At 40.7% G+C, this 115,343-nt stretch carries 92 protein-coding genes and 1 pseudogene (2 of these 93 cut by a window edge); 50 read left to right on the top strand and 43 right to left on the bottom strand.

Going from position 1 to position 115,343, the window contains the following annotated elements; all coding sequences use genetic code 11:
• Window positions 1–576, bottom strand: partial view of a GGDEF domain-containing protein gene (locus ABJK37_RS05320; RefSeq protein ID WP_348350877.1) — the 5' portion only. 327 nt of this gene lie to the left of the window's left edge; 576 of the gene's 903 nt are visible here — the first part of the coding sequence; its start codon is at window positions 574–576; its stop codon lies beyond the left edge, outside the window.
• Window positions 577–685: 109 nt separating this feature from the next.
• Here ABJK37_RS05320 and ABJK37_RS05315 point away from each other — a divergent pair, with 109 nt between their 5' ends.
• Entirely contained in the window at window positions 686–2,659 is a 1,974-nt protein-coding gene (locus ABJK37_RS05315; RefSeq protein ID WP_348350875.1) for a cation:proton antiporter, read from the top strand.
• Between the two features lie 24 nt (window positions 2,660–2,683).
• Here the strand turns inward: ABJK37_RS05315 and ABJK37_RS05310 are convergent, their stop codons facing one another.
• A complete protein-coding gene (locus ABJK37_RS05310; RefSeq protein ID WP_348350874.1) occupies window positions 2,684–4,957 on the bottom strand; it encodes a GGDEF domain-containing phosphodiesterase in 2,274 nt (757 codons plus the stop codon).
• Window positions 4,958–5,216: 259 nt separating this feature from the next.
• On the opposite strand from ABJK37_RS05310, the gene ABJK37_RS05305 reads away from it, so the two are divergent.
• The 9 genes from ABJK37_RS05305 to ABJK37_RS05265 all read left to right on the top strand — a co-directional run bounded on the left by ABJK37_RS05305 (window position 5,217) and on the right by ABJK37_RS05265 (window position 15,353).
• Window positions 5,217–7,004: a carboxyl transferase domain-containing protein gene (locus ABJK37_RS05305; RefSeq protein WP_348350872.1), complete on the top strand. Its 1,788-nt coding sequence runs from the start codon at window positions 5,217–5,219 to the stop codon at window positions 7,002–7,004.
• A 247-nt stretch (window positions 7,005–7,251) separates the two neighbouring features.
• Window positions 7,252–8,157, top strand: a complete 906-nt coding sequence (rimK, locus tag ABJK37_RS05300; RefSeq protein ID WP_348350870.1) for a 30S ribosomal protein S6--L-glutamate ligase — start codon at window positions 7,252–7,254, stop codon at window positions 8,155–8,157.
• Between the two features lie 356 nt (window positions 8,158–8,513).
• Complete coding sequence (locus tag ABJK37_RS05295) at window positions 8,514–8,732, top strand: hypothetical protein (RefSeq protein ID WP_348350868.1); 219 nt, start codon at window positions 8,514–8,516, stop codon at window positions 8,730–8,732.
• A 140-nt stretch (window positions 8,733–8,872) separates the two neighbouring features.
• On the top strand, window positions 8,873–9,739 hold the full coding sequence (locus tag ABJK37_RS05290) for an AraC family transcriptional regulator (RefSeq protein ID WP_348350866.1): 867 nt from the start codon (window positions 8,873–8,875) through the stop codon (window positions 9,737–9,739).
• Window positions 9,740–9,815: 76 nt separating this feature from the next.
• On the top strand, window positions 9,816–10,283 hold the full coding sequence (locus tag ABJK37_RS05285; protein WP_348350864.1) for a DUF1456 family protein: 468 nt from the start codon (window positions 9,816–9,818) through the stop codon (window positions 10,281–10,283).
• Window positions 10,284–10,795: 512 nt separating this feature from the next.
• Complete coding sequence (locus ABJK37_RS05280) at window positions 10,796–11,755, top strand: aldo/keto reductase (RefSeq protein ID WP_348350862.1); 960 nt, start codon at window positions 10,796–10,798, stop codon at window positions 11,753–11,755.
• 13 nt (window positions 11,756–11,768) lie between these two features.
• Window positions 11,769–12,752 carry a TauD/TfdA family dioxygenase gene (locus ABJK37_RS05275; RefSeq protein WP_348350860.1) on the top strand — a complete coding sequence of 328 codons (984 nt, stop codon included), beginning with the start codon at window positions 11,769–11,771 and terminating at the stop codon, window positions 12,750–12,752.
• 51 nt (window positions 12,753–12,803) lie between these two features.
• On the top strand, window positions 12,804–13,781 hold the full coding sequence (locus tag ABJK37_RS05270) for a putative sulfate exporter family transporter (protein ID WP_348350858.1): 978 nt from the start codon (window positions 12,804–12,806) through the stop codon (window positions 13,779–13,781).
• Window positions 13,782–14,117: 336 nt separating this feature from the next.
• A complete protein-coding gene (locus ABJK37_RS05265) occupies window positions 14,118–15,353 on the top strand; it encodes an NAD-binding protein (RefSeq protein ID WP_348350856.1) in 1,236 nt (411 codons plus the stop codon).
• Between the two features lie 136 nt (window positions 15,354–15,489).
• Here ABJK37_RS05265 and ABJK37_RS05260 read toward each other — a convergent pair whose 3' ends face one another.
• The 6 genes from ABJK37_RS05260 to ABJK37_RS05235 form a co-directional block, all read right to left on the bottom strand.
• Window positions 15,490–17,190 (bottom strand): diguanylate cyclase, encoded by a 1,701-nt coding sequence (locus ABJK37_RS05260; RefSeq protein WP_348350854.1) that lies wholly within the window; start codon window positions 17,188–17,190, stop codon window positions 15,490–15,492.
• A gap of 131 nt (window positions 17,191–17,321) precedes the next feature.
• Window positions 17,322–19,715, bottom strand: a complete 2,394-nt coding sequence (locus ABJK37_RS05255; protein ID WP_348350852.1) for a TonB-dependent receptor — start codon at window positions 19,713–19,715, stop codon at window positions 17,322–17,324.
• Between the two features lie 228 nt (window positions 19,716–19,943).
• Entirely contained in the window at window positions 19,944–20,984 is a 1,041-nt protein-coding gene (dctP, locus tag ABJK37_RS05250) for a TRAP transporter substrate-binding protein DctP (RefSeq protein WP_348350850.1), read from the bottom strand.
• A 1-nt stretch (window position 20,985) separates the two neighbouring features.
• Entirely contained in the window at window positions 20,986–22,272 is a 1,287-nt protein-coding gene (locus tag ABJK37_RS05245) for a TRAP transporter large permease (protein WP_348350848.1), read from the bottom strand.
• A 1-nt stretch (window position 22,273) separates the two neighbouring features.
• Window positions 22,274–22,816, bottom strand: a complete 543-nt coding sequence (locus ABJK37_RS05240; RefSeq protein WP_348350846.1) for a TRAP transporter small permease — start codon at window positions 22,814–22,816, stop codon at window positions 22,274–22,276.
• Window positions 22,816–24,972 (bottom strand): TIM-barrel domain-containing protein, encoded by a 2,157-nt coding sequence (locus tag ABJK37_RS05235; protein ID WP_348350844.1) that lies wholly within the window; start codon window positions 24,970–24,972, stop codon window positions 22,816–22,818. Before ABJK37_RS05235 ends, ABJK37_RS05240 begins: the two co-directional genes overlap by 1 nt.
• A gap of 320 nt (window positions 24,973–25,292) precedes the next feature.
• Between ABJK37_RS05235 and ABJK37_RS05230 the strand changes: the two genes are divergently transcribed.
• From ABJK37_RS05230 to ABJK37_RS05215, 4 genes are all read left to right on the top strand, one after another.
• Window positions 25,293–26,042, top strand: a complete 750-nt coding sequence (locus ABJK37_RS05230; protein WP_348350842.1) for a GntR family transcriptional regulator — start codon at window positions 25,293–25,295, stop codon at window positions 26,040–26,042.
• Between the two features lie 269 nt (window positions 26,043–26,311).
• A complete protein-coding gene (locus ABJK37_RS05225; RefSeq protein ID WP_348350840.1) occupies window positions 26,312–26,698 on the top strand; it encodes a PadR family transcriptional regulator in 387 nt (128 codons plus the stop codon).
• Window positions 26,691–27,248, top strand: coding sequence for a hypothetical protein (locus ABJK37_RS05220; protein ID WP_348350838.1), 558 nt, complete (start codon window positions 26,691–26,693; stop codon window positions 27,246–27,248). Before ABJK37_RS05225 ends, ABJK37_RS05220 begins: the two co-directional genes overlap by 8 nt.
• A gap of 185 nt (window positions 27,249–27,433) precedes the next feature.
• Entirely contained in the window at window positions 27,434–28,603 is a 1,170-nt protein-coding gene (locus ABJK37_RS05215) for a metallophosphoesterase (RefSeq protein ID WP_348350836.1), read from the top strand.
• A 71-nt stretch (window positions 28,604–28,674) separates the two neighbouring features.
• Here the strand turns inward: ABJK37_RS05215 and ABJK37_RS05210 are convergent, their stop codons facing one another.
• The 4 genes from ABJK37_RS05210 to ABJK37_RS05195 form a co-directional block, all read right to left on the bottom strand.
• Window positions 28,675–29,232, bottom strand: a complete 558-nt coding sequence (locus ABJK37_RS05210) for a PH domain-containing protein (protein WP_348350834.1) — start codon at window positions 29,230–29,232, stop codon at window positions 28,675–28,677.
• 46 nt (window positions 29,233–29,278) lie between these two features.
• Entirely contained in the window at window positions 29,279–29,539 is a 261-nt protein-coding gene (locus ABJK37_RS05205) for a hypothetical protein (RefSeq protein WP_348350832.1), read from the bottom strand.
• A complete protein-coding gene (locus ABJK37_RS05200) occupies window positions 29,536–30,765 on the bottom strand; it encodes an acyltransferase family protein (protein ID WP_348350830.1) in 1,230 nt (409 codons plus the stop codon). The genes ABJK37_RS05205 and ABJK37_RS05200 overlap by 4 nt, the downstream gene beginning before the upstream one ends.
• 81 nt (window positions 30,766–30,846) lie before the next feature.
• On the bottom strand, window positions 30,847–31,473 hold the full coding sequence (locus tag ABJK37_RS05195) for a CIA30 family protein (protein WP_348350828.1): 627 nt from the start codon (window positions 31,471–31,473) through the stop codon (window positions 30,847–30,849).
• Between the two features lie 215 nt (window positions 31,474–31,688).
• On the opposite strand from ABJK37_RS05195, the gene ABJK37_RS05190 reads away from it, so the two are divergent.
• The gene (locus ABJK37_RS05190; protein WP_348350826.1) at window positions 31,689–33,293 is read left to right on the top strand and encodes a sigma-70 family RNA polymerase sigma factor; all 1,605 of its coding nucleotides are present in this window, start codon (window positions 31,689–31,691) and stop codon (window positions 33,291–33,293) included.
• A 32-nt stretch (window positions 33,294–33,325) separates the two neighbouring features.
• Here the strand turns inward: ABJK37_RS05190 and ABJK37_RS05185 are convergent, their stop codons facing one another.
• Window positions 33,326–34,564 carry a saccharopine dehydrogenase NADP-binding domain-containing protein gene (locus ABJK37_RS05185; protein ID WP_348350824.1) on the bottom strand — a complete coding sequence of 413 codons (1,239 nt, stop codon included), beginning with the start codon at window positions 34,562–34,564 and terminating at the stop codon, window positions 33,326–33,328.
• A 125-nt stretch (window positions 34,565–34,689) separates the two neighbouring features.
• Here ABJK37_RS05185 and ABJK37_RS05180 point away from each other — a divergent pair, with 125 nt between their 5' ends.
• Entirely contained in the window at window positions 34,690–35,802 is a 1,113-nt protein-coding gene (locus ABJK37_RS05180) for a DUF2855 family protein (RefSeq protein WP_348350822.1), read from the top strand.
• Window positions 35,803–35,886: 84 nt separating this feature from the next.
• On the opposite strand, the gene ABJK37_RS05175 is transcribed toward ABJK37_RS05180, so the two are convergent.
• Window positions 35,887–36,366 (bottom strand): DUF4920 domain-containing protein, encoded by a 480-nt coding sequence (locus tag ABJK37_RS05175; RefSeq protein ID WP_348350820.1) that lies wholly within the window; start codon window positions 36,364–36,366, stop codon window positions 35,887–35,889.
• 301 nt (window positions 36,367–36,667) lie between these two features.
• Here ABJK37_RS05175 and ABJK37_RS05170 point away from each other — a divergent pair, with 301 nt between their 5' ends.
• Window positions 36,668–37,291 (top strand): hypothetical protein, encoded by a 624-nt coding sequence (locus ABJK37_RS05170; RefSeq protein WP_348350819.1) that lies wholly within the window; start codon window positions 36,668–36,670, stop codon window positions 37,289–37,291.
• 240 nt (window positions 37,292–37,531) lie between these two features.
• Complete coding sequence (locus tag ABJK37_RS05165) at window positions 37,532–38,440, top strand: formate dehydrogenase accessory sulfurtransferase FdhD (protein WP_348350817.1); 909 nt, start codon at window positions 37,532–37,534, stop codon at window positions 38,438–38,440.
• Between the two features lie 21 nt (window positions 38,441–38,461).
• On the opposite strand, the gene dsbB is transcribed toward ABJK37_RS05165, so the two are convergent.
• The gene (gene dsbB / locus ABJK37_RS05160) at window positions 38,462–38,980 is read right to left on the bottom strand and encodes a disulfide bond formation protein DsbB (RefSeq protein ID WP_348350815.1); all 519 of its coding nucleotides are present in this window, start codon (window positions 38,978–38,980) and stop codon (window positions 38,462–38,464) included.
• Between the two features lie 15 nt (window positions 38,981–38,995).
• The gene (gene nhaB, locus ABJK37_RS05155) at window positions 38,996–40,573 is read right to left on the bottom strand and encodes a sodium/proton antiporter NhaB (RefSeq protein WP_348350813.1); all 1,578 of its coding nucleotides are present in this window, start codon (window positions 40,571–40,573) and stop codon (window positions 38,996–38,998) included.
• Between the two features lie 224 nt (window positions 40,574–40,797).
• Here nhaB and fadR point away from each other — a divergent pair, with 224 nt between their 5' ends.
• The 3 genes from fadR to ABJK37_RS05140 all read left to right on the top strand — a co-directional run bounded on the left by fadR (window position 40,798) and on the right by ABJK37_RS05140 (window position 42,814).
• Window positions 40,798–41,508 (top strand): fatty acid metabolism transcriptional regulator FadR, encoded by a 711-nt coding sequence (fadR, locus tag ABJK37_RS05150; protein WP_348350811.1) that lies wholly within the window; start codon window positions 40,798–40,800, stop codon window positions 41,506–41,508.
• Between the two features lie 166 nt (window positions 41,509–41,674).
• Window positions 41,675–42,028, top strand: coding sequence for a phasin family protein (locus ABJK37_RS05145; RefSeq protein ID WP_348350809.1), 354 nt, complete (start codon window positions 41,675–41,677; stop codon window positions 42,026–42,028).
• Window positions 42,029–42,133: 105 nt separating this feature from the next.
• Complete coding sequence (locus ABJK37_RS05140) at window positions 42,134–42,814, top strand: hypothetical protein (RefSeq protein ID WP_348350807.1); 681 nt, start codon at window positions 42,134–42,136, stop codon at window positions 42,812–42,814.
• A 171-nt stretch (window positions 42,815–42,985) separates the two neighbouring features.
• Here ABJK37_RS05140 and ABJK37_RS05135 read toward each other — a convergent pair whose 3' ends face one another.
• Together ABJK37_RS05135 and ABJK37_RS05130 are read right to left on the bottom strand one after the other, a co-directional pair.
• Window positions 42,986–43,717 (bottom strand): TMEM175 family protein, encoded by a 732-nt coding sequence (locus ABJK37_RS05135; protein ID WP_348350805.1) that lies wholly within the window; start codon window positions 43,715–43,717, stop codon window positions 42,986–42,988.
• Window positions 43,718–43,905: 188 nt separating this feature from the next.
• A complete protein-coding gene (locus ABJK37_RS05130) occupies window positions 43,906–45,378 on the bottom strand; it encodes a DUF3336 domain-containing protein (protein ID WP_348350803.1) in 1,473 nt (490 codons plus the stop codon).
• Window positions 45,379–45,638: 260 nt separating this feature from the next.
• On the opposite strand from ABJK37_RS05130, the gene ABJK37_RS05125 reads away from it, so the two are divergent.
• Window positions 45,639–46,856 (top strand): DUF445 domain-containing protein, encoded by a 1,218-nt coding sequence (locus ABJK37_RS05125; protein WP_348350802.1) that lies wholly within the window; start codon window positions 45,639–45,641, stop codon window positions 46,854–46,856.
• On the opposite strand, the gene ABJK37_RS05120 is transcribed toward ABJK37_RS05125, so the two are convergent.
• Window positions 46,836–47,609, bottom strand: coding sequence for a ParA family protein (locus tag ABJK37_RS05120; RefSeq protein WP_348350800.1), 774 nt, complete (start codon window positions 47,607–47,609; stop codon window positions 46,836–46,838). The genes ABJK37_RS05125 and ABJK37_RS05120 overlap by 21 nt on opposite strands.
• Before the next feature lie 83 nt (window positions 47,610–47,692).
• On the opposite strand from ABJK37_RS05120, the gene ABJK37_RS05115 reads away from it, so the two are divergent.
• From ABJK37_RS05115 to ABJK37_RS05105, 3 genes are all read left to right on the top strand, one after another.
• Entirely contained in the window at window positions 47,693–48,379 is a 687-nt protein-coding gene (locus tag ABJK37_RS05115; protein WP_348350798.1) for a TetR/AcrR family transcriptional regulator, read from the top strand.
• A gap of 42 nt (window positions 48,380–48,421) precedes the next feature.
• Window positions 48,422–49,888, top strand: coding sequence for a wax ester/triacylglycerol synthase domain-containing protein (locus ABJK37_RS05110; protein WP_348350796.1), 1,467 nt, complete (start codon window positions 48,422–48,424; stop codon window positions 49,886–49,888).
• Window positions 49,889–50,169: 281 nt separating this feature from the next.
• Window positions 50,170–51,624: a hypothetical protein gene (locus tag ABJK37_RS05105; protein WP_348350794.1), complete on the top strand. Its 1,455-nt coding sequence runs from the start codon at window positions 50,170–50,172 to the stop codon at window positions 51,622–51,624.
• A 38-nt stretch (window positions 51,625–51,662) separates the two neighbouring features.
• Here the strand turns inward: ABJK37_RS05105 and ABJK37_RS05100 are convergent, their stop codons facing one another.
• A complete protein-coding gene (locus tag ABJK37_RS05100) occupies window positions 51,663–53,483 on the bottom strand; it encodes a winged helix-turn-helix domain-containing protein (RefSeq protein WP_348350792.1) in 1,821 nt (606 codons plus the stop codon).
• A gap of 156 nt (window positions 53,484–53,639) precedes the next feature.
• Between ABJK37_RS05100 and ABJK37_RS05095 the strand changes: the two genes are divergently transcribed.
• Window positions 53,640–56,489 (top strand): serine hydrolase, encoded by a 2,850-nt coding sequence (locus tag ABJK37_RS05095; RefSeq protein WP_348350790.1) that lies wholly within the window; start codon window positions 53,640–53,642, stop codon window positions 56,487–56,489.
• Between the two features lie 26 nt (window positions 56,490–56,515).
• Here the strand turns inward: ABJK37_RS05095 and ABJK37_RS05090 are convergent, their stop codons facing one another.
• Window positions 56,516–57,154 carry a hypothetical protein gene (locus ABJK37_RS05090; RefSeq protein ID WP_348350788.1) on the bottom strand — a complete coding sequence of 213 codons (639 nt, stop codon included), beginning with the start codon at window positions 57,152–57,154 and terminating at the stop codon, window positions 56,516–56,518.
• 342 nt (window positions 57,155–57,496) lie between these two features.
• On the opposite strand from ABJK37_RS05090, the gene ABJK37_RS05085 reads away from it, so the two are divergent.
• Window positions 57,497–59,113, top strand: a complete 1,617-nt coding sequence (locus ABJK37_RS05085; RefSeq protein ID WP_348350786.1) for a choline dehydrogenase — start codon at window positions 57,497–57,499, stop codon at window positions 59,111–59,113.
• A 200-nt stretch (window positions 59,114–59,313) separates the two neighbouring features.
• Here ABJK37_RS05085 and ABJK37_RS05080 read toward each other — a convergent pair whose 3' ends face one another.
• Together ABJK37_RS05080 and ABJK37_RS05075 are read right to left on the bottom strand one after the other, a co-directional pair.
• Complete coding sequence (locus tag ABJK37_RS05080; RefSeq protein ID WP_348350784.1) at window positions 59,314–61,008, bottom strand: HAMP domain-containing methyl-accepting chemotaxis protein; 1,695 nt, start codon at window positions 61,006–61,008, stop codon at window positions 59,314–59,316.
• Between the two features lie 204 nt (window positions 61,009–61,212).
• Window positions 61,213–61,677: a hypothetical protein gene (locus ABJK37_RS05075; protein ID WP_348350783.1), complete on the bottom strand. Its 465-nt coding sequence runs from the start codon at window positions 61,675–61,677 to the stop codon at window positions 61,213–61,215.
• A 984-nt stretch (window positions 61,678–62,661) separates the two neighbouring features.
• Between ABJK37_RS05075 and ABJK37_RS05070 the strand changes: the two are divergent.
• The 3 genes and pseudogenes from ABJK37_RS05070 to ABJK37_RS05060 form a co-directional block, all read left to right on the top strand.
• Window positions 62,662–62,841, top strand: a pseudogene (locus ABJK37_RS05070) (GMC oxidoreductase); the annotation flags it as partial.
• A gap of 131 nt (window positions 62,842–62,972) precedes the next feature.
• On the top strand, window positions 62,973–64,151 hold the full coding sequence (locus ABJK37_RS05065) for a hypothetical protein (RefSeq protein WP_348350781.1): 1,179 nt from the start codon (window positions 62,973–62,975) through the stop codon (window positions 64,149–64,151).
• A 2-nt stretch (window positions 64,152–64,153) separates the two neighbouring features.
• Window positions 64,154–65,266 (top strand): DNA alkylation repair protein, encoded by a 1,113-nt coding sequence (locus ABJK37_RS05060; protein WP_348350779.1) that lies wholly within the window; start codon window positions 64,154–64,156, stop codon window positions 65,264–65,266.
• Window positions 65,267–65,334: 68 nt separating this feature from the next.
• Here the strand turns inward: ABJK37_RS05060 and glpQ are convergent, their stop codons facing one another.
• The 3 genes from glpQ to ABJK37_RS05045 form a co-directional block, all read right to left on the bottom strand.
• Window positions 65,335–66,315 (bottom strand): glycerophosphodiester phosphodiesterase, encoded by a 981-nt coding sequence (gene glpQ / locus ABJK37_RS05055; protein WP_348350777.1) that lies wholly within the window; start codon window positions 66,313–66,315, stop codon window positions 65,335–65,337.
• A 10-nt stretch (window positions 66,316–66,325) separates the two neighbouring features.
• Complete coding sequence (gene gloA / locus ABJK37_RS05050) at window positions 66,326–66,709, bottom strand: lactoylglutathione lyase (protein ID WP_348350775.1); 384 nt, start codon at window positions 66,707–66,709, stop codon at window positions 66,326–66,328.
• Between the two features lie 324 nt (window positions 66,710–67,033).
• Window positions 67,034–67,576: a GspH/FimT family pseudopilin gene (locus tag ABJK37_RS05045; RefSeq protein ID WP_348350773.1), complete on the bottom strand. Its 543-nt coding sequence runs from the start codon at window positions 67,574–67,576 to the stop codon at window positions 67,034–67,036.
• 208 nt (window positions 67,577–67,784) lie between these two features.
• Here ABJK37_RS05045 and nadE point away from each other — a divergent pair, with 208 nt between their 5' ends.
• The 15 genes from nadE (at window position 67,785) to ABJK37_RS04970 (ending at window position 81,972) form a co-directional block, all read left to right on the top strand.
• Window positions 67,785–68,615, top strand: a complete 831-nt coding sequence (gene nadE / locus ABJK37_RS05040; protein ID WP_348350771.1) for an ammonia-dependent NAD(+) synthetase — start codon at window positions 67,785–67,787, stop codon at window positions 68,613–68,615.
• Between the two features lie 38 nt (window positions 68,616–68,653).
• Window positions 68,654–68,992 carry a P-II family nitrogen regulator gene (locus ABJK37_RS05035; RefSeq protein ID WP_348350769.1) on the top strand — a complete coding sequence of 113 codons (339 nt, stop codon included), beginning with the start codon at window positions 68,654–68,656 and terminating at the stop codon, window positions 68,990–68,992.
• 149 nt (window positions 68,993–69,141) lie between these two features.
• Entirely contained in the window at window positions 69,142–69,588 is a 447-nt protein-coding gene (locus tag ABJK37_RS05030; RefSeq protein WP_348350767.1) for a hypothetical protein, read from the top strand.
• Window positions 69,589–69,679: 91 nt separating this feature from the next.
• A complete protein-coding gene (locus tag ABJK37_RS05025) occupies window positions 69,680–70,543 on the top strand; it encodes a DUF692 domain-containing protein (RefSeq protein WP_348350766.1) in 864 nt (287 codons plus the stop codon).
• Window positions 70,543–71,304, top strand: coding sequence for a putative DNA-binding domain-containing protein (locus ABJK37_RS05020; RefSeq protein WP_348350764.1), 762 nt, complete (start codon window positions 70,543–70,545; stop codon window positions 71,302–71,304). The genes ABJK37_RS05025 and ABJK37_RS05020 overlap by 1 nt, the downstream gene beginning before the upstream one ends.
• Window positions 71,305–71,403: 99 nt before the next feature.
• Entirely contained in the window at window positions 71,404–71,526 is a 123-nt protein-coding gene (locus ABJK37_RS05015; RefSeq protein ID WP_348350762.1) for a hypothetical protein, read from the top strand.
• A 48-nt stretch (window positions 71,527–71,574) separates the two neighbouring features.
• Complete coding sequence (apt, locus tag ABJK37_RS05010; RefSeq protein WP_348350760.1) at window positions 71,575–72,111, top strand: adenine phosphoribosyltransferase; 537 nt, start codon at window positions 71,575–71,577, stop codon at window positions 72,109–72,111.
• Between the two features lie 9 nt (window positions 72,112–72,120).
• On the top strand, window positions 72,121–74,556 hold the full coding sequence (dnaX, locus tag ABJK37_RS05005) for a DNA polymerase III subunit gamma/tau (protein ID WP_348350758.1): 2,436 nt from the start codon (window positions 72,121–72,123) through the stop codon (window positions 74,554–74,556).
• A 41-nt stretch (window positions 74,557–74,597) separates the two neighbouring features.
• On the top strand, window positions 74,598–74,927 hold the full coding sequence (locus ABJK37_RS05000; RefSeq protein ID WP_348350940.1) for a YbaB/EbfC family nucleoid-associated protein: 330 nt from the start codon (window positions 74,598–74,600) through the stop codon (window positions 74,925–74,927).
• Window positions 74,928–74,971: 44 nt separating this feature from the next.
• The gene (recR, locus tag ABJK37_RS04995) at window positions 74,972–75,574 is read left to right on the top strand and encodes a recombination mediator RecR (RefSeq protein ID WP_348350757.1); all 603 of its coding nucleotides are present in this window, start codon (window positions 74,972–74,974) and stop codon (window positions 75,572–75,574) included.
• 225 nt (window positions 75,575–75,799) lie between these two features.
• Window positions 75,800–76,057: a DUF3081 domain-containing protein gene (locus tag ABJK37_RS04990; protein ID WP_348350756.1), complete on the top strand. Its 258-nt coding sequence runs from the start codon at window positions 75,800–75,802 to the stop codon at window positions 76,055–76,057.
• Window positions 76,058–76,237: 180 nt separating this feature from the next.
• Window positions 76,238–78,178: a DNA topoisomerase III gene (locus ABJK37_RS04985; RefSeq protein ID WP_348350754.1), complete on the top strand. Its 1,941-nt coding sequence runs from the start codon at window positions 76,238–76,240 to the stop codon at window positions 78,176–78,178.
• Window positions 78,179–78,727: 549 nt separating this feature from the next.
• Window positions 78,728–80,668 (top strand): molecular chaperone HtpG, encoded by a 1,941-nt coding sequence (gene htpG / locus ABJK37_RS04980; protein WP_348350752.1) that lies wholly within the window; start codon window positions 78,728–78,730, stop codon window positions 80,666–80,668.
• 190 nt (window positions 80,669–80,858) lie between these two features.
• A complete protein-coding gene (adk, locus tag ABJK37_RS04975; RefSeq protein WP_348350750.1) occupies window positions 80,859–81,503 on the top strand; it encodes an adenylate kinase in 645 nt (214 codons plus the stop codon).
• Between the two features lie 79 nt (window positions 81,504–81,582).
• Window positions 81,583–81,972, top strand: coding sequence for an MAPEG family protein (locus ABJK37_RS04970; RefSeq protein ID WP_348350748.1), 390 nt, complete (start codon window positions 81,583–81,585; stop codon window positions 81,970–81,972).
• 152 nt (window positions 81,973–82,124) lie between these two features.
• Here ABJK37_RS04970 and ABJK37_RS04965 read toward each other — a convergent pair whose 3' ends face one another.
• The 10 genes from ABJK37_RS04965 to ABJK37_RS04920 all read right to left on the bottom strand — a co-directional run bounded on the left by ABJK37_RS04965 (window position 82,125) and on the right by ABJK37_RS04920 (window position 99,131).
• Window positions 82,125–82,586, bottom strand: a complete 462-nt coding sequence (locus tag ABJK37_RS04965; RefSeq protein ID WP_348350746.1) for an Hsp20 family protein — start codon at window positions 82,584–82,586, stop codon at window positions 82,125–82,127.
• 270 nt (window positions 82,587–82,856) lie between these two features.
• A complete protein-coding gene (locus tag ABJK37_RS04960) occupies window positions 82,857–83,552 on the bottom strand; it encodes an aspartate/glutamate racemase family protein (RefSeq protein WP_348350744.1) in 696 nt (231 codons plus the stop codon).
• Window positions 83,553–83,753: 201 nt separating this feature from the next.
• The gene (locus tag ABJK37_RS04955) at window positions 83,754–85,091 is read right to left on the bottom strand and encodes an ATP-binding protein (protein ID WP_348350742.1); all 1,338 of its coding nucleotides are present in this window, start codon (window positions 85,089–85,091) and stop codon (window positions 83,754–83,756) included.
• A 55-nt stretch (window positions 85,092–85,146) separates the two neighbouring features.
• Window positions 85,147–86,538, bottom strand: a complete 1,392-nt coding sequence (locus tag ABJK37_RS04950) for a sigma-54 dependent transcriptional regulator (RefSeq protein WP_348350740.1) — start codon at window positions 86,536–86,538, stop codon at window positions 85,147–85,149.
• A gap of 74 nt (window positions 86,539–86,612) precedes the next feature.
• A complete protein-coding gene (locus ABJK37_RS04945) occupies window positions 86,613–89,102 on the bottom strand; it encodes an FtsX-like permease family protein (RefSeq protein ID WP_348350738.1) in 2,490 nt (829 codons plus the stop codon).
• Window positions 89,103–89,141: 39 nt separating this feature from the next.
• A complete protein-coding gene (locus tag ABJK37_RS04940; RefSeq protein ID WP_348350736.1) occupies window positions 89,142–89,873 on the bottom strand; it encodes an ABC transporter ATP-binding protein in 732 nt (243 codons plus the stop codon).
• Window positions 89,874–89,904: 31 nt separating this feature from the next.
• Window positions 89,905–91,161 (bottom strand): HlyD family efflux transporter periplasmic adaptor subunit, encoded by a 1,257-nt coding sequence (locus ABJK37_RS04935; protein ID WP_348350734.1) that lies wholly within the window; start codon window positions 91,159–91,161, stop codon window positions 89,905–89,907.
• Between the two features lie 398 nt (window positions 91,162–91,559).
• The gene (locus ABJK37_RS04930; RefSeq protein ID WP_348350732.1) at window positions 91,560–93,776 is read right to left on the bottom strand and encodes a TonB-dependent receptor; all 2,217 of its coding nucleotides are present in this window, start codon (window positions 93,774–93,776) and stop codon (window positions 91,560–91,562) included.
• 256 nt (window positions 93,777–94,032) lie between these two features.
• Window positions 94,033–96,087 carry an ATP-binding protein gene (locus ABJK37_RS04925; protein WP_348350730.1) on the bottom strand — a complete coding sequence of 685 codons (2,055 nt, stop codon included), beginning with the start codon at window positions 96,085–96,087 and terminating at the stop codon, window positions 94,033–94,035.
• A 467-nt stretch (window positions 96,088–96,554) separates the two neighbouring features.
• On the bottom strand, window positions 96,555–99,131 hold the full coding sequence (locus ABJK37_RS04920) for a M1 family metallopeptidase (protein WP_348350728.1): 2,577 nt from the start codon (window positions 99,129–99,131) through the stop codon (window positions 96,555–96,557).
• A gap of 267 nt (window positions 99,132–99,398) precedes the next feature.
• Here ABJK37_RS04920 and ABJK37_RS04915 point away from each other — a divergent pair, with 267 nt between their 5' ends.
• Window positions 99,399–100,265, top strand: a complete 867-nt coding sequence (locus ABJK37_RS04915; RefSeq protein WP_348350726.1) for a hypothetical protein — start codon at window positions 99,399–99,401, stop codon at window positions 100,263–100,265.
• A gap of 80 nt (window positions 100,266–100,345) precedes the next feature.
• Here the strand turns inward: ABJK37_RS04915 and ABJK37_RS04910 are convergent, their stop codons facing one another.
• From ABJK37_RS04910 to ABJK37_RS04900, 3 genes are all read right to left on the bottom strand, one after another.
• Entirely contained in the window at window positions 100,346–101,995 is a 1,650-nt protein-coding gene (locus tag ABJK37_RS04910; protein WP_348350724.1) for a long-chain-fatty-acid--CoA ligase, read from the bottom strand.
• Between the two features lie 169 nt (window positions 101,996–102,164).
• Window positions 102,165–102,923, bottom strand: a complete 759-nt coding sequence (locus ABJK37_RS04905) for an SDR family oxidoreductase (protein WP_348350722.1) — start codon at window positions 102,921–102,923, stop codon at window positions 102,165–102,167.
• Between the two features lie 31 nt (window positions 102,924–102,954).
• A complete protein-coding gene (locus tag ABJK37_RS04900; RefSeq protein ID WP_348350720.1) occupies window positions 102,955–103,866 on the bottom strand; it encodes a haloalkane dehalogenase in 912 nt (303 codons plus the stop codon).
• Window positions 103,867–104,117: 251 nt separating this feature from the next.
• On the opposite strand from ABJK37_RS04900, the gene ABJK37_RS04895 reads away from it, so the two are divergent.
• The 4 genes from ABJK37_RS04895 to ABJK37_RS04880 all read left to right on the top strand — a co-directional run bounded on the left by ABJK37_RS04895 (window position 104,118) and on the right by ABJK37_RS04880 (window position 110,391).
• Window positions 104,118–106,250 carry a 3-hydroxyacyl-CoA dehydrogenase NAD-binding domain-containing protein gene (locus tag ABJK37_RS04895; RefSeq protein ID WP_348350718.1) on the top strand — a complete coding sequence of 711 codons (2,133 nt, stop codon included), beginning with the start codon at window positions 104,118–104,120 and terminating at the stop codon, window positions 106,248–106,250.
• A 57-nt stretch (window positions 106,251–106,307) separates the two neighbouring features.
• Window positions 106,308–107,489, top strand: a complete 1,182-nt coding sequence (locus ABJK37_RS04890; protein WP_348350716.1) for an acetyl-CoA C-acyltransferase — start codon at window positions 106,308–106,310, stop codon at window positions 107,487–107,489.
• 66 nt (window positions 107,490–107,555) lie between these two features.
• Window positions 107,556–109,355, top strand: coding sequence for an acyl-CoA dehydrogenase C-terminal domain-containing protein (locus ABJK37_RS04885; protein ID WP_348350714.1), 1,800 nt, complete (start codon window positions 107,556–107,558; stop codon window positions 109,353–109,355).
• A gap of 124 nt (window positions 109,356–109,479) precedes the next feature.
• Entirely contained in the window at window positions 109,480–110,391 is a 912-nt protein-coding gene (locus ABJK37_RS04880) for an alpha/beta hydrolase (protein WP_348350712.1), read from the top strand.
• Window positions 110,392–110,539: 148 nt separating this feature from the next.
• On the opposite strand, the gene ABJK37_RS04875 is transcribed toward ABJK37_RS04880, so the two are convergent.
• The 4 genes from ABJK37_RS04875 to ABJK37_RS04860 form a co-directional block, all read right to left on the bottom strand.
• Window positions 110,540–110,935, bottom strand: coding sequence for a DUF3718 domain-containing protein (locus tag ABJK37_RS04875; RefSeq protein WP_348350710.1), 396 nt, complete (start codon window positions 110,933–110,935; stop codon window positions 110,540–110,542).
• Window positions 110,936–111,152: 217 nt separating this feature from the next.
• Window positions 111,153–112,139 (bottom strand): MDR family oxidoreductase, encoded by a 987-nt coding sequence (locus ABJK37_RS04870; protein WP_348350708.1) that lies wholly within the window; start codon window positions 112,137–112,139, stop codon window positions 111,153–111,155.
• Between the two features lie 45 nt (window positions 112,140–112,184).
• On the bottom strand, window positions 112,185–112,817 hold the full coding sequence (locus ABJK37_RS04865) for a TetR/AcrR family transcriptional regulator (protein WP_348350706.1): 633 nt from the start codon (window positions 112,815–112,817) through the stop codon (window positions 112,185–112,187).
• A 482-nt stretch (window positions 112,818–113,299) separates the two neighbouring features.
• On the bottom strand, window positions 113,300–115,343 hold the 3' portion of the coding sequence (locus ABJK37_RS04860) for an efflux RND transporter permease subunit (protein WP_348350704.1). 989 nt of this gene lie beyond the right edge of the window; the window shows 2,044 of its 3,033 coding nt (coding positions 990–3,033); its start codon lies beyond the right edge, outside the window; its stop codon occupies window positions 113,300–113,302.

The raw sequence follows: 115,343 nt of genomic DNA, 5'->3' as shown, positions 1-115,343 counted from the left end.
ATGAGCATCGTTAACTTGTTTAAAGTTATCCATATCTAATACAAGTAAACTAAATGGTTGATGACTTCTATGTGCATGACTTGCCAATCTAATCATAGTCTCATCATAACTGGCTCTATTGCCCAAAGAAGTCAAAAAGTCCTTCATAGCAAACTGTTTAATTTTATGATGTTCTAAGGCGTTTTTAAACGGGGTGCAAAAATTTACATGCATTTGTTGTAAAATTTGCCAATCTCTTATCGACAGCGGTTGTGTCAAAGAATAATCCATTATGGCAACTACTGTACCCATCTGCATACAATTTAGGGTTTTAACATGTGAGTTTTGTATATTCTGGCCAAAAACAACTCTGCTATCTTCGAACTGGATTTTTAACCCAGACAGCGGTAGGGTGTTTTGTAATTGCTGAAAATATAACTCACTCAGCTTAGGCAAATCTATGGTTGTTAGTAATTTAAGAATGAAGTTATTCAACTGGCCTTGCGTTAACCCTTGTTTATTGCCATGGTTTGACTCTTCAAGGTTGAAGTAACTTTCACCGATGTTTGGACTGTATGACTGAGTAAGTTGATCCAACAGTTTCTCCTGCCATTTAAATGGCGAATTACTACACAAAATTGATACTTGTTCAGGTTAAAGCAAATATTGTGCCTAGTAGATAACAAACAAAGGTGATCAGCGGACTATGCATGGAAACTTAGGCAATATCGTAATCTTAATGGCCGTAGCCGTGGCAACTGTATGGTTATTCAAACGTATCAATTTACCGCCTATTTTGGGTTATCTATTTTGTGGTATTTTGGCGGGGCCAGATCTTTTAGCATTGTTTGAACACCCTGAAGATATGCAAAATTTTGCCGAATTGGGTATTGTTTTTTTGTTGTTTTCTTTGGGGTTAGAGTTTTCGCTTCCTAAAATGTTGGCGATGCGACATTTGGTTTTTGGGGTAGGGTTGGCTCAAATGCTCTTAACCACTTTAGTGTTTATGGGACTCGCCTATTTAGTGGGGTTTGATGTCAAAGCCGCGTTTGTTATCGGTGGAATTATTGCTCTATCCTCTACGGCCATAGTAATTAAACAAACCAGTGATTTGGGCATTCTAAATACGAGTCGAGCGCAAGTTGCAGTGAGTATATTACTACTCCAAGATCTTGCTGTTGTACCTTTGTTAATATTGGTCCCTTTATTGGCGGTTGATTCTGAACAGAGTTTAAGCATTGCTATTTTGCTAGCGTTTTTCAAAGGGCTATTAGTCGTTGGCATTTTGTTGTCAATTGGCAAATGGGTGTTGCCTAAAGTGTTTAGTGAGGTAGCTCGAACTCGCACCGACGAACTCTTTGTATTGACAACTATTATGGTGGCGTTGATGGCCGCAGGTTTGGCGTTTTCTTTTGGCCTATCAATGGCTTTAGGCGCATTTTTGGCTGGCATGATGCTAGGTGAGAGCCAATATAAACATCAACTAGAAGCAGATATCAGGCCTTTTCGAGATATCTTGATGGGGTTGTTCTTTATTACAATTGGGATGCGCTTAGAGCCGCATAATTTGCCAGGTCAGTTACATTGGGCGTTGTTGGGTTTAGTGATAATTATGTCTCTTAAGGTTGTGCTTATTCGCATCTCTGCAGAAATATTTAACCTCGGTAAACAAGATGCATGGGCCGCTGGATTGAAGTTGTGTCAAATGGGGGAATTCAGTTTTGTGTTGGCAGCTCTGGCGGTAGATCATGCTATTTTAAATTCAGAACAGGGCTCGTTATTGTTGACTATAGGTGTAATGAGCATGGCGGTAACACCTTGGTTAGTCGATCAGAGCCCTAAAATTGCAAAGGCGATTAGCCCCGAGACCACACCCAACATTAAAGGGTTAGAGCAACAAATAGTTCGCGACCAACAGCTCACAGATCATGTACTTATTTTTGGTTTTGGCCGTGTAGGTCAATCAGTTAGTCGTTTATTAAAGATAGAAGCGATTCCTTATTTAGTTGTCGACGCTGACCCTATCCGCGTTCAAGAAAGTCAAAGTGCGGGAGAACCTGTTTATTTTGGTGATGTGAAACAAAAAGATATTTTGCGCACCATGGGCATTGAACGAGCCAAGTTAGTATTGATTACTTTTGACCAGCATGAAAAAGCCATGAGTGTGATTCACTTGGTTAAGAGTTTGTACCCGGACTTGCCTGTAGTCGTTAGAACTCGAAAAGATTATCGAATGGAGGAGTTGTTAGCGGCCGGTGCATCACAAGTCGTGCCAGAGATTCTAGAAGGTAGCCTAATGTTGGTGACACAAGTGCTGCAATTATCGGGCGTGCCTATGTCGCGGATCCTTAAACGAGTGCGTAAAGAACGCAAAGGACATTACGGCAATATGCATGGCTTCTTTCCCGGAGAAACGACTGAGCTTGACTACGTTAAACAAGATAAGTTGGAGTTTATGCACGCCGTAATTTTGACAGACAATGCCTATGCCGTGGGCAAGTCATTGCAGCAACTCAATTTACAACAATGGCGGGTAAATTTTAAAGGACTGAGAAGACACAACTATGAATTGGCAGAGCCTGATATGAGTATGCCTTTATTGGTTGGTGACGTGATTGTGATTTCTGCAAAACCTCGTAAGGTTGAGCGAGCTGAACGTTTTCTGTTGGAGGGTGATTAATGTTTTATTCTATTTCACCCGAGTTCAGTCTATATAAAGTGGATGACACTTATTGAAATCCAAAACATTTTGGATCAGTAGCAATTGACCGACAGATTCTGCATCCATTGGTTTAGCAAATACGTAGCCTTGAAAATTATGGCATCCTAATTTGATTAGGGTGTCAACCTCTGCGAAGGTTTCTGTGCCTTCAGCCAATATTTGTATATTAAACACTTTACACATTGCGATGATTGCTTCAATTACCTGAAGTTTTCTCTTGTCTTTATCAATATTCTTAATAAATTGCCGATCTATTTTAACTTTCTTGACAGGGTAAGAGATGAGTTTAGCAATACCAGAATAACCGATACCAAAGTCGTCTATGGTGATGTCAAATCCCCAACTGGCTAGATGGTTTATGGTTGATAATGCTTTCTCATTGGAAATACTTCTTGCTGACTCCGTCAATTCGAGTTCAATTAATTGCGGATTAATTTTGTATTCGCTTAACGGTTTGATTACATGTTCGTGAAAATCATCTTGGTCAAGATCTGCTCCTGAAATATTGATTGCAACGGGTACTATTTTTAGGTCAGCCTGTTGCCAAAGACTGATTTGTTTGCAGACATTTAAGACTAACCATCGAGTTAGGCTGGTAACTAATCCTGACTTTTCAGCGATCGGAATAAAAACACTAGGAGACACCTTGCCAATCACAGGAGAACGCCAACGTAATAAGGCTTCTAAACCTATTAATTTACCGTCCCCTTCCACTTTGGGCTGATATTCTATGTGTAGTTCGTCATTGGCAATGGCTTCACTTAACAGAATATTAATTTCCTGATGTTCAATAAAGCGTTCCAGACATGAATTGTCATAGAAATTAATATCGAGATTACTGGAATTAGCGGCATACAGTGCGTTGTTTATCAGTCTTTCTGAATCTTGGTCGCTATCACAAGATAGCGAAATGCCAAGCTGAATGTCTAGTGGAATATTTTGGTCTCCAATTAACGTGTTTTTGGGTAAATTCTCGATAAAAGAAGTAAGCAAACTTTGCGCATTCTTGTCAGATAATTCACTGACAATAGTTAGGTTATTCGGATCGACTGATGCAAATTGGCAAGCTACTTTTGTCAGCGATAACCAATGATCTGCTAAGTTGCGGATCATCACTGGAAGTGTTTTAAAACCATGCTTTTGAGCAACAAACTCTGCGTTTTTGATGCGTATAGCAACAATACACAATTCAGCATTAGACTGCCTTAAACGGTTTTTTAAATGTCCCTCAAGCCACACTCGATTTGGCAAACGAGTCGCATCATCTAAATTTTGCTTACGGTATAGTAAACTCTGTGCTGCTAAAGTTTTATGCAGCATTGTCTTAGCAGTAACGTCTTGAATAGTAAGAAAGTAATAACTATTTTTGAGCACTGCACTTCGACTTATCTTGAACATTTTCATTTTGCCGGCGACTGTCAAATTTACAGTTTTAGTACCTTCTGTTTCAGGCATATCTATAAACAAATCGGAAACGTTAATCGCTTGCGTTTGTTGTTTAAAATTACAGTGTAATAATTGTTCTGCGGCTGTATTCATCTCAGTCACTAAACCTGCCGAGGACACCACCAATTTGGCAATGTCGGTTTCAACAAATAAGGTTTTATAAAAGTCGTTTTGCAACTGCAAATCAACATTTTGCTCGATGATACGTTTGTTTAAACGGGAATTTGCAACATTTGCCCGTGCGATTCCCATCGGGATGCACACGTTGAAAAACAAAAAGATGATACTGAAAACATATGCGTTAGCTTCTTCCAAATAAGGATGCTCATGCATGTATTGGTTTAGTTGGAAGCCATTTAACAAAGTGACGAAGGGAAGAATGTTGAGAAACATGCATATAACGCCGACTTTAAAACCTAGCAGTACAAAAGCAACTAAGGGCAAAGAAAAAATAAAAACAGGCCCCAACATTGCCAAAGTAGGCACTTGCACCATCAAATTGATACATACTGCTGCGAACACAATGCTTAAAAGCAGGCTATAGGCGCTGAAGCGATAGTGCGATTTTGACAGCCAAAGTTGTACACCGCCCACTAGGTAAAAACATGCTATGACTGGCAGCGTTACATAATATTTTGCCTCGATAGTTTTGACAATACAGTGAAGTGCGACCGCGGAGTAAAGCGTATAGCAACTAATGATCATGATTCTTAGCGCACTAATGCGCCACTTTTCTATACCAGAAAATGTACTGTCATCATCTGAAAGCATTAAATAGTTCAGGAAAGAACTTTTCAAATTATCGAACATTCTATACGCCTTTTACCCAAATACTTGAAAAACGTTTAACATCGAATAAGCCCCTCTGCTTCCGATGCTAATTCAAGGGTAATATAGCGACTACTTTTAACTATCATCATGATTGTTATGATATTTTCAGATACTGTCAAGGTATATTTTTTTGCCAAATAAAGTCTGTGTTATTTATGTCTATTTGCGATATTGAGTGGGATTAAAACTGTTAGTCGATGATAATAGGGAAAAACATTCATAATGTAACGGTGTATTTATGGTCTCTATTCACACGTTGGTCGCGCCCAATAAGGGCAATGTTGTCGCAGTTTTAGTTAAACCAAATCAACCAGTCTATATAGATCAGCCTTTAGTCATTATTGAAGCCATGAAAATGCAAACAACTTTGTGCGCGAATGTTGCTGGCAAGGTGAAACAGGTTTTTGTGACCACAGGTAATGATTGTGATGTGGGTATGCCAATCATAGAGTTAGCGGCTGATGGTGCCAAAAGTACAGAAAACACCAAAGGGCCTGAGACTAAAAATTCCAACCTAAAGTTACTTGAGAGTTTGCGAGCCAGAAAGGCGCTGACTTTCGATGAACATAGAATTGAGCAACAGCAAAAGCGTCACCAAAAAGGATATTTAAGCGCTAGAGAGAATTTACGAAACCTGTGTTGTGTAAACAGTTTTATGGAATATGGCCAAATGGCAGTGGCCGCGCAACGACTACGTCGCGACTACGAGGATTTGAAGTCGGCCACTGCCGCTGACGGTATTATCACCGGAATTGGTCAAATTAACCAAGGTTTGGTTGCAACCACAAAATCGCCGACAGCTGTCGTTATCAACGATTACAGCGTGTTAGCAGGTACACAGGGATTTTTTCATCACCAGAAACTCGATCGTATTTTGGAAGTCGCTGCTGAGAAAAAGTACCCTGTGATCATGTATACAGAAGGGGGCGGGGGGCGACCAGGTGATACTGATATCACCACAGTGAATTCAGGCTTGCAGTGTCAATCGTTTGCCACTTGGGCTGGGCTTCAAGGAATCGTGCCTCGCATAGCCGTTGCAAATGGTTACTGTTTTGCCGGTAATGCAGCATTGTTTGGCGCTGCAGATATCACTATTGCTACGCAGACATCATGGATAGGTATGGCCGGACCCGCAATGATCGAGGGAGGCGGTTTAGGGATCGTCAAGCCTACTGATATCGGGCCCAGCGCTAAACAATGCAAAAATGGTGTAATTGATATTTTGGTGGAAAATGAACAACAGGCGGCCGAGATAGCGAAAAAATGTCTGCTGTATTTTCAAGGACCTTTGCTTGACGAGCAAGAGTGTTCATATGCAGACCAACAATTATTGAATCATGTGTTGCCCGAAGACAGACGTTTCGTTTACGACGTTAAAGATGTCATTAATACTATTGCAGACACCGATAGCTTTACTGAAATTAAATCTCAATTTGGAGGGGCTGTTATCCTTGGGTTTATGCACTTGCAAGGCCACCCAATAGGAGTGATAGCTAGCAATTGTAAAGTATTAGGCGGAGCAATTGATGTTGATGCAGGCGAAAAAGCTAGACAATTTATGCAACTTTGCCAGCAGTTTTCTATTCCATTGGCGGTGTTGTGTGATACGCCTGGATTTATGGTAGGCCCTGAACATGAAGATAGGGGAGCCGTGCGTAGACTTTCGCAATTGTTTGTTGCAGGAAGTCAACTTACTGTGCCTTTGGTGGCGGTGGTATTGCGAAAGTGTTATGGATTAGGAGCACAGGCTTTGTTAGGCGGAAATACCAGTAAACCTCAATACACTTTGGCTTGGCCTAATGGAGAGTTTGGCGGGATGGGCTTAGAAGGCGCGGTTAAACTCGGCTTCAAAAAAGAACTGGCTGAAGTTGCGGAACCGAGCGCCAGAATGGCTCTCTATGAAAAGCTATTGGCACAGCAGTATCAAAAAGGACAAGCTCAAGAAGTCGCTAGTGTTCTGGAAATTGATGCGGTAATCGAACCAGCCGACACCCGAAAAATGCTGATATTAGCGCTTTTAGGATAACGTAACGATTTTACTGCATTTTCTACGTCAATATAAAGTGCAGAACTCACTACTTCGAATCGTATTCGACTAATACGCTACGAGGTTACGTTTTGTTTTAGACAAACGAAGAACTGGCAAAACGTTATCACAAAATATATGTTTATTTGTCGAGTTATTAAATTTTCAATAATCATTGCTTTATAAGTCGATGTGACGCTTATTTATAGGTACGATCACCTTAGTAAACCAACCTTGTAGGTACAGCATGAAAATTGGGATTTTGTCACGTAATAAAAATTTATATTCGACTCGTAGACTTAAAGAAGCTGGCCTCGCTAGAGGCCATGAAGTGGATATTATTGATACACTTCATTGCTATATGGATATCACCAGTAGTCGACCGGTAGTGCGTTATAAAGGAGAAGAGTTACCGCAATATGATGCAATTATTCCTCGAATAGGCGCTTCCATCTCTTTTTATGGCACTGCTGTGGTTAGGCAGTTTGAAATGACGGGGAGTTTTTGTGTAAACGAATCAGTGGCTATTAGTCGCTCACGTGACAAGCTTCGATCAATGCAACTGCTGTCTAGGAAGGGAGTTGGTTTACCTAGAACAGGATTTGCTAATCGCCCAGATAACATTAAAGACTTAATTAAAAATGTAGGTGGTGCTCCTTGTGTCATTAAATTGTTAGAAGGCACTCAAGGTATTGGTGTGGTATTGGCAGAGACGGCTAAAACTGCTGAGGCAATAGTAGAAGCGTTTATGGGCTTAAACGCAGACATTCTTATTCAAGAATTCATTAAAGAAGCGGGTGGTGCAGATATTCGTTGTTTTGTTGTGGGTGACAGAGTGGTTGCCGCTATGAAACGCCAAGGTGCTGAAGGCGAATTTCGCTCAAACTTGCATCGTGGTGGCTCTGCGGTGTTGGTGAAGTTAACCAAAGAAGAAAGAGCGACGGCTGTGGCGGCTGCCAATATAATGGGTTTAAACGTTTGTGGTGTTGATTTACTGCGCGCCGAACGTGGACCTGTTGTGATGGAAGTGAACTCTTCCCCGGGCTTAGAAGGTATTGAAAGCGCTACTGAAAAAGATGTGGCTGATTTGATATTTCAATTTATAGAAAAAAATGCCAAACCTCATCGTACTCGGACCCAGGGTAAGGGATAACAGCGCAATTCGAAATGGCTGCAGACCTAAACTTAATGATAATTAGGCCAAAATATCTCACGCTCATTTGGCCTTTTGTTTTTCTTAGATCGAATGTTTTTGTGAGCGATTGGGCATAGTTAACTTAACTTTATCTAGCGCTACAGAAGCATCTCTCCATCAATTGAGTGTTTTTAACGTTCACACTTCAGATACCCCGATGCAGTTTGACTCTTTAAATATGTAACTCAAATCACTCTGAATACTTCGATTTCTGCATTTTTTAATCGTAGCGTAATGAAGGTAAATAAAAATAGTTGCACAATTACTGAACAATATTATACTGTATCTATATACAGTTGTTGGTTGAGGGCGGTATGAATCATCACTTTAATACTATTGGTGTAACGCATAAATTAAATCATAGTAGCCTGTGCGCTGAACATTATGCCAATATGGATTTATGTAGTCAGGCGCAAATTTCCGAAGACGCAGATAATATTTTAACTCGTATGGATAAACTCAGAGCTTATGCAAAACAGCAGCAAGCGACCAAAACCAGCTCACAATTGAAACAAATTAGCTTTGTTTTTTAAGGCAACTCCTAGAATATTGTGTCGATACTCCCTAGAAAGAGCAATTTTGGTTAAGTAATTTGAGGGCGACTACTGCACAATGTTGCGATTAGAATTAATCGAGACACATCTTTTTGTCTAACTATCTGCAAAGACTCAGTGTGGTTGTTACATACATAGAGTCCAATCTTAATAAATCAATGACGACGTCTGAGTTAAGCGATATTGCGTTTTTCTCTAAGTATCATTTTCATCGTATTTTTGTGGCTCATTTAGGAATGAGTGTGGGTAAATACATTAAGTTGTTAAGGTTGAAACAAGTTTCTTATCAATTAGCATTTCGCCATGAAGCGTCGTTGTTAGATATAGCGATTGGTTGTGGGTACGAAAATGCATCAAGTCTATCAAGAGAGTTTAAAAAAGTTCTAGGGGTAACGCCATCTGTTTTTAGGCAATCTCCAGACTGGGCATTGTGGCATCAGGTCATTGACCCTTTATTATCACTAACCAATTCATCAACCAATCATATTCAGGAGACAAATATGCTAGCTAACAATCAGTCGTTCGAGGTTAAAATTATTGATTTTACCAAAACAACAGTTGCCGCTTTAGAGCACCGCGGAGCGCCTAACAAAGTGATGGAAACCGTAGGAAAGTTCATTCAATGGCGCAAAGAAAATGGTCCTTCACCCAAGTCCAGTGATACCTACAATATTCTCTATGATGATCCACAAAGTGTTGCACCCCAAGACTATAGGTTTGATGTGTGTGCTTCGATACAAACACCAATTAAGGCAAACACTTACTCAGTTATCGAAAAGGTTATCCCTAGTGGCCGCTGCGCGGTTTTAAGGCATGTCGGAACTCAAATCAGTCTTGGTCAAAGCATTCATTATTTGTATTATGAGTGGCTAATACAAAGCAATGAAACCCTCAGAGATTTTCCATGTTTTATTAAACGTATCACTTTTTATCCCGATGTGCCTGAACACCAAATAGTTACCGAGATTTATCTGCCAATAAAGTAACCCATTCCTTGTAAAAACCTTTAAACTATCTAGATGTTTAAGGTTGGATAATCCAACTTCGTTTTTTAGGAATAATATGATCAATAATGATGTCCTGCGCCGTGTGCGTTATATCTTCGATTTCAACGACGCCAAAATGATTGAAATTTTCGCTCAAGCTGATTACCCCGCAACAGTTGAACAGCTGCATAGTTGGTTACGCAAAGACGATGATCCGGCATTTGTAGAAATGACTGATTTGCAGTTTTCTTTGTTTTTAAATGGTTTAATTAACTTAAATCGTGGAAAGCGGGAGGGGGTGGAAGCGCCAGTAGAGCGTAAACTGACAAACAACATTATTTTCATGAAGTTAAAAATTGCCCTCAATATGCAAGCTGAGGCGGTTTTAGAGGCAATGAATTTAAGCGGTTTTAAAATCAGCAAACACGAATTGAGCGCCTTTTTTAGAAAACCAGAAAATCGCCAGTATCGTGCTTGTAATGATCAAATAATGCGTAATTTTTTGAAGGGATTACAGATAAAAATACGCGGTGATGGGGGCTAAAAGAGAACTTTAATTTTACTCTACGTATTAAAGTGTAAGCCCTTTCATGTCATTTTTAATCCGCTAGCCGCTGTGTGATTGGCATAGTTCGTTGACCCAAGTTGAAAGAAGTATGTCACTAACTGCCAATAGCAAATCTAGTCAAAATTCATCATAAACTAGCGGATAACTATTCGCTAGAAGTGGCGCAAGGGTTCATTGAAAAATTGAGTCTTTATTTGTTTTCTGGTTCACGCAGTACTACTGCTAACAATACACGCAGTTACACTGCAAAGTTATTTCTAAAAAACACAACAATCCGCTACAAACTATACAACTGCCGAATAGATGACTGTTGCTGCCTGATTAATATAGGAGTCGGTTGTGTGTGGCCGCGGGTTTAAAATACCAATTAATCAATTTACGCAGATAATATCTTGATTGCATATTTGACAAAGTTTGAGCATTACCTTAACTTATGTCTTATATAAGACATAAAATAACGACTACATTATTAATATTGGAACAAATAGATGCCAAATAATCATAAAGAGATGCCAAAAGTAGGATTTGGTCTTTGGAAAATACCTCAGGATATCTGTGCAGATGCTGTTTATAACGCCATTAAAGCTGGTTACCGGCATTTAGATAGCGCCTGTGACTACGGTAATGAAGTGCAAGTCGGTGAAGGTATCAAACGCGCTATTGACGATGGTTTGTGTACCCGTGAAGAACTTTGGATAACCTCTAAGTTGTGGAATACCTACCACGCTAAAGAGCATGTAAAGCCAGCATTAGAAAAGACCTTAGCTGATTTACAGTTAGATTACGTGGATCTTTATTTGATTCATTTCCCTATCGCGCAGCCTTTCGTCGATTTTGAAGACCGTTACCCGCCAGAGTGGATAACAGATACCAAAAGCGGAAAAATGGAATTGGCAGCCGTGCCTCTGTTTGAGACTTGGCAAGGAATGGAAGATATATTTGAGCAAGGTTTGGCGAAACAAATTGGAATATGTAACTACAACACTGGTTTGTTGCACGATTTGATGGCTTATGCGCGAGTCAAACCTTCAGTGTTGCAGGTGGAATCTCACCCTTATTTAACGCAAGAACGTTTGATGCGCTTAGCTAAACAATACGGTATTGAAGTCACGGCGTTTTCTCCCTTAGGTGCTTTATCCTATTTAGAGCTAGACATGGCCGGTGCAGCCGAATCTGTATTGGAGCAAGAAGTGGTTAAACACGCAGCGCAACGACTAGGTAAAACAGCTGCGCAAGTGGTTTTACGTTGGGGCGTGCAGCGAGGCAATGCCATTATTCCGAAAACGTCGCGCCCTGAACGTTTAATAGAAAATTTGGATATTTTTGATTTTGAGTTAACTCCCCAGGAAATGTCAGGGATTTCAGCGCTTAACAGTAATAGACGATTTAACGATCCAGGCAATTTTTGTGAAGCTGCCTTTAATACTTTTCACCCCATTTACGATTAGAGAGTGCCTGATTATGCAACCGATAAACTTTGTAGACGTGCCCCATCAATTGGATTGTGGTGATTCAGTTTTCCCAAGCGTATTAGTCAATGACGGTAGTTTGACGTCACAACAACAATGCGCAGATTGGATTAAATCGAACTTGCCAGAACTCGAAGCCAAATTGAGGGAATCTGGTGCGATATTGTTTCGTGGTTTTCCTGTGAATTCTGCAGAAAGCTTTGATGAGTTTTCCAATTCTTTTGGATATCCGAATTTTACCTACAAAGAATCGTTGTCGAATGCCGTTAGGATAAACTTTACTGAAAGAGTATTTACAGCCAATGAGGCACCTAAAGATGTAGAAATATTTTTACATCATGAAATGGCACAAACTCCCATCTCACCAAGTAAATTATTCTTTTTTTGTAAAAGTGCAGCGGAGCAAGGTGGAGAAACCCCGTTGTGTCGTTCCGACATGTTGTTTGCGGATTTGCTAAAACAAATGCCTGAAGTAGCCGCAGACTTTGCAAACAAGGGACTCAAATACACCACTCAAATGCCCGCTGAAGATGACTCTAACTCAGGACAAGGCCGCAGTTGGAAAAGCACCTTAAGTGTACAAGACCAAGCACAAGCCGAGCAAAAGTTGGCAGAGTTAGGTTATAGTTGGGAATGGTTAGAAGATGGCAGTTTACGCGCAACCACACCGGTTTTACCTGCTGTGATTGACATGGGAAATAATAAAAAAGTTTTTTATAATCAATTGATTGCAGCCTATATGGGATGGAAAGGGGTGCGTGAAAATCCTTCTAGTGCGATTACATTCGGTGACGGTACCCCTATCCCAATTGAGGGGTTACAATTAGCGGTTAAATTGTCTGAAAAATACACCTTTGACTTGCCTTGGCAAGATGGAGATGTGGCCTTGGTAGATAACTATATGGCCATGCATGGTAGACGTCCGTTTTCGGGAGAACGAAAACGCCAAGTGTTGGTTGCATTAGCCATCGACTAAATAAAAATTCCGTTCTTATGAGTAATTTTACCGACTAGATGAGCTATTATATTGCATATACAAACTAAGCTACCAGGTATTCTAATTTCAGTGATTGTTGGTCTAGCGGCTTTATTCTTAAGTGAACATTATGGCGCACCTGCGATGCTATTTGCCTTGTTGTTAGGCATTGCGATGTCTTTCTTATATGAAGGCACAAAATGCAAAGAAGGCATAGAGTTTACCGCCTGTCATATTTTACGCATAGGGGTAGGTTTACTAGGTTTACGTATTGCCTTTGGTGATTTGGCGGCACTGGGTTGGAAAACGGCTTTGTTATTGGTGGTGGCGATAGTTAGCACTATTGGCCTTGGAATGCTGTTAGCTAAAACACTGGGATTAAAAAAGCGTTTTGGTGTATTGACGGGCGGTGCGGTAGGTATATGTGGCGCATCTGCAGCAATGGCTATTGCTGCGGTGCTGCCCGATAATAAAGATAAAGATCGTGATACGTTACTGACAATAGTAGGGGTAACTGCACTGTCGACCATAGCCATGGTGATGTACCCAATAGTGGCAGGGCTTTTTAATTTGGATCCTACTGAAACGAGTATCTTCTTAGGCGGTACCATTCATGATGTAGCCCAGGTAGTGGGAGCAGGGTATTCAGTTTCGGAGCAAACCGGAGACTTAGCAACATTAACTAAGTTAGTTCGCGTGGCGCTTTTAATGCCTGTTGTGGTGTGTATTTTATTAGTTCTGAGAATGAACTTGGATAAGACCACTGACGCTAAAGCCCCCGGGATTCCTGCATTTCTAATCGCCTTTGTGGTTTTAATGACAATGAATAGTTTAGTCGATTTGCCCGAAATCGTGACGCAAAGTGCCACAGATTTATCTCGTTTTGCTTTGGTAATTTCTATTGCCGCTATTGGTATGAAATCTAATTTGAAGCAACTTCTCGAAGTGGGCTTCAAACCGATATTACTGTTAGTCTGTGAAACTATGTGGATTGCCGCGTTGATTTTGTTAAGTCTACCTTATGTTTGATTGCGACAATCAAACATAAGGTAGACTTAACGACATGTTAAACTAGCGCCTTTCCTAACGGGCATACACAACCAGTAGTAGCCGATTGTTGATACGCATAATCCCGAGTGGTTCAGACAAATTTCGGCTTTAAAAATTTCTGATAACTGCTACCTCACCCCCAGCGAGTAAAATCGTTACAATTCACTACCTTATGGTCGCTGGCGCTGCTAAAGTGGCTGTCTTTTTTAAGTAAATACATAAAACTAGTTTACGCTCGAAAAAATAATGCCAAGGGTATTTGTGAAGTTGAGGCGTTTGGTTTTGAATATTTGATTGGCCTTGAAGGTGCGTGGTATGTCTTTTCTTTCTTTAATAATTAGTTGGCGTTGGTCAGCCGCAGTTATACTTTTTTTGTGTGCGTTTTTTGCTTTGATGATGGGAGTGACATTATCTGAGCGGCCAAGCATACAACATGCTGATATGTTGACTAAAGCCTATTATAGTTTGGGATTATTTGTGATGGGCGGCCTAGACTTAGGTACACCTGTTGGAGGACCCGTAGGTGCTAGACTGATGATGTGGTTGAGCTACTTTGGCTCACCCATGTTAGCAGCATCAACCATTATAGAAGCAGTAGTAAAAACTATTTCTCCTTATAAATGGCATTTTCGCAGGATCAGTAATCACATAGTCATATCAGGCTCTGACGAGTTAACTATTACCTATTTAAAACAACTGAGATTATTGCAACCTAAGATCCCGGTTCTGGTTATTTGTGATGACGTGTCGCCAGTCCGCGAAGAAGAGCTAAAGCGCCGTTATCATGCCAAGGTCATAACTGGTGATGTTACTCGCAGTTATTATTTGTCTAAACTGTTTCTACACAAAGCCAAAAAAGTACTGTTACTTGGACAAGATAACTTTCAAAATTACGAAGCCGCCCACAAAATGTTGCAAATGCAGCCCTCGTTACAGGGAAAAATTATTATTCACTGCAACAGTATTCGCTTTATGCGTTCAATGGCGGATTCGACAGTGGCTAAGCAGTGCATTAATTTTAATGCCTATCAATTGGCTGCTTCGGCGTTAGTTCAACAACATCTAATCTCACATTTTGTAGAAACAGTGCCCAAGGACGTGGTGGTTATCGCAGGTTTTGGGTTATTTGGTCAAACAATTCTTGAGGAGCTGCAGCATTATGCACAACGTGAAATAGATACTATCGCCATTATTGGTATTGATGCCAAACGGCGCATTCAGGTAGTAGACGAACAACGACAGCTAAACAATTTTTGTAAAAGAGAAATTTTTGAAGGGAACATTTCCCACCCAGAAGTGTGGCAGCAATTGCGAACTAAAGTGGATTTGTCTAACACCCAGCCGATTATTATTTTGTGTACCAATTCAGTGGAAGATAACTTTAGAACTTCGTTATGGCTGAAAAATAAATATCCTGATTCAATGATTATTGCACGCAGTTATTTACCTTCAAAATTCGCTGAGAACGTTAGTGAACAATACAATATTTTAAACGTGAGTATTAACCAATTAGTCAAAGACAATATTCCAATTGAGTGGATGACCGCCTAAATCATTAATTGAGCATAAATAGGTAGCAATAAGGATGGATGATTGCCCCATTGACGCCAAAGTCGCTACCGCTTTTAGTTTGTGCGCACAAAAAGTTCACAAAAGTCGTAGTCTGTCCTAAATTCAAACTTCGCGTTTAAGGAACTATTTGATTACGGCCTTGCTCTTTAGCTTCATACAGCCTTTTGTCTGCACGTCTGAAGCAGTCACTGATGCTCTCATTTTCTTCACTTATCACCCAACCAATACAGGCTCTCACCTGAATGGATTCACAGTCTGGGATCATTAATTGATTCACTTTTACATGCAATGTTTGAAGCATAGCTGCAAATGCCGATTCTTCTGGAAGGCGCTGAATGATGGCGAACTCTTCGCCTCCGAAGCGTCCCGCAATACGACCATCGGTATTTAGAGGTTCAAGTAATGTCGCTACTTTGCAAAGCACGATGTCACCTACATCATGCCCATACGTATCATTGACACGTTTAAAATGATCCAAATCCAATAACGCTATACCAATGCTATTGCCATTGTGTTCAATATAATCATCAACGAATAAATCCAAACTGCGTCGATTAGGCAATTTAGTCAAGGGATCTTTCGAAGCGAGTTCCTGCAGCAGTTTATTAGAGGCATGTAGCGCTTGAGTGCGTTCACTTACTAACTTTTCTAAGGCGTTAGCTTGTTGCTGTTCAACGTCTCTTTGGCTTTGTAATAGTTTAATGAGATAAGTTGAGATCATTACAGTTAGTAATAGGCAAGTAGAGACTAAGCCCAACATCAAAGACCCGATTGGATCAATAGGAAGAGTAAAACCGAGCGCAATGACCACAACAATAGCGCTACCTAATACAAAGGGTAACATGGAAAAAATAAACCATAAGGCTTTAACAGAGCCGGCAGAGTACTCTTTATAGGTGATTATAAGAGTTAATAAAACTGACGGGAAAAACCAATATAAAGGTATAACCAAAGTGGTATTTAAATCAAAGAAAAGCGCAGAAAATAGTCCACATACTATTAGCAAAACGGTGTAAGCGAATACGATGTTTTGAAACCTAACTTTCTTATCTTGGCGCTTTAAGAGTGAAACGGTTAGCCAAGAAGATGAGATCATGACGCTGTAAAGTAACAATGCGTAAGAAATATCATTGATTTGTGGGTAGTTGGGCCAAATGAGTTCGAAACCATAACCAAATACACGAAAAAACCAACCACCAAAGGCAAAAGTAAACACCGCAAAACTTAAATAGGAGTAGTATTTTGTGGCCAAAAAAATAATGAGACTAACGATTACTAGAGTACTCATAGCACCAAAAAATGCCATGTCTCTCATGACATTTTGACGATACAAAGCGGTTACTCGTTCTGGCGTATCTAGGGTAAAAGAATAACGTAATATTTCGCCTTGCATAAAGCCCGATAGTTCGGTTGATTGCCTAGCCTTAAGGTGCACTGGAAAAATATAATCAGGTGATTCTACCGGTCGTGTTGAAAACTTCAGTGCATCACCCGTCACCCACGTATTAAGTCCATCAGTGACAGTTAAATGTTTAATTGCCGGGAAGGGGAGCACTAACCATAACGAATGTTCAATAGCTTGAGGGTTCTGGATCGACACACGAAAATGTAAGAATTGATGTTTACTTCGGGATAATTTTTCATCATGTGGTACCCATTTCTCATTACCCGAAAGAGTTTCACTGTCTGATACTGTGAATTCCATATGTTCATCGAGAATAAGTTGTGAATATCCAACCCACGAAACTTCTGTTGCGTAGCCAATAAAGCTTGTTAGAAATAAGCACACTATTACCACATACTTCAGAATTTTCACCACTCGTGCAGCGTAGATTTTTACATATTAACGGAATAATCCTTCATAGCAAATGTATACACTTTTTGGGTTGGCATAAAAAAGCGCCTTACCTATTGCTAAGTAAAGCGCCAACACACACTTAGGATAGTTTAAAATCTAGCGCGTAACTGCACACCGAAATAGCGGCTCGCATCACGTGGAATTTGATAACGGAAACCATCACCGCTATAAGTCGTGATAAAACTCTCGTCGGTTAGGTTTTTACCTATTAAGGAAATACGGTAATCGTCATCATTGAATGAGAAGGCTAAACTCGCGTTCAGAATGCCGTAATCAGGTAACAAGTCTACAGCAGTTGGAGATGCCCCTGGTGCGCCAGCGAATATTTCATCTGTGTACACATATGAACCGTTTAGATAAATTTCCATATCATCCAATTCCCATACATATTCCCCTGTTACCGAGTATTTTAAGTCGGGTGAAAAGGGAAGGTCGGTACCCGATACAGCATCACAACTGGTGGTTGTTCCGTCTGGACATAAAAACTGATCAACTTCAGCTGTTACGCTAGACAATCCACCTGTTAATGTTAGCTGGTCAGTCGCTTGCCACATAAAGTCAAATTCAAAACCTTCAGTAATTACCGAGCCCGCATTAGTTAAACGACTTATCGTAACACCGTCCAATAATTCTGAATTATTGGCTTGGAAACCGTCGATTTCAGTACGAAATATCGCGGCGTTAAAAATTAAGCTGCGACTTGCATACTTGTAACCAAGTTCATAGGCATCAGAGGTTTCTTCATCAATTGGCAAGGTATCATTGTCAGACATATTGTAGAAAACGTTAAACGCTGGGCCTTTATAACCTTGTGAGTAAGTCGCATACACCATACTGTCGTCGTTAATATCAAATTGCGCGCCAAATTTTCCTGATACATTTGACTCATCGGTCGAGCCTTGATAATCAGTGTCGAATCCACGTACGCCTACACCAGTTCGTCTGTATTGGTCGTTGCTACTTCGATTATGAGAGAAACTCACTTCATCATCGGTGTAACGTAGACCAAACAATAATCTAAAATCGTCATTGATATGGTATTTCCCATCGGCAAACAAAGCCCAGTTATCGAATTCGGTTTGCATATATGCAGTCGCACCAACAATATCATTGGCGTTACAGCTTAAGCTTTGGTCGCCGATAAATTGTTCTATGTCAGCGTCTGTTGGATTTTCTACACCTAAAACATCAGTTAGGTATGCGCCAATTGCCGCCGGGAATTGCCCGCCGTTATTTTGGCAACTTGCGTCTCTGGTAAAGTTTCGTTCAGATTTTTGATTCCACCAGAAAAAACCAGCTTGATAGTCCAGCGCTTCTCCAGTAGGTGAGGCGATACGTAATTCTTGCGACACTTGATCCCATTCTTGTGGTCCAATATCATGAAGTTGAAAACCAACACCACCGTCATTGACGTTACCGAAATTAACAGGAAAAGGGATAGAGCCGGTAGTAGAGGTAAAGTCGCCTTCTCGGTATTCAGTGTTGTTCCAGCTGCGGTACGCAGTGATAGAAGTAAGCTGGTGGTCACCTAGCTCTTTATCTACTTGAATTGAAAATGCTGTGGTTTCATCTATGGTACGCGTTTCAAAATCATGGTCAATTTGTCTTTGGTCAAGATCAAAATCTCCACTGCCAGTGCTGTCGGGCGAGGCCTCTGAATCATGACGGCCACTAGGAGTGAGTTCTAGATCAGCGCAGCAACTGTCGTTTGAATTGACATTTTCGAAGATAAATAAGATATCAGTATCGTCAGCCGCTTCGATATCAAGCATAGCTCGCACGCCTTCTTTATCGTAGCCACTGACCGTTTGGTTGTTATATACGTTGTTAACATAACCATCAAATTGCGATTTTAATAAAGTTAAACTGCCGCTAACGTTATCATTAAGAGGGCCAGATACACTGGTTTTTAAACGATATTCGTTATCTTGAAAAAGACTCGCTTCAAAGCTACCTTCGAATACGTCAGATGGACGTTTTGTTGTGATGTTAACGACACCAGCAGAGGCATTTTTACCGAAAAGCGTCCCTTGGGGACCTCTCAATACTTCAATGCGGTCGAGATCGTATAAATCTACGAAAGCTTGTCCAGAACGACCTAGTACTACACCATCAACAACAGTAGAAACACTGGGTTCTGCAGCAACACTAAAGGAAATGGTTCCTATACCGCGAACAGTTATGGCAGAGTTTCGGGTAGTGTTACCTTTTCTGAAACTAACGGAAGGCACTAATGCTTGTAGACCTTCGATATTGGCCGAAAACGCAGAGTTTATTTGGTCTTCCCTAAGTACAGATACTGCAACCGGTACTTCATTTAGACTTTCAACACGTTTTTGCGCTGTGACGGTGATTTTTTCAAAACCTTTATCTTGTGTATCGTCAGCTTCTTGGGCATTGGCTGCTAAACCAATAGTCATACAAGCAGATAGTGCAAGGGCCTTGGTAATGCTGGTGTGTAAGTTACTAGGTTTAAATTGCATAGTGTTTTCTCAAGCTTCGTTCTAGTTTTAATTATGTAACGACACCTCAGTGAAACGCGTTTCTCTACCTGAGGCGAGGGCTTATTTATTATTGTTTTTTTATTTATCTTCTGTCTTATATAAGACAGAAGATGTAAGAAATTTAACCTTTAAGTAAAGGTTTTGCAATCTTTTTGTTGCGAATACGTTAATTGTAGTTGCTTGGTGGCAGTTAACTGTAGAAATATGTTAGTTGATACTCGCATCGCATTGGGAAACAGAAGCATCTAGCAAATCTAACCAATTATTACCGAAATTGTCGATAAACCACTGTCGCATGTTTTCCGAGGCAGCTTTAAACATTTGCTTTTCTGCTATAGAAGGGCGATAAATAGTGCCACCTGCTTGTTCAAAAATAGTGTATGACCGACTCTCTTGAGTAGCGACCATCTCGCTGGCTGCGGCTTTTTGTTTAGCAAACCCCTCAATCACAATTTGCTGAATATCTTTTGGCAATGTTTTCCATACTGGCTCAGAAAACCACCACAGAGTCGCCATATAGGAGTGTCCATCAAGAATGATGTATTTTAAATGTTCTTCAAGCTTAGCCCCTATAATGTCTTGAATACCGTTTTTACTGCCTTCAACTACACCAGTTGCCAGTGCGGTATATAGTTCAGCCCATGAAATAGGTGTTGGATTGGCTCCTAACTGTCTGACTAGCTCTTGTTGAATATCAGCGGGAGTCGTGCGAATTTTTTGGCCTTTTAAGTCTTCGGGGTTGCGAATAGGTTTACTGGTGGTGGCGAAGTTGCGCCAACCTCCAGTATTAGAGACACCAATTAACCGTATATTCAGACCGTTATCTAGCACTGTATCTCGCATTTTTTGAATAATAGGGCCATCCAATACACATTCCGCTTGGGCATCACTGGTAAACACATAGGGGAGATCCAATACTTGAGCAGGAGCGAAAAAGTTACCTGTACCGCCTGCAGTGCTGGGAAACATTTCTAAAACTCCCGCTTGTAAACTACCTATACATTCGGGGACGCTGCCACAAAACTGCCCAGAGGCATATAGCTGCACTTGAACTCGACCTTCGCTGGCTTTTTCAACATATTCCTTAAAAGCTAACAAACCTACATAGTCTTCATCTTGGGTGGAGGCTTGAATCGATGCTTTAATGGTAAACTCTGCTTGAGTAACACTGGCGCGAAAAATCCCCACTATGCAACTAATAGCAATTAGTCCGTACACCACTAATAAAGTTAAACGTTTTATCGACATCTTAAGCAAATCCAAACAAAGTAGGCAGAGTCATGGTTAGCGCTGGGAAGTAAGTGATTAGAAATATTACTGCCGCTTCTACTGCCAGAAAAGGCAGCATTTCTAGGGCGATATTTTCTGTTTTTTCACCGGACACCGATGCTGCGACAAACAACACTAGACCCATGGGCGGTGTGGCGAGACCGACCGTTAAATTCACACACATGATCACCGCAAAATGTAGGGGATCGATACCTAATGAAATGAATATAGGCGCAAGAACTGGGCCCAAGATTAAAATAGCGGGTCCGGCATCCAAAAACATACCTATTGCAAATAGAAATAAGTTGATGATTAACAGCAGCAATAGCACATTATCTGTAATGCCCGTTATTTCAGACGCCAAGGTGTCGGCCATGCCCGATACTGTGATGATCCAAGCAAAAGTAACGGCCGAACCTACCAATAAAAGAATGGTGCCAGACTGCACCGCAGCGTTGACTAAGATAGTAGGCAATTTGTTGAGTTTTAAGGTATTGGTGACAAACAAAGTAATAATCAGTGCATAGCCAGCAGCGACTGCTGCCGCTTCAGTGGGTGTAAATACACCTAATACTATGCCACCTAGTAAAATAACTGGTGTTAACAAAGGCAAAAACGAACTTTTTAATGCACTACCACGCTCATGCCATGTGGCTTTAGCATTAGCTACTGGGTAATTGCGTTTTTTGGAAATTCGGCTGGTCATTAACATTAAACCCGCACATATCAATATACCGGGTACAATTCCCGCTAAGAACATGCCTGCAACAGACACATTCATAATAAATGCGTACAAAATCATGATGCCAGAGGGAGGGATGATTGGGCCAATCACTGAAGATGCTGCAGTGACAGCCGCTGCAAAACGTCGGCTGTAACCATTTTGTTGCATCGCAGGAATAAGCATTTTACCTAATGCAGAAGTATCTGCGACTGCGGAGCCAGATAAGCCTGCGAATAATACCGAAGACAAAATATTTACTTGGGCTAAACCGCCACGATAGTGACCGATTAAAGTTTGACTAAAACGCACTATAGATTGGGTGATCCCACCTTGGTTCATTAGTTCGCCAGCCAATATAAAAAACGGTACTGCCATCAAAGGAAAGGAATTCATTCCTGAATACAATCGATTTAATAGGGCAGAAAAAAATACTTCTTTACCATCTAATATGAGGCTGACGCCGGGACCAATTAACAGCGCAAAAATGACTGGTGCGCCAGCGGTTAATAATAAAATAAAGACCCAGAAGTAACTTAGTGACATGTTAGGAAGCGTCCTGCTGTGGAGCGAAACAATGATCTAAAGGCAAACATAATTGTTCTATGAGTTTTTCTAAACCCACTAAACAAATCGAGCCAAAAGCAAAAGGGGCACAGCTATAAAAATAAGCAAGTTTCACAGGCACAGACGAAGCGTTGATACTCAGACCTGACTGCCAAAACTCTAAGCTCTGTTTAAAAAATATGCCACAAATAATGATTACTAATAACGTGATCAATAGTTCAGTCAATCTGCGTAATAATGCCGGCAGCGCATCGGCAAACATTTGAATCGATACGTTTAGATGTTCACGGTAGGCCCATGGCGCTACCAAACATGCCACCCAAACCATAGAAAATTTCGCAAGTTCCTCAGTCCACGCCAGTGAATCGTTCAATACATATCTGAAAAATACCTGCGCTAATATCATGCCTAGCATAATCGCAAGTAAACCACCGGCTAAGTTCTTGGCCACATTCGCCACTATGTAATTGAGTTTACCTAAGGGAGTATTGAGTGAGAATAAAACTTGCTGCAGTTTAATCATTATGGTTTTTCATCTTGGTTAGGCCAATAATGACTAATTTGCAGACCGGTTTTTGGATGTGCTAATTGCTCAGTATGCAGTATATCTGGGCCAATAGGGATTGACCGCCCATAAGGCACAAATACAGCCATTTCATCTAAGGCTAATGTTAATTTTTGAACGCTGCCTCCGCTAAACACTTGTTGTTCTGGGAATCTAAGCCACTGACCTTGAGGTAAATAAAACTCTACTTCACCACCGGGTTGTGTACATGGAACCACCAATAAGTGATCACCAAACATAAACTGAATTTCAAAACCTCTGGCTAACCTGTCTTCGGGAAAGGCTAATGCCATAGCGCGCATCACAGGCAGCCCGGTTTGACTAGCTTGTTGCATAGTCTGTTGTATGTATGGAATAAGTTGATAGCGTAATTTTAACGCTTGATCTACGGCTGTTTCTGCTTGTGAACCGTAGCTCCAAGGTTCACGTTGACCTATACCGTGCAAGCGCATATGCGCTGAAAATACAGCTGTTTGTGACCAACGAACAAATAATTCTGCATCTCGAGTATCTTTATAAAAGCCGCCTACGTCAGTGGCAAAATAGGGAGCCCCTGACATGCCCCAAGACAACGCGCCCCTAATACTGCCAATCAATCCACCCCAGTCGGCTTGCGGATCGCCTCCCCATTGGCTGGGATAACGTTGAGACCCCGTCCATGCACTGCGACTGAATAAAAATGGCCCTGTTTGGCTATATTTTTGTGCTGCTTGATACACACAACGGTTATATAAAAGGCTGTATACATTGTGCAATCGATGCCCCGAGTCGCCGTTGTGGGCCAACATATTGTCATCTTCTAGCTGCTCGCCAAAATCAGCTTTGATCATATCCACACCAAGATCGAATAGGGGTTTATGTGATTCAAGCCAAAAAGCAAACGCATCTGGATGGGTGAAGTCCACTATTCCTGATTCAGGCAAAGGTGTTAACACTTCAGCAAAGGCGCTCATGTCCCATTGATATCGATAAGCTTGGCCGTTTCGTTTGTCTGTGAGTAACCAACCTTTTCTTGCCATTTCAGCAAATAACGGGTTTTGTACCGAGACTAAAGGATATTCCCAAATACACACCTTAAAATTCATGGCCTTAAGGTCATTAATCACCTGATTGGGTGGAAAGTCAGCAAATCTTTTTGGATCCCATTCAAATGCAAAACGGGTATCTGTATCTTGCCACGCTCGTCCGTCTAAGGTGATGACATCACAAGGCATGTTGTGCTGACGCACCGCTTTGGCTGTAGCCATTAGTTCCGGTACATCTTTGTAATAGGCTTTAGATAAAATCACCCCCAAACTCCAAACAGGAGGGACGGGGGCTTTACCTGTTAAATCAGTGTACTGACGAATAATTTCCGCACCATTTTTGCCGCTTAAAATAAAAATATCTAAGGCATCATCTTCAACTAGTAGACCATAAGCCCGTTGCGACCATGGCCCATAACCAACCGCATGGGTGACAGGAGCAGGGGTATGTACAAATACTCCCCAACCTTCTGGACTCCAAGCAAAAGGGGTGTTTTTATAGGAAATTTCAGCATTGACTCCCAGCGCATCATGATTATAAGAACGAATAAACTGTCCGCGTTTATTCAAGCTAGACCATTTTTCACCTAATCCATACACCGCTTCTTCAGCACCTAAATCTAAACTAAATAACCAACCCTGATCGGTTTTTGCTAAGGGAGGGATTCGAAACTGTCTTACAAAATGTCCATCGTTTGGGGTTTTTTGGACACTTTTTCCCTCGTAAAGAAGCTCAAACGAAAAAGGATGATGTTGAATAGCTAGAGTGTAATTACCTGAGGTGATAGTGGTACTGTTTTCAGAGTGACTCAGCTCGCTAGTGTGAATATTGGGCTCTTTTTGCAACATCTCGTAGTTGGCACTAGAGCTGCCTATTGCTCGTAATCGTAACCCAAACGAATAAAAACTCAATTGCAATACACCAACTGTAGTGGGCAACATTACTGATGAATCTTCAGCCAAGTAAGCGGCACCTGTTACCGACACTTGGGTAACTGCATTCCAATCGGGTGCAGCTAGATTGAGTTTTTGGGGGTGTGATGATGTGAGCTCAGACACAGGTAACCTCTGGTAGTTTGCATTGGTCATATTGTACTTATTTGAAGCGCTTGCGGGAAAACAAACCACATATCAACAAATAGCATAGGTTTAATCTTATATAAGACATAAGTTATAGTAGTGTTAAATTTTTGTCAATCGGTGAGAACAGTCAATCACTCTAAATATCTGAAGTGGCCAACTTGCGCTAATTTCATGAGATCGCCCATGACGCAAAGACTGAGGATAGCTATTCCTAATTCTGTCAATCACTTAGGCTGAAATTTTTTAGTATAATATCAATTTAATTCCTTGAATCAGAGTAGCAGTTAATAATACTCTAGAGCATTATTAACTTGCAGTTTACATTCATGAATAAAAATCGTTTTGATAACAAACTGAGTCAACCAGGGTTAGCATTTCAGCCCCTTTACAAACAAGTTGAGGAACATGTCACTCAATTGATTGTTGAACAACGTTGGAAGCCTGGGGAAATGTTACCGAACGAATTTCAATTGGCAAGCGAACTAAATGTCAGTCAAGGTACGGTGCGTAAAGCCTTAAACAGTTTAACCGATGCTAAAATACTGACCCGAAGACAAGGCATTGGTACCTTTGTTTCTGAGCATACAGGGCATCATAGTTTGTATCGATTCTTTCCATTAATTGCTGATGGAAAAACGCCTGAGCTGCCTAAAGCTGAACTACTATCGGTAGAAACACATAAAGCCATAAAACAGGTTGCCCAAGCGTTAGAATTAGAAATAAATGCCAAAGTTATAGTGCTAAGTAGAAGACGGATTTTGAATAACGAGTTTTGTATTGCCGAAACTATATTTTTGCCACATAAGTATTTTGCTACATTGGAAGAACACCCAGAAGTCCCTCATACTCTTTACCATTTCTATCAAACCCAATTTAATCTTACCGTTCGAGACACCCGCGACAGTATTAAAGCGGTACTCGCAACTAAGCAAGACGCGCAGATGTTAGGTATAACAGTTGGTGACCCGCTTCTTGAAGTTACAAGAGTGACCCATTCTTTGGATAACAAAGCCATAGAATTTAGACAGAGCCGCTGTAGAAGTGACAATTATCACTATTTGGTAGAGCTCGGTTAGCTTGAGTTATCATAAGCAAACGGGTTTTGCTTGAATCAACATCAATCACGTCCCTCTAGCTAATTGTATTAATCGTTTAAAGCGATTCGTATCAAAATGAATATTACATAACTGTTCATTTTTAGCTCCTACATTCGCTCGGTAAGTGCTCTGCGTAATCCAATCCTCTTTATTAGACGATATTCAAATATAAATCTTGCACTACTAGTATGGTATGCTATACATTGTTACTATGTACTACATAGTAACAATGTATAGCTAGGTAAGTGATGCCAAAACAAGAGAGTATTAATGAAAAATGGGATGTTCAACTTCGAAAAGGTACGTTGGAGTTGGTGATCTTAGCCGCATTAAAAACGCGCACGCTATATGGTCTAGAGTTATTAAAATTGTTGCATTCATTTGAAACAATGAAAATCACTGAAGGTACGCTTTATCCTCTGTTAGATCGCTTAAAACGTGATGGCATGGTAAAAGCGTTTTGGCGTCAAGAAGGTGATGCTCGACCAAGAAAGTATTACCAACTGACAGAGCAAGGTAAGGCAAAGCTGGTTGCTCTTACAAATCGCTGGCGTCAATCAGTTGCAGATATCGAAAACCTAATCCAAACCCCAAATCAACACACCATTAATCCTGAAGGAGCATCAGATGTCTGATCGTGAGCTAATTCATCAATATTTGAAAAACTTATCAAAATATTTATCCAGACTAAGCAAATCTGAATCTGAAGAAGTTATTCGTGAAATTGAAAGTCACATTTTTGATGCAATAGAGCTTCAGGAAAATAGTGGGCAGCGAACTGATGCTCAGGAAATATTGGATGGCTTTGGTCAACCAAGAACATTGGCGAACCAATATGTAGAACATCTACTTCAAGGTACCCCACCACCCACAGGATTTAAGGCAATTCAAAGTGTTAAAAAAGGTGCCACTAAAACACTTTATTATTCAATGGCTGCTCTGGGGTTAGGCGTTGCGTTTATTTTGATAACCATCGGTCTGGGTAAGCTCTTTTTTCCAAATGAAATTGGTGTCTGGTCGGCATCTCAGGGTAATAGTGTCATTATTTCATTTTCTGAAAATATGTATCCTAAATCTACTGAGTTGTTAGGTTATTGGCTTAGTCCTATTGCGGTTGCTTTAGGTGCTGGACTCGCCTATTTCACTAAAAGTGTGTTGCGAGTCCTAAAACAAAGTATTCAATAATAGAGCTTTCTTGATTCTCATAATTATCTCTCATCTCTAATGATTAAAGGGAGATAATTTGCTTCGGCCTTTGCTTAGCTCATTTCCTTAGTTTGCGAGGAACTAGCCATTATTTGTATGACTTAGGCCAATGTTTGCTCGCGAATATTAACATTTAGACTTCGCAAATTTAGGAGACGAATATAATGTATAGAGTCTTAAAAACTAACCTCAAACACTCATTTTTAACACTGAGCATTTTATTGTTATTAATAGCCTCGTTCGGAATTTACCATGGTGCTGAGGCCCACTTTAATGAAAACCCTTTGGCTTATAAGTTAGACAAAGAAGGGCCGCATATCTTTTTTGAAGGTAATCAACTATCGGTTAACGTTATTAGGGGGGGCAAGCCTGAGGGATTCTACAACGACAAAACGATTTATCCTTTGCAAAGTGATATTTCTGCAAAGGCGTTTTTTACATTGGAACAACAGGAGTTTGAATTTGCAGTAAGTACCGAAATTAACACGCCAGCATCAGTTTATTCGGATAATAATCCTATACTAGCAATCTCTGACATTGAAAGTGGTTACAAGGCGTTTCGGGACTTCCTGATTATTAACGGGGTGATTGATAAGTCGCTAGATTGGACTTTCGGTAAAGGGCACCTGGTGCTAGTGGGAGATTTGATAGATCGTGGTAATTCTGTCACTCAAGTGTTGTGGTTCATTTACAAATTGGAACAAGACGCCAGACAGCATGGGGGGCATGTACACTTTATTATCGGCAATCATGAGATCAAAAATATGCAGAGTAATTTCTACAGTGCATCAGAAAAATACCTCTACGTAGCTGCTATCATTGGCAAAACGCAAGCTGATCTTTATAGTGATAGTTCATTTTTAGGTCGTTGGATGGCAAGTAAAAACACTCTTGAACGTATTAATGGCAACTTATTTGTGCATGGGGGGATACATCCAAAACTCAGTGAGTTTGATTATAGCCTTGAAGAGATTAACCATATTGTTCGCAACCACTACAGAAAACCTTATTTCACTAAGCGCGACAGCGGCAATGCAGAGTTTTTGGTATCGTCTAAAACGGGTCCATCTTGGTATCGAGGCTATTTTAAAGATGATTTGAGTCAGTCAGATATAGAAAAAGGACTAGATAAGTTTGCGGCACAAGCAGTGATTGTGGGACATACTTTACAATGGTCAGTGAAAAAACTGTATCAAGGTAAAGTATACGCAATCGATGTGAAGCACCCCAATGACTACGAGTCCAATTTTCCACCTAGGAGTTCTGAAGGGCTACTTATCGAAGCAGGTAACTATTATCGAGTTTTGAGTGATGGTTCAAAACAATTGTTGTAAAAACTTGGATTGTGTAGCGACTCAAGATTAATAGATTCATTTCCAAGTTAATAACTATCTCAATGTGTTGTTTATCTAGGGTGTTTGTTGTCCAACAGAGTCGTCAGTATTTTTTCAATGTTCTGAACACTTTGTGTCAATGCACGTAAGTCATTCGTTGCTAAGTCAGTGTCTGGCATGTCAGATTTGTCGATTTCAACATTTTGACTACTCGATAAACTGTCTTTTTGTTTTAAAATCGTTTCTCTGAAAGCTTTTGCATCGTTGATACCAATTAGCGATACTAAGGCTCCTTCGGATGATTGCCCTGCGGTTTCAAAGCTTAGCTGATATAGGCCGAAAAAGCGCATTACAGGCCCTTGACTTAGCGCGATATCGGTAATTTTCTCAAGGGGGATCGATTTTTCAACAACAAATATAACACCGCGTTTCACCACCAATTTTCGTTCTAATAACTTTGCAGACATAGCGTTGAGTATCTTTTTCGACACCAACCAAGCGATAATAGCAACCAAGGGGCTGAGAATAATACCCACAACGGTAATGCAGCTAATAAATACCCAGACAACTGTCCAATAATTCCTAACCTTGGGGTTGAAGGTGGCTTGTGTAATACATTTGTTTTCCATAGGTTGTCCTTAGGGGGCACGCAAATCAGTTCGTGTATTTCTCATTTTATCGAAGGTTGCGTAAGTTTTCATCAAGCTGATATTTCTTATCAGTAACTATCGATTCTAAGGTTTCAATTCTATCACTTTGGTATTTGAGCTGCCTAGCAACTACTTTTTCTACTACTGCGTTTAAATTTTTAGCGTTGAGTGTTTTAAGCTCTATTTCTTTTAACTTTCGATTGTTAATGATCATGGTGCTTGATATCACTAAAATTGTGGTCAACACCGCGCCAATACTCAAAAATAACCATAGGTTAATAATCATAGTGTGGTAGTCCTATATTGCTGTTTACTGACTTTAAAAAGAATTCGAGGTTTACGCTTTCCATTTAAGACCGCACCTATAAAGGTAGAGCGCACTAAACCATCGTAAACCAATATGGATACGAAAATGGTTATTGTGGATATGCATAAAAGTTTGATTAACCAATAACTGGGGAGCTCTGCGAAGGCTATTTGTAACCATATTACTAGTGGCAAATGAATCAGATAAAGCCAATAGGAAGAGTCAGAAATATAACGCACAAACTGATTCGGTCCTTTGAATACACGCTTGCACAATCCAAGAGTGAGAGCTACGAGTGTCCACATCATAATGGCATAATTGACAACGAAACACATTTTAAGCCAAATATACTGTGGATGACCCCGACTTGTCTCAAAACCCGACAATGTGATCGTAACTGCGACGGCAATAATACATAGTATAAATTTGCTCCAGCTTAAACTAACAAACCCATCAATTAGCGATGATTGGCGTTGTAATAACCAACCAAAAAGAAAAAATACACAATACAGTAAGGTAACTGGAATATCCGGTATGAGAGTTTTATCGGGTGTGTCTATCCCCCAATGATCCATAAACCAAAGAGAGGCGGCGGTAGGCAGACAAAGTACTAGAATTGCAAACCGTGAATGGCACAACCAATTAATAGCACTGTCTAGTAAGGGTGTTACCTTTGCCTTAGTGGGTGTGTGCACCCTTATCAAGTAGTGGAGTAACAATGCTGTAACGCAAACCAGCAATAAGTAATACAAAAACCATAAGTGGGTGCCTATTAAAAATTCATTTGGTAATTGCCCTAGGCGTTTTAGGCCTTCCAATAGCGCGTTTCCAATGTGTACCTCTCCGCGCATACTTTCGGCTCCCATTATCCAGCCAGATACTAGTAAAGGTCGCAGTAAGAACCAGCCGATAACCAAAGGCACACCCACTCTCAACAAACGTGATTTAAGAAATCCACTCAAGCCTAATTTTTGAAACGTCATATGACTAAAAAATCCGGCTACTAGAAAAAATAATGCCATTCTAAAGGAGTGACTTACCAACATAAATAATGGCACCCTCTCGTTGGTGGAAATGTCCATCACCGCCCATCCAATAAAAATGGGCATAAAAGAGAGGCTGGCATGGAAAATTATGCCCTGTATCAATGCGAAACTTCTGGCCGCATCTAAGTAATCGAGCCTAGTACTATTGTGTTCACGCATATTCATGCTCCATTTTTAAGTAAGGTGAGAGAACATTGATTTGCTTTTTCAAACCAATGTTGATTACTGTGCTGGCTTGAGTTAATAAAAGCTGACTTCGTCTACCGCAAAATCAAACTGTGCTTTCCTTAAATCGAAAGCTACGATGCTGACGCCGTTAATCGTTTTAGTATTCAGTGCGGTTTGCTCTGACCAAGCACGTTTCATGGTGCTAAAGGGAATTTTAATTTCGTGAAATTTTCCATCAGGTACGACAGGCAATTGCGCTGTGTGGTAGTCAAAATTAGTGACTTCAATACTATTGGCAGACACAGACAAATTCCCAGCGTTGAGTTTAACCCTAAGCCGAATTCCTGAAAATTCGCTGGCATCGATAGGTTGACCTTGTGGGTCAAGAAGTAACACTGAACTTGCCCAACCAGGCTGCCCCCTTGCGGGTTCAATTTTACCTTTCAGATGCATAACCCCTTCAGCAACGTTTAATTCAGCTGTTGTACTTCCGCCAGCTACGGTGTCATTAAAAAATTGACGGGGAATGCCTAACGTGTTGTTGGTTGGATCATTAAAGTCATCAATTATGGCGTTGGCTAAAGTATTGTTAACTTCCGCCTTTAACGGTGTTGTGAAACATAAACTTGATAGGGTAGCGATTGAAACCATGGCAAGATAGCTTCGTACTCTTGATACTGTTTTAGATTGGATATTCATAAGGTCTCTTCTAAATTAATAAGTTGTGCGTTATTCGCGAGTTGCTATAAGTTGAACACAGCAATGCGGTGTCTATCATTAAGTGCCTCACCGAAATGAATAGGTGACAAAAAATCGTATTTAATTTTGAAAATAAAAAAACTGAAAAAAATTGTCACCTTTTCTAGAAAAGCTGGCACTTGTTAGTTTGCTGCGAAAAAATAAAAGTTATTGATATGTTTAATAAGAAAAAAAATAAGGTTAATAGTGATGACTCGTTTTTGGTGATGTCTTCATTGGGAGGTGATCGCGACGCATTTTGCGAAATAGTCAGTCGTTATCAAAATTTACTGTGTTCTTTGGCTTATTCGTCGGTTGGCGATATAAAACAAAGCGAAGATATTGCTCAAGAAGTGTTCGTTGAAGCGTGGAAGAAACTCGATTCGTTGCTAGCGCCAGAAAAACTAAAGTCATGGTTGTGCGGAATTTTACGTTTTAAGTTGAGCCATTACCGCCGTAAAGAAGAAAAGCAACCGCTGCGCAACGCTGATGAAATAGAAAACACCGACTTAGCGGCTAATAATAGTGAAATGGAAGATGTCGCTATCCGAGAGCAACAGCATGCATTGCTTTGGAAAGCTCTTGATAAAATGGATGAAATTTACAGAGAGCCACTTATCTTATTTTATAGAGAGCATAATTCTGTCGAGCATGTAGCTTTGGAATTAGATTTATCTGAAGATACCGCTAAACAACGTTTGTCCAGAGGGCGCAAACTGCTGCAAAAATCGATGATCAAGTATGTGGAAGATGCCCTAGTGAAGAGTAAACCTGGTGCTGGATTTACCGCGGCTGTGTTGTTAACTATCAGTGGTATCGCTCCTCCCGCTAAAGCCGCAGCCTTGGGAGCGGGAGCCGTTAAAACAAGTTCATTATTCAATTTAGCCAGTGTCTTGGGGTTTTTGGTAGCCTGGTCTGGAGTGATCAGTACGTTCTTTGGTTTAAAAGCGGTGCTTGTGCAATCACGTACGCAAAGAGAACGGCAGCAAGCCATCAAAATAGTGGCGCTATTTATGATATTTGCTTTGGTTTTTGTGGTTAGCATGTTGCTCTTAAAAAAATTGGCATTAAGTACTGAAGGCGTTTCGAGTGCATTCACTATTTCCGCGCAACTGCTGGCTCTGACTTTTGTTGCCAGTTATTTAGCCTTAGTCGACTATATGTTTAAGGCGATGCGCAGACTGAGATTTCAAGAGCGTTTACTTTATCCTGAAGCTTTCCTTGGGCAGGCAGATCAAAAAAATGCCAAGCAGCGGGAATATAAAAGCCGATTCACACTATTGGGCATTCCTTTATTTCACTTTCAATTTACTAAACCTGAAATGGGCGATAAACCAGCTTTTGGGTGGATAGCTGGTGGAAACATTGCCTACGGATTACTTTTCGCGTGGGGTGGTGTAGCCATAGCGCCTCTCAGTGTGGGGATAGTATCGGTTGGTGTTATCAGTGTTGGAGCCGTTGGGTTGGGTATCTTAGGAATTGGTGTTGTTGGTATCGGCGTCATTGGTTTTGGCGTGTCGGCTATTGCCTATAAAGCTTATGCTTCCCTCTCTGCGTTGGGATGGGAAAGCGCCTTTAGTGGTGGTTTTGCAACCGCAAAAGAGGCCGCCATAGGCGCTATTGCGCAGGCATCTCATGTCAATAACGACATCGCTGCTGAAGTCGTTAATTTGAGCGCGTTGAGTCAACATTATCTATGGATTTTAGCCTTTATATCCGTACTAGTGATCATTCCTGCGGTATGGCATTCAATTAAAGTGCAGCAACGCATGAAAAAGTAACACTGTTCAATAAATGTGAAATGCACAACAGCTTAATCGATAACCTCAAAGGTTAAGCCTGAGTAGTTTACTAACCGTTGAATTAATTTATCGCCAAAGATAGCCGCGGGTGTCCAAAAGCCTCCGGATACAGTGTCTTTACTGATGTCTTGGGCCAAACAGGCGGCAGCTTGAGCTAACATTTTAGCGGTAGAGCCATAACCAGGATCTTGATCACCAGTGACTTTTACGCGGATTTCTTGACCACTATCGGTCTTACCGTAAAAGCGTATATCGTAGAAGCCTTTTTCTTGGGCTTCTTGGCTTGGACCTTCACCAGGTTTTGGCAATATAAATTTCTCCATTGCCCAGCGGGTAGGGGGAAGAACGGCTGCCATGGCAAAGCCACCTAGTCCCGCGCCGACAGTTGTTGCCATTGTGCCACCGATTATACCTTTACCGGTTAACATCGCTTCATTGTATTCAAAATGCCGGCTATACCCACCCGTTACCAACGCATTGCTTCGATGAACTATTCTAGTATTAATCACGGCCATGACAAAAGGCGCAACCCAACTGTTAAAGTCGTTATCATATTGCGGACGGTTCATATCGTTCTGACGCACTTTATTACCATGGTCAGCAGGGCAGATAGCGTAAGGATTAGCCAAAACTTTACGTAAGGATGGGTTGGTTGCCACTTCCTTAAATATATTGGTCATGCTGGCAACTGTGCCACCCGAAGCGGCCCCTTTCATTTTTTTGACTCGCATTTTAATACTGCTACAGCTTTCGGCAAATTTTTGTTGAGCATGTTGTTGTAAAAAATACACCCCTAAATCAGAAGGTAATGAATCAAACCCACAACTATTTACAATGCGAGCGCCGCTGACTTTTGCTTGGTTTTCATAGCGTTCTAACATTTTGGCTATCCACTGAACTTCACCGGTTAAATCGCAATAATCTGTTCCCAATGCCACGCAAGTTTTTAGCAGCGGCTCACCATAAAGTGCATAGGGTCCAACCGTAGAGATAATCACCCGAGTTGAGCTACACAATAAGTTCAGGCTAGCTTCGTCAGCGGCATCAGCAACTAACACATCAAGCGATTCTGCGGCTGAACCCAAAGAATGTTTTAATGCTATTAGTTTGCTCTGGGAACGGCCAGCAATAGCCCATTTTAATTCACCATCAAGAGCAAATTCCGACAACATGTAGCGTGTCAATATTTGACCTACAAAGCTGGTAGCTCCAAATATAACAATATCAAACTTAGGTGATGTTTTTTTCATGTCGCTTTGCCTCTGAGCTAATCATCTTGGTTTATTTCTTAGCATTCAAAATCGTGATGCCGAAATGCTGTTTCAAAAACTTATACTCAATCTATCAGATTAAATTCACTTTAGGGCAAAACAAAATGAGCGAAGTACAAACTGTTACCGAAATTTGGATTGAAAAAGCCAATGTTTCGAATACTAAAATTGTTGAGAAAAAGATAGATAGCAAACAATTAATGGCAGACGAAGTGTTGCTTAAAATCGATACTTTGGGGTTTTCAGCGAATAATGTGACCTATTCAGTTTTTGGCGACAAAATGGGGTATTGGGGATTTTTTGCAGCGGACGGCACTTGGGGCATAGTTCCTATGTGGGGATTTGCTACTGTAATTGAGTCAAACCACACAGATGTAAAAGTGGGTGAGAAAGTATTTGGTTATTTGCCAATGGCAAGCCATCTAGTAATCAAAGCAGGTAAAATATCACCTACTCACTTTTTTGATATCAGTGAAAAACGTAACAGTATTTCACCTGTGTATGATAACTATGTACGCTGTGCTACCGACCCTGGTTATCAAGCTGATCGCGAAGCTTGGCAACTCAATTATCGTCCACTTTTTATGACGTCTTTTGTTTTAGATGATTTTGTTGGCGAAGGATTAGTGGCTGCTGAGGAACCTGTAGAACAAGTCATATTAACCAGTGCTTCTAGTAAAACCGCTTATGGTGCTGCCCATCTACTAATGAAACATAAAGCAGAGCGTGGTTTAGATTATCAGGTAGTAGGCCTAACCTCCGCCGGAAACAAAGGGTTTACCCAAGGTTTAGACTGTTATGACCAAGTGTTTAGTTATGACGAGGTCACACAATTTGACGCATCTTCTAAGAGTTGGGTATTGGATTTCGCTGGTAATAAGAGCCTTCTGTTAAATCTACAAAAACAATTTGCTGAAAATCTCGACAAGTTAATTCTTATTGGCTCAACAGACGTAGACGCGCAGCAGGATAAGCCAGATGGCCATTTAGACAGTGAATTTTTCTTTGCGCCTAGCCAAGTGAAAAAACGCACCGCTGAATGGGGGCATGCAGGTTTTGCTGAGCGTTATGCAACAGCTTGGCAGAGTTTTGCAGTGCATATGAATAACAAGGTCAGTGTTGCCGAATATAAAGGCGCTAAAGCGATTGAAACCCTTTATCATACTGGTCTTGAGAATAAGCTAAACAACTTGGAAATTAACGTTCTAGAATTTTAAGTTAAGCCACATTTGAGCGGTTTTTGCATGAGATGCAAAGACCGCTCGCCGTTATTCGACAACTTGGGGGAAGCATCTGTACTATTAACTGCGCGGTATTGTGACGCTATCAGCCACAATTTCGTAAACCGCTCCGGGTTTAACCAGATCAGATTCGCTGTTTAAATCAGCCTTAAAATGCGCGGCTTGTTCAGGACTTATTTCTTTTTGAACTAATTCCCCAGCCAGTATCACAGTTTTACCGCTACTGTCTGTTGGGATAAAAAAACCATAATCCCGAAAAGAGACTCTTAAAATATGTTGGTCTTGTTGTGCGATAAAAAAGCAACCTTTCTTTTGACACACTTTGGCTATTCTGGCTTCTACTTGAAAAGGTTTAGCTAAGTGCGAAGAAGACTCTATCGTCAGGTCTTGCATACTCAATTTGGGCAGTGTTTTGTCTAGTGCAACACCAAAGGTTTCGGTTTTGGCGTCTTGAGTGACAGGCTCAGACAACCTGACCACTTTTGCTGAAATGCTAAATGTAAAGATTAAGCCGACTAGTAGACTAAGGGTAGGTTTCATTTGTTTCTCCTTGACGCGGTTATTACCCATGATAAAAGTTATAACGATTTAAATCTACCAATCTCGATATAAGCACTCCGCTACTATCGACCAGAGGCAAAGTCACATCAATTTACGGCGCGACTGGCAAAATTTTGCCTTAGTATTATTCATTTTTTAGGCACGGTATCAAGAAAGTGTCTTGAAAACGACCCTAACCAATGAAGTGTCAACTATCACAAATAACAGCAGTTTTGGCGTACAAGTTGCTAATCAATGTTTTCGTCGCTGTTAATCATTACATTTTTTGCAGGTAGTGCTCATGGAAATTTCTAATAATCCTTTGTCTTTATTTAATTACATTGGTAACAACAATACCCAAGCAGATGATGTGCTCAACAAGCTTGCTCAAGGTACCTCTGCTGACGTGGCTGGCGGGTTTGAGGTGCTTGAAAGTGGCTTGAGTCGCGGAGAATTTGAAGAAACCTTAGAGCTATTGGAAAATGGTGAAATTGATATTGATCTCAATATTATTGAAAATTATCAACAATTTAACCAACAAAAATTAGATAGAGAGATTGCTCAGTTAGCAGAGAGATTTGATCTCAGTTCAGAAATAGTCGTGAGTATACAAAATGGCGAATTGTTGGTAGAGGGTGATTCTGATAATGCCAAAGCCCTACAGCAATATTTTGATAAAGACAGTCGACTTAATACACTAGTACAGCAAACTGCAAAATTGTCGCAGTTTGTGGAATGGGGTCAAGCAAAAGAACAAGCTGCGGTGTACCAAGAACAGGATATGCCCGAAGAACAATTACTAGATTTTTTAACCGATGCCCGATTAGTTGTGACGCAAGGTAATGAGTTTTATATGTCCGACAAAGGTTCCGCGTTTTATTCTCAGGGGCATACACAGTTTCTAGTTGATAAGATTGAGGAATAATCTTCATCTTTATTTAATCATTGTCTGTAGGTCTCGTAATTAGCTGATTTACGTTCACCGTTTCCAACATTAAAATCGTTGGGCCGGCATACTGCGAGATTGCTTGTTATGACCCAGGGCGTTCCCCGAAAGCCGCTACTCCTTGTCTGGATTGACTAGATATTTTTATAAAACACGTCTTTACCCATTCCATTGGCTAAGGTAGCTTAGGCGTTAATATTTCTTATTAAAGTCTATTTTTTGCAAACTATTAAATCGTATTCGGTCGTTAACATAGGTGCTTCAAGCGAGGCTGTTTCGGCTACACAAAGCGTTGAGTGTGAAGATCTTGTGGTAGTCGAAGAGCCATTAGAAATTTGGTTTTCTTGTTATTCGCGTTCATCTTCTGGCTCCTACTTAAAAACTTCACCAGAGTTACTGTTTACGACTATGCGTACGCCAGGTGACGATATAAATTTGGTGAAAGGGTGGTTGTATTCCAGTGGTGCGATTCAAGATTTTAGCAAAATAGAGTCGATTACCCACGTCGGAACTGGGCGATTGAAATCTCAGACCACTAATCGCGTGCAAATTAATTTGACTGCTGAGGCGAATATCGACTTGTCTGATTACCAACGCGCAGAACTGATGAACTCGGCTTGTGGCGTGTGTGGTCAACAGAGCATCGAGAATATATTGGATAAACTCCCGCAGATACCAGCTAGTGATATTCCGTTACCATTATTACCCATTAGTGCTGTTGGTTGGTTAACACAACAGTTAAGAGACAAACAGGTTTTGTTCGAGCAAACCGGTGGTAATCATGGCGCCGCGTTATTTAATCAAGAATTACAATTAGTAGATGTACGCGAAGACGTAGGCAGACACAATGCTTTCGACAAATTGTTAGGTGCCAATTTACATAGAATGGCAACCGCTCCCCACGAAACTGAATCGATTATGGGGGTGGTACTGAGCTCCAGAGCTAGTTTCGATTTAGTACAAAAAGCTGCTATGGTGAACATTCGCTTTATTATTGCCCTCGGAGCACCGTCTAGCTTGGCGATAGATTTGGCCAAGGATTGTGATATTTGTCTTCTAGGTTTTGTGAAAACATCAGAGTCGAAAATTAAATTTAACGTGTATTCAAGCCCCCATATGTTGGCTTGAATAGCATTAGTATAAGCGGATTTACACAGTACGTTGTAGCAAGACTCTGCTAAGTAAGATTACCCCGAAAATAGCAGTGTAAATACTAAAAATCACTATCATCCACTGCGGCATGCTAAGGTCAAAGAATGACCAGTCTATATTGCCGCAGTCACCTGTTGCCCCGAAAATATTGGGCAGCCACTCATGCAAAGGTGCCCAGCTCGGGAAGTTGGGTACAAACTCGCAAGTTGCAAAAAATGGGTTCACTGCCGTTTGAATGTCAACATGCTCAATGGCGATGAGCAAGCCCCAAATCGCGGATATTCCCCAACCTAAAAATCCAATTAATCGTGTGATTAGGTTATTGATTAGCATCGCTGGTATTGCGGCAAACATAATACCAAACACAGCAGTACGCTGGTAAATACACATAATACAGGGCTGTAAATCCATTACGTGTTGGAAGTACAAGGCTGCAATCTCAAAGCACAGCGCGGACCCAAATAATAGGCCCCACGCGCGCTTATCAGCAGCTAATAACGATAGTTTAGCAAACAAAAGATATGTCCTTTATTAATGTGGCGCAGCGCTGGGTATCACCCCAGAGTGGTGCTCTATAAAGTGCATTTCATACAACCATTGCGTTAAGTCATATAGTCCAAAGTAAGTGGCGGCTAAGCCAACTAGAGTCAAGACTACCGTATAAGGTAGTGCCATATACACCATAGTTCCGTAAGACAATCTTAATAGCGGAGCTATCGCAGATGTTAACAAGAACAAAAATGCCGCCTGTCCGTTAGGAGTGGCAACACTAGGAAGGTTGGTTCCGGTATTAATGGCCACAGCCAACATATCAAATTGGTCACGAGTAATCGCACCACTATTAAGTGCTGCTGTCACTTCGGTAATATAAACTGAACCAACAAATACATTGTCACTTACCATTGATAGCAGTCCATTGGCTAAATAAAACATCACCAACTGCGTTTTACCTTCAAAGGTTAATACCCAGTTAATTACAGGACTAAAAAGCCCTTGATCTATTATGACTGCGACAACGCCAAAAAACACACATAACAATGCAGTAAAAGGTAGCGCCTCTTCAAATGCCTTACCAATAGAGTGTTCGTCTATTACTCCACTCATAGATGTTGCCAAGACAATAATAGAAAGACCAATTAAGCCTACTGCAGCTAAATGCCCTGCTAAACCTATCACTAACCAAACAGCAATTAGCCCCTGTAGAACGAGTCTGACTTTATCTTGGGTGGTCAAATTAGCTTCAATATCTTTGTCATAATCGGTTAAAATTTGTCTGACTACGTCAGGCAATTGTGCGCCATAACTAAAGAGCTTAAATTTTTCGACTACAAAGGTTGTAAGTATCCCAGCAAAAAATACTGGAATTGTGATGGGAGACATTCGAATAAAAAACTCAACAAAATCCCAACCCGCTTTATCAGCGATAATCAGATTTTGCGGTTCACCTACCATTGTCATCACGCCACCTAAAGCGGTACCTACTCCAGCGTGCATCATAAGATTTCGCAAAAACGCTCTGAAATCTTCTAAATCATTGCGCTTCGGATGAGGTACTTCGTCATCATGGGAATGATCGTGGTCAGATCCAAAATCTTTACCTGACGCCACTTTATGGTAAATGGAGTAAAAGCCTAAGCCTACGGTGATGATGACTGCAACGACGGTTAAGGCATCTAAGAATGCTGACAGCAATGCGCAGGACGCAGCAAATGCCATAGATAGTACAATTTTGTTTTTAAGTTTTATCAGTAATTTTGTGAAAAGGTAAAGTAACAGCCCTTTCATAAAATAGATGCCTGCCACCATAAACACGAGTAACAATATGACCTCAATATTGACCACCATTTCATGCTTCATATGTTCAGGGGTTGTCATGCCAATAAACATTGCCTCTATAAGCAAAAGTCCACCAGGTTGCAATGGATAACATTTTAACGCCATGGCTAGAGTAAATATAAATTCTATTACTAACGCCCAGCCTGCTACATAAGGATTAATTATGAATAAAATGGGATTAATGACGAGAAAGGCGACAATAGCCTGCTTATACCAAGTGGGAGCTTTTCCCAAAAAGTTCGCGGCTACTGCTTGAGGTACTGACATTTGCATAAGCAAAATTCCTTGCTGAATATTATAATTATCGAATCAACGTAGCCAGATTGTACCCACAAATTATCTCAAAATCCCATAGTAAGCACACAATAAGGTAAAATTTTTCTAGTTTTTAGTAATACTTTGTTAACATTTCAAAGTTTCGTTGTTACCGGTAAAAATCATCTGGTACAATCAGTGTATAAGAATCCCAAAAACAATAACAATGAAGTGAGTGGTTGATGATATACAAGGCACAAAGCCCAGCAGGATTCGCTGAAGAATACATAGTGGAATCTATCTGGAGTGGACGCTTCCCTCCCGGCACAATTCTTCCTGCAGAACGAGAGTTATCTGAACTTATTGGTGTCACTCGCACCACTTTACGTGAAGTATTGCAGCGTTTAGCCCGAGACGGTTGGCTTACTATCAAACATGGTAAACCAACCAAGGTAAACAACTTTTGGGAGACATCAGGCCTCAATATCTTAGAAACCTTAGCTAGACTTGATGAAGATGGGATCCCTGAACTTGTCGACCATTTGTTAGCAGCGAGAACCAATTTAAGTGCGGTATTTATTCGTGGAGCTATCCGCAACCAACAACAAAAGACCATTGAAATTTTAAAAAACCACACCGATATTTCCGACGACGGTAAGATTTTCGCGCAGGCTGATTATCAACTAAACCATGACCTAGCGTTTGCCTCTGGAAACCCTGTATATGTGTTAATGATGAATGGTTTTAGAGGCTTGTATTCAAGAATTGGAGGATATTATTTCTCTAATCAAGACTCTAGAGATTTAACCCGAGGCTATTATAAGCAATTGTTAGAGCTCGCTGAAAAAGGCGATTACGAGCGTGTTCCCCTTGTCATTAGGGATTATGGCATTGAAAGTGGCAAAATTTGGCAACAGCTGCGCGCTGACATGCCAAAAGGGTTAGTTGATTAACCTGTACTTCAATTTTTAGACTGGCAGTCCTGCCAGTCTTCTGTGTATTTAAAAATATCCTTATAAAAATCAAAACAATCATCTAATTAGTATGCGATTTCTAATTCGTTTGTTTAATCTTGCTCGTAATCTATACCGATCCATTTTATTAAACGAGGAAATTTCCATGACTAAATTAGATTCTATTAAAGGTAAAGTTAACGAAGCTGAAGAGTTCGCACGTAAAATTTGGCTTGCAGGTTTAGGCGCATATGGCAAAGGTTTTGATGAAGCCCAAGGGCGTTACGAAAAAATCAGTGTTGAAGCGAGTAAACTTTTTGATGAACTAGTAGTAAAAGGTTCTGAAATTGAAACCGAAGCTAAAGACAAGTTTCAAGTAAAAGACAAAGTTGAAACTCGGGTTGCAGAAGTACGCAAAAAATTAGGTTTAGACACAGTGAGTGCAGATCAAAAAGTTGAAGAGTTATCAGCAAAAATTGATGCGCTTACAGATGCAGTTGCGAAATTAGCAGCTAAGTAATCCGCGCCATACCCAACAATATCAAGGGGCCAAAGCCCATAGAATATGTTGGGTACGTTTAACTCGCGCTGTATTTGTGTGAACTAAGATAATAGGAGAATCAAGATGCATTCAGCTAAAAAATCATTCGCTATGGCACATAAAACCTGGTTAGTTGGGGTAGGGGCTTACGACAGCGGGCGTGAAAAAGCGGTTGATAAAATGGATCGACTATTCGTCGGAGGCTCACAGTTATTCAATGATTTGCTTGAAAAAGGTGAGTCAGTTGAAGTTCAAATACAAGCAAATCTAGAGGTCAAAAGAATGTTAAAAGACAAAATTTCAGCATTAAAAGCAAAGTTTGGTTTCAGTAATGAAAACCGTGATCAAAAAATTGACATGTTAACCCAGCGAGTAGATAACTTAATTGATGTCGTGGCGAAACTGGCTCAACAAAAAGCTGCCGAGCAAAAAACAACTACCAGTGCCACCAAAAAAGCTGCTGCTAAACCTGCTACCAACGCAGCGACTAAAGCTACAACTCGCAAAGCGGCACCTAAAGCTTCAGCTAAACCTGCCACTAAAGCGACGACAGCTAAAGCGGCAACTAAAACTGTCGCTAAACCCGCTGCTAAAGCAAGGGCTACCAAAGCACCAGCTAAAGCCTCGGCTACAAAAGCTCCAACTAAAACAGCAGCTAAAGCAACAACTACTAAAGCGCCAACAAAAGCCGCAGCTAAACCCACTGCTAAAGCGACACCTGTTGAGCCTTCGACCAAAGAAGCTAATGCAGAGATGAAAGATTAGCGAGAAATAATCAGAGAGACCAAAGCTTCACTTATGATAAGGTTGGTTAATCTTAAGTTTGTAAACCAAGCCGCTACATTAGCGGCTTGGTTATTGGTTTGTGAATTCAGATAAAGACAGAATTGAGTCACTTAGGACTTTAGTTTCCCTTAACTATCAATACTTTAATGATTATCGAGCGGATAAGTGAGTTCGTATCTTTTTTCTAGTCTTAAGCGTGACCAACGGAATGATTACCGGGGTTAAGCTATAGGCGAGACCCGCGAGGTAACCTAAAGAAGACATAAATAACAACGCTAACAGTGCGACTAACAGCGCCAACGTCGCTTGTATTATCCATAACAATAGTTCTTTGTGTATCAACAGTTGCTCTAATTGGCTCAAGCACAAATCCTTTGATTTTGACGCGGCTCTGAGATACAAACCAAAGTGGATCAAAGCAATTAGGAAAAAGCCGAAACTGAAAATCGCAAGTAGAACAGCGACCTCGGCAGTATTGGAAACTTGAAAATCGGCAGGAAACCAGCGCTGCGAAAATGCATAAAACATCAGATCCATTATTAATTTAAGTGGATAAACGTATACAAGCACAACAAAAATCAGTGCAAGAGTCAAAAAGGTAGAAGCTCCGTCATCTAACCCAAAGCGCTGGCTCCAGCGGCGGTGAGAGATCCATATAAGCATCATAACGGCAAAACTCGCTGCAAAAGAGGGGATTCTTTGCAATGCTGTTAGGAGCTCATTAAAGTTCTGTGGAATTGTGCTCAGTGAAATAACTAACATAGTGACAGCAAATGCAAATGCGGCATCGGAGAAAACCTCTATCCGCGTCATATTTTCACCACGTAATCGATAACCGCCCTCGGTAGATAATGATGAAAGGGTTTGTTCTGTCCATTTCATTTTGTGGTCCATAACTGCTGTATTCAGAAATGTTATCTTATGAGTCTGGGCAACTGTGGTCAAATCAGAAAACATTAGCGATTAACCAAGCGTATGCTTTCCAACCCTATTTTTACGGATTGGTATCAGTATTTGAGTTAAAAAGGTCGAGTGGCTAAATTAATCTCGACAACGACGATTACGTTCGTTTAATAATTTACCACTCGCAGTCCATTACGTTCACTAAGTAGTCTTGCTTCTCTTTGTTTTAATTTGGTTAAATAGTCTCTAATGGTTTTACTGATCAATGTGTTGCGTTTAATTAAATCTAGCTGCGGCCACGTGGCGCGTTCACCGTGGTGTACTAGTTCCTGAATGCTTTTTAAACTGGGATTTGAACCTATATGTTTTAAATTGGCAACAGTGGCACTTGGCAGAATATTAATGTCACCGACATATTGTTGATCCACAATAGAGCGCACTTTGTGTATGCCTAATCTTGCGGCGCGGTGACTAATCAGATTTTCAAGTATATCAAAGGCATAGATGCTGTTTACTTTGGCAACTTTGGCAGCATAGCGCCAAGTTAAGCCAATAAGCCCTGTGGTATCGCGTTTATCTCTAGCTAGAAAGGGCACCGCGATAAGGTTAGTCTGACTGACAATACTATGATTCACTCCATATAGTCTGGCCAATCGGTCGAAGGGTAAATCGGCCATAATAGAGCCGTCCGCAAACCGTCTGTTGGGTATATAAGGGACAATCTCTCCGGCTCTGTTTTTTGCCTTTAATTGTACTGGCGAAAATAACAGTGGGATAGCCGTCGAGGCTCTGACTGCCTGGGTAATAACAGCATTGGGCGAGGTTTTTGCATTGAGTAACCGTGAATGTTGATGTAAGTCAGCTGGAGAAACCGTGATAGTCATATGCCGGCCGGTTTTTTTGAAGGCTTCTTCAAAGGTGGTTAAGTCAAATAATTCAATTAAGGCATTTTCTAGGTTGCTACTGTCAAGCAAACTATCTAGTCCAAATCCTTTCCATAATCGCCATTTCTTAAATTTTTGTTGGATAACCTCAGGTTTCATCACTTCCAATAACTCTTCATTGGAACGTGTACCCACCAGAGCTGCAATGATAGAACCTGCACTGGCGCCTGATATAACTTTGGGTAACAAGTCATGTTCCACCAAAGATTTGACCACGCCACAATGGAAAAAACCAAGGCCAGCACCGCCACTTAGCATTAAACAACTGCGTCCAAATGCTTGAGCCGTTTCCTCAAAGAATGATAGTTTCTCGTAGAAGTCGATTTCATTTTCATCGGCTTGATAAATAAAATCTAATGCGCCGCAGACTTCTTGGATAAATTCTTCAATTAGGAATTTTGTGCCAATTTTGGTGTGTTGATTTAAAGCAGACGAGGCTATATTGCCTAAATTGCCATGTAAGCCTTCATGTAAAATATACATTAAACCTGATGTATCTCCGCTAACTCGTGCTTGTTTTATGCGCTGCACTCGCTTGCGAATAAGTCGGTAATCGTAATCCTTGCTGTGGTCTTTGGCTTTCCATTCTTGGGCGCCAGACAATTCGTCATGAGCCAGTGCAGCCTCGTAATACTCTTCATAAGAGTTGGCTTGTGACATGATATCTTGTAATTCAGTAAGGGTATGATTTGCCATACAAGTCTCTGGTTTTACTAATCTGACCAGATATAAGCGTAAATAATTAGAAATTGCTACCCAAAAAATTACAGATGATTGGCATCGGTGTGGATTAAGTCTTGATATGAAGAGCTAACTAATTGTATTTAAAAAGGGTTTTATTTGGATATTTCCCGTGCTTGGGTATTTTTAGATTGACCATTCTAATTCCAATAGTTAGCCTCGTAGTTGGCTGATGCAAGCCGCAATTTAATAATTCACAGGCGCAACTGTTTTTTATGCAATTAATTGATCAACTCATTACTCATCTCCCGTTGTTATCTATTCCTTTTATTAGCGCGATAGTGGGTTGGTCTACTAATTTTTTAGCTGTCAAAATGATGTTTTATCCTATCGAATTTATAGGAATGAAGCCCTATTTAGGGTGGCAAGGTTTAATACCTGCTAAACGCCGCGAAATGGCAGAAATTGAAGTTGAATTAGTGTTAGGTAAGTTGCTTAGTGTGAAAGAGTTAGCGGACCGCATCGATCCAATCGAGCTTACCAAAGCTATTCAGAGGCGCCTTAAACAAACTATTCGAACCATAGTTAATGATGTCATGCAAGAATCCGCTCCGCAATTATGGGCTTCGTTACCGGTGCATGGCAAAAATTTGGTGTATGCAAGGGTCGAGGCTGATATGCCTAATGTTGTCACTAAAATGGTGGATGATTTTAAGCATAACATCGAAGAAATAGTTGATATTAAAGAATTAGTTGTTGGGCAATTGGTGAATGCGCCTGAGCTTATTAACGAAATATTCCTAAAATCAGGCGAAAAAGAATTTCCTTTTATTGAAAAGTCTGGTTTTTATTTTGGCTTTTTATTTGGTTTGCCCACCATGGTGGTTTGGATGTTTTATCCAACTTGGTGGGTTCTGCCCGTGGGTGGTTTGATTGTCGGTTATGCTACAAACTGGATTGCCTTGAAAGTCATTTTTGAACCCAAGTATCCGGTTAAATTTATGGGCTTCACTATACAAGGTATGTTTTTAAAACGTCAAAAAGAAGTGTCTAGAGTGTATGCAGATATTATTGAGGCAAAATTAATGACTTCAAAAAATATCATGGAAATTGCGGTGCATGGCTCGGGTTCAGGACAATTGTTGGAATTAATCGAGCTACATGTAAATGATGCGATTGAGCGTTATGTGGCAATTGCACAACCTTATTTTGCCTTAGGGGTGGGTTCAGACTCATATTTCAAAATGAAATCCCTCGCCACTCAGCGCATTTTTTCTGATTCAGAAACCTATCTAGCCTACGCCTATGAATATACCAACAAAGCCTTAAGGATTGGTGACGATCTATGTGAGCGGATGCAAGCGTTATCGCCAGAAGAATTCGAAGGCGTACTTCGCCCCGCCTACGAAGCTGATGAGTGGAAGTTAATAGTGACTGGTGCATTTTTGGGCATGGGCGCTGGTTTTATTCAGCTATATCTCGTGTTTATCTAGAAGCTCAAATATCGCAATTAACGATAGCGTTAGTTTATGTTTCGGGGCCAACATGATAAGTGGCTTTTTAGCTTGATGGGATTCGCGCATTTTAACTGACTGAGCAATATATTCTGATAACACAGGAAACCCCTCGGCTATTAATTCGTTGATTATTTGTTTCGGTAAATTAGCGTTTGCCATATATTGATTGGCTATAATCCCTTCAATTTCGAGATTGTCGTTATGATCTTCTTTAATCTCAGCGATTTTTTGTTGCAGGCTATATAATCCTTGCCGCGCGAAGTCATCACAATCGATAGGTATTAAACATCGTTGCGCTGCTATTAGTGCCGACATGCTGTAGAAGTTGAGTGCAGGGGCGGTATCAATAAATATATGTTGGTAGGTCCCTTGAAGAGAATCTAAGGCTTCTTTTAATTTGTAAATTTTATGTCTGCTGTCTAACTCACTTTCAAGCTCGGATAGCCGCTGTGAGCCGGCGATAATATCGAGGTTTTCAACTTGTGTTGGATGACAGAAATCACTGGCGGGACGCCTGTGTAAATGAAAAGTGATAGTTTGCTCAAATAAATCAGCAATATCACTGTCCTTGGGTAAATCTGTAACATTCAGATAGGCGCTACTGTTGCATTGGGTATCCAAATCAATGAGTAAGGTTCGATATCCCTGTTTCGCTGATATTGCTGCTAGGTTAACTGCCAAACTTGACTTGCCGACCCCACCTTTTTTATTGAACAGTACTCTTATCATTATTCGTCCTAAATAGTTATTCTTTGCCTTTAAAGACAAAAGCTTTATTTTCAAACACTTGCACTTCATGCTTGCAGTGTGGAATGATACAACATGCTCCATCACATTTTGGTGATAATAAAATGAAAACGGCTCAGCGTATATTAGTTACCGCCCTTGATATCTTTAATCAACAAGGCGAAAACAACGTGAGTAGTGTTGAGATTGCAATGGAATTAGATATCAGTCCAGGCAATTTGTATTATCATTTTAAAGGTAAGGAAGTCATAGTGGCAGCCCTATTTGAGTTGTATCAACAACAAATGCGCGCCATTTTAGACGCTCCCAGCAACCAATCCGATACACTCCTTAGTATCGAAGATTTTTTTTATTACCTGTATCTTATTATTGAAAAAAATCACTTATTTCGTTTTTTATATCGTAACCCCAATGATTTAAGCGATAAATACCCGAGCGTCGCCAAAGGGTTTATCAAATTGATGGCTGCACAAGAGCGGTGTGTAACAGAGCTACTGGCTAAGTTCGTAATACAAAAGTCAATTGTTGCTTCACCTGGTCAGTGTAACCAAATGGTAGAGATAATTGGCTTAGTATTTAGTCAAGCTGGAAATTATTACGCTTTAAAAGGTCATGATATTAATGGTGATGAGTATTTATATAAAAGTCTGTCAGCCATTTTATTTGCCCTATTACCGTATATTAATATTGAACAGGGTGAGTTGCATCATTTGCAAGAGGCCATTGCCAACCGTGAATTTTCTGTTGAATAATAATGGATAGTTGTCCTCGACTGAGAATAAAAGGATTACCTTATGAGTAAAAAGCTTACCTTTTTAGACAAGACTTTTTGGGTTACTGAGTCTGAGGATAACCCTAAACATGTCGCCAGCTTACAACTATTAAAAATGCCAGCTAAGGCCTCACCCGACTATGTTGATGAACTCGTGGCAGAGTTACGCGCCAATGACCAAGCATGCACCCCTTTTAATTGCAAAGTCAGTACCTTTTTAGGATATCCCTTAAGGTTTGTTCCAGTTAAACAATTAGACATGGAATACCATGTTCAGATACATACCATTGCAGACGTAAACAACAAGCCTGAATTACATAAATTTGTGGCTAGCTTACATGAACCATGGTTAGACAGAGAACAACCGCTTTGGCAGTTTCACTTAATCAAAGACAACAGTACCAAGCTATTTGCTCTTTATATTAAAATTCATCATATGTGTGGTGACGGTAGTACACTTATCCGTTGGTTTCAGGCTGGATACAGTCCAGAACCCGTTGTTGATGGTTTTGTTCCGGTTTGGTCGCTAGACAGAACGCCCAAAAAACGCTTCAAAGCTCATTGGTTTCAAGCCGTTTTTGGAGGTGTTTGGGGATTTGTTATCGCCACCAAAGATCTGCTGTGGATCATCGTTAGGTTGTTGCTGAAGTTACTAAGAATAAACACAAACTATATGCCTTTACCTTTTTCAGGTACAAAAACAGTGCTCACTGGGCAAGTTAAAAAAGGTCGGGCAATAGCGACGCTAGATATAGATTTTGCACGTGTTAAAGCCCTCAGTAAACGATTGCGCGCGTCAGCGAACGAGGTAATGTTGTGCGTATTTGATATCGCAATACACCGTCAACTTAGAGACTATGGGCATACATTTAAAAAGGCGTTATATACCAATATGCCGATTAACTTGCGAAGACCGGGAGAAACGACTTATGGCAATCAAATTGCCATAGTGCCAGTTGAACTCGCACATGGGCATACTGACCCTTACCTTCGACTCCGAGAGATAATTGAGAATCACCGCAAAGTCACGCGACCTGCTAAAGCTTCCCATCCGGCATCATTCAGTTATTACACCTTGTTGATTCAAACTTACGCCATCATATTTGAAATGTTAGGTCTATCTAATTGGGTTAAACCTATTGCCAACACTTTAGTGTCGAACATGCCCGGACCCTCACAAAAAATGTATTTTAAAGAAAACGAGGTGCTTGCTGCCTATCCTATTTCCACTATCACGCCTGGTGGTGGAGTGAATATTACATTGGTTACCTATAACGGGCAGGCCAATGTTGGGTTGGTTTGTTGCAACAATAAGATTGATAGTTTAGAGCCTCTGCGACGATACTGTCTTGAAGCATTTGAATTGTTAGAGAAGTGTGTAGATGATCCAACGCAGAGTATTGAAAATATCGGCGAGCTGCTTGTCAATGAAGATGTTTCTATTGTTGAAGAGCAACCCTTTATCGAAAAACACCACAAAGGCAAATAAAGGGTTTTAAAATAGTAAACCTTGACATTGTGGACCGTAAGTTATTTCCCTAATTGTGAATAGCGCAGTAAAAAGGATGTATTAACAAGCAACGCAAAGTAGGTGTGAAAAGTCTATCGATACTAGGCGTGTTTATTTACCTTTATTCGTTGCTAGTCTTTGGTTTAGAATGATTCGACTTGAACGAAAAACGCATAGTAAAAGACTCAACCTCGGTGATATATGAAGTTCCAACAAACCTTACTTACAACAATCCTTATCATTTTTCAGGTTAAATTATTGTGCTAGATAAAAATTCGAATTCTAGTTATACCATTTCGGTAGATAGAATCGTCAACGGTATTAGTGGAAACGAAGACGAGACCCCGTCTTTGTATCAACAAGCGGCACAGTACTTCAAGCAGGAGCCGTTAAATAAACAAAAACTGCAGCTTATAAAAACCGAGATGCAACAGGTTATATCAGCCAAAAAAGCGCAATCATCTCAAAAGGCATCAAAACTTGACGAACAATTGTTGTTTCTTAAAAGAAAGTACAACCACGAACTGCTGGTGCAAAAAAGCGCTAGGCTCGCCAGACTAAATGATGCGGTAGACATGTGTCTTAACCTGCTGTCTTTGAGCGAAGGTAATGACTTTGACGACACACAGTTAAAAAGCGCTAAGTTTTTATCTACCCTAGTGTTGTTTTCACCGGGTAAGGGTAAAAAATTAGCGGCACTGCATCATAAGTTAAAACCTGCGTACAAGGCTGTTTTAAGTTTGCGAGTACTAGATAAACTGGTGATAGACGGCGTTGTGAAGAATGCCTACATGATGAAACACTATGATCCTAAAAAACGTTATGAACCTGAAGCCAGTGATTACATTTGTTATACACAGTCGGTAATTTTGCCAATTATGCTTGCAGCCATTTTTCAGGATGTAGGATTGCAACATCCAGATTTAGTTGAGCTTTTAGAAGGTGAAGAAGGCGAGAAGGACAGATTCCGTTTATTGGAAAAACATGAACGCGAGAAAATGTTGCGTCTGAATTACGACTATACCATCGATTATTTACAAAATGGTTTAGGTTGCCAGCAAGCGAGTTCTAGCACTGCGCAGCAGCAGGTAGAGTTTGATGAATCCGAAAAGCAAAGGTTAAAGTTTCAGCTCGGTTTAGTGTTAGATGCCAACAACGCTAAACAAGGTACTAGTGAGATCCTAAAAATACCGCAAATTTATGCTTCTATTATTTTTTCGACTAAACACGATTTTCAACGCAAAAGTTACCCAACCGCCTCAATTCTAATAGAGCAATTAGCGATAAAGAAGGTGATTAGTAAACAGATTGCCAAGGTGTTTGTGGATATAGTGGGTCATTTTCCTTTGGGCTATGGCATTGTTTATATACCTAGAGACATTAGAGGTAATGAACTAGAAATATACGAATATGCCATAGTCACAGAATTGAATCCCAAGGTGTTGGACGAACCTGTTTGCCGCCCGGTAACAAAAAATTTAATGTTCTTAACGTCCGGAAAAACACTGGCAGTAGATAAAAATCTCAATCTACATTTTCCGGTGGCACGCAAAAAGTTAGTGAAAATTGATCCAAAGCGCTTAATTGAGATCATGGAAAAGTTAACATACGACTTTAAACCAGAACAAAGCGCCGCCTTTGTGCCTGATTACTGGGAGCCGCATAATTATTTTTGTGTAGCTGGCAATCAAAATTTGTGGAATCGCAGTGGTTAGTGCTGGTGTGGTGTTTACTATCAATAAGGCCATGGTAATTACTCGGTTAATAAACTGATCTTATTTTTATGGGCTTCAAGCAGGTCGGCAAACTGTGGTATTCCTAACAAATTTTTGAAAAAGGGATCGTTTTCGAGGTACCACCAATTATTGTTGAAGTCTTCTACCCAACCGCTTGCTAGGGTCGTTTCTAATTCTTGTAGGGCAAGTTGTTTTTTGCCTAAAAGGGAAAGAGTTTGGGCGTACGCCATATAAGCGTGTTCTGATGAAGCAAGTAACCCTTGCTCGAAACGTTTGGCCAACGTTTCTAAGAGCCGTTGGCCTTGATCATATTGTGCATTTTCCAGTAATAACGCTCCATACAATTGAATCAAGCCAATATCAGTACTATTTTGAAGGATACTAAGGTCATTTGCTACTTTACTACGTTTCAGTATATCTAGCGCTTTGATTGGGTCACCCGCTATCCACCAAGAATACGCGACGGATATGACAAACCGTTTATTGTCAGGATAAAGTCTTGCCCTCTTTTCAAAAAAAGCCAGGCTCCTTTGATGATCTTGCTCCGCGCCGTAAAATGCCGCAAAGGTATATAAAGTAAAAAAGCTATTATCTTGCCCCTTTAAAACCGAATGCAACAACTGCTGCGCCTTTTGAGGTTGACGTATTGATAGGTAGAAAAGGGCTAGCGAGTTGCGCTGTTTTGGACCGAGCGCATCATGGTCAATGCCGTTCTTTTTAATCCATTTAGTGGTGGCTTTTAACTTTGTAAGTTTTAAATTGCTGTAACCGAACTCTTTTAGAGGGTTATTTACTTGCCCTTCATCAAGCTCCAAATATAACTGAAAGTTTGAAAATGCTCTCTTTAATTGGCCCTTGATAAGTTGTGAGGTAGATAAAGCATTATAAATATACGCACAATTAGCACACAAACTGAGGGCGCTATTTTGTAACTCGATTGCAGCGTCTATTTTTCCCTCATCAAAATAGATCATTGAAAATGCGATAAACGTCCTATGAGTTAATTGACCGTTGTCATATTTCTTTAACCATTCATGAGGGGCAAGTTTACGTTTTTCTTGAGGTAGAGTGAGATAGCCCAAAGCCAAAATATTTGCATCTTTGGGGGCAATTTTCTGCATTTTTTTCGCCAATTCTTTGGCTTTATTGTTGTAGGTAGAGTGAGCGAAACCTTCGATATGGGATAACTGCCAATAGGCAAACCCTAACGCTAGCATTGAGTTAATGTAATCAGGTTCAATGCTTAAGCTAAGTTGAAAATAACTGATCGCTTTTTGAATGTTATGGGCTTTGCCTCTATTAAGGTGAAACTGACCGAGTGAGTAGTGTTGTTGCGCCAAAGGCAGTTGTTTTGTTTTTATCTCTGATGTTGACAGAATGACACTGAGTAAATAAGTGATGGTTAATACAGACACAACAATCACAGACCATTTTTTTATCTTTATTTTTAACTTGGTTTTTCGTGGTTTCTTTAGTGGTAGTGTTGTGGCGTTACAAGAAGTTGCATGGGTGACATCGGCGATTAATCGGTATCCTTTTTTGGATAGGGTTTCGATATAAACTGGCTTAGCAGTATTATCGCCGAGTGCTTTGCGAAGTTGCCCAACTAAATTGTAAATGGCATTGTCACCCACAAATTCGTTTGGCCATATTGCTTCAGATAGTTGTTGAATACTTATCACTTGGTTTGCATTTTTGGAGAAGTACAACAGTAAATCCATCACCTTAGGAATAACCACTATTTTATGATCGTTTTGAAGTAAACAATTTTCTAATGGAACGATAGTCCACTCGCCAATCTGGAATTGACCGCTGTTGTTTTTACTAGTGGTATGCATCTGATTTTATTATGTTTATTATTCTGTTAGGAAAAAATTAGAATTCGTTAAGGCTTTTTAGTTTGATGCATCTTAGCATAGCTGAATCTTTGGTTTAGAAATACACGGTCGTTTGATTTTTCTGTTATTTCTATGATTCTGTTTATTGAGGAAAATATGCGCTTTCACATAATGTCTTGCCTTGTTGGATTTTATTTAACCTTTATGCCAGTCGTTTTTAATACGGCTGACGCATCACAAAACGTGACTAAAAAAGTTGAGGCGGTGATCCAGTCCTACCATCAATATGGCGTGTTCAACGGTTCTGTTCTCATTGCGAAAGACAATCAAGTGATCTATGAACATGGAGTTGGTTTTGCCGATATTAATAAGAATCTTCCTAATACGCCAAACACTCCTTTTAGAATAGGCTCCTTAAGTAAAACATTTACGGCATTGCTGATTATGCAATTGATGGAGCAGAAAAAACTCAAACTATCTGACTTTGTCCATAAAATTTTACCAGAATATACTTCGGCTGAAGGTCAAAAAATTACCATTCGTCATTTACTTGCTCATACCTCGGGATTGCCCGGGCACTTTCAGTTACCCGGTTGGAAAGAAGGCAAATACCAGAACAATTTCAGTAGATCAGAGTGGTTACAGACTATCAGTCAGTTAACCCTTTTGTCTGAACCCGGAGAACAATACCATTATGGCAACCTAAATTATTTTTTACTTGGTTGTATTATCGAAAAGCTGAGTGGAATGTCGTACCAAACAAACCTACATAAACGTATTTTTCAGCCATCAAATATGCATTCTAGCGGTGTCGAGGACGCAGCAATGGATCCTACAATACCCACTGTGGGGTATAGGATCGGTGCGTCTGTCGGTTTCGAAGTCCAATCAACATTAAACATGCAGGTGTTTTTTGCTGGTGCGAATATTTATTCAACAGTTGTTGACCTGTTTAATTTTGAGCAAGCTTTGTTTTCAGGGAAGCTACTCAAACAGCACACTTTGGATTTTTGGCTCAACACCAAGCAAAGCTTCGCATGGCAAAAAGGTCAGTTAGACCTGAGTGACAATAAGTCCTTGGACTGGTTATCTTATAATGGTCAATTGCAGGGTTTTAGCAGCATGTTAAGTGTACTAGGCGACGCACGAAATGAGGCGCAACACCCCACTACACGTTTCACTGTTATTATCCTTAGCAATAACGGCATAAATTACTGGCATAAACAGCAGCTCGTGTCGGATTTATACGCAGTGCTCGCGGGCCAACATAAAAATATGAACGTTGTCGAGTCGCCATTACCCATCACTTTTATGCTGACTAAAGCTGCCTTAGACGGAACCCTCGAGCAGCAGGTTAACTATTTAATAACTCATGCTGATGAATTTGTTGTGAAGGAGCACGAAATAGACTCATTGGCACAACAGCTTTTTTGGGCCTCAGCAAACCACAAAGCTGCGGCAGTATGGCAGCTAAATAGCCAACTTTTTCCTGACTCAGATAATGCTCGTAATATGTTAAAGGCGCTATGTGAAAACCAAACGTCGTTAGATGGTAGCGTTGAATTCTGTCGAAAACACCGAGAGACTTCATCAAGTATTGAAACGCGAAAAGGCACATTAATTAGAAACATAAGTATTGTTTCACCTGAGCTGTCGGAGCCTCTTGATAATCATGACGTGTATATCGTAGATGATAAAATTGTGTCTATTGGCAAAGATTTGCAGGTAAAAGCCAACCAAGTTATCAACGGAACGGATCAATTTCTTACACCCGGCTTAATCGATGCCCACACTCATCTTAGTGGTGTGCCTGGAATGAGTTATGAACATTCACAAGCCTATCCAAAAATTGTTAAAGAAGCCACTGAGCAGATCCCTAGAAGTTATCTCTATCACGGTTTTACCACTGTGATAGATTTACACTCTGACCCACGTAATATTGCCAATTGGAATCAGCGTGAAATTCGCCCTCAAGCTTATTTTTGCGGGGCTGCACCTGTAGTCGACGGTTACCCAATGAGCTTTGTACCAAAGCCGTTTCGATATCAACTCACTCCTTATTTTCTGTTAGATGGAGAATACGTGCCACCAGGGGTTGATCCTCTGCAACATACGCCCGAAGCTGTAGTAGAAAAAATGCGAGCCGCAGGCGCAAGTTGTGTCAAAACACATTATGAAAGTGGCTTTGGTGGCAAAGGAAACTTGCCTACGCCCAGCTTAAAGCTAATTCGTGACTTAAAAACTGCCGCTAATGCGGCGCAGTTACCGCTTTTGCTTCACGCCAACTCACAAGAGGCGCAGCGCTTTGGCATTAATGCAGGTGTCGACGTATTTGCTCACAGTATGTGGACATGGAACGACCCAACAGAAAGCGCTATTCATGGAGATATTCGCAATATACTCGATTCGGCAATAGCTAAAAACATAGTGCTGCAACCTACAATTCAAGTGCTGTATGGTGAGCGAGATTTGTTTGATCCCACCTATTTAGAAACAACTGACTTGGCAAAAGTTTTACCGCGATCGTTGATTAATTGGTATAAAACTCCAGAAGGCCAGAGTTTTCGTCATCGTCTGGCTAAAGTAGACTACGTCAAACATATTCTACGATCCGATACATGGGATAATATTGGAAAAATCCCGATACAACGAGCCATGTCAATTCTCATATATATGATGAAAAATGGTGGTACGTTATCATTTGGAAGTGATACACCTAGTGATTTAACTTTTGCTAATCCCCCAGGTTTAAATGGGCGTTATGAAATGAAAAGGTGGCAACAAGCGGGAGTAACCGGCAAACAATTTTTGGAGGCGGCAACCACTACTAATGCTAAGTTGTTTAATTTAGATAATTTAATAGGCAGTGTTCAAGTCACAAAACGTGCTGACTTGTTAATTTTGGGTAAAAACCCTCTAATAGACATTGACGCTTTTGACTCAATTGTAACTGTTATATCCGCGGGAAAGGTTTTACCTAGAGAATCATTAGCGGCGAATCGTTGATTAGACTGCCACTTTCTGGAATTAGCTCAAAACTTAAAGCGTAGGTTGCCTGCTTCTACAGCAACCTTTTTGCCATATTGAATAAACAAGGCTTCTTCAAAATCGTTGGAGTCTAGTGTGTACTGCATGTCTTCACCGGCTGCTAAGTCAACTATGATGTTTTCTATTTGAGGTTTGTGATAATCCAATACCTTCTGTTTGCTGCCACTTAAATACACTTGCAAATAGCTTTGAGCCTCAGTGGCCGTGGTGCCTGTCATTAAGTTAAAAGCGGTTTTCATGGTTCCAGTTACCATAGATAAAACTGGACTAGGTACAAAGAGGTTTATAAGGCTAGAGGTATCTTTCAAAATGGCATATTCATCGTTTAACATTTGAATGTCCGTCATTTTAATATCTGTTAAAAGTACATTTTTTTTAGTTGGGTCGTAGTAGGGTCTAGCTTGCACAACTAAAATGATATGAGCTCGATAGATAGGGTTGCCAATATAGGTGACTTCAATGCCCCCCAATAACTCTGCTTGGATGTAGTTTCCGTTAAAAGGCATAGTTATTTTAGTTTTTGACAAGGTAAAAAGCCCGTCACCTCGGGGTACGGAAATTGGAAATGAAAGTGGCAAGTGAGGTTCAATTAGCTGACTTATCTCTTCTACTGAATAATCCACGTACTTAAGTCGTTTAAGTCGGATAAGACATTTAGCTAGGAGTAATCGAAATGACGATTTGATAGATTTCGAGATCAAACTAATGCTTCTCCATAAATATTAATGATAATGTTATGCTTAACATGCATTTTATAACTAATTGAATTTTATTGTATAAAGTTATTCCGACAGGAGATTTCTAAGTTTACAGGAAAGTAACACTAAGATAACTTTTTTGATAGACTCACTGGTATGACATCAGATGAGTTTTGTTAGCGCTAAATCAACAGAACATTCTGTTTTAAATATATAATTTATCACAAACATTCGCATAGTTTTCAGTTTCAAATAAGTAGTCGATTCATGCAAAAAATGTCTCAAACACAATTCGATTTTATTATTATTGGTGCTGGTTCAGCGGGTGCCACTTTAGCGGCTCGTCTCACCGAAAATAGCCAATTTAAGGTGTGTTTGATTGAAGCAGGAGGCGCGGATAAAAGTCCGTTTATTCATATTCCATTTGGTTTGGCGTTTTTATCTCGCATGACTAATTTGGGGTGGGAATACCATACCGAATCACAAGCACATTTAAATAACCGCAAGCTTTTTTGGCCTAGGGGCAAGGTAATGGGAGGCTCGAGTTCGCTCAATGCCATGTGTTACATTCGCGGTGTACCTGAAGATTATAATCTTTGGAGTGAAATGGGGGCCAAAGGGTGGGATTGGCAAACGGTGCTACCTTATTTCAAAAAGTCAGAAAAACAACAGCATGGAGAAAGTGAATTTCATGGGGCCGATGGTTACTTAAGTGTTAGTGACCTGCGACATACCAACCCTTTATCAGACTCTTTCGTTAATGCGGCACAGGACGTAGGTCTGGCTAGGGTCACAGATTTTAATAGTACTAAACGTGAAGGCTTGGGTTTTTATCAAGTGACGCAAGAAAACGGTCAACGCTGCTCTGCGGCTAAAGGCTACTTGTCACCAGCGTTATCGCGACCCAATTTAACGGTTATTACCAAAGCGTTAGTTGAAAAAATTATCATAAGTGATGGCGTGGCTACAGGGGTAAAAGTGCAAATCAATGGTGAATCAGTTGCGCTGACAGCGAGTAAAGAAGTGATACTCTCAGCTGGCGCAATAAACTCACCACAAGTGTTAATGCTATCTGGTTTAGGACCTAAAAAACACTTAGCTGAAAAGGGTATTGAAACTATAGTCGATTTACCGGGCGTAGGGCAAAACTTGCAAGATCACCTCGATGCTATTGTTCAGCATCGTTGTAAAAGTCGTGAGAGTTATTCAATATCATTGGCACTTATCCCACGTTATGTTAAAGCGGCCTTTAGTTATTTGTTTAATCGTAAAGGTTTGATGACCAGCAATGTTGCTGAAGCGGGGGGCTTTGACAGAACGCAAAACGCCGGCGACATTCCTGATATTCAATATCACTTTTTACCCGCGATATTGTTGAATCACGGAAGAACAACAGCGTTTGGTTATGGATATGGTGTGCACGTTTGTGGCCTGTACCCCAAAAGCAGAGGTGAGATCACGCTACGTTCAAATAATCCAAAGGATTTGGCGGTAATTGATCCCCATTATTTAGAACACCCAGATGACCAAAAAGTGATGATTGATGGTGTTCGACGAGCCAGAAAAATCCTCGCTGCTGCGGCCTTTGATAACTACCACTCATGGGAAATCGGGCCTGGTCCTGATGCACAAACAGACGAAGAAATTTTGGCTTTTATTCGTAAAAAAGCTGAAACCATTTATCACCCTGTAGGCACGTGTAAAATGGGAAGAAGTGACGATGCAATGACAGTGGTAAATCCGGAGCTGAAAGTAAAAGGAATGAAAGGTTTGAGAGTTGTTGATGCCTCGGTGATGCCCACTTTGGTTGGTGGTAATACTAATGCTCCAACTATTATGATTGCGGAACGTTGCGCTGATTTAATTAAGCAAGATTATCAGTAACTTTGACAGTAGTGTATTGTAAATGTTAGATGAAAGTTGGTTGCTAAGGCTCAGTGAGCACTTGGCTTAAAGCTTATCGCGGCTTTAATGAACGATTAAATCAGCCGTACTGTGAGTATGGTTTTGGCCAATCATCGTTTGAATACGCAAGGTGAACTAAGCATAAGTAGACTTAGAAAACCTTGTGTATGATTGAATCCTTAGACAATAAAGGCATTTAGGTTAGTTTGTAAATCAACTACCCGCTTAGCTATGGTTGTATTGGCTTCTGATGTGGTTTTAGCACCCTTAGAAGTGACCGATGCTAGGTCGTTAATTCTCACTATATTCACGTTAATTTCTTCCACGACTTGAGATTGTTGTTCCGCTGCGGCAGCAATCTGAATATTTAAGTCTGAAATTTGCGTAACTGAAGTTGACGCTTCTTCAAATGTTTGACTCGTTTTGGCACTTTTTTCTAAGCAAATTGCTGCGCTATCCGTACCTTTATTCATACTTGTGACAGCATTATTGGCTTCAGCCTTAAGCCTTACCAGAAGATCTTGGATATCTACAGTTGATGTTTGGGTTCGCTGCGCTAGTGTACGCACTTCGTCAGCGACCACGGCAAAGCCTCGGCCAGTCTCGCCAGCTCGAGCGGCTTCAATAGCTGCATTAAGAGCAAGTAAATTGGTTTGTGCGGCGATACCTTGAATCGACTCTAAAACGTTGCCGATGCTATTTGTTTCTTCAACCAAACTTTCTATCACTTGTGAGGCTTCACTCACTTCCTCTGATAATTGGTTGATAATTTTTTGGGTGTCTAAGGCTTCTTGTCGACCTTCAGTAACTTTGTCTTTTACCTCTTGTGTGACTTGCGAAGCATTTGAGGCGCTGCGGGCAACTTCTAGAGCACTGCTGCTCATTTCGTTAACAGCAGTGGCGACCATTTCAGTTTCGGCTTGCTGTTTATTTACATTTGTCGCTGTTTTTTGCATATTAGTTAAAGCAAGTTCGGTTGCTTTTTCTAATTCATTCGCTTGGTTAGTAGTATTGATAATCAATGTTCTCAACACCGCTAGAAATTTATTGAATTCGCGGGCTACATCTCCCGTTTCGTCATTGGCATTATCGTCTAATAAAACGGTTAAATCCCCATCACCACTTGCAATCTCAGCCAACCTTGAAGTTAAGTTATTAAGTGGCACCACTATAGAGCGACTTATCACTAGCGGAAACACAATGCCCAACGTTAGAGAAACCACGAAGGCAATAGTTATCAAAACTATGCCAGACTGTTCGTCTTGTTCAGCTTTTATAGAGGCTGCTAGCGTAAATTTTTGAATTTCATCTAATAAATCAATAAGTTCATGCTTTAAAGCGTCTTGCAACTTTTCCATTTCGGCGGCATCTTTAGCTATGTCAATTAAATTGTGTGTACCAGCTTTACTTAGAATTTTCTCTGAGGATAGAGTGGATTCTTTGTATCGATGTTCAACATCAGTGAGGACAGATAATACATGACGAAATTCTGCTTTGCCTTTTTCTGAGTGAATAACGTCAATTGCCTTAGTAACGAAAACCTCAGTGTCTTTAATGTCTTGTTCTATGATAATTGTAAGTTCAGCCCATTGACTCTTAAGTTGGTCGAAATGCGCTAGACTACCAGGAATGTTTTGTTTGACTAGTGATGCGTTAAAGATGGCTCGCTCAAATAAAATGCTTTGCTCAAGTTGGTTTTCGGTTATTTTGGTAACCTTACCAGTCAAGGGGATATTTTCCTCTGCAATATCAACTAACTCTTTACCTATTTTGTCCATTTGAACTAATGCAATACCCCCAATGATTAGCATGAGTGCTAAAAGGGTAAAGCCCAACAAATAAATTTTGGACCTAATATTGATACGCTTTAACATGAGTTTTACTCCTCATTGTATTTAGATTTTTACTTACTGCTGAAAGTATTCAATTCAAAAAAAACAATTTCCATTGAAGTGAAACTGAAACTGAAACTGAAACTGATACTGATAGTGAATGGTAATATTGAATATTCTCTATCGGGCGAGAGCTAATATGTCGGGTCTCGCATTTCACTTTAGTTGTGGCGCTAGCTAGAATAGTTAAAAGGGTCTAACAAAAGCGACACCAAACACATAGGCTTTCTCTCCGTCTATAAAATCTACTGCCAAGGTAGGTGCTAAGCCAAAATCACCAATATGATATTCGTAACTTGCGCTTACCCTATATAAATCTTCTGTATGAGGATGGGCGCCACCAATTTTTTCTTTGCCTACACCTAACCCGAATCTAAGACTCTTCACAGGATGGTAAAATAACTGAGCTACAGTCACTGTGACTCCATCATCGTGGTGGGCGTCATCAATTTTTTCATAAGCTGCGCCTAAGCCCCACGAGTCATTGAATTTATATTCGTATTCAATTCCGTAGGTAAAATGGGTTTCATCGGCAGCATCTGTATAACCGATAAAAATACCTGGAAAGTGGCGAGCGTCATCTGCTGCGAACACGTAATTGGCACTGAAAAGTAGTGATAATAATAAGATTACATTTATAGCTAATTTCATAAAATTTCCTTGGATGATAAAAACTCGCTGATGCTTAAACAGCGACGTTTAGCGTTTAAAATATATTTAAAGGTTAAATATTTGTTATAGGGGTGTCACTTAGACAAAAGTATTAGAACTGTTTACGATTGAATTTAGGCGACTTGTTTATTGGCATGTTAACTATTTGGATTCGTCACAACTGGTGTATCGAGAGTTTCACTGTTTTACGTTTCATGTAAACCAAATAGATAGTTAGTTTTTGCCTAGTTATTTCCATCAAAGTGCAGCAAAAAAACTTTGAATTTAGAACTTAAAACAACAAATTCGTACCATTGATGTCGAATGAGTGACAGCTCAATTGATAGATAAAAATTCGATAATAAGGCTTCGAATATTGTATTAGTCGAAGTTCGACATAAGCGATTTTTTTGCGCTTAATACAACCCAACATAAAATTGATAATGAAGAACGATTCAAACGTAAACGTAGATAGGATATGCGCTGTAGAGCGATACACAATTCAGGTTATTTACTTATGATGATGTGAGCTATCACTTGAAACAAAAATATAATGTGGATTTTTCTCTGTTTTTTTATCGTTTGCGTATTTTTGAAGCGAGGCCGAGTATTAATATTTGATGTTTTAAATCTAAGCGACATTAAAATAATGTCATCTATAAAAGCAGTCATAGGAATTGGTGATGCATTTCGTGTTTTACGGATGATGAAATATACAAAAAGAATCGTGTTTTTTCACAAATAGGCATGTCTTTGATTCTATATTTACGCGTTTAATTTTTAGAGATAAGAACATATACCGCCCTTAAAACAATATACCTACGTATTATTTCACATAACTTCATGTTGTTTAAAATGCAGTCTCAATTGGTGATTTACTATCAAGTTTTCCCGAATCTGAAAGGTGTCGATATAAAGTTAAGGGAGTACCTGAGGACTTCTTATATAGAAAAATGAAATATTCTCATCGTTATGCACCTGTAATTGGGAAGTCGTGAAGATGTAATGGTTGAAATCGATCATTTGGTTAAGGTAAAAGGAGTGAAAGGTTTGATAGTTGTTGATGCCTCGGTGATGCCCACTTTGGTTGGCGGTAATACTAACGCTCCAACAATTATGATTGCGGAACGTTGCGCTGATTTAGTTAAGCAAGATTTTCAGTAATTTTATCAGTAGCTTTATCCGTAACTCTTATTCAAAAATCATTGCAGAATAGCAAAGCTGTTAATTGGGATAGTATCTTAGATTTAGATTAGTTATCGTTTCATTGTTTGGAACTCTCAGGGATAAGATAGATGTTGAGAATAATAACGGGTTTGGGTTTATTGCTGTTACTCAATGGCTGTGTTGCGACAAAAAATATTGTGCCAAAACATGCATTATTGGAAAAGCCGCCGGAAAAGGTTAAATGGCAAAGTGATTCTTTCGAATTAATCGCCGTTCCATCGCAACAGGATATATTTAGGTTAAGCCAAGAGAGTCAAAATCACTTTTTAGATTATTACTATGCACAAGACAATGTTGCTGTGGCAGGGCACAAGCATTTATACAACTATATCGATAATTTTTTAGATGGATTTGATTATAGAGGTGAAACCCTTAATGCAGACTTAGCCGCAAGGCAGCGCGCTGGTAATTGTCTATCTTTGGCGATCCTTACAAAAGCATATGCCTCTCTTGTTGGTTTAGATATTGAGTTTAGAAAAGTAAACTCAGCACCGATTTACCAGCGAAATGCTGGTGTAATGACCATTTCCTCACATGTACAGTCTCATTTGTATGCGCCCAAAATGACCAATAAAGATAAATACACCCTTAGTGTGCTTCGCTCGAAAATCATTATTGATTACTTTCCTACGTCAAATAGCTTTATTGGTGGTTTGATTTCCGACGCAGACTTTACTGCTATGTATTACCAAAATTTAGCGGCTGAGGCGATAGTCGCAATGAAATTTGACTTGGCTTATTCGCTGTTGGACGCAGCCATGAAATTGTCACCCAACAATTCTGAAACGCTTAATACCTTAGCTGTTTTGCACAAAATAACCGGCAACACTGCGCTCGCAGAAACGATATATCTCAATCAGATTAAAACTGGGAACAGTTCAGTTAGTTTGCTTAGCAATTATATCTTATTGCTAGAACAAACTAACCGATCAGGTGAAGCGGCTTTGATGAAACATAAATTTAAGGACGTTCGCGATGATAACCCGTATCGTTGGTATGATTTAGCTAACCAAGCATATGCACAACAAAACTTTTCACAAGCGCTTAATTACTATGAAAAGTCTATTCAAGCCGCCCCATATTTACATGAGAGCTTCTATGGTCAAGCAAAAACCTATGTTCGCCTAGGTAAAAGACGTCAAGCCAAAATCGCCATGAAAAAGGCAGCGTCCTTAGCGTTCAAGCCAAGTGATGAACTACTTTATCTGGCGAAATTAGACTCGCTGACCCGAGAAAGTGAAATGTAACAATGGCAGAACTGCTAAAAGATAAATACCCTGTAGAGGTCGCCGAGAAGATTAGTAAAATGATTTGTGAGGTACATCCGACCTTTGACTCAGTTGGTTTTGTTGGTCAAGTACGCCAAGGGTATGAGCAATTGGAGCTAATGGCGCGAGCCCGTAAAATTGCTGTGGCGTTAACAGCATTTCTACCTGCAGATTTTGAAACAGCGCAAGATATTTTGTTAGCGTCTTTGGATTCCTCAGCAGAACTGGACGAAAACAATAGTGTTGCGTCGTTTTTATATATGCCCCACACCATGTATATCAGCGACAATGGCTTGGAATATTTCGATATTTCAATGCAGGCTTTGTATCAATTGACTCAGAGGTTTACGGCTGAATTTGCTATTCGGCCCTTTATTCAACGTTACCCTGAAAAAAGTTTGGCGCTATTAGCAATTTGGGCATCAGACTCCAATTTACATGTGAGGCGCTTGGTATCAGAGGGAACACGTCCTCGATTACCTTGGGCATCACGTTTACTTGAGTATATTAAGGACCCCACTGCGGTTGTTCGTTTATTAGAGTTGCTCAAAGATGATCCCGAGTTGTATGTAAGGCGTTCGGTAGCAAATAACCTCAATGACATAGGTAAAGATCATCCTGCACTTTTAGCAGACATAGCCAAAAGATGGCTAAAAGACGCCTCAAAAGACAGAACGTGGTTAGTAAAGCATGGCTTACGTAGCGCCATTAAACGTGGCGAAAAAGGCGCTTTGCAGGTCTTAGGGTATGATGAAAAAGTAGACGTTAAAATTAAGAATGTCGCTATATTACCGGCTAAAGCTCAAATAGGCAAAGCCATTCAAGTGAGTTTTGACGTCGCTAATCTGAGGGATTGCGTCACTGCTTTGATGGTTGATTTTTCGATCCACTTTATCAAAGCTAACGGTAAAGCCAACCCAAAAGTATTTAAGTTAAAAGCCATTGAGCTTGGGCCCCAAAAGTCTCACAAGTTTTCAAAAAAGGTGTCACTAAAAGTGATGACCACTCGCACTTTGTATACTGGAACACATAAGGTTGAAGCCATCATTAACGGGAAAAATCACGCGCTTGGCAGTTTTGAATTAGTTAGATAACCTGATGCTATAGTTGCTCTAACATCAGGCTAATTGATTATATTTGGTGTGCCTGACACTACTAAGAGTTATTTGTCCCCTAGGAAATCAACTACAGTATCTGTGAAATCGGTAAACACACCGTCTACTTTCAACTGTTTAAACAACATTTGTAATGCCTGCTGTTTAGTAACATCATCTGGTAGTGCGTCTTTACGAAAAGTGTAGGGATGCACCTTAAGTCCAGCGTTATGTGCTTGGGCAACATAACCTGTCGATTGCATGGTTTTAAGATCGACCAATTGAGGTATCCAAGGACCAATTCCTTGAGCGACTTTGGCAATAGCTTCCAATCCCTGAGTCGTTTTTAATACATCATAGTCGGTTGGAGATTCTAACCAGTCATTTTCTGCAATAAGCTGTATAAGTTTTACTTTTGCTCCAAGCTCATTACGCAATCGCTGGGTTTCGGCAAAATCAAAACACTGCACGTAAATGTTTTTATTCGCATCGTCTAGATTATGTTTTCGTAATACATTCATTACCAATTGGCTAATGTCGATCCCTTGTTCTAGATGCCAAGCAGGAGATTTTATTTCAGGGTAGAAACCAGTAGTTTTGCCGAACTGACGATTGAGTTGTTGAATCAATTCAATTTGGTCTTCAAAAGTTGCAATCTGAAACGACCCATCTCCTCGATAGCGTAGCGGAAATACCTGATTACCCTCTGCATCTTGACGCTCATGAACTCTAAGGGTCTTTAGTTCAGCTAAAGTAAAGTCTAATGCATAATATCTCCCATCTTTACGTTTTCTGGTTGGGAAAATTTGTTCAACATTTGTAACCGTTTCAAGATGAATGTCATGCAAGACTATTAATTTTGAGTCTTTAGTCGCTACCAAATCTTGCTCAATATAATCAGCGCCTTGTGCGTAGGCTAAAGTAACCGATTCGAGGGTATGTTCGGGTAAATAGCCCGGTGCGCCCCTATGCGCGATTACCAAGGGAGGCGTGGCACTGACTTGGTTGCTAAGAATCATTATCAGCAGTCCTAAAATACATAATTTCATAATACTCACTTTATTTTCGTTCAATTAATTCAATTGCATAACCGTCTGGGTCACGCACAAAAGCGATGACAGATTTGCCCCCTTTTACGGGACCGGGTTTACGATAAACATCGCCACCATGTTGCTCAATAAATGCACATAAGGCGTAAATATCATCAACAGCAATAGCGATATGCCCAAAAGCATCACCCATTTGATAGCTGTTTTTATCCCAGTTGTAGGTCAGCTCCAGCACTGTAGTATCTGTCTCTTCACCATAGCCTATAAAAGCCAAGGTATATTGATACTCCTTGTTTTCACTCTTCCTAAGCAGTTTCATACCCATGAGCTTGGTGTAGAAATCAATTGAAACTTGTAAATCTGCCACCCGTAACATAGTGTGCAATAAACGCATAAGGTTTCCTTTTTGAATGAATTTGCAAGTCTTTAGGTTAACAACTCATAAACTTGAAAACAAAACTTCAAGCAAACAATATTAAGTCATGATTATGACAATTAGATGTGGATTGCCTTTTAAGCTCTATAAGTTTTTGGTGATAACTATTATTAGTTGCGGTGACTAGGAAAGAGCAAATAAAACTAAGTCAAATTGCCTTTAGGCCCAATCAGATTGTTAGAGAATGAGATTGATGTCTAAATAAGTGGCTAAAGGTCTTGCTAGATTTGAGTTGCAAAAGTCGGTAAAGTAAAAATAAGCAATGACTAGTAGAGTCAATTTTTAACAAGACAATGGTGTGCCAGCTGCATTTTCGTTTACGCCATCTTTGTCGCTATCGGTACTCATTTTAACTCTACCTTGCAAGGTAATAGATAGCGAACGAGCATATTTTGCTTCTTTGTTTTTGTGACAAAGCAAAATTTCATTGGCTAGATCCGCTTCCCCAGTTTCGGAAAATTTAATGGTATCGTTGGTGTTGGTCATCAAACTAGTTTCGGATGTGGCACTCACTGAAACTAATAATTCTTCATCCGCACCGCGAATTTCATTATCGTCACTGTCGATGAATACAATTTTGGGTTTGTTCCAATCTTCAGTGCAAACAGAATAATCGTCCGATGGACAAACCACAACCTGGACTTGTTCGTCTATTGCATGGTGCCTTGCATACTGGATTAATGAGCTTATTTCATTGATCTCAGCCACAATTCGGTTTGTTATTAAGATGCTTTGAATACTTGGGGTAACAAATGCAAGTATTATTGCAACAATGGAGACAGTGACCATTAATTCGACCAAAGTCACGCCTTTCTGTTGTTTCACTTTAAACACTCCAGTAATGAGTTGGTTAAGATAAACTATTTTTTGAAAAATTAGGGTATGAAATAGTTACCAAAGGTTAGGATTAACATACACATGTTGCTAACATTAAGCCGTAGCTATTTTTGGGTTAAAAGTTAGACAAAAATTATATTGGGAGTTAACGGCCCAATTGGAGTTTTTGGTAAGTATGACATTAATGAGGGAAAAAATGCAGACGAGTACTGTGATAGAACAAATGCGGGTATTACCTGAAATTGATGTTAATTATGAAGTTGAGCGTCGAATAAGTTTTATTAAATCTCAACTAATAAGTAGCGGTTGTAAAGCCCTAGTATTGGGTATTAGTGGTGGGGTAGATTCTTGTGCATTAGGGCGTTTAGCGCAACTTGCCGTGAATGAGCTAAATCAGCAACAAGCAACAGGTTATCAATTTGTGGCAGTTAGATTGCCATATAACGAACAGGCAGATGAGGCTGATGCCCAAGCAGTAATCCAATTTATTGAACCTAGCCAAAGTCTTGCAATTAATGTCCAACCTGGCACTGATGCAATCGACCAACAAACTCGTGTAGCGCTTGAAGATAACGGTTTGCTTCCCAAAAGTGAAACTAAGTGTGATTTTGTTAAAGGCAATGTAAAGGCGCGTACTCGAATGGTGACACAGTACCAAGTTGCTGGATTGCTTGATGGCTTAGTGTTAGGTACAGACCATTCAGCTGAGAATATTACGGGTTTTTATACTAAATATGGCGACGGCGCATGCGATCTTGCGCCATTATTTGGCCTTAATAAACGTCAAGTTAGGCAAATTGCCGAGTTTTTAGGTGCGCCTCAGCATATTATTCATAAAGCTCCTACTGCTGATTTAGAGTCATTAGCGCCTCAAAAATCAGATGAACAGGCGTTGGGCATGACTTATGACCAAATAGATGATTTTTTAGAAGGCAAGGATGTTTCCCTCGATATCGCTGAGAGATTGGTCGCTATATTTGAAAAGACCCAACATAAACGAGTTCCAATTCCTACCATATATGATTGAAACTGTGTATTAACAAGCCATATTAATTGAGATCTAAAATGAAAAAAATTGAAGCAGTAATTAAACCATTCAAAATGGATGATGTTCGCGAAGCTTTGTCAGAAATTGGTGTGAGTGGCATGACAGTCACTGAAGTGAAAGGTTTTGGGCGCCAAAAAGGGCATACAGAGTTGTATCGCGGCGCTGAGTATAATGTCGATTTTTTACCTAAAGTGAAAGTCGAATTGATAGTCGCAAATGACCAAGTAGAGCGATGTATAGAAGCCATAATGAATACCGCTAAAACTGGAAAAATCGGTGACGGAAAAATATTCATTTGTGATGTAGAGCGCGCTATACGCATTCGGACCGGTGAAGAAAACGAAGAAGCTGTTTAACGAAGTTATGCTGTAGTTTGTCGATAATCATCTCGTTTTTAAAAAAAACTGAAATAATTAACACCGCTCTTTGGTCTGATAGTTTGGAACCAGACAAAAGTATTAAAAAAACAATTTTTATCGACTACTTATCTTAAAGGATACTCATTATGCAACAAATTAAAAAAACATCCATCGCTACAGCGCTTGGAGCAGTGGTTATCGGCTCTCTTGCTTCCGTAAGTGTGCAAGCCAATACTAACCCTTTTACTGTTCAGTCTTTAGAGTCTGGCTTTATGCAGAGCGTCGACGAAGGCAAATGTGGTGAAGGTAAATGCGGTGGTGACAAAGCTGAAAAAGCGGCCAAAACCATGAAAGAAGGCAAATGTGGTGAAGGTAAATGCGGTGGCGATAAAGCTGAAAAAGCGGCTAAAACCATGAAAGAAGGTAAATGTGGCGAAGGGAAATGCGGTGGCGATAAAGCTGAAAAGGCCGCGAAATCCATGAAAGAAGGCAAGTGTGGTGAAGGTAAATGCGGCGGAGACAAAGCCAAAAAAGCCACTAAAACCATGAAAGAAGGTAAATGTGGTGAAGGCAAGTGTGGTGGCCAAGCCTAAGTCGCCAGTAAATTAGCAAATAAATCATAAAAACAAAAAGGCCGGCGAAAGTCGGCCTTTATTTTAGAATTCAATCGGGGTAATCAATCTAATGAACAATAAACACCTATTAGGAGTTGGATTAGGATTACGTCGAGAAATGCTCAATGAATTATTACCTCATATCCCTAGCTCAGTAGATTTTTGGGAAGTTGCTCCTGAAAACTGGATCCCTCTTGGGGGGAAATATCAGAAAAATCTCCATCAATTTACCTCTAGTTGTAATTTTGTTTGTCACGGTTTATCTCTGTCAATTGGTAGCCCTGCGCCGCTAGATGTGAACTTTGTTAAGCGCGTTAAAGGTTTCTTAGATCAACATGAAATTTTGTACTATAGCGAACATCTAAGTTATTGCTCCGGTCAAGGTCATATGTATGATTTGATGCCGATCCCGTTTACAGAAGAAGCGGTTAAACATGTGGTTGAGCGTGTTAAACAAGTGCAAGATATTATTGAACGACCCTTGTTGTTGGAAAATGTATCTTACTATGCAGCACCCGGACAAGAGATGACCGAGCAAGAATTCACCTTGTCGGTTTTAAACGAGTCTGGCTGTTTAATGTTACTAGACGTAAACAATATTTATGTAAATTCAATTAATCACGGCTACGATCCCGAGGCGTTTTTGTGTGCCATGCCTACAGGTAAAATTGTTTATGGGCATATTGCAGGGCACTATGATGAAGCTGAAGATTTAAAAATTGATACTCACGGTAGTGACGTCATTGAGCCTGTTTGGCAACTGTTAAAAAAAGCCTATGAAATACATGGTATTTTTCCTACCTTGTTAGAACGAGATTTTAATATTCCACCCATTAGCGAGTTGTTGTTAGAAATGGAAAAAATTAGAACAATTCAACAGCAAGTTCTGCTAAAGACAATGTCCATTAAAGCACCTAAAAAATTAACTGCCTAATGAATTCTTTCATAGAGACTCAACATGCGTTTATGCAACATATTAAAGATCCTGAAGGATCCCCTTATTTAGGTGATATTGAAGACCGACGTTTAGCGATTTATAGGGAGCTGTTTTTTAATAATATATTGGGGTTTTTAAGTTCAGGTTTCCCAGTACTTGAAAGTTTATATTCTGAAACACAATGGAAATGGTTAGCTAGAAAGTTTTTTAGTGAACACCAATGCCGTTCTCCTTACTTTATCGATATTAGTAAGGAATTTGTAGAATATCTGTCTAGTGAATATGAAGTCAATGAGTCTGACCCTATATTTATGCGGGATTTGGCCCATTATGAATGGTTGGAGTTAGATCTAAATGTGCGTCAATCATCGCAATCATCGAAAGCATGGGATGGGCACGCTGACGTAACCGCAGTTAGCATGTCTGACTTAGCTACACTAGTGAGTTATCACTATCCGGTTCATCAAATTGGTCCTGAATTTCGTCCCAAAGAGGCCGGGGAAGTGGTGTATCTAGTGGTATATAGAGATAGCTCGGACGAAGTCAATTTTACTTTGGTTAATGCGGTTTCAGCGCATTTATTAAACACTATATTGCAACAAGGAGTGGCAACCGTTGATTATCTCAACAAAATTATGATTGCAGCTATGCCACAACTTGAGACTCAACAAATAATAGAATCGGTTGAACAAGTCCTACAAACTTTGCTTCAACAAGAGATTTTGTTTCCTGAAAACCAATCTACATCAATCACCTGACTTTTTAGGGCTATCAATTTATCGAACTTTGGATTAACATCTCGCCTTCAATTTTGTTGTTAACTAAGGGGTGATCCCCTTCAAGTTTGGAGTGCAATTATGCAAGATGATAACAGTCCTCGTGACCCGTTTAGTTGGGGTTATTTGATTGCCGCCGTAGGTACCCTACTAGCGTTACCACTGATGCATGTCATATTGGGTTGGTTCGTTTTTTACCTCTAATATCCGCAACTAATCTACTCATCCTATTATTAAATTACGGGGAAATTCGTGTCCGCCGAATATATAAAATCGGTTATTAAAACCGTTCCTAATTATCCGAAACCAGGGATCATGTTTCGAGATGTGACTTCTGTGTTAGAAGACCATAAAGCTTATTCAGCTACCATCGAACTCTTATTGAAGCATTACGCTCCGATGGGATTTGATAAAGTGGCTGGTACCGAAGCCCGTGGCTTTTTGTTCGGTGCGCCTTTAGCGATTGAATTGGGTATTGGCTTTATTCCAGTGCGAAAGCCAAACAAGTTACCACGAGAAGTGATAAGCGAAAGTTATGAGCTTGAGTACGGTACCGATTGTTTAGAAATCCACAAAGATGCAGTGAAACCCGGCGAAAAAGTCTTGATGTTAGACGATTTGTTGGCAACCGGCGGCACAATGATCGCCACAGCTAACTTAATTAGAAATTTAGGAGGTGTGGTAGAACACGCCGGTTTTGTTATTTCTTTACCGGAACTAGGTGGAGAGCAAAAACTGACCGATTGTGGCGTCACTAGTTTTTCAATTTGTGAGTTTGAAGGCGAGTGATCAATTAATATGGGTTATCAAGTTTTAGCAAGAAAATGGCGACCTAATCGTTTTGGCGAATTAGTTGGACAAGAACATGTTGTCACCGCTATTTCTAATGCACTTGATAACGATAGATTACATCACGCCTATTTATTTACCGGCACTCGAGGTGTGGGTAAAACGACTATTGCGCGAATTTTTTCAAAAAGTCTAAATTGTGAGCAAGGTTTAAGTTCTAAGCCTTGTGGGCAGTGCAGTACCTGTAAAGAAATCGAGAATGGTAACTTTATCGATTTACTTGAGATCGATGCGGCATCACGTACTAAAGTGGAAGACACCCGCGAGTTATTAGACAACGTTCAGTACAAACCTAGTCGTGGGCGTTACAAAGTCTATTTAATAGATGAAGTGCATATGTTATCGAAGCATAGTTTTAATGCTTTGTTAAAAACCCTTGAAGAGCCACCGCCCCATGTAAAATTTTTATTGGCGACTACTGATCCACAAAAGCTTCCCGTTACGATTTTATCTCGTTGTTTGCAGTTTAACCTTAAAGCTTTGTCGCGCACTCAAATCAGTCAGCAGTTAGATTTTGTGCTTTCTGAAGAGGGCATTACCAGTGACAAAGAAGCGCTAAGTCAACTAGCAAGAGCGGCCCAAGGTAGTATGCGCGATGCATTAAGTTTGACGGATCAAGCGATAGCGCAAGGCAATGGTGTAGTGGCGTTACAAACCGTTACAGATATGCTTGGTTTAATGGATAAAAACCTAGTGCTCAAACTGGTGCATGCTGTGGTGAAAAAAGACAGCCCAAGTGTAATGCAGCAGGTCGAGAGCATGTCTGAGCAAGCCCCTGATTTTGGATTGGTTTTGTCTGAAATGATGAGCTTGTTACATCAAATTGCATTAACGCAGTTTGTTCCTGATGCTTGTAAATTAGAAACCATATCGGCCAGAGCTATTTTCCAACTAGCCAAATCAATACCGGCTGAACAAATTCAATTGCTTTATCAAATAGCCCTAACAGGTAAAAAGGACTTGCCCCATGCTGCAGATCCTAGGACCGGTTTAGAAATGACTCTGTTGCGTATGTTGGCGTTTTGTCCGGATAACCTAAAGTTGCAATCGTTGGATATTGCGACTCGAACACCTGAAGCAGAAATGGCTTCACAACAGTCAGCCAGTGATGCTAGTGATGACAGTGATGCTAAATCAACAATAGCGGCTGCAGAGACGGGTGCTAGTGACTCTGATGAACTTCAGCATCATGAACAAGCTGATAAAGTGCTATATGCCCATGCCAATTCAGCAGAAACTGCCGCTGAGCCTGAGCCTGAGCCTGAACTAGAGCAAATGCAACCGCAACCAATTGATGAAACTCTGTCAGCCTCCCTAAATGATGATTTAGTTGCGCAACAGCAAGATATTCTGCAGCAAGCGCAGGATTATGGTCATCAGCCAATGGATTATGATCAATACCAAGCTGTTTCTATGGACGAGCAGCCTAGTGAAATATTTAGTGGTGAGTATCAAGGTCTTGATTATGAAGACTCTCCTTTGCAACAACCGGCCCCTTTAGATGAATCCGAACAGTCTGCCCGTGCCAAACCTAGTACTTCTACTGCCGATTTGATAGCGCTTCGCAACAAGCTTAAGCAAAGTCAACGAGAAGAGGAGGAAGGGGCTGGACAGGTAAAAAAGTCTGAAAGCTCGACTGCACTTAATCTAGCGTCGGTACGTGCCCAAAATGAGCAAACAACCGACAAGGTAGTGGAAGAAAATCAAGCTCAGCAGCAAGTCGCTCCAATTACCCCGGATGTTGAGACACCAATTGTCAACACACCTTTCGAAGCAGAACCTTTAGTAAATAGTGCCCCCCCTTGGCCACTCGAAAATGAGTCGTCAACCGCAGCCTCAAGCCCATTTTCTGTTTCTGATGATCCAATAAAGAGCCCGTTTTCTGCCGAAAAAACAGTGGAGGAAGCCGAAGTTTTTGACTCTAGCGCACATCTAGACGAAGAGAATGTTGGCGATGTAACCCTAGAGATATCGGCGTTTTTACCGGATAAACAAAAAGTCCTTAAGGCCCGGCAAGTCGATGCGTGGAGTAAGTTAATTGAAGATATGCAAGTTACCGCTTTAACCAAGCAGTTGGCTTTGCATTCTGCATTTGATCGACAAAACCATACCATCAAATTAACGCTCTTGGAAACTAAGGGGCACCTTATTTCAGATACTGCGCAGCAACAACTTAAACAGGCGTTGTGTTTAGCACTAAATGAAACGATAGAGCTTGAAATTCAGCTAGGGCAACCCATTAACACTCCTTATGCTTTGCAACTTAAGGTTAATCAAGTGCGTAACGAATACGCTCGCGAAGTGGTAAAAAATGATCCTGGTATCCAATTGTTACAACAACAGTTTGCAGCCAAGGTTGATGAACAAAGTATTCAAGCTAGATAAGCAACTAACAATCGTTAATTATCACAGAAAAAGAGAGACAGATTATGATGAAAGGTGGAATGGCTAACATGATGAAGCAAGCGCAGCAGATGCAAGAGCGCATGCAAAAAAATCAAGAAGAATTAGCCAAAACAGAAGTCACCGGAGAGTCTGGTGCGGGATTGGTTAAAGTGACTATGACTTGCAGTCATGCCGTTCGTCGTGTTGATATTGACCAAAGTTTGATGGAAGACGACAAAGAAATGATTGAAGATTTAGTGGCTGCAGCGTTCAATGATGGTGTGAGACGTGTTCAAGAAACCACTAAAGAAAAAATGGCTGATGTGACAGGAGGAATGCCTTTACCTCCTGGGTTTAAGATGCCTTTCTAGAGTAATTTACCGCACGCTTAAGCCGAGTTTATTACAGGTGAAAAATGCAGTTTAGCCCCTTAATTAAAGAATTGATTGATGCCTTCAAAATTTTGCCCGGTGTCGGACCTAAAAGTGCCCAGCGCATGGCATTTCATCTACTGGAGCGCAATCGTCAAGGGGCATTAGAGCTAAGTCACGTGTTGCACAATGCAATGGAGCATGTCAAACATTGTGAACAGTGTCGTACATTTTGCGAAAATAAATTATGTGATATTTGTGCCAATCCTAAGCGTCAAGAAAATCAGATATTATGTGTGGTTGAGTCCCCTCAAGATATGTTAGCAATCGAACAAACCTCAGAGTTTAAAGGGCGCTACTTTGTTTTGATGGGGCATCTGTCACCTATAGATGGAATTGGTCCGGCGGATATTGGTTTAGACAAACTATCATTTATGTTGGAAAACGACGATATTAAAGAAGTGATACTTGCGACCAACCCAACGGTAGAAGGGGAGGCAACGGCACATTACATAGCACAAATGTGTAAAACTAAAGATATTCAAGCTAGTCGAATCGCTCATGGTGTGCCTGTTGGAGGTGAATTGGAATTTATCGATGGCAATACATTAACCCATGCATTTGCTGGGCGTAGGAATTTAATTTAGTGAATAGGCACTCTTCGGACTACCCATCGCTATCAGCTAAAAGCAACGCGGGAGAAACGCGGGAGAACTAAAGGTCTAGGAAAGATTGACGGTTCTCTTATGTCTTGTTAACAATGTTTATTCAGTTCTTCAATTAGGCTCGTTATTAACCTAAGTCATAGGGCAGACCTGAATATTAGGGGGCTGCGTAACCTTACTTGTTATGGTCAATCACAGGGGAAAAATATGAAAAATGACATAGACAGTAAATTTGTATTGTCAGTGTTTGAAAAAATGCGTCAACATGGTGAAAAACAGCAAGAGAGTTACATTTTAGGTGGGTTAAAGGCCTTTACTGATTTTGATGGTTACACGCTGTTTATTGAAGACGCGTTAGTGCATTTGCGTTTTGGTTTTCATAATCAATATGATTTTGAATATGCTAAGGAAGAGCATTTCGAACAGTTTATAAAAAAGATGACAACAATAGATCAAAACTACTAGTTATTTTTGACATTAAAACTACTGCAAAACCCAGCTGCTGACCATTGGTGCTTATTATTTAATCCGTGTGTATGACTCATGAACACGGCACCCCGTCAACCTTTTATATCATAAGCAAATTTGCTTGCTGCAAACATTAATATCAACTACTGTATAAAAAAACATGCACATTAATTTATTATGCGTCTCTTTATTGCAGAAAAGCCCAGTTTAGGTCGTGCTATTGCCGAAGTTTTACCCAAGCCCCATAAAAAGGGAGAAGGGTTTATCACCGCCGCCAATGGCGATATTGTCACTTGGTGTATTGGACACTTACTCGAACAGCAGCAACCAGAGGTTTATGATCCCGCTTATAAAAAGTGGTCTCATGAACATTTGCCAATTATTCCACAACAATGGCAGTTGGGAATTAAAAAACAAACTGCCAAACAATTAGCGGTGTTACGTAAGTTAGTAAAACAAGCCGAGCAGTTAGTGCATGCAGGGGACCCCGACCGAGAAGGCCAACTGCTAGTAGACGAAGTGATTAATTTTTTGGGGGTTACAGGCACTAAAAAAAGTACCGTGCAACGTTGTTTGATTAGTGATTTAAATCCCTCAGCGGTAAAAAATTCGCTGAACAATTTACGTAATAATCGAGACTTTATTCCACTTTCGACTTCAGCCTTAGCGAGATCGCGCGCCGATTGGTTATACGGTATAAACCTGACTCGCGCTTATACCTTACAAGGTCAAAAAGCGGGGTACAAGGGAGTGTTATCGGTAGGGAGAGTACAAACACCTTTGTTGGGGTTGGTGGTGCGCCGAGATAGAGCTATTGCAGAATTTGTAAGTAAGGCATTTTACGAAGTGTGGGCAAATTTAGAAACCAAACAAGGTCAAGGTTTTAAGGCAAAATGGCAGCCCAGCGAGCAATGCGCAAAATTCTTAGATGAGCAAGGGCGTAACTTGTGCGAGGCGTTAGCCCAGAATGTCGCTAGTCGTATCAGTGGTCAATCCGCGCACGTTAAAAGTGTAAAACGTGAGCATAAAAAACAGCCAGCACCATTGCCATATAATTTGTCGGCATTACAAATAGATGCCAGCAAAGCGTTTGGGATGAGTGCAAAGCAAGTACTAGATATTTGCCAAGACTTGTATGAGCGCCAAAAGTTAATTACTTATCCCCGTTCTGATTGCCGATATTTGCCTATGAGCCATTTTAAGCAGGCGAAACAAGTGCATGCTGCGGTGGTCTCAAATAGTCAACACTTAGGTCAGCAAGGTAAATTGTTAAGTGATGCTCAAGTTGATCTTGGTCGTCAATCTAAAGCGTGGAACGATAAAAAAGTGGACGCTCACCACGCAATCATACCCACCCAAAAAATCACAAATAATTTATCTGCTAATCATGCCAAAGTATATGGCTTGATTAGTAGAAATTACTTGGCGCAATTTTTAGCTGCCCATGAATTTTATGGGGTACGGGTTGAGGTCGAGATTGGTTCAGGCTTATTTACAGCAGTAGCAAAAGAGTTAATTTGTGATGGTTGGAAGTCTATTTTTGTAAGGTCAGTAAAAGCAAATCCCAATGATAACAATGGTGAAACGCAGCAGTTGTTGCCTCACTTAGAAAAAGGGCAGGTACTAAAGTCGCTTCAAGCAGAGGTATTAGAAAAACACACGTCGCCTCCAAAGGCTTATACAGACGCCTCTTTATTAGCTGCCATGACTGGGATAAGTAGCCATGTGAGCGATCCGCAACTACGACAAATTCTCCGAGAAACCGATGGTTTAGGTACCGAGGCCACTCGTGCTGGGATCATTGAGTTGTTATTCTCTCGAGGATTTTTGTCTCGCTCGGGTAAAACAATTACGGCGACTGTGACAGGTCGAGGCTTAATCGAAGCGCTGCCTGATGTCGCCACTTATCCAGATATGACAGCGCGTTGGGAAGCTGAGTTATCAGCAATCAGTGAAGGCAAAAGTCAGTACAGTAAATTAATGCTCCCACTGCAAGCACAACTCACAGGCTTGGTTAACCAGAGTCTAAGTGTGTTACCTAAAGGACTGTCAGGGTTAGGCAAGAGAAGCAATCGTAAAAAACGAGTGACTAAGGCTAAAGCAGTCAAAAGTAGATAAAAAAGTTAACAGCAGATAGAGCAGGGATGACAGAGAGTGTAGAAATATATTTTTAGGTGTTAGGCACAGAGATCCATTAAATCATAATATTTCGTTTTGATATCGTTGCAGCCGTGTGTTTAATGTATATCCAATAGCCATTGAAGACGTTGTTAGTATGTCACCGGTGCCTAGTCTTGTTTACCTCAAGTTTCAGAGTTATTCCTGAAACAACATCAGTGAGTGGCCTTTCTCAAATTAGATAATGTAATTGGAATAAAAGACCACACATTGAAATATTACGCAGCGAAAAAACTTAAAAGATGCCGCTTGGTTTTCCCAAACAATGTGCAGTGATCAATATCGTAAATTCTTTTACCGTTTGCCGTTCGGCTAACTCGATAATCATATAACCTTATATACAATAAGGAATTAAAGGTCTTGGAGTTAATCAGCCTAGTGTGTTTTAAGTTAAATAAAAACAAATTAGTGAATTATCCTTGAAAACACTGTAACCGACCTCATCTTCTACTCATCATTTAGCAACCACAACTTAGGAGATACTTGGCTATGGCTGAAGCAGCCCATCAAGAAACTCATGGATTTCAAACAGAAGTAAAACAATTACTGCAATTGATGATCCATTCACTTTACTCGAACAAAGAAATTTTCTTACGTGAATTAGTCTCTAATGCAGCTGATGCTGCAGATAAATTGCGCTTTAAAGCATTGTCAAATGACAGCTTGTACGAAGGCGACGGTGACTTGCACGTTAAACTCAGCATCGATAAAGACGCTGGTACCATTACCATTGCCGACAACGGTATTGGTATGAACAAGGCAGATGTAATTGAGCATCTAGGTACTATTGCTAAATCTGGAACGAAAGAGTTTTTCGGTAAGCTGTCTGGTGACGAGGCCAAAGACTCGCAACTTATTGGTCAATTTGGTGTGGGCTTTTATTCCGCGTTTATTGTTGCCGATAATGTCACTGTGCGTACACGTGCCGCTGGAGATGACAAGGCAAATGGTGTGCAGTGGGAATCTGCTGGTGAAGGTGAATTTACTATTTCTGATATAGAAAAAGCAGATCGTGGTACAGAAATTACGCTTCACTTAAAAGAAGAAGAGAAAGAGTTCTTAGATGATTGGCGTTTACGCTCTATCGTGAGTAAATATTCCGATCACATTAGTATTCCTGTCAAAATGTTTAAGGAAGAAGAGCCTGAGCGTGACGGTCCTAAAGGCCCTGATGGAGAAGAAGGCGAGAAGATCCCAGCTGTACCAGCGTTTTGGGAAGCGGTGAATAAAGCGACTGCTCTTTGGACTCGTGATAAGTCTGATGTGAGCGAAGACGAATATAAAGAATTCTATAAACATATTTCTCACGACTTTAGTGATCCAATGACTTGGTCACATAATAAAGTTGAAGGTAAAACTGAATATACCAGCTTATTATATATTCCTAGTAAAGCGCCTTTTGATATGTGGAACCGTGATCATAAACACGGACTTAAGCTTTATGTTCAGCGTGTATTTATTATGGATGACGCAGAGCAAATGTTACCCACCTACCTGCGTTTCGTGAAAGGTTTGCTGGATTCAAATGATTTGCCTCTGAACGTGTCTCGTGAAATTTTACAGGATAACAAAGTCACTCAGGCAATGCGTCAAGGTTGCACTAAACGTGTATTACAGATGCTTGAAAAAATTGCCAAAAATGATCCTGAGAAGTATCAAGCATTTTGGGCTGAGTTTGGTAACGCACTGAAAGAAGGTCCGGCTGAAGATCACGCCAACAAAGAAAAAATTGCTGGCTTGATGCGTTTTGCGTCAACCCATGAAGATTCAGAAGCGCAAACGGTTTCTCTTGCTGATTACATTAGTCGAATGCAAGAAAAACAAGAAAAAATCTACTACATAACTGCAGATAGTTATCAGGCTGCTAAGTCTAGTCCGCATTTAGAAATCTTCCGCAAGAAAGGTATCGAAGTGTTATTAATGGCTGACCGAGTAGACGAATGGTTAATGTCTCATTTAACTGAGTTTGACGAAAAATCTTTCCAATCTATCACTCACGGTGCATTGGACTTAGGTGATTTAGATGACGAAGAAAGCAAAAAGGCGTTGGAAGAAGCAGAAAAGCAAGTTGAAGGTTTAGCCGAACGTGTAAAAACGGCCCTAGGAGACAAAGTGAAAGATGTCAAATTCACTAGTCGCTTAACGGACTCCCCAGCTTGTATTGTTGCTGATGAACAAGGTATGACAACACAAATGATTAAGCTGATGCAAGCTGCAGGTCAGCCAGTACCTGAAGCCCAGTATCACTTTGAATTGAACCCTGAACATCAACTCGTTAAGTTATTAGCTGACGTACAAGATGAAGAGCAATTTGCACAGTGGACGGGGGTGTTGTTTGACCAAGCTGCGTTATCTGAACAAGGCAGTTTAAAAGACCCTGCTAGCTTTGTGCAGAATTTAAACAAGCTACTAGCGAACTTGGCAAAATAGGCAGCAAACAACAATAGTTAGTTAACTAAAAACGGGCTTTGAGGCCCGTTTTTGTTTTAACTTGATAAAAGTCAGGGTATTAAGACCTTTGTCGCATATGCAGAGCTTAATATTCTTGTAAGATTTAAGTTGAATGTGTAAAGTTGCGGCTTTACTTTTTTAACGCTAATAATTATTCAGAGGACACAGCATGCGCATTATTCTTCTAGGTGCTCCTGGTGCAGGTAAGGGTACACAAGCCCAATTTTTAATGGGTAAATTCGGTATTCCACAAATATCTACTGGGGATATGTTACGTGCTGCAATCAAGGCGGGTACCGAGCTTGGTATAGCAGCTAAACGCGTTATGGATGAAGGTAAGTTAGTTTCAGATGAATTAATTATTGGTTTGGTGAAAGAGCGTATTAGCCAAGCTGATTGTGCAAAAGGTTTTCTACTTGACGGCTTCCCTCGTACTATACCCCAAGCTGACGCTATGAAAGACGCTGGAATCAAAATTGATCATGTGATTGAGTTTGATGTGGGAGATGAGGTGATTGTTGAACGAATGAGTGGTCGCAGAGTTCACCCAGGCTCAGGACGAGTTTATCACCTACGTTATAATCCTCCTAAGGTGGAAGGTAAGGACGATGAAACAGGTGAAGAGCTTGTAATTCGTCCAGATGACCAAGAAGAAACAGTGAGGAAACGTCTTGGTATTTATCATGAGCAAACTAAGCCTCTTGTAAGCTATTACACGCAACTAGCCGCTACTGGCGAATGTGCTTATCATAAAATTGATGGTACCTTAGCTGTTGCAGTCGTTTCGGGTCAGTTAGAAACGTTATTGAGTTAATACTGATTGATTTTTATTTGATGAAGCCCGCTTTAAGTGGGCTTTTTTGTGGATTATATTATTTCCAAAGAGAGGATTTATGCACACACCCATTACGGCGTTCTATGCGGGACTTCTAGGTATTTTGTTTTTTTATTTTTCGGTATTGGTAATTCGAGGAAGGTTTTCTAAAAAAATCACACTCGGCGATGGAGGAGATCACCATTTTCAACAAGTTATCAGGGCGCACGGTAACTTCAGCGAATACACACCCATAGTACTCATCTTGCTTTTTGTTGCCGAAGTTAATCTAACAAATCCGATATTTTTACACCTTGCGGGCACTGCGTTGTTGTCTGGGCGTTTTATACATGCTTTTGGATTGCGTCGTCATTCAGGCTCTAGCTGGCAGAGAGTCTCTGGCATGTTGTTAACGTTTGCTTCGCTGCTGGGCTTGAGCGTATTAAATATTCTAGTGCTGTATAAATGATACGACTCTGTGCTGACTATTAGCTTTTAGCGGAGTGATGGTGGTGACAATAGCGGCGAAGTACAGGTTCATTATTTCCAAAAAAAGGCGCTCTATATCTAAATATAGAGCGCCGTTTTCACTACACACAAAACAGGGAAGGGTGATTAAGCCTATTCGTTATTTTCAATAAGCTTGCTGCCAATCTCTATTTTTCTAGGCTTTTTCGATTCTGGCACTACACGTTCTAAGTCTACATGTAATAGGCCATTTTCTAAGTCAGCTGCCAATACTTTAACGTGATCTCCTAGTTGGAATTTACGTTCAAAGCTTCGCTCTGAGATGCCTTTATGAAGGAACTTACGTTCTTCTTTGCCAGAAGCGTCTTTGGTGTCTTTTGCCGCTTTAGTGCCAATTACCTGTAAGGTATTTTCTTGGACTTCTATGCTAACTTCATCTTTAGCAAATCCAGCAATAGCCATAGTGATACGGTATTTATCCTCGGCCAACAATTCAATATTGTACGGAGGGTAAGTAGATTGTTTTTCGTTTCTTGAAGCTGTGTCCATCATTGATGCCAAGTGGTCAAAACCAATGAAAGAACGGTAAAGTGGAGATAGATCGATGTTACGCATTAGGTATATCCTCGTAAATTAAGCAATATAAAATTAATTTGCCCCGATTATTCGGCGGCGTTTTTGGTATGGATTTCCTATCACCAAACCCAGTATGGGGAGCGCTGTCTAATGTTTGACAGTGCTTCAGAAACAACTCCTGTGTTTCTGTGTCAACCCTTTCGGCGTCGACAATACCTATATGTAGTTGCCAATGTGTTTTTCAATATAAATTTTAAAATAAATTCTGAAATAATGGTTAACTGTTTGATTTTCATGAAAAATAAATTTTCATTTTTTTAGTGATTCTAACACTGCTGCTTGCGCATGAATCAAAGTAGTGTCGTAGAGTATGCTTTGAGTATGACTTTTTTCTATCAACAAACCTATCTCGGTACAGCCTAAAATAATCCCTTGAGCCCCCCGTCGCGACAAACAATTGATGATTTCTAAATACTGTTTTCGGGATTGCTCCTTTACTTTCCCTAAGCATAATTCTTGGTAAATAACATCATGCACAAAGTCTTGCTCAATATGAGAGGGAACTAATACATCAATAGAAAAATTACTGTGTAACCTGTCTTTGTAAAAGTCTTGTTGCATGGTGAATTTTGTACCAAGCAGACCAACTTTATTTAATTTATTTGAGATGAGTTGAGAACCAGTCGCATCGGCAATATGCAATAATGGGATGGTCACGGCATTCTCAACTTGCGACGCCACCTTATGCATAGTGTTGGTACAAATTAGAAAAAAATCAGCGCCTGCTAACTCAAGTGATTTCGCCGCATTTGACAATATTTCAGCGGTTTTTTGCCAGTTACCTTGATGTTGCAAGGCTTCGATTTCTGCGAAATCAACACTGACCAAAACTAGTTTGGCAGAATGTAATCCACCTAAGCGTTGTTTAATACCTTGATTGATCAATTGATAATAATTAGCGGTAGATTCCCAACTCATGCCACCTATTAAGCCGATAGTTTTCATCGATTGAAATTAACCTAAACTGAAAAATTGCTTAAAAAACCTACGTAAATACAACTGCATATGAATCTTTAGGCAAAAAAATGCCCGCAATTAAACGGGCATAAAGAACACTAAAAATTAATACTTGCAGTGCATTATATAGGATCAAAAACACTTTGGGAATGGCCAAGTTTTAAGCATTGTGTCAAAACACCCGATTAATTAGGGGTAAGCGGGTATTAAAATGGTCGCTTTTACACCTGTTGGCTCGTGGCGATTGCTTATGACTAAGTCACCACCATGATTGATCAATATTTGTCTAGATAATGACAGCCCTATACCTGTTCCCTGTTGTTTTGTGGTGTAAAAGGGGACAAATAAGTTATCCATATTGTTAATTCCAGTACCCTGATCGAGCAGGTCAATTTCGATAAATTGACCATCCTTTCGCCAATTTAGTTGTATTTTTGCGGTTGGGTTATCGTACATCGACTCCCATGCATTTTTTATTAGATTGACCAATACCTGTTGAAGTTGGTCTTTGTCTGCATACACTTGTAAATCGTTTGAAGCCAGTTCGAAATTAGCATCTGTAAATAACACAGTAATCGATTGAAGCAATGGCTCGAGACTAAATAGAGACTTAGTCGGTAAGGGAAGTTTTGCCAATTTCTGGTAACGTTGAATAAACATATTCAAGGATTGCGCGCGCTCCGTTATCACGCTTAATCCCTCTTTTAGATCTTTGTCTAAATCCGAACCGGAATATTGTTTTTGTACCATTTTTCCTAAGGTTTCTCCTATGGAAGCAATAGGGGCAATGGAATTATTAATTTCGTGACTGAGTACTCGCAATAACTTTTGCCAGGCTTGTCTTTCTTCTTCCCGCAATAAGTTTTGAATATCGGTTATAAAAATAAGTGTATGTTGAATACCCTTCTCAAAATATCGGTCAGTGCGAATCAGCACCCGTTTTTTATGCTGCTTAATCTCAAATTCGGCTACTTTATTGAAATCCTTGGTTAATACATTTTGTAAACCTAAGTTTTTGATTGGCCAGCCTTGCTTTTCTTCAAAGCGACATTTGAATAACTTCTCAGCAGCTGGATTCATAAGGCTGATGGCTTGATTATTGTCGACTGCTACAATCGCAACGTCTATTTGATCCGTGACTTTGGCCAATAATATTTGCTTTTCACGGGTGACTAAACTCTGTTCCGCGAGCGTTTTCGAGAGGTTGTTTAATAATTGATTAAAGTCACTAAGGGCGCCATTTAATCCCTTATTGTTAGCACGTAAGGTGTAATCATTTGCGGTCATGGCTTCGACCAAATTTGTTGAAGTGCGAAGCTGAAACACGACTTGATGTCGAATGTGGAATGCACAAAACAAAACACAAACAAATAACACGAGAGCCAACAAAATTTTAGGATAAACCGACATATCAACGAAAAACATCAATATACAGCAACAGATCGTGGGAAAAAGTCCGGTGAATAGAGCAAGGCGTACCAACCTATCCTCAAATGCTATTCTGACCGCTTTAGTATGTTTTAACATTGTCCCTTAGATACCAAGATGTTTTGGACTAGTTACCAGATGTGAGCGTACTTTATCACAAACTTAAGTTGTGTTTTTCTAGTCGTCGATAGTAGGCGCTGCGACTTAACCCAAGAGAAGAGGCAGTGGCTTGTCCGTTGTAATCAAAAGCCTTGAGTCGCTGTTCAATAATGGATTTCTCAATTTGATCTAGTGAATCGTTAGCAATATCCACTCCATTTTGATTCTGGGGTGTTAAATACTGTTCGGTTTCATCGCTTAAGCCTAAATCTGTGGTGGTTACACTCAGCCCTTGGCGCAAAAAAATGGCGCGTTCAATCATATGATTTAATTCGCGAATGTTTCCAGGCCAAGCATAGCTTTGCAAAGCCAGCTTGGCTTGCGCCGCAAACTCACCTTTAGGTAAACGGTACTTCTGTGCATGTTGTGTGAGAAAGTACTCAGCCAAAGGTAAGATATCGTCTATTCGTTCCCGCAAAGGAGGAATGGTTATTTCTATGGTATTGAGTCGATACAACAAGTCTTGGCGAAATTGTCCTTGCTCAATTAACTCTGCAAGGTTTGAGTTAGTGGCTGAAACTATTCTAACGTCGACTTCTTGAGTTTTTGAACTGCCCACTTTTTCAAATTGATGAGCTTCTAGAACATATAACAATTTAGCTTGTTGGGACGGATGGATATTCGCTATTTCATCCAAAAATAGAGTGCCGCCTTCGGCCAGTTCAAATCGACCGATTCGATTGTCTTTGGCGTCGGTAAATGCGCCTTTTATATGTCCAAACATTTCACTTTCGAATAAATTTTCGCTGATGGCACCCATGTTCACCGCAATAAAAGGATTGCTACTTCTTATTGAACATTGATGAAGGTATTCAGCGAACATACTTTTTCCGGTACCATTTTCACCGGTAAGTAAGATATTCATCTCACTTTGAGCCAATTTTTCTAACTGACTTAATAGTTGCTGCATGATTTGAGAGCGAGCGATGATACCCGCTGACTTAGCAGAAATTTGGTCCCTTAGAATCGCATTTTCCTGCGCAAGTTTCACTCCTTGATGTTGCATATCCCCAATTCGAATTTGAGCTTGGATAATATTTAGTAATCTATCATTCCCCCAAGGTTTCTTAATAAAATCAACCGCTCCTAGTTTCATTGCCTCAACAGCTACCTCGATACTACTGTAACCAGTCATCACTACTACAGGTAATTGATCGTCAAGTTGTTTGATAGCGGTGATAAGTTGCAACCCTTCTTCCCCCGATGTGGTATCGGTATGGTAATTAAGATCAATTAAAGCCAATGAATAGTGATTCTTTTGTATTGTCTCTAAACAAGTTTTAGGCGAGGTTACCACTGTGACTTGGTAATTCTCACCCTTAAGCAACAGCTTAAGAGCCGTAAGGATACGACTATCATCGTCGGCTATTAAAATAGAATGTTTCATTTCAAAGTCTTAGTGAGGGCTTACAGCTTAGAAAGTTGTAAGCCTATGTTTAATTGGATTCAGGTTATACAAATTTAATCATGATGCAAGGCTTCGCTTGGCTCCATTAATACTACTTTTTGGGTCGGTATAAATGTAGCCAATAACACCATAAAGATTATTAATAGTGGTACGCCCAACATACCTAACACGTAACTCATGTCATTAATGATCATGGTTTCACTCATAAAATTGACTAGCCAGATAGATAAACCAATTCCTATGCTTAAACCTATAGCTAATTGGTGACTGGCTTGAAGAATAAATAAACGCATTATTCCTACATCGGATGAGCCTAAAGCTCGTCTTACACCAATTTCTTGGGTACGTTGACTAATACTATTTGATGCCACTGCATATATACCACTGGCCGCTAGAAATGCCGCCACAATGCCACATAGTAAAAATATTTTACTTACGGCTACTATTAACATCATGGGCTGTTTAATTAAGCTATCGTAACTTTGAACATGATAAAGCCCTACATCTGAATTTACTTTGTCCACGGCCTGTTGCAGTGTTTTTTCAGCTTCAACTTGTGACCCAGTATAATGCATGGCTAAATTGACTCTAAACAAGCCCCAGTTGTCCATTATGTGGTAGGAATTGTATGAGGTACTAGAAGAGCGCATAGTCGAGCCATGGAAGGTGTCGGATACTACACCTACTATAGTGTTCCATTCTCCTCTGTACCCTGGGTTGGCTCGGCGAACTCGCTGGCCAATGGCATCTCCATCCGGGAAGAATTCCCTAGCGATAGACTCGTTGATAATGATACTCAGAATATCCTCTCCTACATCACGGTGGTCGAAGTCTCTGCCTTGCACTATCCGCATTCCTAGAGCGCGCCAAGAGTCTTTTGCTACTCCTTCGTTATTGCTATAGGGATTTTCATTGTAAACTGCCGCTTCGCGACCTTCTATTTCGTAGTGGCTGGTGCCTTCGCCTCTTCCTGGTAATTCAGTCATCATAGCAACGGCTTGCACATTCGGTTGGCTTTCTAACTCGTCTTTTAGCGCGTAATAGAATGCTGCTCGTTTTAAGCGATCAGCATGTTCAAACTCAGTGTTTCGGCGAACGCTAAAACTAATAGGAGGTAATTGTAATTGCGCAGTCAGACGGTTATCGGTTTCTACACCATAATCAGCAACCCCTGCGGAGTAACTAGTTGTCAGTAAAATGCACGCCATGACCAAGACCACGCATGATAACAATATTTCGGAAATGACTAGTATTTTACTCGCTTGTGCGGCTTTTTTACCTATAGCTCCACGAGTTCCATCTCGCAAGACTGCATTAAAATCACCGGATAATGCTCGCCATGCTGGTATATATCCGGTAATAAAAATCATCGCAACAATAGCGCTCAACAGCAGTAATAATCCATTGGAATCAATTTGAACATTCCACCAAAATGGCTTTAAATTGTCTACCGCGTAAGTATCCGCAAACACGTGATTAGTGATTTCTAACCCCCAAGCTGCAAATAACAACGCAAGTATTCCTCCAAGGCTACAAATGAATATGCTTTCCCATAACATTTGTAATACCAAACGTTTTCTAGGAACGCCTAACGCCACTCGAATTGCAATTTCTTTAAAGCGCTGATTAACTCTCGCTAACAACAAATTACCAACGTTGATACAGGCTAAAAGAAGAATTAGGAACACTACTACAAACATCGCCATAAACATGGAGTAGTATTGCGTTATCGCCGCCTTTTTGAATGGTTCGACACTCAGGTATTTACCTTCGGGGTTAATACGCCAGCCCATATCGTCTGGCAGAGTCGTAGATAGTTCAGTGCTATAGGCATTCATTTCCGCTTGCAACTGCTGGGGTGTGACTCCGTCTGCAAGTCGAGCAAATCCCAGGACACCATTATAAGAACGCTCGGTTGCTGCCACGCTATCTTGAGGTAGCGGTTGCCATATCTCGGCTATGGCTGGGAACGCAAATCCTTCAGGCATCACCCCAATGACACGATTGGGTTCGGCATCTAGGGGCACCATAGTGCCAACTATAGATTCATCGCCTTGAAAGTAGTTCTTAAATACGTCGTAACTCAATACAACAGTCGGTTCTGCTCCTTCAAAATGATCTTCAGGTGAAAAGCCGCGTCCCAGTATGGGTTGTACACCTGCAAATTCAAAAAGGTTCCAACTGACATAGGTCGAGTTAAATTTACGAATAGCGGATGTGGTACCCGAACCGCCAACAAAGGTGGTTCCTTCTTGATAAACACCTAAGTCTTCAAGCAAATTGAGCTCGTTTTTTAGCTTGTATAAGTCAAAAGGGTCAGCCGGTCTTCTCGATAAATGAGTATAATCATACTGCGCTTCTACCGCGTAAATAGGCTTGTCGTTATTTAAGGTAAGAGGGCTAAATACTAAACTATTCAATAACGAATAGGTGTATAAAGTTAAACCCAATCCTATAGCTACTATTAGTACCGTCAACCCAGTGAAAACTGGCTTTTTGGCTAATAATCTGGTGGCGTACTTAATGTCGAGAGAGACTGACATGGTAATTTCTCCTTAAAGCAATGCTAAATCTATGGTTAATTACGCAACCACGGCTTGGGGTTTTTCGGTCACTTGATCTGATACTATTTTCCCATCGAACACTTCAATGGTTCGCCCAGCTCGGGCCGCTGAGCGGGGGTCATGTGTCACCATACATATAGTCGCGCCTTGGTCATGAAGTCGGTCGAGTAAGCTCATGACCATCTGCGCATTTTTGGAATCTAAATTTCCTGTAGGTTCATCAGCTAATATAATCGAAGGGTTCCCTGCAATGGCTCGCGCAACCGCGACTCGTTGCTGTTGTCCTCCAGAAAGTTGCGAGGGAAAATGATTAGCTCGGTGTTGCATGTCTACTTTTTCAAGGGCGTCTTTTACCATTTCAGCTCGTTGAACTTTACTAATATCGGTACGATACGTTAAAGGTAATTCAACGTTTTCGGCCACGCTTAAGTCACTGATCAAATTGAACGCTTGAAAAACAAAGCCAATTTCTTTATTTCGAATTTTGGCGCGTTCATCACGATTTAAGTCAGATGCTTCATGACCAGCCAATTGATAGGTGCCCGCAGTAGATGTATCCAGTAAACCTAACAAAGACAACAAGGTCGATTTACCGCAACCTGATGGACCGGTGATGGAAATGTATTCACCTTTATCAATATTTAGATTAATTTCGTTCAATGCATGGGTTTCAACATCATCGGTAAAAAATACTTTCTTAATGTTGTTTAAGGTTACGAGAGATTTAGTTGTTTGTGTTGCTGTGGTCATGAGTTTTCGCTCCGCTGTTAGCAGTGTATTTTTAGTTAATTTTAATTTGTTGATGTTCTTCAAAGCTTGATACATCAGACACAATGATGTTTTGGCCTACTTTTAAGCCTGATTTGATTTCTATGTATTTAGTGGATGTTTGCCCAAATACGACCTTGTGCCTGCTCGCGGTGTCTCCTTGGGCATCAAGTAAATAAACCTGTGCTTCTCCAAAACTTTTGGCGAACATGGGTCGTTGAACAAAGAGTGTATTTTGGATCCTGGCTATGTTTATCTCGCCTTCAACCGTTAGGTCAGGCCTGGCTTCCTTAGGAATGTCACTACTCAATTCAACATCTACTTGAACAGATCCATTGATTACTGCAGGGTCAATACGTTTGATTTTTCCCTGGATTTTACTGCTGCGTGTATCCACTGTGACCTCTTGGCCAATGAGTACCTCGTTAATGAGTTTTTCAGGGATCCGTAATTCTGCGATAAACTCTCCGCTACGGGCTAAACGCGCTAGGTTACTACCTGAGGTGACTTGTTGCCCTAACTCCATAGGCATTTCTTGCACAATGCTGTCCATGGTTGCCGTGACTTTTAGTCCGTTTACTTGCTCTTGAGCCCGTTGCAGGATCTTACGCATGCGGTTAACACGAGCATGGGCGGCTAATCGCTGCGCGGCTAAGTTTTCTCGGCGTTTTGCCAAACGTTTAATTTCCAGTTCCCAACGTTGTTTAAATTGCGCTACATCGATTTTTATCTCTTCATAGTCAATATGAGATACAGCTACTACGCCCTGTGATAATAGGGTTTCTTGTGCATTTAAGGTTAATAATGCCCGCTCATGATTGAGTTTTTCGGTGATTACCGCCGCTTCTTGATCGAGCAATTCAGACTCTAACGAGACTTCTAATGCAGTCGTTTCTGCTTCCATTTCATCTAGCTCCCATTTGGTTTCTTCTAGACGTTGAACCAACTGCGGATTGCTGAGCTCCATCAAGAGATCTCCTTTTTTTACAAGTGCCCCAGCTTTAATCAATATACGTTCAACCCTTCCTTCGACATTGGTGGCGACCCAACGAATATCTTTTGGAACCAAGACCCCCATGCCACGTACCGAAACAAACAGCTCACCTTGTTGCACTTTGTCAGTTAACAGAGCATTGTTGTTCACTGCATAAGTTGACGCGTCACGATTAAAGACAAGTCTTACAGCAAAAAACAAGATGATGATTAATGCCACTACTCCCACTATCTTCATTGCTATTTTCTTTTTGGGCTTTTCGCGCACTATGTCCATTAATTATTTTACCTTGTGTCACTTACGTCATGGGTAGGCACTGAGTATCGCAAAGCTTGTGCCAAAAATAATTTTCTTTATTTTTCAATGTCTTAGTTTTTCTTTGACAGAGAGGAAGGTACGTTGTCTCGATAACGGGACTAGATGCGACATGTTGTTGTTTCGATAATGGGACGGTGGTAAACAAGGAATGTATGGTTGTTACAGAACACGATTACGAGACATTCTTGAAGTAGGAAGAGGTAGTTCATAACAATAACGTTTGTACAAAAATCCGACAATCTAGAACGTCGGATTTTTGCAAGACTAACTACAGAACTGTATTCAATATAGCCATTATTGAATAAGTCTCAATGGACAAAACTTCAAATCTTATGTTTAGCTCAAGAGTAACTATTCTAAAAACTATACTGTGCACCTACAGAAAATGTTCTGGTTTTATTTGGACGAGCACCATATGGCTGTCGACTCACAATACTTTGTTTGTCGGTAAGATTTTCGACTCGAATAAATAATTTTAGATCATTAGATAGTCGGTAATTACCACTAATATCCAAAGTAAAACTACCATCAGTTTCTTCAAAATTGCCGCATGAGGCTCTCACGCAGACTTGGTCGACATATACGCCATTAATGTACGCTGACCAATTATGGGCCTCTAAGCCTATAGATATTTGGCCTTGGCTTTCTGGAATATATGGGATGGAATCACCGGCGCTCACGTCACCAAAGAAAGCAGTATCGGCGATGTCTGTATCAAACTCACTGTTGATATAAGTGTAAGTGATATTTAGAGGGACACTGATGCCATTAACTTTGGTAAGCTCTGTTTTTAGTACAAATTCAATTCCTTGCACTGTGGCGGCGTCACCATTAAATGCATCACCAATTTCACAATCACTGCCTGAGGAAGCGGTGCACTCACCTAACAAATTGTCATAGTCACTTAAGAAATAAATCGCTTCAGCATTGAGTGTGTTATTAGCAAAGCGGAAACCAAGTTCGTAGTTTATCGCTTCTTCTTCCCGGACTCCCGGAGAGTTACTTGGCGCAGTAAACCCTTTGTGTGCCCCTGCAACTAGCGTGAATGAGTCATCAATTTTGTACAGAGCACCTAAACCGGGCAATACCACTTGGGTGTCATTTTCGCGGTCATCACGAAATGTTCGAGTCTCACCATCGTTGAATCGGGTGCGCTTTTGTTGAATATCTTCAAAACGAATGCCGGGCGTGAGTACCCAGTCGCCAAATTCAATGCGATCATAAATATGCACAGCTAATGCCTTAGCTTCCTGTACACGATTGCCGGCATTACCTAATTCACCTAAATCATTGAGTTGTAATTGGCCGTTAATTTGTTGGTAGGTACTGTTACGTTGCAAGCGGTCCTCTTCGTCTTCATGAACTCTTAGGTCCACTTCTAACTGGTGATTAACATTGCCAATTGTTTTGTCCCAATATAGGCCAAACTGTATGCCGCGCGAGAAGTACTCGCGGGCATTTGAACGTATTTGAATACTGCCTTCTGCGGTATCAATATTACCATCTAAAATACCTTGTAATTGACTGGCACTCACATCATACAAACCTTCATTGTTATTTAGGGCTGATATAACGTTAGCCCAACTAGTTCGAGAAAAGTCTTGAGCGTTAGCGCTTCCATCTAAGTCTATTCCTTCTGTTTTAAACCAGTCTCGTTCATGTTGGTTGTTGTAAGCGGTGGCGGTAAAGTTTAAGTTGGCATTGATTTCATATCCGTAACGCAAGATCACTTGGCTGTGTTGTGTATGGATATTATCGAGTGCAGATAAGCCATAGCGTCTTGTACTGCTTTGCGCAAAATCATTATCTGTTAAGCCTAAATAACTTTGCTCAGAGTCTTGCTCAGTGATTTGCAATTTTAATTCAACACTGTGTGCAGAATCAGCAGGCGCATAGACTAATTTGGCAGTTAAATCTGTTACGTCTAAGCCAGTACTTGCGTCACTGCGATCAATAGATTGAAAGCCATCAGACTGCCATTGGTGGGCCTCAATTAAATATCCAAAACCATTGTCGAGTTTATCGCCAACGTTTGCATGTAAACGATAGGTAGCGTCTTGCGCAGCCTCTAAGGTGACCTGGCCACTTTGAGTCGTTGGAATAGGAGTAGACACCATATTTAATGCTCCACCTATTGTATATGGCCCCTGAGTAATAGCTGCTGGACCTTTCACTACTTCAACAGCGCTCATACGACCCATAGTGGGAAAGTAATAGGCTGACGGCGCAGAGTAGGGCGCTGGGGCAATTAAAATATTATCTTCGAGTAAGGTGATTCGGCCACTGCGTTCGGTCGCTACGCCTCGAATACTAATATTGGGACGCAATCCGTAACCGTCTTCAACCTGCACAGAGACCCCTGGAACTTGGCGAATAACTCTTTGTATATCGCTATAGACAAATTTAGCCAAGTCTTCTTCGCCGATATATTGGGCGGCACCAGTCGCAGCTTCTGCATTGTTTGTGTTGCCGTAAATAGTCACGGTTTCGTCTACGGCTTTGGGGGAATCGGCAAAGGCGCTATTTGCCAAAAGAACAAAGGCAATGGAGGAGGCTAGAATACTTCTTTTCATTAAATTGGGACCTGTATACCCGTCATGGATAAAACGTGAGTAGAATTAAAACGCATGGGTAAATAGTAAGGAGGTATAAATCTTAATGCAAATGATTCCTAATAAATAAGTTATTCGAGAAGTGACACTGCATATAAAATGGGCAAACTACTTTTAGAAAGTTTCTGCATGTAACTTGGGGTACTGACAATAGGATATTCAGTAAGTTGAATTTAGGTTAACAAACAATTTTTATATTGCTTATAAGATGACAGAATCACTTAGCAAATTTTTCTAACATTGAATACAGTATGGATTGCTCTACTGGTTTAGATAAATACTCATTCATTCCGCTGGCAAAACATTTTTCACGCTCGCCGGACATGGCATTGGCGGTTAAAGCGATAATAGGAATGGACGCCACAGGTGTGGATAACTGTCTAATATGCTGGGAAGCTTGATAACCATCCATATTGGGCATTTGACAATCCATTAAAATGAGCGAAAAAAAGCGATTAAGTTTAGTTTCGTGCTCAAGTATGGCCAAGGCTTCTACTCCATCATTCACAACTTGATGTGGAATATTCCGTTGTTTTAACATTTCGCTAATTACCACCTGATTAATCTCATTATCTTCAACTACTAAGACGCTAAGCTGACTAAGATCTATGTCTTCGGGTAACTCATTTGATGAAGCAACGACTTGGTTTTCACTGTTGCGTAACTCAATATTAATTGTTGCCGTGAATATACTGCCTTGATTCAAGGTGCTTTCAACACTTACATCTCCGCCCATTAACTGGCAAATTTTCCGCGTAATTGATAATCCAAGTCCGGTACCACCGTATTTACGGGTTGTGGATTTGTCTGCTTGATTAAATGGTGAAAAAAGCAAAGTTAGCTGCTCTTCAGCAATCCCCACTCCGGTATCTTGCACTGTTAGGGTTAACTTGGCCTGTTTGTCGTCAAGTGTGGTTATTTTGGTAGCGACTATCACTTTGCCTTGCGGGGTAAATTTAATTGCATTTGACAGCAAATTTGAACAAATTTGCCTAAGCCTTGTTGGATCAGTGATGGCGGTGATATTTTGAATTGAATCAAATTCTTTGATTACTTTTAACGATTTGTCTTTTACTAGAGGATTAAAAATATCGACACAGTTATTCAATAATTGATTGAGATCTACCGGCAAGTTTTCTAGCGTTAATTGGCCAGAGTCAACTTTGGTAAAGTCTAAAATATCACTGATTATGCCAAGCAACGATTTTGCGCTATCTTTTGCTAGCCCTAAAAAATGTTGTTGTTCAGAATTGAGCTCCGAACTTTCTAAAATTTGCAACATACCTAATACACCATTGATAGGGGTGCGAATTTCGTGGCTCATATTGGCTAGAAATAAACTGCGGGATTCCAGAGCCAACGAAAGTTCTTTGTGTCTATTTTCTAACTGAACTCGAGAGTTAACCTGTTCGGTAATATCTTGAAACGCACCTATTAATTTCACGCATTGGCCATTTTCAAATTCTGCTCTCCCTTTGGACGCTACCCATTTGGCGTTACCTTTTTGAGTAACAATTTCAAACTCACCAGAAAAATGGCCGCCGTTTTCAATTATATTGTTAACTAACCCCGCGATTCGTTCGCGACTTTCTCCCTCTTTATAGAAGTTTATCCCTGCCTCCAAAGTTGGCGAAAAACCTTCCTCTACTTCGTGAATTTTTTTGGTTTCTTTCGACCAATATATCTTTTTATTAATTAGGTCGACTTCCCACGCCCCGACACCTGCCAATTGGCCCATTTGTTCCAATATATCTTGTTGACGCGCCATTTGTTTTTGCTGTTGTTGCAGCAATTTTATCTTTTCATCTCGGGCTATTTCATTACTCACCCAGTGGGAAAGGAGTTCTACAAATTCATGCTCTGCGTCACTAAAAGGCTGCTGTCGTGCTGAGCTGGCCGAGAAGTTTATCGTGCCAAAACGTTTTCCCTCAACTAAAAGAGGGGCGCCAATATAACTCTCCAAACCAAAGTTTAAATAACAGGGGTGTTGGGCAATACGGCTTTTGCCCGCATGATAAAACGAAAGTGCTTGATTAGTGGCTAAGGTATGTAAGCAATATGTGTCACCCACAGAAAAAACGGTGCCTGCTTGCAAAGAGTCATCAGGAGAGAGACCATATCGCACTATATATTCGTCATCTTTTATTTCGCTGATGATCGCTAGTTCAAGCTGAAAAAAATCTAATCCAAACTTTAATAACGCACCCATTTTCTGCTCATGAGACAAATTACTATCTGAGGTGATTTGGTATAAGCCGTTAAGGTTTGGCATAGGTATTACTCCTTAAGCAAGTAATTGGATACCCACTTTAATACGATACTTTATTTGTTTTGAAACGGTTGCTGTTTGAAGACTATATAGTGTTAATCCGTAGCTGCAAAATCAAATTCACTATTCGTCTATATCGATTCAAGCATTAATATGCCGCACCTATCTATATAACCTGAACTCGGGACAAGCCATACCGTCCAGCACCGCTATTATTGCGCCTATCTTCGTTGAACTTGCTTTCAATAGCTAGCTATTGCTTCACAAGCTCGCCTTGATAAACACAATAATATCAGCACTGGATGCATTAAATTGGCGGCTAGATAAATAGTAAGATTATAACCTATTGTTTTTAATATATTTACTTCATAGGACGCGACACGTCTTAACCCGAGCTCAGGTTATATACACACATAAAAAAACCGACATCACTGTCGGTTTTTTCTTAAAAACTAAAATATTTTGGGGTATTAGTTTTGGGTGGCTTGCTGCAAATAACGGTTAAAATTAGCTTGATTAGCTTCTTTTAACGATAAGCACAGCTTGGCACTGTAATTGGCAATATCATAACTGCGAGCCATGCCTTCAAAGTTGGCTTTTTTGTCCTGATAGAATTTTTCAGCAAGTTTAATGTTGCCGGCATGACAAGAGGTTGAGAAATATTCTGGCATTCTAGCAATATGGAAAGCGGGCATTTTTTTAGACAATTCATCAAAGTTTTTATCTAACCAAGCGTAAAATAACGTTTTGTCGTCCAAACTACTCATTGCGACATAAACATTAGTAATAGCGTTGGCTGGGCTAACATGATCGGATAGAGCAAAGTCTAGGGCTTTTTCTACTTGCTGTTCTTCAGTGAAAATCATCGCTCGACTGACCGTACCCCTAATATTTGCATCAGTATTGGCAATATAGAAATCTCGTAGAATGGTAAACCAATCTTGTTGACTAAAACGCGCCATATTGCGTAACGCTCTTGTGGCGATACTTCTAGGTACACTAGTCGGGTCTTTCAGATATCGACTAGCAAGTTCTGCACTGATTTTTTCCACCTGTGGGGTATTGGCATAACGACTTAAAATGCCGTATACCGCGCCGCGTAAACGAGTGGTATCTGTTGAATCGTTAGGTTGATCTTCGACACCTAAACGTTCAAACCATGGCATGAGCTTTTTGGCCGCAAATTGACCGAACATGGCTTCATTATCTTTATCTACCAAATATAAAAAGTCATTCAACGTGCTAACAACGGCGCTGCCAATCATTGGATCTTTGTCATCGACTAAGGTATCCATCACTGTCATCAATTCCGCTAACTCGATTTTACCCGCTGAAAACAGCGCTTGGGTATTGTATAGAAGTGACTTTTTCTCGCGAACGTTTAAAACAGATACATCTTCTAACAAAGCCGCAAGTTGTTTAGGTGATACTTTCCAGCGCATATATCCCATGGCGTTTTCGTTAGGAAAAATCCAATCCGCTTCAGCTAGTTCTGCGACTGTTGTTTTTGCTGTATCTAGGAACAAATTAGTGCGGGAAACTTTACCGTTTTTCTTGTAACTAATCGATAGGGGGACAATCCAAGTTTGCTCTTTAACTTCTGAGCCTTTTAAATGATAACGAGATTGGCTAATTTCACCGTTTGTTGCAAACTCTATCAACGGATAACTTGGTTGTTCTAGGTAAGTTTTCATCATTGCGGGTACGTTGAATTCAGCTACGGTAGATAGCACTTCCCATAAATCGTCAGCTTGGGCATTCTTAAACGCGTTGTTTTTCATATACTTTTGAATGCCTTTCTGAAAGGACTTTTCGCCCACTAAGGACTCAATCAGTTGCAAAATAGATTCGCCTTTACTGTAATTTAAGCCAAGGCCATCCATTACATCTGTTTGACTTTTCACAATCTTTTTAACGGGTTTAACTGTAGGGCTAGCATCGGCACCAAATGCGCCTTCTTGTACTAGTTGCCCTTTGAAGTTTTGCTCTGGATATAACTCCATCATGACTTTACTGGCCATCCACGAGGCAAACGCTTCGTTTAACCACAGGTCATCCCACCAAGCCATAGTCACCAAGTTGCCATACCACATATGGGCCAATTCATGAGCTATTACATTTAAGGTGTTACCTTGCTCCGCTAAGCGAGGTTCGTCTTCCAATAATAACAAACTACTGCGATAGGTAACGAGTCCTACGTTTTCCATTGCACCAAACGTGAAGTTAGGTACGGCTACAAAATCTAACTTTTCGTAGGGGTAAGAAGAACCAAAGTAATTTTCTAAACTTTGCAAAATCCCAGCGGTATGTTTGGCTGCGAATTTCGTTCTTTGCGCCTGACCTTTAGGTGTATATATTTTTCCCGGAACGTTTAAATAGGGGATATCGTAAGAATCTAACTCTCCCACAGCTAACGCAATCAGATAGGTTGGCATAGGTTTGGTTTTGTTGAATTCTACTGTCTGCCAGCCGTCTTTGACCGTGCGTTTTTTGACTAACGTATTCGATAATACTGTGTGTTTTTCAGGAGACCTTATTGTCATCTGATAAGGTATTTTAAAGCCCGGCTCATCAAAACTCGGAAATGCTCGTCTAGCGTACATGTCTTCAAATTGCGTAAATATATAGTTCAAACCTTCGAACTTAGACAAATACATACCATCTGAAGAGGTATTAAATTTTCCGTCGAATACTATGTGCAAGCTATAACGGTTGGCGGCTATTTTTTGACTGGCTTTGCCATGCTGAATTTCGTAGTCATGAGACGTCACTGCAAGTGGTATTTTGGTGTCACCATTGCTTAAGTAGGCTTCTTGAATAGTGAGATCTTTTTGGTAAAAACCAATGGTATCCGTTGCCTTGGTCACATCAATCGTAATAGTGGTCTCACCACTAAACGTTGGACTGTCTGGGTCAATTTCTAGGGTAATTTGTTGAAAACTAGGTTTTATAAATGTGGATAGGCGAAATGCGGTCTCTTTGGCATAGCTGCTGACTGAAACAGTCAAACTTAGCATTAACCATAGACACAAATTTTTAATATTCATGATTTTTTCCTGAAGTATTTTTATAGTGAGTCGCTGTTTTTGAAGCTGGCACCCTAGTGATTTTTTTGAAAAAAGCAATCTAGAAAAGGTTAACAAATGTGTACGCACAATCGAGAAACAGGCCGCAGACGAATAAAACTAAGGTATGAGTTTTGTTTTTTGATTTACGTTTTTTTGGATATCAAGCTAATTCATTGATCGCACATTTAAGGAAGCATATTCTGATGACTTGTTTCAGAAACCAAGCTAAATTTCACGGAGTTAACTATGTCGCCATGTAAACTAGTATTTTTGTCTTTTATTTTAGTTGTTATGACTAGCTTAGCGCAGACTAAAAAAGTGCAGGCCAAAGACAAGGATGAACACTGGCAATTAGGACAATTTAATCTTGATAAAGATCTGTTATTAGCCCAATTTGATAGTAAAACCGATGTTGACGATATTCATTCAATTGCAGCAACAGCCACAATGCTTGCAGACAAACGATTTCAAAAATTAAATTATGTAGCGGTTGCTGGTGCATACGGCGATCAACAAGGATTGTACGTTCCTGCTCCCAAACTATTTGAATTATCCTTTGATAAACGCTGGGTTAATGCGCATACGCAATACGATGAGGCCCTGACAGTGGTAAGTGCCGAAGTCGCTGCAACCTTGAAAGATTCAGGAAATATATGGATCGCTGAAGCAGGGCAGTCTAATTTTACCGCAGATGTCATTCGAACTATCAAAAAACAACTCCCGAATGTGAACACAAACCAAAGAATACGCGTGGTACAACACAGTGATTGGAATGAAGAGTCCGCCAACCCAGTTGATTTGGCATATACAAAAGCAAACGCGACTTATTATAAAATAGCAGATGGCAATGCTAAAAATAATGGCACGCCTGGGTTTAAGTCTCATCACATGCCTGATTGGCAGACCTATATCAAAGATGCTCGTCTCGTAAAAATATGGACGTTAGCGACTCGCATAGCCAATCAATACAACGGGGTTGCAGGACGTTACAATAATCCTGCTATTGCCGACGGTGGAATCGACTTTTCAGATGTATCAGAACTTTGCTGGATATTTGGTTTCGAAATGCTTGAGGATGACAAGGCGTTTTTTAAAGAATTTGAACAACGTTGAGATGTTAAATAGTAAATAAGGAATAGATACTAAAAGTTTGAGAAAGAAACCTAGGCGCCAATACGCCTAGGTTTTATTGATTAAGCCGTTGTTGGAAACTGATAGTCCTCTAAGGATTTTCTCAATGCTAATTTATTGAGTTTTCCGGTCGCCGTGTGGGGCAGTTCTTCGACAAATACAACATCATCTGGAATAGAGAGTTTATGTAGTTTTTCGCGCAGAAATTCTAACATTTGTTCAGTGGTTACATTTGTACCAGCTTGTCTAACTACAACCAGTAGTGGGCGCTCTGTCCATTTTGGATGATAACGGCCGATGGCTGCTGCTTCTGCTACATCAGGATGACTTACCGCTGCATTTTCAATTTCAATTGAGCTGACCCATTCTCCACCGGTTTTGATTACATCTTTAGTACGATCGGTAATTTGCATATAACCTTGGGGGTTAATAGTTGCAACATCACCGGTATCAAACCATCCTAGTTCATCAACTGGACAACCTTCAGAGCCTGGAACCTGTGACAAACCATAATAACCACTTGCTACCCACGGGCCGCGAACTTTAAGGGCTCCAAAGGCCACTCCGTCCCATGGTAATTCTTGATTGTTTTCATCAACAATTCGCATTTCGATTCCAAATACGCCACGGCCTTGTAAGCATTGTAAATCAATGAGTTCTTCTTCAGATAAATCATCCATGCCGGATTTTTTGCAAAAAATGGTACCCAGAGGGCTGGTTTCAGTCATCCCCCAGCCTTGAATAACTTCTACGCCATGCTGCTGTTTAAAGCGTTCAATTATGGTTCTTGGGCAAGCAGCTCCTCCGACACTCACTCGATTCAGGCTTGGTATAGTTTTGCCACTTTTCTCTAAATAATCTAAAAGCCCTAACCAAATGGTAGGCACCCCCGAGCTGAAGGTAACGTTTTCCGTATCGATTAGATTCTGTAAGGCTTCACCATCGGCCATTTTAGGCCCTGGCATCACCATTTTAGATCCTGCCATTAACGCCGCGTAGGGAGCGCCCCAAGCGTTAACATGAAACATAGGCACGATCGGAAGTGTGGTTTCTTTGTAAGAAGCGGCTACTACATCAGGCATGCTGCCACCTAAAGCATGCAATAAGGTGGAGCGATGGCTATACACCACACCTTTAGGGTTGCCTGTCGTTCCTGAGGTGTAACACATAGCGCTTGCAGTATTTTCATCAAATTCAGGCCACTCAAATGACGTAGACTGTTTGCTTAATAATGTTTCGTAACACATCACATTAGGTAAAGTGGTAGCAGGCATATGCGCTTCATCAGTTAATATGATGTAACCCTCAACTTTAGGGAGATGCTCCTTTAGCGCTTCCAATAAAGGTACCACTAACAAATCTACAAATATAAATTTATCTTCGGCGTGATTGATGATGTAGTTCACTTGCTCTGGGAACAACTTAGGATTAATGGTGTGGCACACCATGCCACTTCCAGATACGCCATAGTAAAGTTCCAAATGGCGATAGTCGTTCCAAGCTAATGTACCAATGCGATCACCGAACTTAGCGCCCAACTCAACTAAAGCATTGGCCAATTGACGACTGCGATTAGCAAAATCTTTGTAAGTATGCCTATGTCTAGGATTATCCGCTGTAACCGAAACAATTTCAGAATCTGGGAAGTTCTTGTCGGCATGACGTAATATTGAAGAAATCATCAATTGAGAATTCATCATCAAAGCTTGCATATTTTTTCCTTTAATTAACTCGTATTCTTATAAATACAAAGGGGTTAGACCACAGATGGTAATCATTGAATGAAGACTGAATTTTCTCTTACTCTGTATATTCCGTGTCTTCGTTTGCTTCTGTGGTTCACTATTTCTTCTTAGTTGTTCTTAGCGCTAAGCATGGCACCTACCAAGCGGTTACACCACCGTCTACTGCTATAGTTTGCCCCGTCATGTAAGAATTACCTGGAGACAATATTAATAGCATTGTATTCACCACTTCTTGTGGCCGAGATAAACGTTTCATAGGCGTACCTCTCGCTAGCTGGGATTGGCCTTCTTCAGAAGCAAATTCACCTAAAATGGCTGTTGGGCTGTAAAAAGGACAAATTGCATTACAACGCACGCCTTTTCTGGCGTATTCCACTGCTGCCGTTCGAGTTAAACCAACTACAGCATGTTTCGCGGCTGCATAGGCACCACCTTTGGGAGCGCCACCTAAACCCGCCAAAGAGCTAATATTTAATACATGGCCTTCGCCTTGTTTGAGCATCGCTTCAATTTGGTATTTCATTCCAAATAATACACCATTAACGTTGACGTTAAATTGACTGTGCATAGTGTCTTCATTCAATTTATGCAAAGGTGTCATTTCATGGGCAATACCTGCATTGTTAACGCCTATATCGACACGACCAAACTTTGATAGGGCACTGTCGACCATATTTTTGCAGTCTTGCTCTTTGGCAACGTCACATAACATTGCTATTGCATTGTCTTGGTCCGGTAGCGAGGCCAGAGTTTCGTCTAAGTTTTGCTGGTTGATATCACTGATCACCAACTGACATCCTCGTTTGGCAAGTCCTTGTGCCAACAAGCGACCAAAACCGCCACCTGCACCAGTAATCAAGGCTACTTTGCCGCTAAAATCTAATAACTCGTCCATCAAATAGTTCCTATTTCTTATAACTAAACAATTAAAGTGGGTTGGCATTCATAAAAGTTAATAATACCTGAGCGAGCTCTTCACCTTTGTCTTCTTGCAAAAAATGACCGCCTTGTTCAATAGTAGTATGCGCCTGTCCTTCACAGCCAGGAATAAGCTTGTGCATAATTTTGTCGCCCCCCGCAGTCACAGGGTCTGAATCGCTAAACGCAGTAATAAAAGGTTTATCAAATTGCTGCAATGATTGCCAAGCACGTCTATTGGCAGGGCTTGCCGGGTTATTCGGGGTAGTGGGTACAAGTAGTGGAAACTGTCTTACACCTGCTTTGTAGGCTTCGTCCGGAAAGGGCGCATCATATGCGGCCAATACTTCAGGGCTAAGGGGGCTTACAGTGCCACCTTTGATAATCCCCGCAACAGGAAATACTGGCACTTCCTGGGAAAATGATTGCCATTTCAAAAAAGCGTCACTGGCTGGATGATCTCCCGTAGGAAGCATAGTATTGGCGGCTAATACTCTGGCAAATAAATCAGAGTGTTCCGCGACCAAACGTAGTCCTAAAAGGCCGCCCCAATCTTGGCATACTAAAGTGATGTCTTTTAAGTCTAATTGAAGGATGACTTGACGTACCCAATCTAAGTGTCTTTGGAAGGTATAATCGTTACGCTCGGTAGGTTTATCTGATTTTCCAAAACCGATTAAATCAGGCGCAATAACGCGATAACCTGCGGTGACAACTGGATCGATCATTTTTCGGTACAAGTATGACCAACTAGGTTCGCCATGCAGCATTAACACAACATTCGCGTCTTTTGGACCTTCATCGATATAGTGGAGTTTAAGCATTCCTCCTTCACAATCATCAACTTGTAAATAATGAGCAGGATAACAAAAGTCGTTTATTGGTTCGAAACAGTGTTCTGGAGTCGTCAAATACTGCAAGGTTGGTCTCTCGATGTAATGTTTTTGTAAAATAATTGTGCTTAGAAAATCAAATGTGTCACGAAAAGTCAACTTGCTCAGACTAATGCAGAATTATCCATTTAGTGAATAGATTCAGTGCTTGATCAATCTTTATTCGAATCAGCTTCTAATAATCTATGCTTATTTTGCAGTATAAAATCAATAAATTAGAATGATTGGGGCGGGTGGCCTAGTATCCATTCATATTATTAAGCTGGTAAGAGGTCTATATGAGTCAAAATGAATCACAAACGGCAGTGGGTTATGAGCTAGTTAGTACTCCTTCTGCAAACAAAGTTGCAGCGCTATGGATGCAAAATCCCCCTGTTAATGCATTGTCTAAATCTGTACGCGTTGGGCTTATTAAACATTTAAATACAGCAATAGCTGACGAGTCTGTTGAAGTCATTGTTATTTCATCTAAGCAAAACTTGTTTTCTGGTGGCGCTGATATTAGCGAGTTTTCTGGTGGTGATTTAGAACCAAACTTACCAGTAGTGTTAGATGTCATTGAAAATTCTCCTAAGCCAGTGATTGCGGTTTTGAACGGCCCAGCCTTTGGTGGAGGCTTAGAAGTGGCGTTGTCTTGTCATTACAGAGTCACGTTTGGGTCGAATAAAGTAGGCTTACCAGAAGTGAATCTCGGTATTCTACCTGGAGCGGGAGGAACTCAGCGTCTACCTCGTTTGGCAGGTGTGCAACAAGCACTTGATATGATTGTGTCAGGTCGCCCCGTTGCCGCTAAAAAACTACCTGGTGTTTTTGACGTAGTCGTTGATTCTCCGGAAACACTATTGAGCAGTGCGTTGCAATTTTGTGAAAAAGTCATTGCCCAGGGCAGCAAAGTTCGTAAAACCTGTGATGTTGAAATTGACGCGAGTACTGCACCGAAAGAGTTATTCGCACAATATCGTCAAGGCTTAGCGGTTAAAGCCAGAGGCTTTTTTGCTCCCGAGCGTTGTATCCAAGCGGTTGAGGCTGCAGTCGAGTTACCTTTTGCCCAAGGATTAGTGCGTGAAGGTGAGTTGTTTATGGAATGTATGCGCTCAAAAGAAGCGCGAGCGCAGCAGCATTTCTTTTTTGCCGAGCGTGCAGCTTCTCATGTTAAAGATTTTAATAAAGATACCCCAGTAAGAGACATTAAAACTGTGGGTATTATTGGTGCAGGTACTATGGGCGGCGGCATCGCTATGAACTTTGCCAACGTTGGTATTCCCGTCATCATGCTAGAGCTTAAACAAGAAGCTTTAGATAGAGGTTTGGCGTTAATTCGTAAGAATTACGAAAATTCAGCTAAGAAAGGCAAGCTTACTGCTGAACAAGTTGAAGAGAGAATGGCATTGTTAACGGGCTCAACTGAATACGCGTCACTTAGTGATGTGGACTTGGTCATTGAAGCAGTGTTTGAAAAAATGTCTGTTAAACAAGAAGTCTTTAAAGCGCTAGATGCGGTATGTAAACCTGGTGCGATTTTGGCGTCAAATACGTCAACTTTGGATATAGACGAAATTGGCGAAGCCACTAAGCGTCCTGAAGATGTAATTGGATTACATTTCTTTAGTCCAGCCAACGTTATGAAGTTATTGGAAGTGGTTAAAACCAGTAAAACCTCTCCTGATGTGATTAAAACAACCATGAAAATGGCTAAAAAGGTCAATAAAGTAGCAGTGTTGGTTGGCGTTTGTTTTGGTTTTGTGGGGAACCGCATGATTGAAACATATGGTCGTGAAGCGAATCGTATGATGTTAGAAGGTGCTACACCAGAACATGTAGATAAAGTTATTTATGATTTTGGTCTACCTATGGGACCTTTCACTATGGGTGATATGGCCGGACAAGATATCGGTGCCTTTGTGCGCGAATCACGCCGCGAATTTATCAAACACGATCCGACTTACTGCATATTAGCTGACAAGTTAGTCGAGCAGGGTAGAGTGGGATTAAAGTGCGGAAAAGGTGTGTACTTGTATGAAGCAGGTAGCCGTAAACCTATTCCTGATCCGAGTGTACTTGAACTCGCTAAATCTGAAGCGGCTCGTTTAGGTGTCGCCCAGCGTGACATTAGCGATCAAGAAATCATCGAGCGCATTATTTTTCCAATGATCAATGAAGGTGCTTTGATCTTGGAAGAAGGCATTGCAGCTAAGTCCAGTGATATCGACGTAATTTATGTGTATGGCTATGGCTTCCCTGTTTATCGCGGTGGCCCGATGCAGTATGCCGATGAGATTGGTGTGAAAACCGTATATGACGCCATGTGCAAGTATCGAGATGAGTTAGGTGAACACGGCAAAAATTGGTTTGAACCTGCGCCATTACTGAAAAAATTAGCAGAGCAAGGTAAACGATTCGCAGACATTTAGTGTCAGATGTTTACCTTAATATTTAACGAATTTACGTATTTTTAAAAAGAGAAATTTATGAAAGAAGCAGTCATAGTATCAACCGCTAGAACTCCAATTGGCCGTGCTTATAAAGGTGCATTTAATAATCTTGAAGCACCAAGTCTAGGTGGCCACGCTATCCGCGAAGCGGTAAGAAAGTCTGGAATCGATCCAGCCAGTGTTGATGATGTCATTATGGGCAGCGCATTGACACAAGGTAGTGGTAGCATGAATATTGGTCGTCTTGCTGGGCTTGCTGGTGGACTACCCACTTCAGTCTCAGGTATGACACTAGATCGCCAATGTAGCTCAGGTATGTACGCCATTGCTACCGCTGCAAAACACGTTATTACCGACAATGTGCCAGTAATGGTCGCTGGTGGATTAGATTCTATTAGTTTGGTGCAAAACAAGTACATGAACACTCACCGTATGGTGGACCCAGCTTTGGCTAAAATGCATAAAGATATTTATATGCCTATGTTGCAAACTGCTGAAGTCGTAGCTGCGAGGTACGGTATTAATCGTGACGTGCAAGATGAATATGCCTATCAGAGCCAAATGCGCACAGCAGCTGCTCAAGCTGCCGGTAAATTTGATGATGAAATAGTGCCGGTAACCACAACCAAAGTTGTAGTGGATCGTGAAACTAAAGAAGAAAGTTTCCACGAAGTCACCCTAAGTAAAGACGAAGGCAACCGCGCTGAAACGACCTTAGAGGGTTTGAATAATCTAAAACCTGTAATTGAAGGTGGTGTGATAACTGCGGGTAATGCTAGTCAATTGTCTGACGGCGCCTCTGCCAGTGTTATCATGAGTAGTAAACTGGCTGAACAACAAAACTTGACTCCATTGGGTGCCTATCGCGGCATTGCTGTAGCAGGGTGTGAACCAGATGAAATGGGAATCGGTCCAGTTTTCGCTATTCCAAAATTACTTAAGCAACATGGCTTAACCATGAACGATATTGGTTTATGGGAGCTTAATGAAGCTTTCGCTGTGCAAGTATTATATTGCCGCGACAAGTTAGGTATTGATGACAGTATTCTAAACGTAAACGGCGGCGCTATTTCTATAGGTCACCCTTACGGTATGAGTGGTGCGCGTATGGTAGGTCATGCCTTAATTGAAGGTAAACGCCGTGGTGCTAAATATGTAGTCTGTACTATGTGTATTGGTGGCGGTATGGGTGCTGCAGGTTTATTTGAAGTTTACTAGATTTAGAGCTTCAGGCTTGGTGTTAAACGAAGCCAAAGACATGTAAAGATTTAAGAGGTTAGAGTTATGCAATATTTTAAGGCCCCACAAAAAGAAGCCTTATTCGTGATGAACGAATTATTAGGTTATGAAAAGCATTATGCGGATTTGGGTTATTCTGAAGCCACACCAGATATGGTTGAAGCGATTTTCTCAGAAGCGGCCAAATTTGCCGAAAATGTATTGGCGCCCATTAACGCTAGCGGTGATGCCGAGGGTTGTACATGGGACGATGGAGTAGTCACTACTCCTACTGGTTTTAAAGAAGCGTACCAGCAATATGTTGACGGTGGTTGGACTGGCATGGCGCATCCTGAAGAGTTTGGTGGTCAAGGTCTTCCTTATTCGTTAAATAGTGTGATGGCAGAGTGGTTTTCGTCTGCTAATCATTCTTGGGCAATGTATCCGGGTTTAAGTCAAGGTTGTATTGAAACCTTAAAAGAGCACGGCACGCCTGAACAGCAAAAAATGTTTTTACACAACCTAGTAGGCGGCAGTTGGACAGGCACCATGTGTTTGACTGAACCTCATTGTGGATCGGACTTAGGAATGCTTAAATGTAAAGCTGGACCTAACGCTGATGGCACTTATAGCTTGACGGGTACCAAGATTTTTATCTCGGCCGGTGAGCATGACATGTCAGAAAATATTGTACATATTGTTATTGCACGTTTACCTGATGCACCAAGCGGTACTAAAGGCATTTCATTATTTGTCGTGCCTAAGTTTCATGCGGGCCCTGATGGGGAAAAACTAGAACGTAATGCGGTGTCTTGTGGTTCGATTGAACACAAAATGGGTATTAAAGGTTCTGCAACTTGTGTGATTAATTTCGATGGCGCCAAAGGCTATTTGGTGGGTACTGAAAATCGTGGCCTGAACTGCATGTTCACCTTTATGAACTCAGCGCGAATTGGTACAGGTTTAGAAGGTTTGTCAGCCTCTGAGGCGGCTTTTCAAGGTGCATTGTCTTACGCTAAAGATCGTTTGCAATTTAGAGCCATGACTGGCGTTAAAAATCCTGACGGTCCAGCAGATGCGATTATTAATCATCCAGATGTTCGTCGTATGTTGTTGACGCAAAAAGCCTTCGCTGAAGGCAATAGAGCGTTAGCGATATATGCAATGCAACTAGTTGATATTACACATGTCAGCGAAGATGAAGCGGCTAAAAAATTGGCTGAAGCTAAATTGGCATTGTTGACGCCTATTGTTAAAGCATTCTTAACTGAAACGGCTCAAGAGTCGACTAGTTATGGTATGCAGGTATATGGTGGTCATGGCTTTATAGCAGAGTGGGGCATGGAACAGCTTGCCCGTGATACGCGTATTTGTACTATGTACGAAGGTACGACAGGTATTCAAGCCATTGATTTATTGGCTAGAAAAGTAGTAGGTTCCAATGGGAAGTTATTAAATATATTTACTGATGAAGTTAAAGAATATTGTAAGAGCATTCGCGATAAGAGTCAGTTTAATGCATGGTCTAACAGTATCGATAAACATTGCGATGAATGGCATCAAATAACTGAAGACATTATGCAACGCGCAGCTAAAAGTCCTGCCGAGTTAGGCGCCGCTTCTGTTGACTATCTGATGTACTCTGGTTACGTAGTTGTGGGGTATTTTTGGCTTAAAATGGCTGTTGTTGCCCAACAAAAACTTGATGATGGCACAGATGATCCAGAATTTTACAAAGCAAAATTACATACCGCTAAGTTTTATTTTGACCGTTTGTTAACGCGTACACGTTCTCTAGTGTCTGCCATGGAGTCTGGTGCAGATAACTTGATGAATATGGAAGAAGAACAATTTAATATTGTTTAAGCTTTTGGGGCAAAAGCCCCTTATAAGATAATAACAAGCTAAGCAGGGAAATATAACAAGCGGACAATGTCAATTGTCCGCTTTTTTTTGTTATTTTTTAAATCAATAATTGGTGAGCCTAATTATGAAACATCACACAGTCGATATTGAAAGCGTCAATATACACTATGTAGAAGCAGTCACATCAAATAACCAGCCTCGACAAACTATGATTTTTTTACATGGTTTTCCCGAATATTGGGGTACATGGCATGCACAATTAGATTATTTTTCTAAAGAGTATCGGGTCATAGCGCCTGATCTACCAGGTTATAATTTAAGTGATAAACCTCAGCAGCAATCGTTTTTTGAAGTGCCTAACTTGATTCAGATTATTGCTAAATTCATACAAAGTGTGGCGCCACAGCAAAAGATAATACTCGTGGCTCATGATTGGGGCGGTGCCATCGCATGGCCTTTGGCTGCGTTTTTTCCTCAGTTAATCGAAAAGCTGGTGATCCTTAATGCGGCGCATCCAAGTATTTTCACTCGAGAAATGATATCTAATCCTCAGCAACGTCAAAAAAGTGAATATATCCACGAATTGATAGCAGCTGACGGCGAGCAAAAACTATCGCACAATCATTTCCAATATCTAAAGGAAAAAATATTTGCAGGTATGCGCGAAGGCACCTTAACGGAGGCGCAACGTATTGCCTATGAATCGGTATGGTCGCAACCTGGTGCAGTAAACGGCATGTTGCAATACTATCGAGCTATGCCTCAACTCGCGCCATCTGCGAAAGCCTCGGATAACCCTAATGGGCCAGTAGTGGCGGCGACTAAAATGAAAATCCCGAATATCCGTATTGGTTGTGCCACACTCATATTGTGGGGTGAGCAAGATCAGGCTTTTGTGAAAGAAAACATTCTAGGAGTAGAGGAATATGTGCCTAATCTGCAAATTAAACGCTTTCCCGATGCCAGTCATTGGTTACAACACGAGTTACCGAACCAAGTGAATCAGGAAATTGACGATTTTCTTAAACATCACTAATTAGCGCTTTCTAATAGATAAAAAAATAGCCTCAGAAGAGGCCATTTTTAAAGGTAAGTCGCTTTCTTTTAAGAGACCACGACTTACCAACCATGTTGAACGTTTCGGTGGCCGAAGCCCAGTTCGTTCTAGAACAATTCTTTTAAGCTTATATTCTGTCGTTTAGTGCAGCGACGATAGGTGATGCGTCTAAGCCATTTTCAGAGGCCCAAGCGAGTACCGTTTTGCCGTCTTTTTCTGGCGAGCTTAAGTCACCTTTAGGCATTTTTTTCACCATCAATGTACCAGTTTCAACGGCATTGTTTAGCATAGCGGTACGAATAAGGCTGTTACCGCCACAAGACACACCGGTGTAGTAATCTTTAAGTTTTAATCTGAAATCAGACTGAACACGTTTCATTTTTTTACGTAGTTCACCTTTGTCATCGGCTTTAACGATAGTACAGATATTTTGTAAAGCTTCGCCAACATCAGCTTGAGCGTTGCCCGCAGAGAATAAAGAGATAGTAGCGATAGCGATAGAAGTTTTAACTATTTTCAACATGGTTAAGTTCCTCGAGTGTAGTTTGTTATGCAGCTGTTGCTGCGCGTCAGTGGAGACATTAAAAACTATTTGAGTTGATTAAAAAATCTGCGAGGTGATACTTAGGTATGGTAAGTCATAAGTTTAAAGGCTGAGCTTGGATCAGAGTCGTTTAGTCAGAGCCTCGTTATCTGAGGCTCTGATTTAAGAGCATTGACAGCTAAGATAAGTTACGAGATTAGTCTGCTTGTACATCAACCACAATACGGCCGCGTACTTTTCCGGCTAATAACTGGTTAGCGGTAGCTACTACTGTATCGAGTTTGATTTCTTCAGCAATGCTGTCAAACACACTAGGCTCTAGGATTTCACCTAAACGTTTCCATGCTTCTTTTCGGTCAGCAATTGGGCGCATAACGCTATCAATACCAGCTAGGGTGATACCTCGTAAAATAAAGGGGGCGACTGAGCCCGGTAGATCCATACCCTGTGCTAAACCACAGGCGGCTACTGTTCCACCATATTGGGTACTGGCACATGCGTTGACTAGTGTATGGCTACCTACAGAATCGACCACTCCAGCCCAGCGTTCTTTAGCCATGGGTTTACCTGGGTTGGATAAGGTATCCCTGTGAATGACTTCAGTCGCGCCAAGTGATTGCAGATAGTTAACTTCTTGCATACGACCTGTTGAGGCCACCACTGCGTAACCTAATTTAGCAAGTATAGAAATGGCAAAGCTGCCTACGCCACCATTGGCACCGGTAACTAATATTTCACCTTTGTCGGGTGTGACGCCGTTTTTTTCAAGAGCAATGACGCACAACATGGCAGTGTATCCAGCTGTGCCAATGATCATAGACTGTTTGGGCGTGAAAGCTGTAGGTAAGGGAATAAGCCAATCGCTTTTTAAGCGTGCCTTTTGCGCTAATCCACCGCAGTGAGTTTCACCTATACCAAAGCCATTTTGGAGTACTATATCGCCAGCTTTAAATTGATTGCTATCGCTGTGCTCAACCACTCCTACTAAATCAATTCCAGGGATCATAGGAAATGAACGAATAACTGGCGCCTTGCCTGTGATAGCAAGACCATCTTTGTAATTTAAGGTGCTGTATAGCACTTTTACCGTGACATCACCCTCTGGCAGAGTGTTGTCGTTAATTTCTTGCATTGAGGCGTGATAACCTTGTTCGTCGTTATTAATTAAGATGCCTTTAAACATAAACTCTCCAATTTAGACCGATCGTCTATTAATGATTAAAAAAATTTACTTTGATAGTGTTTGTAAAAAATACGTCATAAAAAGTCGTAATGGCGCAGCGTTTTCAACAAGCTTTGCGCGACTGACAGCGCCTTCCCAACCAATCCAAAAAAACTCTGCCACTACAGCGCAATCAGTATTACTAGCAATTTCACCATATGTTTTCGCCTCGTTTAAGCAGGTTTCGACTCGATGTTGCCAGCTCACAAAAATGGCTGATAGTAAGGTGCGAAACCCAGAGGGTAAAGCATCCACTTCTTGGCTTAAATTACCAACTAAACAGCCACGCTTAAAATCATGTCGAGTCATGCCTTGCACTGCATCATCTGCAAAATTCAGAAGTCGTGTAAGTGGTGAATAATCAGAATTTAAAAGATGCATGTCTAGCTTGCTGGAAAAATACTCGTCATAGTGTGCAATAACACTTTCACCGAATGCTTCCTTACTCGCAAAGTAATGATAAAAGGATCCTTTAGGCACTCCGACTTTCTTTAAAATAGGCTCTATTCCCGAAGAGGCAAAACCACACTCCGTCAGCTGCTCTAAGCCACTGCGGATAAGTTCTGCTTTAGTATCGTAGTTTTCCCTAGCCACTTTGGGCGGGCGTCCACGTCTTGGTTTATTTGCGGAAGTAGTCATATATTTATATTAGACCGATCGTCTAGTTAATTGCAATAAAAATTTTTAGACTTCCTGACAGATAAAAAATAATTCTGTTAAGGCTTATACCAATTCATCTTATCAATTAGTCACTGGTGTTCTCCCTTTGGGCCAGGTTCAAAAAGCACCTACTCTGCGTTGCTCGAAATTACAATAGAATAACTATTGCTTCATTCGAGCGCCTTGATTAGGTGATTTTAAACCTCGCTGAGCGATCAATTGTTAGGATGGATTGGTATTAAGTATTAGGATGTTTGGAGGAATGTCTCCTAAAGTGTGCTTAACGTTTAAAACTGTTCGGGGAAGTGACTTTGTGCTTCGACCATGTACTTTTTTGGTGATAGCTAAATGTGTGATTGCTTATAATATTGCTAATATCGCTGCAACTAAACACTGAACTCGATGGCAATTTCCTTTGAGTTCAGTGTTTTTAGATTACATGCATTCCGAAATTTTAAGACCTAAATTTTGCCCACTTCGTACCATTTTCTGATCCAGCTATCGAGTGGATATAAAATTTTATAAAAAGCGGGTACGACCAATAGCGCTAAAATCGTTGAGCTAATTAAGCCGCCTATTACAGATAGCGCCATAGGTGAGTTCATTTCGTGGCCAGCGCCACTACCAAAGGCTAAAGGCATCATGGCGCCGACCATAGCAAAGGTAGTCATCAATATTGGACGTAAACGTTTTTCGCCTGCTTGAATAAGTGCATCATCAACGGATGCACCGTCTTTTATTGCTCGGTTGGCAAAGTCCACCACCAGAATGGCATTTTTGCCTACCATCCCTAACAACAAAATTATGCCAATCATCACAAATAGTGAGAAGTTATTACCGCTAAGCCCTAATGCGGTTATTACTCCGGTAAACGCAAGTGGCATAGTGACCATGATAATAATGGGTTGAATTAATGACTCATAAAGTGCTGCCAGTATTAAGTAAATTAACACCACGGCTAAGCCAACTGCGGTACTGAATGACACTGCAGTTTCTTGCATTTTTTCAACATACCCTGAGAACGTGTAGTTGTATCCTTCTGGTAATATCTCGGTGATGTTGGCGTCAACTTGGTTGACTATTGCATTAAGTGGCACATTCGAAATATTACTGCTAACCATTACTTTACGTTCGCGATCATACCTGTTGATTGTGGCTATTGAACTATTTTGCTCAAAGCGAATTAAACCATCTAAAAATACATACTCGCCATTGGCGGCGCGGATCTGTAATTTCTTTATGTTATCCATATTGGCGCGGCTTTCGTCATCAAATCTTAAAGTGATATCGTATTCTCGCCCTTTTTGCTCAAAATCACTGATTTTACTGTCACTGGAATAATTAGAATTGAGCAAAGCGGCTATTTGAGTTGCCGTAATGCCTAACCTTGAGGTGTTATGCCTGATCATAGAAATAGTAATTTCTGGTTTACCATCTTGGTAGTCACTGTCGACGTCTACGGCTCCTTCGAAGGTGCTCAACATGTCGGATACTTGTTGTGAAATTTCGCTGAGTTTTTCTAAACTGTCACCGGTGATCACAATTTGTACCGGCGCATTACTTCCGCCTGTGTTGATCGGTGATATTTTTTCAACCGCTAACGTCATAGATTGGATGGACGCAAATTCTTGTCGGTAATGATTGATAATGTCAGCCTGCCCTAATCCGCGTTGTTCGATAGGTTTTAACTTTACGTACACTAAACCTTTGTGGGATTCGTTAGCGGTGGTATAGCCAATACTTAAAGCATAATAGTCAACCATATCATCGTCCTTGATGGCGTCTATGATAGGTTGCATTCTACTTTTCATTTCTTCAATTGAGGTACCTACTTTAGCTTTAGCGGTAATTTGGAATTCGCTATTATCTTCTGCAGGGACAAAATCCATACCTACGTTGGTGAATATCTTGCTAGACAAAACAAGGACCCCAAAGGTCACTAACACCGTGATGTATTTGAAGCGGATCAGTGGTTTTAAAATGCTCACATAAGCATTATCTAAAGACTGGAAAAAAGGTTCGGTTTTGGCGTGAAATTTGGTTTCTTTGTGTTTTAACACGCGGGCACCTACTGTGGGTATAAACATGATCGCCACAAAATAAGACAGGGCAATACCCGATGCCACCGTCATGGCAAAGGCGTTGAAAAATTTGCCGACTAATCCACCCATAAAGGCGACAGGTATAAAAACGGCTAACAGCATCGCGGATATAGCCAATAGTGAAAATGCTATTTCATGCACGCCTTCATAGGTAGCTTGAAACGCCTCCATTCCAGCTTCCATTTTTTTGCTGATGTTTTCGATGACAACTATGGCATCGTCGATGAAAATCCCAATTGCCAAAGTCAGTCCAATCAAGGTTAATTTATTGAGGTCATAACCCATATAATCGATGATCGCGAAGGTGCCAATAATAGAGGTGGGGATAGCCAGAGCCGAAACTATGGTTGCTGTTAGGTTTCGCAAAAACATGAATACAATCACTATCGCCAGCAGAGCACCA

Origin of the sequence: Paraglaciecola sp. (assembly GCF_039964565.1) — a bacterium.
Lineage (GTDB): Bacteria > Pseudomonadota > Gammaproteobacteria > Enterobacterales > Alteromonadaceae > Paraglaciecola.
The sequence above is the reverse complement of the archived record's forward strand: the minus strand, read 5'-3'. Positions and strand labels throughout refer to the sequence as shown.

Bases quoted from the DNA above. Each gene is read 5' to 3' on its own strand.
- ABJK37_RS05315 (WP_348350875.1), top strand. From the start codon at position 686: ATGCATGGAAACTTAGGCAATATCGTAATCTTAATGGCCGTAGCCGTG.
- ABJK37_RS05310 (WP_348350874.1), bottom strand. From the start codon at position 4,957: ATGTTCGATAATTTGAAAAGTTCTTTCCTGAACTATTTAATGCTTTCA.
- ABJK37_RS05305 (WP_348350872.1), top strand. From the start codon at position 5,217: ATGGTCTCTATTCACACGTTGGTCGCGCCCAATAAGGGCAATGTTGTC.
- rimK (WP_348350870.1), top strand. From the start codon at position 7,252: ATGAAAATTGGGATTTTGTCACGTAATAAAAATTTATATTCGACTCGT.
- ABJK37_RS05295 (WP_348350868.1), top strand. From the start codon at position 8,514: ATGAATCATCACTTTAATACTATTGGTGTAACGCATAAATTAAATCAT.
- ABJK37_RS05285 (WP_348350864.1), top strand. From the start codon at position 9,816: ATGATCAATAATGATGTCCTGCGCCGTGTGCGTTATATCTTCGATTTC.
- ABJK37_RS05280 (WP_348350862.1), top strand. From the start codon at position 10,796: ATGCCAAATAATCATAAAGAGATGCCAAAAGTAGGATTTGGTCTTTGG.
- ABJK37_RS05275 (WP_348350860.1), top strand. From the start codon at position 11,769: ATGCAACCGATAAACTTTGTAGACGTGCCCCATCAATTGGATTGTGGT.
- ABJK37_RS05265 (WP_348350856.1), top strand. From the start codon at position 14,118: ATGTCTTTTCTTTCTTTAATAATTAGTTGGCGTTGGTCAGCCGCAGTT.
- ABJK37_RS05255 (WP_348350852.1), bottom strand. From the start codon at position 19,715: ATGCAATTTAAACCTAGTAACTTACACACCAGCATTACCAAGGCCCTT.
- dctP (WP_348350850.1), bottom strand. From the start codon at position 20,984: ATGTCGATAAAACGTTTAACTTTATTAGTGGTGTACGGACTAATTGCT.
- ABJK37_RS05245 (WP_348350848.1), bottom strand. From the start codon at position 22,272: ATGTCACTAAGTTACTTCTGGGTCTTTATTTTATTATTAACCGCTGGC.
- ABJK37_RS05240 (WP_348350846.1), bottom strand. From the start codon at position 22,816: ATGATTAAACTGCAGCAAGTTTTATTCTCACTCAATACTCCCTTAGGT.
- ABJK37_RS05235 (WP_348350844.1), bottom strand. From the start codon at position 24,972: ATGACCAATGCAAACTACCAGAGGTTACCTGTGTCTGAGCTCACATCA.
- ABJK37_RS05230 (WP_348350842.1), top strand. From the start codon at position 25,293: ATGAATAAAAATCGTTTTGATAACAAACTGAGTCAACCAGGGTTAGCA.
- ABJK37_RS05225 (WP_348350840.1), top strand. From the start codon at position 26,312: ATGCCAAAACAAGAGAGTATTAATGAAAAATGGGATGTTCAACTTCGA.
- ABJK37_RS05220 (WP_348350838.1), top strand. From the start codon at position 26,691: ATGTCTGATCGTGAGCTAATTCATCAATATTTGAAAAACTTATCAAAA.
- ABJK37_RS05215 (WP_348350836.1), top strand. From the start codon at position 27,434: ATGTATAGAGTCTTAAAAACTAACCTCAAACACTCATTTTTAACACTG.
- ABJK37_RS05210 (WP_348350834.1), bottom strand. From the start codon at position 29,232: ATGGAAAACAAATGTATTACACAAGCCACCTTCAACCCCAAGGTTAGG.
- ABJK37_RS05205 (WP_348350832.1), bottom strand. From the start codon at position 29,539: ATGATTATTAACCTATGGTTATTTTTGAGTATTGGCGCGGTGTTGACC.
- ABJK37_RS05200 (WP_348350830.1), bottom strand. From the start codon at position 30,765: ATGCGTGAACACAATAGTACTAGGCTCGATTACTTAGATGCGGCCAGA.
- ABJK37_RS05195 (WP_348350828.1), bottom strand. From the start codon at position 31,473: ATGAATATCCAATCTAAAACAGTATCAAGAGTACGAAGCTATCTTGCC.
- ABJK37_RS05190 (WP_348350826.1), top strand. From the start codon at position 31,689: ATGTTTAATAAGAAAAAAAATAAGGTTAATAGTGATGACTCGTTTTTG.
- ABJK37_RS05185 (WP_348350824.1), bottom strand. From the start codon at position 34,564: ATGAAAAAAACATCACCTAAGTTTGATATTGTTATATTTGGAGCTACC.
- ABJK37_RS05180 (WP_348350822.1), top strand. From the start codon at position 34,690: ATGAGCGAAGTACAAACTGTTACCGAAATTTGGATTGAAAAAGCCAAT.
- ABJK37_RS05175 (WP_348350820.1), bottom strand. From the start codon at position 36,366: ATGAAACCTACCCTTAGTCTACTAGTCGGCTTAATCTTTACATTTAGC.
- ABJK37_RS05170 (WP_348350819.1), top strand. From the start codon at position 36,668: ATGGAAATTTCTAATAATCCTTTGTCTTTATTTAATTACATTGGTAAC.
- nhaB (WP_348350813.1), bottom strand. From the start codon at position 40,573: ATGCAAATGTCAGTACCTCAAGCAGTAGCCGCGAACTTTTTGGGAAAA.
- fadR (WP_348350811.1), top strand. From the start codon at position 40,798: ATGATATACAAGGCACAAAGCCCAGCAGGATTCGCTGAAGAATACATA.
- ABJK37_RS05145 (WP_348350809.1), top strand. From the start codon at position 41,675: ATGACTAAATTAGATTCTATTAAAGGTAAAGTTAACGAAGCTGAAGAG.
- ABJK37_RS05140 (WP_348350807.1), top strand. From the start codon at position 42,134: ATGCATTCAGCTAAAAAATCATTCGCTATGGCACATAAAACCTGGTTA.
- ABJK37_RS05135 (WP_348350805.1), bottom strand. From the start codon at position 43,717: ATGAAATGGACAGAACAAACCCTTTCATCATTATCTACCGAGGGCGGT.
- ABJK37_RS05130 (WP_348350803.1), bottom strand. From the start codon at position 45,378: ATGGCAAATCATACCCTTACTGAATTACAAGATATCATGTCACAAGCC.
- ABJK37_RS05125 (WP_348350802.1), top strand. From the start codon at position 45,639: ATGCAATTAATTGATCAACTCATTACTCATCTCCCGTTGTTATCTATT.
- ABJK37_RS05120 (WP_348350800.1), bottom strand. From the start codon at position 47,609: ATGATAAGAGTACTGTTCAATAAAAAAGGTGGGGTCGGCAAGTCAAGT.
- ABJK37_RS05115 (WP_348350798.1), top strand. From the start codon at position 47,693: ATGATACAACATGCTCCATCACATTTTGGTGATAATAAAATGAAAACG.
- ABJK37_RS05110 (WP_348350796.1), top strand. From the start codon at position 48,422: ATGAGTAAAAAGCTTACCTTTTTAGACAAGACTTTTTGGGTTACTGAG.
- ABJK37_RS05100 (WP_348350792.1), bottom strand. From the start codon at position 53,483: ATGCATACCACTAGTAAAAACAACAGCGGTCAATTCCAGATTGGCGAG.
- ABJK37_RS05095 (WP_348350790.1), top strand. From the start codon at position 53,640: ATGCGCTTTCACATAATGTCTTGCCTTGTTGGATTTTATTTAACCTTT.
- ABJK37_RS05085 (WP_348350786.1), top strand. From the start codon at position 57,497: ATGCAAAAAATGTCTCAAACACAATTCGATTTTATTATTATTGGTGCT.
- ABJK37_RS05080 (WP_348350784.1), bottom strand. From the start codon at position 61,008: ATGTTAAAGCGTATCAATATTAGGTCCAAAATTTATTTGTTGGGCTTT.
- ABJK37_RS05075 (WP_348350783.1), bottom strand. From the start codon at position 61,677: ATGAAATTAGCTATAAATGTAATCTTATTATTATCACTACTTTTCAGT.
- ABJK37_RS05065 (WP_348350781.1), top strand. From the start codon at position 62,973: ATGTTGAGAATAATAACGGGTTTGGGTTTATTGCTGTTACTCAATGGC.
- ABJK37_RS05060 (WP_348350779.1), top strand. From the start codon at position 64,154: ATGGCAGAACTGCTAAAAGATAAATACCCTGTAGAGGTCGCCGAGAAG.
- glpQ (WP_348350777.1), bottom strand. From the start codon at position 66,315: ATGAAATTATGTATTTTAGGACTGCTGATAATGATTCTTAGCAACCAA.
- gloA (WP_348350775.1), bottom strand. From the start codon at position 66,709: ATGCGTTTATTGCACACTATGTTACGGGTGGCAGATTTACAAGTTTCA.
- nadE (WP_348350771.1), top strand. From the start codon at position 67,785: ATGCAGACGAGTACTGTGATAGAACAAATGCGGGTATTACCTGAAATT.
- ABJK37_RS05035 (WP_348350769.1), top strand. From the start codon at position 68,654: ATGAAAAAAATTGAAGCAGTAATTAAACCATTCAAAATGGATGATGTT.
- ABJK37_RS05030 (WP_348350767.1), top strand. From the start codon at position 69,142: ATGCAACAAATTAAAAAAACATCCATCGCTACAGCGCTTGGAGCAGTG.
- ABJK37_RS05025 (WP_348350766.1), top strand. From the start codon at position 69,680: ATGAACAATAAACACCTATTAGGAGTTGGATTAGGATTACGTCGAGAA.
- ABJK37_RS05020 (WP_348350764.1), top strand. From the start codon at position 70,543: ATGAATTCTTTCATAGAGACTCAACATGCGTTTATGCAACATATTAAA.
- ABJK37_RS05015 (WP_348350762.1), top strand. From the start codon at position 71,404: ATGCAAGATGATAACAGTCCTCGTGACCCGTTTAGTTGGGGTTATTTG.
- dnaX (WP_348350758.1), top strand. From the start codon at position 72,121: ATGGGTTATCAAGTTTTAGCAAGAAAATGGCGACCTAATCGTTTTGGC.
- recR (WP_348350757.1), top strand. From the start codon at position 74,972: ATGCAGTTTAGCCCCTTAATTAAAGAATTGATTGATGCCTTCAAAATT.
- ABJK37_RS04990 (WP_348350756.1), top strand. From the start codon at position 75,800: ATGAAAAATGACATAGACAGTAAATTTGTATTGTCAGTGTTTGAAAAA.
- ABJK37_RS04985 (WP_348350754.1), top strand. From the start codon at position 76,238: ATGCGTCTCTTTATTGCAGAAAAGCCCAGTTTAGGTCGTGCTATTGCC.
- htpG (WP_348350752.1), top strand. From the start codon at position 78,728: ATGGCTGAAGCAGCCCATCAAGAAACTCATGGATTTCAAACAGAAGTA.
- adk (WP_348350750.1), top strand. From the start codon at position 80,859: ATGCGCATTATTCTTCTAGGTGCTCCTGGTGCAGGTAAGGGTACACAA.
- ABJK37_RS04970 (WP_348350748.1), top strand. From the start codon at position 81,583: ATGCACACACCCATTACGGCGTTCTATGCGGGACTTCTAGGTATTTTG.
- ABJK37_RS04965 (WP_348350746.1), bottom strand. From the start codon at position 82,586: ATGCGTAACATCGATCTATCTCCACTTTACCGTTCTTTCATTGGTTTT.
- ABJK37_RS04960 (WP_348350744.1), bottom strand. From the start codon at position 83,552: ATGAAAACTATCGGCTTAATAGGTGGCATGAGTTGGGAATCTACCGCT.
- ABJK37_RS04955 (WP_348350742.1), bottom strand. From the start codon at position 85,091: ATGTTAAAACATACTAAAGCGGTCAGAATAGCATTTGAGGATAGGTTG.
- ABJK37_RS04950 (WP_348350740.1), bottom strand. From the start codon at position 86,538: ATGAAACATTCTATTTTAATAGCCGACGATGATAGTCGTATCCTTACG.
- ABJK37_RS04945 (WP_348350738.1), bottom strand. From the start codon at position 89,102: ATGTCAGTCTCTCTCGACATTAAGTACGCCACCAGATTATTAGCCAAA.
- ABJK37_RS04940 (WP_348350736.1), bottom strand. From the start codon at position 89,873: ATGACCACAGCAACACAAACAACTAAATCTCTCGTAACCTTAAACAAC.
- ABJK37_RS04935 (WP_348350734.1), bottom strand. From the start codon at position 91,161: ATGGACATAGTGCGCGAAAAGCCCAAAAAGAAAATAGCAATGAAGATA.
- ABJK37_RS04930 (WP_348350732.1), bottom strand. From the start codon at position 93,776: ATGAAAAGAAGTATTCTAGCCTCCTCCATTGCCTTTGTTCTTTTGGCA.
- ABJK37_RS04925 (WP_348350730.1), bottom strand. From the start codon at position 96,087: ATGCCAAACCTTAACGGCTTATACCAAATCACCTCAGATAGTAATTTG.
- ABJK37_RS04920 (WP_348350728.1), bottom strand. From the start codon at position 99,131: ATGAATATTAAAAATTTGTGTCTATGGTTAATGCTAAGTTTGACTGTT.
- ABJK37_RS04915 (WP_348350726.1), top strand. From the start codon at position 99,399: ATGTCGCCATGTAAACTAGTATTTTTGTCTTTTATTTTAGTTGTTATG.
- ABJK37_RS04910 (WP_348350724.1), bottom strand. From the start codon at position 101,995: ATGCAAGCTTTGATGATGAATTCTCAATTGATGATTTCTTCAATATTA.
- ABJK37_RS04905 (WP_348350722.1), bottom strand. From the start codon at position 102,923: ATGGACGAGTTATTAGATTTTAGCGGCAAAGTAGCCTTGATTACTGGT.
- ABJK37_RS04895 (WP_348350718.1), top strand. From the start codon at position 104,118: ATGAGTCAAAATGAATCACAAACGGCAGTGGGTTATGAGCTAGTTAGT.
- ABJK37_RS04890 (WP_348350716.1), top strand. From the start codon at position 106,308: ATGAAAGAAGCAGTCATAGTATCAACCGCTAGAACTCCAATTGGCCGT.
- ABJK37_RS04885 (WP_348350714.1), top strand. From the start codon at position 107,556: ATGCAATATTTTAAGGCCCCACAAAAAGAAGCCTTATTCGTGATGAAC.
- ABJK37_RS04880 (WP_348350712.1), top strand. From the start codon at position 109,480: ATGAAACATCACACAGTCGATATTGAAAGCGTCAATATACACTATGTA.
- ABJK37_RS04875 (WP_348350710.1), bottom strand. From the start codon at position 110,935: ATGTTGAAAATAGTTAAAACTTCTATCGCTATCGCTACTATCTCTTTA.
- ABJK37_RS04870 (WP_348350708.1), bottom strand. From the start codon at position 112,139: ATGTTTAAAGGCATCTTAATTAATAACGACGAACAAGGTTATCACGCC.
- ABJK37_RS04865 (WP_348350706.1), bottom strand. From the start codon at position 112,817: ATGACTACTTCCGCAAATAAACCAAGACGTGGACGCCCGCCCAAAGTG.